This is a genomic window from Isoptericola aurantiacus (genome assembly GCF_044769875.1).
GTDB lineage: Bacteria > Actinomycetota > Actinomycetes > Actinomycetales > Cellulomonadaceae > Isoptericola > Isoptericola aurantiacus.
On sequence record NZ_JBJBAE010000004.1, the window covers coordinates 1 to 114,461 of the forward strand.

The following is a 114,461-nucleotide window of genomic DNA, read 5'->3' on the forward strand; positions in this document are numbered from 1 at the left end:
ATCACTCGTTGTGGGCATGAAATTGACGACCTCGGGTCGACCCGAGGTCGTCAATTTCATGCCCACAACGAGTGATCAGGAGGTCGTGCACTCCTGGCCGTTCGCGGCGAACCCCCGCGGCGTCCCGGGCGCGCCCGCGCCGATGAACCCCACCGCCGCCGACTCGCCCGGTGCCAGTCCGGTCCGCCAGGCCGGCGCCTCCACGGTGACCGTCGTGCCGGTCTGGGTGACGTCGCCGCCCCAGGACTGCGAGACGGTCTCACCACCGGTGAGCTCCCAGCTCAGCGTCCACGGCGCCAGGGGCGCGGCACCGGTGTTGGTCAGCGTGACCTCACCCTGGAAGCCGCCCGGCCACTGCCCGACGACGGTAAAGGTAGCCGCGCAGGACGCCTCGCCCGGCTCGTCGGTCGGGGTCGGCTCCGGGGTCGGTTCCTCGGTCGGGTCGGGCGTGGGCGTGGGGTCGGGAGTCGGCTCCTCGGTCGGCTCGTCCGTCGGCGTCGGGTCCGGTGTGGGCTGCACGCCGGCGAAGTCCCCGACCACGATCCCGCGACCGTTCGTGCCGACGTAGACCCGACCGTAGACGTCCGGGTCGCCCGCGATGGCGTTGCCCGTCCAGGCGTACTGGTGCTCGTCGTCGTTGATCCGCACCCAGGAGGCCCCGGCGTCGTCGGACCGGAAGATGCCGCGCACCCCGTCGATCTTGGACGACGTGTACACCGCGGGGTAGCCGCGGCCCTCGGCCGCCTTGCCGAACCCGACCGTGTCGCCCTCCTCGACGCCGTCGACCGCCGTGAACGTGGCGCCGTCGTCGGTCGAACGCCACAGGCCGTAGGGGCTGTCGGTCTCACCGCCGGCGAGCCAGACGTCGCCCGCGTGGCCGGGCGCGGCCTCGATCCGGACGGGTCCGGACGACGGCAGGCCGGTGGCGCTCGACGCGGTGAAGGAGGCGCCGCCGTCGTGGGAGGTGTAGAAGGTCCCGTCGGCGAACGCGTAGAAGGTCGACGGGTCCGCACGGCTCGCGGCCACCCGGGCGCCGTCCGGCACCCCGGTCGCGGCCGTCCAGGACGAACCGAGCGTGGTCGAGACGTGCACGCCCGTGCCGTCCGGGCTCCACACGATCGCCGAGCCGTCCGCCGCCAGCGCGACGGTGCCCGGTCCTGTCGCCCCGGCGGGCTGCTGGCCGGCCCACCACGAGTCGCCCCCCGAGGTGGAGACGCCCAGGAGCTGGTCGCCACCCGTGCCGACCCGCACCATCGTCTCGGGCGCCTGCCAGGCGACGTCGAGACTCAGCACCCCGCTCTGGTACGGCTGGGTGTAGGAGTAGGAGTCCGGCACCCGGGTGATGTCGCTGTGCACGAACCCGCCGATGTCGTACATCCCCGAGACCAGCTCGACGTCGCCGGGTGGGGCGACGAGGTCCTGGATCGCGGTCTCCTCGATGCCCTGGGCGTGGACGGAGATGTCCACCGTGCCGCCGTCGTCCCACGCGGTGAGGTTGTCGCCGCCGTAGACGGTGGCACCCGTGCCGTACAGGAAGCTGTCGGAGTCGAACGGGTCGATCTCGAACGACTCCATCATCCAGCCGATCTTGGGGGAGTCCTCCGGCGGGGTGCCGGCGCTGCCGAAGTCGAGCCACGGCGCGCCGGAGGTGTCGATCGAGTAGCGCTTGTCCCGGGCGGGGTAGCCCGCCCAGTCCCAGATCTGCGTCCACGTCTCGCCGCGGTCGGTCGACCGGAAGACCTGGTTGTCCGGCCACCACGACATCTGGGACACCACCATCACGGTGTCGGGGTCCTGCCGGTCGACGGTCAGGCCGGAGTAGCCGAAGTACGCCTCGGCGCTGTCCGAGGGCACGGGAGAGATGTCGGTCCAGGTGTCGGTGGCCGTGTCGAGCCGCCAGACCTCGCCGAGCTCGCCGTCGTACGGCCCGCCCGTGTCCGAGGTCGCCACGTAGAGCTGCCCCTGGGCGAGCTCCGCCTTGTGCGGGATGAACCCGGTGGGCTGACCGGGCACCCGCTGCCAGGTCTCGCCGGCATCGGTGGAGCGGTAGACGTTGTTCTCCGCGTCGGCCACGCCCACGTAGATCACCGGCGTCGGCTCCCCGGACGTGCCGGAGGAGGCGTCGAAGACGGTCCAGACGACGCCCTGGTTGGTGGTGCCGTACCCGCCGACGTCGTCCGGGTCGGCCACGTAGTCGCCGGCGTTGGGGAAGCTGGTGACCTCGGACCAGGTGACGCCGGAGTCGGTGGAGCGCCACAGGCCGTGCCCGCCCTCGGTGCCCAGGTAGAGGACCGTCGGGTCGTTGGGGTCGATCATCAGGCGCTCACCCATGCCGCGACCCGGCATGTTGCCTCCCACCTGGAAGGGCAGGACCGTGCGGTCCCACGTCTCACCGCGGTCGTGGGAGCGCAGGATCGCGCCGTTGTTGGGGTCCCAGGAGTTGGTGTAGGCGCCGGCCATCACATAGACGTTGTCCGGATCGACGGGGTCCGTGGCCAGGGAGAGCACGCCGGAGTAGCTCCAGTCGTCCCACCCGACGTGGTCGAGCAGCGGTACCCAGCGCTGGGTGCCCTGGTCGAGTCGGTAGGCGCCGCCGACGTCGGTCCGTGCGTAGACGAGGCCGGGTTCGGTCTCGCTGTACACGATGCCCGGGACGAACCCGCCGCCGACGATCTCGACGTTTCCCCAGGTGTAGTCGTCGGCGGTGCTCGCCGCGGCGAACCCGACGGCGGCCGCGGTGGCCGGGGACGCCGGCGTCTGCGCGACGGCGACACCGACCCCGGTGACGACGAGGCCGGCCGCTGCCAGGGCGGCGACCGCTGGTCGAGGTCTCATCCGATCTCACTCCTTCGTGCGACGGGCCGGACGGGGGAGCGTGAGGACGCCCCGAGATCCGGTGACACCACGGTGTGTCGGCCACGAACGTAGTCGAAGCGCTTCGATGCTGCCAGGAGCGCCGGGCGACCGAAACGTTTAGGGGGTACAGGTGCCGGACCGTCCGGGGTAGCGACGCGCTACGCGCAGCGGACGCCGCAGTGCGCGGCAACCGCTGTGGGTATGAGATCGACGGCGCTGGACCGATCCAGGCCCGCAGATCTCATACCCACAGCGTGGGGGTCAGGCGAGGTCGCAGGACACGCCGTCGAGGGCGAAGTCGTCCGGCGCGGTGTTGGTCCCCGAGTGCGAACCGTTGAACCCGAAGGACACCGAACCGCCCGGGGCGATGGTGCTCGACCACGCGGCGGGCGTGATCGTCACCGCGGAACCCGACTGCGCGGCCTGGGCCGACCAGATCTGGGTGATCTGCTGACCGTCGGCGAACGTGAAGGTCAGCTCCCAGTCGGAGACGGCGGCGTCGGAGTCGTTCGTCACCACGAACGACCCGGTGAACCCGGTGTTCCACGAGTTCGCCGTGTAAGCCACCGTGCATGCGCCGCCCGGCTCGACGTCGTCCTCGTCCGTGGTCACCGACAGCGCGTCCGAGGCGGCCGAGACGTTCCCGGCCGCGTCGTAGGCCGCCACCGAGTACGAGTAGGCCGTGCCGGCGTCGAGCCCGGAGTCCGTGACCGAGGTGCCCGGCACGTCCGCGACGAGCTCACCGTCCCGACGCACCTGGTAGCCCGTCACGCCGGTGTCGTCGCTGGAGGCGTCCCAGGACAGGGCGACCGACGACGTCGTGACCGCGCCCGCCGTGAGCCCGGCCGGGACGCTCGGCGCCTCGGTGTCCTCGGTCCCGCCGCCCTCGTCCGTGGTCACCGACAGGGGCGCGGACGTGGGCGAGACGTTCCCCGCCGCGTCACGAGCCGTCACGGTCACCGCGTAGGTGGTCGACGGCGCCAGCCCGGTCACGGTGGCCGACGTCGTCGCGCTGGTCGCGGCCGTCGCGCCGTCGACCCGCACGGTGTACCCGGCCACGCCCGTGTCGTCGCTGGAGGCGTCCCAGCTCAGGGACACCGACGTGGACGTCGTCGCCGTGGCGGTCAGCCCCGACGGCGCGGTGGGCGCCTCGGTGTCGGGGTCCACCGACCCGCCGTCGATCGCCGGGTAGGCGTTGGTCACCAGCATCTCGAACTGGTCCTGGAACCACTGACCCGCCAGCGGGGCGCCACCGAGGGCGCCGGTGAGCTTGCCGGCCAGCTTGGGCGAGTTGAACGTCGGGTCGCACATGCGGTCGAAGCTCTTGCCCTGGTCGTTCGGGATCTCCTCGGAGTTGCCGTCCGACTCTCCCGGCGGCTTGACCCAGACGTAGGCGTCCAGATGCGAGGCCGGGTTGCCGGCGGGGGCCACCGTGGGTCGCTCGCCGAGACCGGCACCGGCCGGGTTGCACCAGGCGCCGCGGTGCGTGCGGCGGTCCACCCGCGACTCGTCGACATAGGTGTTGAGGTCGGTCGACGTGCTCTCGGTCGTCGGTCGGTCCGGACCGCCCCAGCCGTTGCGGGAGGTGTCGATGAGCATGCCGATGTCCGACGGGAAGCCGGCCGTCACGGCCAGGGAGTACAGGTGCTCCGTCCAGTCGAGCTCGTCGAAGTCGCGGTTCCACTCGAACCACTCGGCCTGGCGCACCTGCCCCCCGCTGCCGAACGGCTCGTCGGCGAGGAACGGCTCCTCCAACGGGGTGGAGTTCGCGGTGTTCGTGACGAACCCGGCCACCGTGTCGTAGCCGTGCTCGGTGCTGGTCACGACCTCCTTGAAGACGTCCACGGCGGGCCCCGCGTTGGAGTCCCAGCCCAGCCAGCCGGCGTGGGCGGCGTCGATGTAGGAGTAGACGTTGCCCGCCTCGTAGAGCCGGTCGAGCGCATAGGCGGTGCCCTCGCGGTAGTACGGCGCGGACTCCTGGCACGCGGGCTCGGAGATGTTGGTCACGAGGTTCGGCAGCGAGTCGGGCTCGATCGTGGCCACGACGCGCAGGTCCTCGTACTGCGGCTCGGCCAGCATGTCCGCGATGACGTCGATGTAGTCGTCCTTGTACTCGGCCAGACCCGCGGCGTTCGGCTCGAGGAGCCCGTTGGAGGCCAGGGCGTAGCAGTCGCGGCCCGGCAGGTTGTAGATCACCAGGTTGAACACCATCGGGGTGTCGCCCTGCTGCTGCTCGAGCGCGGCGTCGAGGTGGTAGCGCAGCCCCGGACCGTCCACGTTGCCCTCGATGGCGCTGGTCCGGTCCATCCAGACCGACGTGGGGGTGTCCGCCACGGCGAGCATCTTCTGGCCCAGCTCGCCGCCGGCCTCGGCTGCAGCATCGGTCACGTTGCCCGACCAGTAGGGGTTGACGTACTGGTCGGCGCCGACGAACGGGTTGTCGACGCGCTCGGCCGCCGACGCCGTCGTGGCGACGGTCAGCGGTGCCACGGTCAGGGCCAGCGTCGCCGCGAGGGCGAGCGGACGGACCGCCGCACCGTTGCGGGGTCGTAAGGATCGTGATCGCACGGGATCCTCCTCGGATCGGAGGCACGGGCGGCGTTGCCCGTGCGCCGGGCGCTCGCCCGACGCCCCCAACGTGGACTGGTTGCGCTCCCACGCGCATCCGCTGAAACGTTTAGGTCCGCGCCGCGGCGGGCGGCGGGGCGGTCGTCCCGCGGATCACGAGCCGGGCCGCGGGCAGCGGGCGGACGGCGTCGTGCTCGTCCGCCTGCGTGTCCGCGGCGGACCGGCTCGACGCCGGGACGGCGTCGGCGCCGAGCGCCGTCACCAGGGCCGGCGCCAGGTCGCGCCACGGACGCGAGATCGCCGTGAGCTGGGGTTCCACGAGCCGGCAGGTCTCCGCGTCCGCGCCGGAGACCACCGACACGTCCCAGGGCACCGAGAGCTCGCGGTGGCGGGCCGCCTCCAGCACGGCCAGCGCCGTGACGTCACCGTCGGTCACGATGGCCGTGGGCCGGCCCGGCGTGGTGAACAGCCGCGCCGCCGCGGCTCCCGCCTCCGGCGCCGAGGTCGCCTCGACCACCTCGACGGTCGCCCGCAGCCCCGCGGCCGCGTCGAGCAGGCCCGCATGCAGGGCGCGGGCGACGTCGACCCGTGCGTCCTGCACCAGCAGCACGAACCGCCGGTGACCGAGGTCGGCGAGGTAGCGGCCGACGCCCGCCTCCGCACCGCCGTCGAACCACAGACCGTGCGCGACCCCCGCCGTGCCCAGACCTGGCGGCGTGACGGCCACGACGGGTGCCTGCACGCGTTCGGCGGTGCGCGCCCGCGGGTCGTCGAGCAGCAGGTCCTGCACGACGAACGACGAGTGCCGACGTTCCGTCCATGCCGCCTCCAGCGACGCCGCACCGGCCGCTCGGTCCAGCGCGACCTCGACGGCGAGCGCGACGTCGGGGACGGCGGCGCGCAGCCCGGCGGCCAGCTCGAGCCCGGCCGGCGAGCTGTGCGTCGCCGCTCTGCCGGCGAGCGCCTGCAGCCCGATGCTGGCCAGGTGCGAGGAGCGCATCGACCGGGCCGCCGCGTTGGGGCGCCAGCCCAGGTCGTCGGCCACCCGCAGGACGTGCCGGCGCGTGCTCTCGGAGACCCCTGGACGCCCGTTGAGAGCGTAGGAGACGACGGCGATCGAGACCCCGGCGGCGTGCGCGACGTCGGTGATCGTGACCCGCCGACCGGCGGCCGGGCGGACGGACGAGCGACGGCGCGGAGTGGTCACGCTTCCACACTCTGCACGTTTTCGAGGCATGATGCACCTGCGGGGGCGCGCGCAGGACTCGATGACGAGGACGGTGGTGCAGGTGTCGACGTGGACACGTGGGACGGGCGGCAGCGCCCGGGGAGCGCTGACGATCGGCGTGCTGTGCCCCGTGGTCGGGGGCTACTACTTCGGGCGGATGCTGGCCGGCATGGCCCGGGTGCTGCGGGCCGAGGGGCACCGGCTGGTGGCGGTGCAGACCTACCCCGCGGACCTGGACCGGGACGAGTTCCCCGTCCCGCCCTTCCGCCGGGAGGCACCGGGGATCGGGTCGTACGACGGCCTGGTGGTCGTGACCACCGCGTTGGCGGACGACGACCTGCGCCGGCTGGACGCCTCCGACCTGCCGCTCGTGGCGCTCGGGGTGCAGGACGACGACCTGCGCGCGCCCGTCGTCGCCCCGGACAACGTCGGTGGCGTCCGGGCCGCCGTCGACCACCTGGTGGACCACGGACACCGCCGTATCGGGTTCCTCGGCAACACCGACCAGCGTGACATCGCCGAGCGCTACGACGCCTTCCGCGAGGCGCTCGCCGTGCACGGCCTGGAGCACACGCCCACGCACTTCTACCGCACCCGGGACAACCAGGAGGCCGGCGCGGAGACGGTGGGTCGCCGGGTCGTGGAGCAGGGGCTCGCCACGACCGCCACGGTGGCTGCCACCGACCGCAACGCCATCGGATTCCTGCGCGGGCTGCACCTGGCCGGGCTGGAGGTGCCGGCGGCGCAGGCCGTCGTCGGCTTCGACAACTCCGACTCCGGGGCCCGTACCTGGCCGCGGATGACGTCGGTCGACCCGATGCACGACGCCGTGGGGGAGCGGGCGGCCGAGCTGCTGCTGGCCCGGGTGCGCGGCGAGGACGTCACCGGGTGGCACCGGATCGATCTGGCCGCGCTCGTCATGCGGGAGTCGTGCGGCTGCCCGCAGGGGACCCGCAGCACCGTCGTCGTGGCGGGCCGGACGCACGCCACCGACCCGGACCCGCTCGACACCGTGGCCCGGGTGGTGTTCGCCCGCGCCGACGGCGTGCGCAACCCCGGGGCCACCGACGCCTGGCTCACCGCGCTGCGCCAGCTCGTGGAGTCCGTCCTGGTCACGGGGCAGACGCCGCCCGAGGGGGCGTTGCGCGCGCTCGGCGACCGCACGGCCGCCCTGCGCCCCGGCCCGGGGGCGCTGGAGCAGATCGTCCCGGCGATCCACGCCGAGTGCCGGCGCGTGCGCGAACGGCTCGCCCGGCGCGGCGGCGGGAGGGTCGACGGCGACGACCGGACGCCCGGGCGGTTCCGCGGGCTGGACCCCGCGGCGGTCGACGATGTCGAGGCGGCGTTCGGCCGGATCGTGGTCGCCCTCGCGCGAGGCTGCACGCACGGTGACCTGGCGCGGGCCGGTCGTCTGGAGCAGGACCTCGTCGACCAGAACAGCGTCGACCTGGAGCTCATGCGCTCGGACGGCGAGGCGCTGCGGCGCCTCGACTGGATGCCGCGCACGCGCACCTCGACCGCGGCGCTGGCCCTGTGGGAGGACGACCCGGACCGGCCCGGCCGGCGGCGGCTGCGCGTCGTCGGCGCGCGGGGTGCCCAGGCGGGCAGCGAGGCGCTGGTCGGGCAGGCGATGCCCGCAGCGGACTTCCCGCCGCGGGCGCTGACGGACCCGCGCAGCCTCACCGTCGTCGTGCCGGTCGCGTTCGGCCGCTCCGACCGCGGGTACCTCGCGGTGGGCGGGCTCGTGGACACGCGCGCCACGAGCACCCGGGCGCGCTACAACCACTGGGCGGCGATGCTCGCGGTGGCGATCGGTGCCGAGGAGTCCGTGACCTCGTTGCAGGCGCAGCGGCGCGAGCTGGCCGAGGCCGCGGAGCGGGAGCGAGCGCTGGCGTTGGACGTCGCGGCCGGCGAGGAACGCTCGGCACTGGTCTCGATCGCCTCGCAGGACGGCACCTGGGACTGGGACGTCGGCGCGGGGACGGTGCGCTACTCCGACTCGTGGGCGCGGATCGTGGGACAGGACCGCGACGCGCTCGGCGACGACCCGCAGGAGTGGTTCTCCCGGATCCATCCCGAGGACGCCCAGCGGGTGCATGCGGCCGTCGCCGCCCAGCTCTCGGGGACCCGCGAGCCGCTCGACGTGGAGCATCGCGTGCGGACCGCGGAGGGCCTCTACGTGCTCGTCCGGTGCCGGGCGGTGACCGTGCACGACGCCGGGGACCGCCCGGCGCGGCTGGTGGGATCGATGGCGGTCCGTCCGGACACCGACCGCTCCGGCGGGGGACCGGAGGTGCCCGGTGACCGGGCCGCGGTGGACCTGGCGACGGGGCTGGTCCCCCGCGCGCTGTTCGTCGACCGGCTCGACCGGGCCGTCCGCCGGCAGCGCCGGGTGCCCGCGTACTCGTGGCAGGTGCTCTCCGTGCAGTTCCCCGAGGCGCCGTCGCCGGGCGCGCTGCACCGGTTGCGCGGCGAGCTGGACGAGGACGACTGCGCGACGCCGGCGGGTGCCCGCGGCGTGGCGGTGCTGCTGGACGGCAGCGACGGGTCCGACGCCGAGCACCTCACCGCCCGGTTGTCCGCGGTGCTCGGTCCTCGGGTCGCCGTCCGCCGGATGGTCCCCGCGGGCGACGGTCGCGTCGCAGCGGCGGACGTCCTGCGCCGCGCCGGCGAGACCGCTCGCGAGGCGCTGCCCGCGCGGTCGGCGCCCGACCGGTTCACGGTCGAGCTCCGGGTCTGAGGAGGCGGCCCGCGGTGGCGCCGGTCGCCGGGCCTAAACGTTTCGCCGCGTTGTGGGATCGCTTCCACGCACCGAGGGTCGGGGTGTCCGCTCAACGAAGAGAGGTAGCACCATGCATCGAGCATCCTTGCGCTCCCGCCTGCTGGCGGGGGCCGCGACGTCGGCCACGCTGGCCGCGCTCGTCGCCGCCGTACCCGCCGGGGCGGCGACCACCCCCGCGGTGCCGGCGGCAGCCCCGGTCGCCACCGCCCTCGGCGACCTGGAGACCGACGGCGAGTACACCCAGCGGTTCCTGGAGCTCTACGACAAGATCCACGACCCGGACAACGGGTACTTCTCGCCGCAGGGCATCCCGTACCACGCGGTCGAGACACTCATGGCCGAGGCCCCCGACTACGGCCACGAGACCACCAGCGAGGCCTACTCGTTCTGGCTGTGGCTCGAGACCTCCTACGGCCAGGTCACCGGTGACTGGGAGCCGTTCAACCACGCCTGGGACACGCTCGAGGCGTACATGATCCCGACCACCGAGAACCAGCCCACCAACGCCGCCTACGACCCGGACAGCCCGGCCACCTACGCACCCGAGTTCAACCATCCCAGCGCGTACCCGTCGCAGCTCGACACGGGGGTCTCCGTGGGGGCCGACCCGATCGCGGACGAGCTGGAGCAGACCTACGGCACCTCCGAGATCTACGGCATGCACTGGCTCGCCGACGTCGACAACGTCTACGGGTTCGGCGCCGCCCCCGGCTCGAGCGAGCTGCTGGGCCCCGACCACGAGGGCACCAGCTACATCAACACCTTCCAGCGCGGCCCGCAGGAGTCCGTCTGGGAGACGATCCCTCAGCCGTCGATCGACGACTTCTCCTTCGGGGGCGAGAACGGCTACCTCGACCTGTTCACCGGCGACGCGTCCTACGCCGAGCAGTGGAAGTACACCAACGCCCCCGACGCCGACGCCCGCGCCGTCGAGGCCGCCTACTGGGCGAACAAGTTCGCCACCGAGCAGGGGCAGCCGGAAGCCGTCGCCGACACCGTCGGCAAGGCCTCCAAGATGGGCGACTACCTGCGCTACTCGCTGTTCGACAAGTACTTCAAGACGCCCGGCTGCGAGTCGACGTCCTGCCCCGCGGGCAGCGGGAAGGACAGCGCCCACTACCTGCTGAGCTGGTACTACGCGTGGGGCGGTGCGCTCGACACCTCCGCCCCGTGGGCCTGGCGCATCGGCTCCAGCCACGCGCACTTCGGCTATCAGAACCCCATGGCCGCATGGGCGTTGTCGAACGACCCGGACCTGGTGCCCGACTCGGCCACGGCCGAGGACGACTGGGCCACCAGCCTGGACCGGCAGATCGAACTCTTCCAGTGGCTGCAGTCGCCCGAGGGCGGCATCGCCGGCGGGTCCACCAACAGCTGGGACGGGCACTACGCCGACCGGCCCGACGACGTCGCCACCTTCTACGGCATGGCCTACACCGAGGCGCCCGTCTACCACGACCCGCCGTCCAACGAGTGGATGGGCATGCAGGGCTGGGGCGTGGAGCGCATCGCCCAGCTCTACGAGGAGACGGGCGACGAGCGTGCCGAGGCCATCCTCGACCGGTGGGTCCCGTGGGTCATCGACCACATCACCGTCACCGAGGAGTCCTGGGAGATCCCCTCGAACCTGGCCTGGTCCGGGCAGCCCGACGACTGGGACGCCGACGACCCCGGCGACAACGCCGGCCTGAGCGTGGAGGTCACCGGCTACGGGCAGGACGTCGGCGTGGCCGGGGCGCTCGCCCGCTCGCTGATGTACTACGCGGCAGGGCCGGGGGACGACCCGGCACAGCTCGAGGCGCAGCAGACCGCGCACGACCTGCTCGAGGCGATCTGGACCCAGAACAGCGACCCGGTCGGTGTCGCGAGCACCGAGACCCGCACCGACTACGCCCGGTTCGACGACGTGTACGCCGGGGGCGACTCCGACGGCGTCTACGTGCCCGAGGGCTGGAGCGGGACCATGCCGAACGGTGACGAGATCGAACCCGGTGCGTCGTTCCTCGACATCCGGTCCTTCTACACCGACGACCCCGACTGGGACAGGGTCCAGGACTACCTCGACGGCGGGGACGCCCCCGAGTTCACCTACCACCGGTTCTGGGCCCAGACGGCCGTCGCGACGGCGCTCGCGGACTACGACCGCCTGTTCGGCGAGCAGCCGGAACCGCCGGAGGACACGCAGCCGCCGAGCGCCCCGGCCGACGTCGCGGCGAGCGTCGACGGCACCACGGTCGAGCTCACCTGGACCGCGTCGACCGACGACGTCCGGGTCACCGGCTACGACGTGAGCCGCGACGGCGAGGTGGTCGGCAGCGTCGGCGGTACCACGACGTCGTACACCGACGCCGGGCTCGCCGAGGTGACCGAGTACACCTGGACCGTCACCGCGCACGACGCCGCAGGGAACGTCTCGGCGGCGTCCGACGGGGTCACGGCCACCACCGGGCAGGAGGACCCCGGAGCCCCGACCGGTGCCTGCACCGCCGCGTACTCCACGGCCGGCTCGTGGCAGGGCGGCTACCAGGGCGCGATCACCGTCACCGCCGGTGACGCCGGCGTCCAGGGGTGGCAGGTCACGGCGCCCGCCGGCCTGACGACGTCGAACCTGTGGGGCGGGACGCTCGCCGCCGGCGTGATCACTCCCGCGGGGTGGAACGCGGATCTCGGCGCCGGGCAGACCGCCACGGTCGGGTTCATCGGCAGCGGGACGCCGCCCGCGGACCAGGAGCTGACCTGCACGGACTGACCGGCAGGACGGCAGGTGCCGGTGGGCGGGACCGTGAGGGTCCCGCCCACCGGTGCCGCCCGGCCGGTCAGGACGGCGTGGCGTCGTGCGCGCGGTGCTCGGCCGCCCGGGCGACGTTGCGCTGCATGCCGCCGAACACGATGCCGTGGAACGGCGCCACCGACCACCAGTACGCCTGTCCGAGCAGGCCCTGCGGGTGGAACAGCGCCCGCTGGGCGAAGTAGGTGCGTTCCCCGCCGGCGGCGTCGTCCGGGTGCGGGCCGTCGTCGCCCGGGTCGGTGACCTCGGCCGCCGACTCGTCCACGCGCAGCTCGAGCCACGCCAGGCCGGGCAGGCGCATCTCGGCGCGCAGCAGCAGCCGGCGGCCCGGCTCGAGGGCCTCCACCCGCCAGAAGTCGACGGCGTCGTCGATGCGCAGCCGGTGCTCGTCCCGGCGGCCGCGGCGCAGTCCCGGCCCCCCGGCGAGCCGGTCCAGGAGGCCGCGGAACCTCCACGCGAGCGACCAGGAGTACCAGCCGTCCTGGCCCCCGATCTCCTCGATGACCTGCCACAGCACGTCGCGCGGCGCCTCGACCACGGTGCGGCGCTCGTCGACGTACAGCGAACCGCCCGACCAGTCCGGGTCGGTCGGCAGCGGGTCAGACGGTGCGCCGGGCACCGACGCCGACGACCAGCGCGTCGTGACCTCGCCGTCGTGGATGCGCGTCAACGCCAGCTCGATGGCCCCGGCGACGTCGGTGAGGCCCCCGTCCGGGTCCGGCACGTACCGCTCGATGTCCTTGTCGTCGCAGACGACCTCGTGCACCAGGGACTCCACCAGCGGTCGGGCGATCCCGGACGGGACCGGGGTCACCACGCCGACCCAGTGGCTCGACAGCCGCGGTGTGAGGACCGGCACCTTGACGATGACGCGAGGCGGCAGGCCCGCCACCCGGGCGTAGCACTGCATCATGTCGCGGTAGGTCAGCACCTGCGGGCCGCCGATGTCGAAGCCGCGCGAGACGTCCGCGGGCATCCGCGCCGCGCCGACGAGGTAGTGCAGGACGTCGCGGATCGCGATCGGCTGGATACGGTTCTCCACCCACCGCGGAGTCGTCATCGCGGGCAGCCGCTCGGTGAGGTAGCGCATCATCTCGAACGACGCCGAGCCCGACCCGAGGATCACCGCGGCCCGCAGCACCGCCGTCGGCACCCCGGAGGCGAGCAGCACCTCCTCGACCTCCTTGCGCGACGCCAGGTGCGGGGAGAGGTCGCCCTCCGGGACGTCCGGGTACAGGCCGCCCAGGTAGACGATCCGTCCGACGCCGGCCTCCCGCGCGGCCCGGGCGAACGTCAGGGCGTTGCGCCGGTCCCGCGCCTCGAACGTGCGGCCCGTGCCCAGGGAGTGCACCAGGTAGTAGGCGACGTCGGCGCCCTCCAGCGCAGCACGGATCGCGTCCAGGTCGGCCACGTCGGCCTCGACGGTCTCCACGTCGTCCACCCAGGGTCGTCCGGCGAGGCGGGAGGGGTTGCGCGAGACCGCGCGCACCTCGATGCCCGCCGCGAGGAGCTCGGGCACGAGCCGCCCGCCCACGTAGCCGGTGACGCCGGTGACCGCGGCCCTCACGCGAGCAGCTCCGGGACCGCCCGCTCGGTCCGTGACCGCGGCGCCGGGGCCGGCAGCCCGGGCGGCACCGCCGGCCTGCGGCGGCGGTCGATCTCCTCGGCGCCGGACAGAAGGGCACCGTCGACGTCGAGGAACACCCCGTCGTCGCCCGTGCGACGGGGGCACCCCGGGTCGGACGTGGTCACGTGATGATTCCGCATGCCGACAGTCTGCGGTGGGGAGCCCCTGCGCGCAGCCGGGCCGGTCAGCCCGGCAGGCGGACCATCCCCTCCTGGGCGATCGTCGCCACCAGCGCCCCGCCACGGTCGTAGACCCGGGCCAGTCCGAGCCCCCGCCCGCCCTGGGCGCCCGGCGACTCCTGGACGTACAGCAACCACTCGTCGGCACGGGCGTCGCGGTGGAACCACATCGCGTGGTCGAGCGAGGCCATGGGGACCTTCCCGCCCACCTCCAGCCACGACATCCCCGCGGCGCGCAGGATCGGCTCGAGCATCACCTGGTCGCAGGCGAACGCCAGCAGCGCGCGGTGCAGCAGCTTGTCGTCGGACGCGATCGCGTGCCGGGCGCGGACCCACACCAGCTGCTCCGGCCGCGGGTCGGTCGCGGCCCCGAGGTAGACGGAACCGCCCACGTGCGCCAGCTCGAACGCGGACCCCTCCGACCAGTACCGGGCCGCCGGGTGGTCGACCCCGGCCAGCGCCTCGAACGTCGAGGTGACCTCCTCCGGGGGAGGGACGTCGTCGGGCATCGGGACGTACGTCTCGTAGCCCGGCTGGTCCACCTGGAACGACGCCGTGAGCGACAGGATCGGTCGCCCCGCCTGGATCGCGTGCGTGCGGCGTGCGCTGAAGGAGCGGCCGTCCCGCAACCGTTCGACGGCGAAGTCGACCGGCGAGTCCAAGGCACCCTCCCGCAGGAAGTAGGCGTGCATCGAGTGCGGCAGGCGGTCGTCGTCCACCGTGCGCCCGCAGGCGAGCAGCGCCTGGGCCAGCACCTGCCCGCCGTAGACGCGGCGGCCCGGACCCGGGACCGAGTCGCCGCGCCACAGGTCGTCCTCGCCGCGAGGGCCCCAGCCGTCGACCTCACGCAGGTCGAGCGCGGACAGCAGCTGGTCCAGGGGTCCGTCAGGGAGGTCGGTCACGCTGCTCCTCATTCCTCGAAGGTGTTGATCATGCTGAACGCCGCCCGCTCCAGGTAGTCCCACAGCTGGGACTCGTGAGCCGGTGCCAGGTCGAGCGTGTCCACCGCGGCGCGCATGTGCTGCAGCCAGCGGTCGCGGGCGTCGGGGTTGACCTTGAACGGGGCGTGCCGCATGCGCAGCCGCGGGTGACCGCGCTGCTGGCTGTACGTCGTCGGGCCGCCCCAGTACTGCTCCAGGAAGAGGGTCAGGCGTTCCTTGGCCGGACCCAGGTCTTCCTCGGGGTACATCGGGCGCAGCACCTCGTCGGTGGCCACGCCCTCGTAGAAGGCGTCCACGAGGCGAACGAACGTGGCGTGGCCGCCGACGTCGTCGTAGAAGCTGGGGGTCGTGGTCGTCACCGGCTCATCCTCCCAGATCCCGCGGGCGCGTCGGACGCCACGGCCGTCCCAGGAACCCGGCCGGCGCCCGACGCGTTAGGGTGGGTACGGACCTGCAACGACGCACTCCGACGACTTCACCCTGGGGGAGACACCGAATGAGCAAGGCGGAAGACATCCTCACAGCCCTCGGCGGCACCACCAACGTGGTCGAGCTCGAGCCGTGCATCACGCGACTGCGCGTCCAGGTCACGGATCCCGAGCTCGTCGACGAGTCCGGGCTCAAGCACTCGGGCGCCTTCGGCGTGGTCCGGTCGGGACGCGTCATCCAGGTCATCGTCGGGCCCGAGGCGGACAACCTCGCGGCGGAGCTGGACGGCCGGCTCACCTCGGCCTGAGCCACTCCGGCAGCGCGGCACCGACGGGGCGCTCCGGACATCGACGGGAGGGTGCCCTGCGGACGGATCGTCCGCAGGGCACCCTCCCGCTGTCGGTCCAGGACCGGTCAGGCGTCCCCGCCCGGTGCCTCGAGGGCCTCGGTGCGCAGGGCGCCCACGGACCGGAGCTCGGCCTGCGCGGCACGCAGCAGCTCACGGGAGACGTCCCACTGCATGCCCGGACGCACCTGCGCCAGGATCGTGAACGAGATCGAGAAGTCCGACACCGAGTCCACGCCGTTGCGCACGGCGGGCGGCTCGAGGAGCTCCGCACCGAGCTCGTCGTCCGCGGCCACCCTGTCGCAGGCGCGACCCAGGGCGGCCCGCACCACGTCGACGTCCGCGTCGACGGGCACGCGCACCTCGGCCATCGCCCGCGACCAGCGCTGGGTGCGGTTCCCGGCGCGCAGGATCTCGCCGTTGCGCACCCACCACAGGGTCCCGTCCAACGCACGCACCTGCGTGGTGCGCAGCTGGACCTCCTCGATGACACCCTCGGCGCCGGACCCCAGGTCCACGACGTCACCGACGCCGTACTGGTCCTCGATGAGGATGAAGATGCCCGAGATGAAGTCCCGGACCAGGGACTGGGCGCCGAACCCGAGCGCGACGCCGGCGACCCCGGCCGAGGCCAGCAGCGGCCCGACGTTGAAGCCGACCTCCGTGAGGATGCTCAGCAGGATCATGACACCCACGACGACGTTCGCCGTCGAGTTCAGCACCGAGCCGACCGTGCGGGCCCGCTGCGCGCGACGCTCGGACGCGAGCGGGTTGGCGACCGCCAGGGCGTCCTCCATCAGCGGCGTGCGGCGGAACCAGTCCTTCCAGCCCTTCTCGTCCCCGCGCTGACCGCCCGCGGCGATGCTCTCGGTGACGTGGGAGATGACGCGGCGCAGCAGCACCAGGACGACGATCCCGACCACGAGGATGATCAGGACGTGCAGCGGCCAGCCGCTGAACCACTCCCAGAAGGTGCGGCCGGCGTCGGCAGCCGCGTCCCCGGTCTTCCCGAGCACACCCTCGGAGGTGCTGGGAGACGGGCTCGGGTCGGTGGCGAGGGGCAGCAGGGTCGATGTCATGGTGTCGGCACGCACGCCGTCCACCGTAACGGCCCCTCCTCGGTGCCCGGAACCTCGGGACCTGGCACGGCAGGGCCCGGTCCGACCGTTCGGCCGGCCCGATCCGGGCCGGACTCGCGTCGCAACCAGCGCCGTCGCCGCGTGGACGCTGCCCCGGGACCGGGAGAAGTGGCAGGATCGTCCCCGTGAGCCAGACCCAGAACACCCAGGCCGGGCCCGACGGCGCGACGCCCTCCGAGCTGCACGAGCTCGCCGCGGCGTACGGCGTGCTCACCGAGTACCAGCAGTTCGGCGGCGGGACCGCCCACGTGCCCGAGTCGACCCTCGCCGCGGTGCTGTCGGCGCTCGGCGTCGGCGCCGGCACCCCGCAGGAGATCACGCAGAGCCTGCGGCGCACGCACGACGCCGCGTGGCGGCACGTGCTGCCGCCGACCGTCGTCGTCCGCCAGGGGGAGGCGAACCGGCTCCCGGTGCACGTCACCGACGGGGCATCGGTGCACGTCTGGGTCGAGCTCGACGGCGCGGAGCCGGAGGCGCGACGTCACGAGGTGCGTCCACGCCGCGACCTGGACCAGCTCGACGACGACACCGGCCCGCGCGAGGTCGACGGCCGGCGGGTGGGTCGCGCCACCTTCGCCGTGCCCGCGGACCTCCCGCTGGGCTGGCACACCGTGCACGCCCTGACGGAGGGACACGAGTCCACGTCCACCCTGGTCGTCACCCCGTACCGCCTCGAGCTCGGCGCCGACCTGGAGCGCCACCAGGCCTGGGGGGTGCTCGCCCAGCTCTACTCCGTGCGCTCCCGCACGTCCTGGGGCCTGGGCGACCTGGCGGACCTCGCGGACCTGGCCTGGCTCACCGCCCACCGTGCCGGGGCCGACTTCGTGGCGGTCAACCCGCTGTCGGCCGCCGAGCCGGTCACGCCCATGACGCCGTCGCCCTACCTGCCGACGTCGCGCCGGTTCGGCAACCCGATCTACGTCCGCGTCGAGGACATCCTCGAGACGGCGTACCTGTCGGCCGCGGACCGCTCGCTGGTCGAGTGGGCGGCCGACCCGGTGCGCGACCTGGACACGAACGGCGGCCCGATCGACCGGGACGCGGTGTGGGACGCGAAGAAGGCGGCGCTCGAGGTCGTGCACTCCGCACCCCGTCGCGCGGCTCGGCAGGCGGCGTTCGAGGACTTCGTCGCCGCGGAAGGTGCCGGCCTGCAGGACTTCGCCACGTGGTGCGCGATCACCGAGGAGCTGGCGGGTGGGCCGTGGCCGGCAGAGATGTCCGATCCCGCCGCGCCGGCGGTCGGCGCCGCACGCGAGCGGCTCGCCGAGCGGATCGACTTCTACTGCTGGCTGCAGTGGGTGTTCGACGAGCAGAAGCGGTCGGCTCAGCGCACCGCCCGCGAGGCAGGGATGCGGCTCGGTATCGTTCACGACCTGGCGGTCGGGGTGCACCCCGACGGGGCGGACGCCTGGGCGCACGGAGACGTGCTCGCGACCGGCGTCGGGGTGGGGGCGCCCCCGGACATGTACAACCAGCAGGGGCAGAACTGGTCCCAGCCGCCGTGGAACCCGCAGGAGCTGGCACGCGCGGGCTACGCGCCGTATCGCGACATGCTGCGCACGGCGCTGCGGCACGCCGGGGCGCTGCGGGTGGACCACATCCTGGGGCTGTTCCGGCTGTGGTGGGTGCCGGACGGCATGGATCCGACCCAGGGTGCCTACGTGCGCTACGACCACGACGCCCTGGTGGGCATCCTGTGCCTGGAGGCGCAGCGCGCGGGCGCCGTCGTCATCGGCGAGGACCTGGGGGTGTTCGAACCCTGGGTGCGCGAGTACCTCGCCGACCGCGGCGTGCTGGGGACGTCCGTGCTCTGGTTCGAGAAGACCGACGGGCGGCCGACGGCGCCCGAGCACTACCGGCACCTGACGTTCGCCACGGTCGGCACGCACGACATGCCGCCCACCGCCGGCTACCTGGCGGGGGAGCACGTCGACCTGCGCGAGCGCCTCGGGCTGCTCACCGAGGACGCCCAGATGCTCCGTAGCCAGGCACGCGCCGAACGGAGCTCCGCCGTGCGTGCGCTCGCCGAGCAGGGGCTGATCGGCGACAACCCGTCAGAGCGAGAGGTGGTCGAGGGGCTGCACCGCTACCTGCGGCGTTCGCGCGCCGCCCTGGTGGGAGTGCAGCTCGTGGACGCGGTGGGTGAGCGCCGGTCGCAGAACCAACCGGGCACCGACACCGAGTACCCCAACTGGAAGGTGCCGCTGGCCGATTCCTCCGGGAACCTGGTGCTCGTCGAGGACCTCTTCGACAACGCCCGGCTGCGGTCCCTGCTCAGCGCCGTCGCCACCGCCCGGTAGCCCACCGGTCCACTCCCCACCCGCGAGGTAGGCGACGTTCTCGCGAGGTAGGCGACGTCCCGCCCAGGTAGGCAAGGGTCCTGCGGGGTAGCACACGATCGTGTGCTACCCCGCAGGACCCTTGCCTACCTCGCCGCGGGGTGGTCTTCCTCGCGGGCAGGGCGCGTCAGGCGTCGACCGCCTGCGCGGCCAGCGCCCGCTCGGTGCCGGCCAGCGACTCCACCACCATGCGGCGCAGGGCCGCCGGGGCGTCGGCGTGCGCGTCGAGCCAACCGCGCACCGTGTCCCGCAGCTCGGCGGAGGCCAGCGGTGCCGGGTACAGCCCCTCGATCAGCTCCTCGGCGATGTGGTAGCTGCGGTTCTCCCAGATCGGGACGAGGGCGTCCACGTACCGCCGGGCGAACGGCTCGAGCACCGCGGGGTCGGTGACCCGCACGAAGCCGGCGGCCGTGGCGCGGATGATCGCGTTGGGCGCGTCGGCGTCGTCCACCACGGAGGCGAACGCGCGCTCCTTGCCCGCCGCGGTGGGGACGGACGCGAGCGCCCGGGCCGCGGCCTGGCGCCCGGTCGCGGTGTCGTCGGCGGCGCGGGCCGCCTCGACCTCGGCCTCGTCGGCCGCGCCGAGCGCCACCAGGCCCTGGAGGATCTCCCAGCGCAGGTCCGTGTCCACCCGCAGCGCGTCGAGCACCACGGAGGAGTCCAGCAGACCGCGCAGCGGCGCGACGTGGCCCGCCGTGGAGGCCAGGGATGCGAAGTACTTGACGAGCTGCAGCTGCAGGTCGGAACCCGGTGCGGCGTCCTGGGCGAGGGCCCACAGCGTGTCCCCGACGCGCTCGACCGTGGCCGCCCGGCGGTCCGGCGCCACGTACGACTGCGCGGCCAGGCCGAGCTGGGCGAGCGTGGTGCGCACCGTCGTCGACTCGGTCTCGGCCGCGATGTTGCCCAGCACCAGGTCGACGTACGCCGACGCCGGGGTCTCGCCGTCGCGCACCGCGTCCCAGACCGACCCCCACACCAGGGAGCGCGCCAGCGGGTCGGCGATGCGGGACAGGTGCTCGACGGCGAAGGCCAGCGAGTCGTCGTCGAGCCGGACCTTGGCGTAGGCCAGGTCGTCGTCGTTGACCAGGATCAGGCCTGGGCGGGTGAACTCCACGAGCTCGGGCACCTCGGTGCGCTCGCCGTCGACGTCGACCTGCACGGTCCGGGTACGGACCACGGCGCCGGAGTCGTCGAGGTCGTAGAACCCGATGCCGAGCCGGTGCGGCCGGATCGTCGGGTGGTCGGCCGGTGCCGACTGCTCGACGGCGAAGGCGGCGATGCGGCCGTGGGCGTCGAGCTCGACGGCGGGTCGCAGCGTGTTGACGCCGGCCGTCTCCAACCAGGCCTTCGACCAGGCGGCGAGGTCACGGCCGCTGGTGGCCTCGAGCTCGACCAGCAGGTCCTTCAGCTCGGTGTTGCCCCAGGCGTGCTTGCGGAAGTAGGCGGAGACGCCGCCCACGAACTCGTCGCGTCCGACCCACGCGACCAGCTGCTTGAGGACGGAGGCGCCCTTGGCGTAGGTGATGCCGTCGAAGTTGACCTGCACGTCGTCCAGGTCGTTGATCTCGGCCACGATCGGGTGGGTGGACGGCAGCTGGTCCTGCCGGTACGCCCAGGTCTTCTCCATCGCGTTGAACGTGGTCCACGCGGCGTCCCACTCCGTGGCCTCGGCCGTGGCGAGGGTCGAGACGTACTCCGCGAACGACTCGTTGAGCCACAGGTCGTTCCACCACTTCATGGTGACCAGGTCGCCGAACCACATGTGGGCCAGCTCGTGCAGGATCGTCACGACGCGACGCTCACGGATCGCGTCGGTGACCTGGGACCGGAACACGTAGGACTCGGTGAACGTGACGCAGCCCGGGTTCTCCATCGCGCCCATGTTGTACTCGGGCACGAACAGCTGGTCGTACTTGTCGAACGGGTAGGGGACGCCGAAGGTCTCCTCGTAGAACGTGAAGCCCTGGCGGGTGGTCGCCATGATCGCCTCGGCGTCGAGGTGCTCCGACAGCGACGCGCGGCAGAACACGCCGAGGGGCACCGTCCGGCCGTCCGACGACGTCGCCTCGCCCCGCTCGACGGCGTAGGGCCCGGCGACGAGCGCGGTGAGGTAGGTGGAGATGCGGGGGGTGGGCTCGAACTCCCACCGCGCGGCGGCGACGTCGGGCTCGGTGGCGTGGGACGCTGCGGACGGTTCCGGCGTGGGCTGGTTGGACACGACGTGCCACGCGGCCGGTGCCGTCACGGACAGCTGGAAGGGTGCCTTGAGATCGGGCTGCTCGAAGGTCGCGAAGACGCGGCGGGCGTCGGGGACCTCGAACTGCGTGTACAGGTAGACCTCGCCGTCCACGGGGTCGACGAACCGGTGCAGGCCCTCCCCGGTGTTCATGTAGGCGCCGTCGGCCACGACACGCACCTCGTTCTCGGCCGCCAGCCCCTCGAGCGTGATCCGGGAGTCCGCGAACACCGCCCCGACGTCCAACGGCCTGCCGTTGAGCGTGACCTCGTGCAGGGTGGGTGCCACGAGGTCGAGGAAGGTCGTGCCGCCCTCGGTCGCGGTGAACCTGACGACGGTGGTCGACGCGAAGGTCTCGGGGCCGGTCGTCAGGTCGAGGTCGACCGTGTAGGACTCGACGGCGGTGACGACGCCGGCGCGCTCGATCGCCTCGGCGCGGGTCAGGTTCTCTCCGGGCACGGGTGCTCCCTGGGACGGTGACGGGTGGTCGGTCACGAGGTCTTCGTGACACGCGTCGATCATGCCATCTCGGCACCGGCTCGCCGAACCCTTTCACCCGGAGGACCGCGGCCTTCCGGGCGCCGCGGCGCGTTGCGGGGTTCGACCGACGAGACCAGGTCGTGACATCCTGCGCTGTGCGCGTCAGCGCCGGTCGGTCCCCGGCCGTCCGCTCCGGGAGGGAGAACAGATGTCCGGCACCGTGCCGCCGCCCCCGCCGCCGCCCGGTCCTGCTCCGCAGGGCCAGGGAGGCCGGCAGCCGCGCGCGTCCGAGGACCGTGGGGGCTCGTCCTCGCGGATGCCACCGTCGATCACGCCCGGCGCCTCCGCCGCCAGCCCGCCGGCCGCGTCGCCCGACGCCGCCCCGACGGCCCCGCAGACACCCACCGTGCACGCGCCGGTCCCGCCGGCGCCCACGAGCGCACCGCCCGCGGCCGCGCCGGCATCCAGCCCTGCCCCGCCGCCCGCCCGGCAGCCGGCCTACCAGCAGCAGGCCTACACCCAGCCCGCCTACGCACAGCCGCCGCAGCAGTACACCGCTCAGCCGCAGCCGTACGGGTACACCCCCGAGCAGTACGCCTACCAGCAGCCCGGCGGTCCGCAGGGGACCACCCAGACCCCCGCCGTCGCCGCGGGGCAGCGCCGCAAGAAGAAGCTCACCCCCGGGTGGATCGCCTTCATCGCCCTGGACGTGGTCCTCGTCGTCGTCGCCCTCGTGGTGGGGGTCAACGCTCTGAGCGGCTCCGAGGAGCCCGCGGTGACGGCCGGCGACCCGGCCGCCGTCGCCTCGCCGGGGACCGACGGCGCGGACGACGAGTCCGGGCAGGCGGACCAGGAGGCGGCGACCGGTGCGCTGGTCGCCGAGTTCGCCTCGCCGTCGCGCAACATCAGCTGCCAGATCTTCGAGAACGCGGCCACGTGCGGCCTGGCCGAGCTCAACCAGCAGCCCGCACCGGTGGAAGGGTGCGACGGCACCACCGGGTACGTCGTCACCCTCGACGGCGAGGGCAAGGTCGCGCTGCCGTGCGTGGCGAAGAGCGACAAGCCGAAGAAGGCGCCCAAGAAGATGGCGGTGCTGGCCTACGGCGACTCGACCACCGAGGGTGACTTCACCTGCACCAGCGAGCAGGACGGCATGTCCTGCCGGCACGAGCCGACCGGCAACGGCTTCTCGCTGGCGCGGGCCGGCGTCGGCAAGCTCTGACCCGTCCGACGCGCGAGAGCCCCGGCCCGTGGTGGGCCGGGGCTCTCGCGCCTCGGGCGTGCGGGTCGCCCTCGTCGGCAGAGGTCACCAGATGCGCACGCGCTCCTCGGCCGGGAGGTACAGCGCGTCCTGCGGCGCGACGTCGTAGGCGCTGTAGAACTCGTCGACGTTGCGCACCACACCGTTGCAGCGGAACTCGTTGGGGGAGTGCGGGTCGGTCGCGAGCCGACGCTCGATCTCGGCGTCGCGGCCCTTGGCCTGCCACACCTGGGCCCACCCGAGGAACACCCGCTGCAGACCGGTCATGCCGTCGATGACGGGGGCCTCCTCCAGCGGGCGGCCGAGGGCGATCCGGTAGGCCTTGATCGCGATGGACAGCCCTCCGAGGTCGCCGATGTTCTCACCGATCGTCAGCGACCCGTTCACCGTGGGGCCGGTCTCGCCGAGCTGGGCGGGACGGAAGGCGTCGTACTGGGCGATGAGCGCCGTCGTGCGCTTCTCGAACTCCGCGCGGTCGGCCGGGGTCCACCAGTCCTCGAGCCGCCCGTCCCCGTCGTACTTGGAGCCCTGGTCGTCGAACCCGTGGCCGATCTCGTGCCCGATCACGCCACCGATACCACCGAAGTTCACGGCGTCGTCGGCCTCGGGGTCGAAGAACGGCGGCTGCAGGATCGCCGCGGGGAAGACGATCTCGTTCATCCCCGGGTTGAAGTAGGCGTTGACCGTCTGCGGGGTCATGAACCACTCGTCGCGGTCCAGCGGTCGGCCGATCTTGCCGAGCTCGTAGTCCTGCTCGAACGCGTGGGCACGCCGCACGTTGCCGACCAGGTCGTTCGCGTCCACGACGAGGTCGGAGTAGTCACGCCACCGGACGGGGTAGCCGACCTTCGGCGTGAACTTGCCGAGCTTGGTCAGCGCCCGCTGCTTGGTCTCCTCCGTCATCCAGTCCAGACCCTGGATGGACTCCCGATAGGCGGCCACCAGGTGCTCGACCAGGACGTCCATGCGCTCCTTGTTGCTCGGCGGGAAGTGCCGCGCCACGTACTCCTGCCCGACGGCCTCGCCCAGCGCGCCCTGGACCACTGTCACACCGCGCTTCCACCGTTCGCGCACCTGCTCGGCGCCCGAGAGGGTGCGGCCGTAGAAGTCGAAGTTCGCCTCGACGAGCGCGTCGTCGAGGTACGGCGCCCGCGCGGTCACGAGGTGGTACGTGGCCCAGAGCTGCCAGTCAGCCAGGGGCTCGGTGGTCCACAGGTCGGCGAACCCGGTGGCGAACGAGGGTTCGTGGACCACCAGGGCGTCCATCGAACCGGCGGGCGCCCCGAGCGCCTCCGCCCAGGCCGCCCAGTCGAAGCCGGGTGCGGTCTCGACGAGCTCGGCGAGGGTCATCGGGTTGTAGGTCTCGGTGGCGTCGCGATCACGCACGACGTCCCAGTGGTGCGCGGCGAGCCGCGTCTCGAGCGCGACGACGCGCTCTGCCGCGTCCTGCGCCGTCGTGCCCCACGTGTCGGACCCGACGCCGGCGTGCGAGAGCATGCGGGCCACGTGCGGGGCGTAGGCCGCGCGGACCGCCGCGTACTGCTCCTCGCGGTAGTACGCCTCGTCGGGCAGGCCGAGCCCGCCCTGGACGAGGTTGGTGACGTACCGCTCCGGGTCCTTGGCGTCGTTGTCGACGTACAGGGCCACGGCGCCGCCGCCGCCGGTGCGCTGCAGCGTGCCGAGCACCCGGGTCAGGGCCGGCAGGTCGGCGGCACCGCGGATCGCCTCCAGCTCGTCGGCGATCGGGCCGGTGCCGAGCTCCGCGATCCGGTCGGTGTCCATGAAGCTCGCGTACAGGGCGCCCACCTGGGCCTGCGCCCCCGTGGCGTCCCCGTCGCGGACCGCCTGCCCGGCGTCGGTGATGATCTCGCGCACGTGCTCCTCGGCGGCGTCGTGCAACGCCCGGAACGCCCCGTCCATGGCGCGGTCCGCGGGGATCTCGTGGGAGTCGAGCCACCGTCCGTTGACGTGGCGGAACAGGTCGTCCTGGGGGCGGACGGCGGGGTCGAGTGCGTCGGTGTCGATGCCGGACCGCAGCCCGGTCGCGTCGGTCGTCATGGCGCCACCCTACGCGGCGGGCCGCGCTGCGAGACGGTGCGGCGCGTGCCGCCGGAGTGCGTGACAATGAGCCCCATGCGACTGCACATCGCCGCCGACCACGCCGGTTTCGAGCTCAAGGCCCACCTCGTCGAGCACCTGCGCGCCGCGGGCCACGACGTCGTCGACCACGGCGCCCACACGTACGACCCGCAGGACGACTACCCGGCCTTCTGCCTGGCCGCCGGGGAGGCCGTGGTGGCCGAACCGGGCTCGCTCGGGATCGTGATCGGCGGGTCCGGCAACGGCGAGCAGATCGCCGCGAACAAGGTCGACGGCGTGCGGGCCGTGCTCGCCTGGTCCACGGAGACCGCGATGCTCGGACGCCAGCACAACGACGCCAACGTCATCGCGGTGGGCGGCCGCATGCACGCGCCGCAGGAGGCCACCGGGTTCGTCGAGGCGTTCATCGCCGAGCCGTTCTCCGGGGACGCCCGCCACCAGCGCCGCATCGACCAGCTCGCCGCCTACGAGGCGTCGCGACCCTCCGCCTGAGGTGCCCGAAGGGCACACCGTCCACCGGCTCGCCCGGACCCTGACCGAGCTGTTCGCCACGCAACGGCTGCAGGTCAGCAGCCCGCAGGGCCGGTTCGCCGCGGGCGCGCTCCTGCTCGACGGCGCCACGTTCCTGCGGGCCGAGGCCTGGGGCAAGCAGCTCTTCGGGGCCTTCTCGCGGACCTCCCCGGAGCCCGAGCAGTGGCTGCGGGTCCATCTCGGCCTCTACGGCGCGTGGACCTTCGACGGCGACGCCGGCACCGACGTCGTGCACGCCATCGGGGCGCCGCGGCGGCGGATCGGTGAACGCGACTCCGTGCCGGACCGGGGCGGTCCGCCCGCCACGGCGGGGGAGTGGAGCCCGCCGGCTCCGCGCGGTGCCGTGCGGGTGCGCCTCGTCGGCGACCACGCGGTCGCGGACCTGACCGGCCCCACGGCCTGCGAGGTCCTCACCACGGCGGAGAAGACCGCCGTCGAGGCGCGGCTGGGCCCGGACCCGATCCGGCCGGACGGCGGCTGCTCCTCGCTCGAGGTCGCGCGCGAGAGGTTCGTGACCCGCGTCCGGCGCTCCCGCGTCGCGGTCGGGCAGCAGCTCATGGACCAGGCCGTCGTCGCAGGGGTGGGCAACATCTACCGCGCCGAGGTGCTGTTCCGGGCGGGGATCGACCCCCTGCGGCCGGGCCGTGACGTGCCCGGCGCGGCACTCGCGGCGCTCTGGGACGACCTGGTCGTCCTGATGCGCGACGGGGCGGCCACGGGCCGCATCGTCACCACCCGGCCCGAGCACCGGGACGCTGCGCACGAGGTGGTGTCCGGCGACGCCGGCGATCGCACGACCGGGCGCGCCGCGACGGGTGCGGCACGCCGTCGGACCCGTCAGAACACCGACGACGACCCGGACGCCGTGCCCGCCGCCGACGCGTTCTACGCCTACCACCGTGACGGGCTGCCCTGCCGCGTCTGCGGCACCCCGGTGCTGGTCGGCGAGCTCGCCGGCCGCACCCTGTTCTCCTGCGGGCGCTGCCAGCGGTAGGTCTCAGAACACCCAGCCGCACACGGGCGCGACCGGCCAGCCGAAGGCCGTGCTGGTCGCCGCCAGGGTGCCCGGCGTGCGCTCGGTGACCAGCCCGCCCGCGGCCAGGGCGGCCAGCGAGGTCCCGCCCAGATAGGCCGCCCCGAGCTCGCGCACGTCCAGGGCCAGGTCCGCTGCCGACGCCGGGACGTCGGCGCGCTGGCAGGACGCGTCGCCGAACGCGTCCGCGCGCAGGTGCCAGACGCCGTCGTTCCCCGGCAGCCGGGTGTCCGTGACGGCCACCGTGACGTCGACGTCCGCCGCGTACCTCCGCCCGGCCAGCGCCGCCGGGACGTCGACGAGCCGGATCCAGACGTTGTCGACCCGGCGCTGGTCCGCGGCCCGCGGGTTCACGAGCAGGGTGAGCAGGGGGTCGTCGGGCGCGAGGATGAACGGCTTGGTCTCGCTCATGAGGTCGAGGTCCAGCAGCACGCCCCACAGGGCCCGTGCGGCGGGGGCGTCGAGCGCGACGGCCTCGGCCACCTGGACGGTCCCGCGGGGGCCGGTGGTGCCCCACTCGAGGGAACGGCGCAGCAGGGCGTAGCCCCGCGGCGCGCCGTCCCGCTCGACCACCACGATGCGCCGCGACTCCTGGCCGTGGCGCAGCGCCGCGGGGTCCGCCCAGCGGGCGGCCCGCAGCTCGGGGGTCTCGCGGGTCGCCCAGCCGGGACGGTCGATCCCGGTCCCGCCGACGTCCTGGCCCGCCGCCCGGTGCACGGACTCCACGACCGACCCGTGCCGCTCCTGGTCGGCGTGCTCCACGCGGACCGTGTGCTCGTCGGCGCCGGGGACGTCCCGCAGCGCCGACCCGCGAGCGAGCGTGACGCGGACGTCGTCGGCGGCCTTGCCGTACCCGAACCGGCCGTAGATGGCGTACTCGGCCGCGAAGAGCGCCGAGAGCGGCTCGCCGCGCTCGCGGCAGCGTGCCAGGTGCAGGTCGATCATCGCGGAGGCCAGCCCGCGGCGGCGGTGCTGCGGGTGGACGCCCACCCAGGTCAGGCCCGCGGTGGGCAGGGTCGCGCCGGGCACGGGGAAACGGGAGAAGGGGTACGAGGCGTGCACGGCCGCCAGGTGCCCGTCCGCGTCGGACGGGTCGACGTCGTCCGGCTCGACGCCGACGACCCGGTCCCAGCTCAACGGGGACGGCAGGGCGTCGAGGACCTCGGGGTCGGCCGCCACCGGGAAGGCCCACGTGTCCAGGTCGGTCACCGCCCGCTGGTCCTCCACGCCCAGGAGGCGGAAGCGGTAGCCGGACGGGATCGGGGTGTCGGGGAGCATGCCCCGATCGTGGCCTGCCGTCGGCCGCCGCGCCACAGGTTTCCGGCGCGGTAGTGTCGCGGCGTGGCCGCCGAGAGCTCCCCGAGCCCCGCCGAGGAGTACCTGGACGAGGTGCTCGCCGTCGTCGAACGGGTCCCGGCGGGCCGTGCGACGACGTACGGCCTGGTGGCCGAGGCCGTCGCCGACGTGCTCGGGCGCGGCGGCCCCCGGCAGGTCGGTCAGGTGATGGCGCGTGCCGGCGGGGGTGTGGCGTGGTGGCGGGTGGTCAACGCGGCGGGATCGCCCCCGGCGCACCACCTCGACGTCGCCCTGGCCGAGCTGCGCGCCGAGGGCTGCCCGTTGACCCGCGACGGCCGCCGGGTCGACCTGCGCCGAGCCGTCTGGCTGCCCTGACCCCGTCCGCGATCAGGCGAGCAGTGCGGCGACCGCCGTCGCGTCGCCCTGGACCAGCAGCGTCGTCAGGGCCGTGTCCTCCCAACGGGCCAGGTCCGCGCGGACCTTGGCCGCCGGCCCCACCAGGGCGATCTCCTCGACCAGCTCGGTGGGCACGGCGCGCGCGGCGTCCTCCTTGCGTCCGGCCAGATAGAGCCGCTGCACCTCGTCGGTGACGTCGGCGTAGCCGAGCCGGTCCAGGGACGCCTTGTGGAAGTTCGCCTCCTTGGCGCCCATCCCGCCGGCGTACAGCGCGATGTGGGGCCGCACGACGTCGGCCGCGGACTCGACGTCGTCGCGCACCACCACGGGGATCGTCGCGGCCACCTCGAAGTCCTCGGGACGGGACCGCTCGTCGGCCCGCCGCGCGAAACCGGCCGCCAGGAGCTCACGGTGCTCGGCGTCGGCGCTCGGGGCGTAGAACCCGGCCATCCAGCCGTCGGCGATCTCCGCGGCCAGCGCCACGTTCTTGGGTCCCTGCGCGGCCAGCACGATCGGGACCTCGGGGCGCACGGGATGGACGGTGGGCTTGAGCGCCTTGCCGAGCCCGGTCGCCCCGGGAGCCGCTGCGGGCACGGGCAGGGTGTAGAACTCGCCGTCGTAGGCCACCGGGCGCTCGCGGGCGATCACCTCGCGCACGATGTCGACGTACTCGCGGGAACGGGCCAGCGGCCGTCGGTACGGCTGCCCGTACCAGCCCTCGACCACCTGGGGGCCCGACGCCCCGAGCCCGAGCACGAACCGCCCGCCCGACAGGTGGTCGAGGGTGAGGGCCTGCATGGCGGTGGCGGTGGGCGTGCGGGCGGCCATCTGCGCGATGCCGGTCCCCAGCCGCAGGCGGGAGGTGTGCGAGCCCCACCAGGCCAGCGGGGTGAAGGCGTCGGAGCCGTAGGCCTCGGCCGTCCACACGGAGTCCAGGCCGGCGGCCTCGCCCTGCTGCAGCGCCTCGACGATGCCGGCGGGCGGCTTGCGCGACCAGTAGCCGGTCTGGATGCCGATGCGCAGGGTGGTCATGGGGCTCCTCGTCGAGTCAGGGCGGTCCGAACGTTACCCGAGACGCATGGTCTCGGGTACCCACACCCTAGCCGAGATGCGGCGTGAGACGGTGGCTCGGATGCTGAGGTCATGGCCACGTACGACGATGTCGCCCGCCTCGCGCTCGCTCTGCCGGACACCGCGGAGGCGGTCTCGCGCGGATCGCGGACCTGGAAGGTCGCCGGACGCCAGTTCGTCTGGGAGCGACCCTTCCGGAAGGCGGACCTGCGTCGCTTCGCTGACGCCCCGGTGCCCGAGGGCCCGATCCTCGCGGCAGCCGTCGAGGACCTGGGGGAGAAGGAGGCCGTGCTGGCCGCGCACCCGGGCTCGCACTTCACCATCGAGCACTTCGACGGGTACGCGGCGGTGCTGGTCCGGCTCGAGGCGGTGGAGGACGGCGTGCTGGCCGAGACCGTCGAGGACGCGTGGGCGGCCCGGGCGTCGCGCTCGCTGGTCGCCCGGCACCGACAGTCGCGGTGACCGTCAGCCGGACGTGCGGTCCGCGCGCGCCCGGTCGGCCATCGTGTTGAGCAGGGCTGCGGCGCGTTCGGCGTCGTCCACCGTGACGACGACGCCGCGCCCTCCGGAGCGCTCCACCAGCACGGCCTCGCCCGCCCGCAGCACGACCCCGACGCGACCCTTGTCGAAGCCGACGCGCCAGCCCCAGCCGCCGAAGTCGCCGAGCGGGTTGACCCGGGTCACCGAGGCTTCCACGACCTCCTCGACCGGGACGTGGGTGCCGGGCCACCCCAGCACCGAGCGCACCGTGAAGCCGGTCGCGTCGACCCGCACCCTGAAGGCGAACATCGCGGCGAACAGCACGGCCAGCAGTGCGGGGACCAGCAGCATCGCCCACAGCTGCATGACGACGGCGAGCACCGTCGTGGCGACGACGGCTCCGATCCCCAGCACGAGGGCCGCGCCTCCCCGGGCCGTTCGCATCCAGACGGCACGTTCGCTGCGGGCCAGCGTCGCTCGGGGAGCGTCGGCCGCGACTGGCCCCTCGGCCGGCAGGGCCGGGTCGCCCGGGACCAGCGCCGCGGCGATCGCGGCGGGGAGCAGCGGGGCGAGCAGGACCACGGCCAGGGCCCAGCCGGGCAGCTCCGCGGTCTCCGCCGTGCCCAGCCCCCGTTGGAACCCGGCGGTGACCAGCAGGAGCGCGGCGCCGAGGCCTCCGGACCAGACGGCGGCGCCGGCCGCCATGCGACGGGTGGAGGCGCTGGAGCCCCAGGCGAGTCCGATCCCGGCGAACAGGGTCAGCAAGCCGATCGTCGTCGCCACGGCCACGACGATCATCCCCGTGACCGACATCGTGTCGTCCGGGACTCCGCCGGCACTCCAGTGGGTGGCGACCCGGTCGGGCAGGTCGTCCCGCCAGCCCCACACGGTCGCGGCCGCGCCGAGGGTGAGGACCAGCCCGGCGAGCGAGGACCACAGGGTCGAGCGGCGGGCGCGCCGGCGCCAGGCCGGTGTCGGGTCGGGGTGGGTGGTCATCTCTTGAGCTCTTCCTGGAGAAGGGTGGTGGTGGCCTCGGGTGAGAGGTGCGCCTCGCGGGCCGCCGCGACGAAGGCGCGCAGCGATTCCTCGACGGTGGTCAGGTCCGTGGCGGCGGCCCCGGTGATCACGGCGCCGCGCGACCGCCGCAGGTCGACGAGGCCCTCGTCCCGCAGCTGCTGGTAGGCACGCAGGACGGTGTGCACGTTGAGCTCCAGAGACCTCGCGAGCTCACGTGCCGCGGGCAGGCGGTCCCCGGGGGAGAGGTCGCCGCGGGCGACGGCGAGGTGCGCCTGCGCGACGAGCTGGGCGTACAGCGGCTCGTCGCTCCCGGCGTCGATGGTCCAGAGCATGGCGCCATCGTACTAGTTCTATGACAACTAGAACAAGATCGGGAGAGGCGCACCCGGTGCGACAGGGCGATGACGGAGGTGATGCGGCCCTCGGGGGACCTGCTGGGGAAGTGGCGCGGTGCCCCATTGCACCGCACCACGTCCCTTCCTAGTGGCGTGTGCCACAAAGGTTCAAGGGCTGTTGCCGAATCGCAATCAGATGACGTACTCGATGAGCTGGGACGGGTCCTCGAACGACTGACCGTTCGTCGGCCGGGTGGGCGAGGGGCGCCGCAGCTGGGCGGGGACACCGACGGCCACGGCCCCGGCCGGGACGTCCTTGGTCACCACGGCGTTGGCGCCGATCTTGGCGTCGCTCCCGATCCACAGCGGGCCCAGCACCTTGGCGCCGGAACCGACCATCACCCGGTCGCCGAGAGTGGGGTGCCGTTTGCCGGGGTTCATGGTGCGCCCACCGAGGGTGACACCGTGGAACAGGAGGCAGTCGTCGCCCACCTCGGCCGTGGCGCCGATGACGACGCCCATGCCGTGGTCGATGAACAGTCGGTGGCCGATGCGGGCGCCGGGGTGGATCTCGACGCCCGTGAGCAGCCGGGAGACCAGCGAGAGCACCCGCGCCGGCAGCCGCAGCACGGGACGCTGCCACATCGCGTGGGCGACACGGTGGTGCCAGACGGCGTGCACCCCGGGGTAGGTCAGGACCACGGAGAGCAGCGAGTCCGCTGCCGGGTCCTGGGCGCGCGCGACCTCCGCGTCCTCGAGGAGGAGGCGGAGGAACGCGCGCGCCGAGGAGTCCGCCATCAGTCCAGCAGATCCGAGAACAGCACCGTGGACAGATAGCGCTCGCCGAAGCTCGGGATGATGACGACGATCAGCTTGCCGGCGTTCTCCGGGCGCTCGGCCACCTGCTTGGCGGCGGCGAGAGCGGCACCCGAGGAGATGCCGACGAGCAGACCCTCGTCCTGGGCGGCCCGCTTGGCGTACTCGACCGCGGTCTCGGCGTTGACGTCGATGACCTCGTCGTAGATCTCGGTGTCGAGGATCTCCGGGACGAAGTTCGCACCGATGCCCTGGATCTTGTGGGGTCCGGGGGCGCCGCCGTTGAGGATGGGGGACTCCTCCGGCTCCACGGCGATGATCTGCACCTCGGGCTTGCGCTCCTTGAGGACCTGCCCGACACCGGTGATGGTGCCGCCGGTGCCGACGCCGGCGATGACGATGTCGACCTCGCCGTCGGTGTCGGCCCAGATCTCCTCGGCCGTGGTCTCACGGTGGATCTTCGGGTTGGCCTCGTTGGCGAACTGGCGGGCCAGGATGGCGCCGGGACGCTCGGCGGCGATCTTCTCCGCCGCGGCGACGGCGCCCTTCATACCCTCGGATCCCGGCGTCAGCACGAGCTCGGCGCCGTAGGCGCGCAGCAGGGCGCGACGCTCCTTCGACATGGTCTCCGGCATGGCGAGCACGACGTCGTAGCCGCGCGCCGCGCCGACGAACGCGAGGGCGATGCCGGTGTTGCCCGACGTCCCCTCGACGATCGTGCCGCCCGGCTTGAGCTCGCCCGAGGCTTCGGCGGCGTCGATGATCGAGACACCGATGCGGTCCTTGACCGAGCTGGCCGGGTTGTAGAACTCGAGCTTGGCGGCGACGGTGGCCGCGGGTCCCTCGGTCAGCCGGTTGACCCGGACCAGCGGAGTGCGGCCGATGAGCTTCGTCGCGTCGTCGTAGATGGTGGCCATGAGGTCGATCCTCCGTGAGTGGTGGTGGTGCGGACGGGATGGGGCGGCGGGGGCGGCGCCGACCGAGGTGGTCTGCTCGCCGAGCACGCCGACTGCGGGGGTGGGGTGGTGCGGGCCTCGAGCGTCGCACGCTCGCCGCGACCCGTGGCGCGGGTCAGGCGTGACGTGGGCGCTCTACCGACAGCAGCAGGGTGTGGCGGCGGGGAGCGCGGAGCGCGACTCGGCGCGACGAGCGGCGGCGGGGACTCGCGGCACGACACGAAGGGCCGTGACGGTCATCGTTCCTCCCCGGGGCGTGGCGGCCGGTGCCGCTCGCAGGCTGCTGTGCAGGGCGCGCGGTGCGCGCCCTGGTCGTGAGCCTAGTCAGACCCGGACCGATCGACAAGATGCGAGTCATCCATCGATGATGTCGATGCTTCGGGCCGTGCTCGTGGTGGCGTCCGCAGGTCCCGCCCCGAACAAGAGAGGCCCCGGGGCGCTCGAGGCGTACCGGGGCCGTGTCCTGTGACGGAGCGGGCGACGGGAATCGAACCCGCGTAGCCAGTTTGGAAGACTGGGGCTCTACCATTGAGCTACGCCCGCACGAGTCCGACGACGGCCACCTGGTGGCGCGGAGCTCGTCGGAACGCGGGCGTCAGCCTAGCAAAGCCCGCGGGCGGTCCGTGCCGCCCGTGTCGCCCGCCGGGGTGCGCCGTCGTCGGTCGCTGACCGCGCCGCCGGCCCGCCGTCGCACACTAGACTGTGCGCCGGGCCCGCCGTCCTGGGCGGACGGGCACCACGGGGTGTGGCGCAGCTTGGTAGCGCATCTGCTTTGGGAGCAGAGGGTCGCAGGTTCAAATCCTGTCACCCCGACGTCGTGATGTCTCAGGACATCCCGGACAGCCTGGTCCTGGCGATCCCAGGAGCACCGGGATCCTTGCTCGGCAGGGATCGGGAGCGGAAGCATCGAGCTCGACGTCGCTGACGCAGTCGGCGACAAGCCGTCGCGGCAACCGGTCGCCCGACGGCCCGAGCGGCAGGAGACGGCAGTGAGGCTTCAGCAGGACACGATTCTCATCACCGGCGGCACATCGGGCATCGGGCTCGAGATGGCCACGCGACTGGCGGAGCGGGGCAACACCGTGATCGTGACGGGGCGCAGCGAGGATCGGCTGGCCGAGTTCCGGCGGACGCATCCGTCGCTTCACGCGCTGGCGGTCGAGGTGACCGATCGTGCGTCCGTCGAGCAGCTGTACCGGGCGGCGACGGCCGAGTTCCCGGGCCTGAACATCCTCATCAACAACGCCGGGATGATGCAGGCCATCGACTTCGCCACCGCCTCCGTGGACCACATCACCGACGAGATCTCGGTCAACCTGGCGGGCCCGGTGCTGGTCACGCAGGTCTTCCTGCCGCACCTTCTGGAGCAGCCGGAGTCGGCGGTGCTGAACGTCACCTCCGGGATCGCCTACTTCCCGTTCGAGAAGGCGCCGCTGTACAGCGCCTCGAAGCTGGGCCTGCACTCGTACACGCAGTCCCTGCGCGCCCAGCTCGAGGGCACGTCGGTCGCGGTCTACGAGCTGGCGCCGCCCCGGACCACCCAGCCCATGTTCAGCGGGTCCGAGGCGGACAACGCCCAGGTGGATCGTGTCCCGATGATGCCGGTCGCCGACGTGGTGGCGCACATGATCACGGGGATGCGGAAGAACCGCTCCGAGATCCGTCCCGGGATGAGCAAGCTGCTCCGGTTGATCGGGAAGATCCGGCTCTGAACGACGGTCTGCGCTCCGGCCGTACCGGCGCTACCGCGCCGTGGTCGACGTGAGGAGCGCGAGCTTGTCGGCGTCCGGGGTGCCCGGCTGCGCGTGGTAGATCACGAGCATCATGCCGTCGCTGCCGGTGACGGCGAGCTTCTCGCGGTCGACCTGCAGCGTGCCCAGGCTCGGGTGGGCGAACTGCATGGTCGCACCCTGCCGCACCCGGATCTCGTGCCGTGCCCATAGTCGCCGGAACAGCGGCGAGGCGAGCGAGAGCTCTCCGACGAGCTCGATGAACTGCGGGTCGTCGGTGTCGGTGCCGACCGACTGCCGGAATCCGGCGACCAGACCGGCGGCCGCGTCTTCCCAGTGGGGCTCGAACAGCTCGCGCTCGGCCGGGTCGAGGAAGAAGTCGCGCAGCCGGTTGCCACCGACGGCGAGCCGCGGCGACAAGGCCGTCGCCTGACGGTTCGCCGCCAGCACGTCGAGGTTACGCCCCTCGACGAACGCCGGGAACGGCAGCTGCTCGACCAGCCGCATCGTGTGCGCCGGGACGGTCTCCACCCGGCGGCGTCGAGGCGTCCGACGGGGGCGCGACGCGCCCAGCTCGAGCAGGTACGCCGCCGTGTCGGCGTCCAGCCGCAACACCCGAGCGATCGACTCGAGCACCTGCGCCGACGGGTTGCGGTCGCGTCCCTGCTCGAGCCGCAGGTAGTAGTCGGCACTGATGCCGGCGAGCATCGCGACCTCCTCGCGCCGCAGGCCCGGCACCCGTCGCACGCCGACGACCGGGATGCCGAGCTGCTCGGGAGTGACGAGCTCGCGCCGGGCGCGCAGGAACTCACCGAGCTCGTTCGCCGCCGCGTCCGTCATGTCTGCGAGCGTAGGTGATGCGGCCACCGGCATCCTGGTCCCGCCGGCCCCAGGATCGACGGGAACCTGGATGCCACCGGTCCGACGGAGAAGACTGGTGTCATGACCACCGAACAGCCTCTCGTCCTCGTCACCGGCGGTGCCGGTTTCATCGCGGGCCACGTCATCGCGGCCCTGCTCGAGAAGGGCTACCGCGTGCGCACGACGGCGCGGTCGCTCGATCGTGAGGTGCAGGTGCGCGAGCAGCTCGCACGCCTCGGCGCCGACCCCGGCGATCGGCTCGAGCTCGTGGTGGCAGACCTGCTCGACGACGACGGTTGGGACGCGGCGGTGCGCGGCGCCGACCACGTGCTGCACGTCGCGTCTCCGGTGCTGCCCGGCCACGTCGAGAACGAGGACGACGTGATCGTCCCGGCACGTGAGGGCACGCTGCGGGTGCTGCGCGCGGCGCACGAGGCGGGCGTGAAGCGGGTGGTCCTGACCTCAGCCTTCCACGCGATCGGCTTCGGCTGGGGCCGCACGGAGCACACCTTCACCGACGACGACTGGTCCCCGCTCGACGGTCCCGGGATGGACGCCTACGGGCGCAGCAAGGTGCTCGCGGAACGGGCCGCGTGGGACTTCGCCCGGGAGTCGGGCCTGGAGCTCGTCGCGGTGAACCCTGTTGCCGTCCTGGGCCCCGTCACGTCGTCGTCGGTGACCGGGGGGAACGCGATCGTGCGCAGCATCCTGTCGGGGCAGGTCGACTCGTACCCGAACCTCTGGATCCCGATCGTCGACGTGCGCGACGTGGCCGCGGCGCACGTCCTCGCGATGACCGCCCCGCAGGCCGCGGGGCAGCGTTTCCTCGTGGGCAGCGGCGACGGCCTGACGCTCGAGGCGATCGGCGCCGTCCTGCGCGCACGGCTCGGCGACGCGGCATCGCGCGTGACGACCAGGACGACGCCGAGCGAGGTGATCCGCGCGGCCGCCGAGTCGAACCCGGCCATGCGCGGACTCGCCGACGACATCGACATCGTGAAGCAGATCGACGCGTCCAAGATCCGCCGGGTGCTGGGGTGGCATGCACGCCCGATCGAGGACACCGTGGTCGACGCCGCCACGAGCATGCTCGACCTCGGACTGATCACCCCGGCAGGTCGATGACGAGCATGGCCTGCCGGCCCGTCAGAACACGAGCACCAGCACCAGGCCCCCGGCTCCCAGCAGCGCGGTCCCTGCGCAGATGAGCGCGATCCGGCGGCCGTGCCGCAGCCGGGGCTGCACGTGCTGCAGCTGCCGCGAGGTGTGGCGCGCGTGCTCCTTGGTGAACCACCACAGCGGGGGTGTGAGGGTCAGTGCGACGGCCGCGGCCAGTGCGAACGCCCTCGCGCCCTCGACCGTGGGGAAGACCTGGATGGCGACCAGGCACGCCGCCATGAACGAGAGCAGGGTGCGGCGCCAGGCCAGGGCGGTGCGTTCGGTGGCCAGGCCCGCAGCCGCCGCGCGCTCGGCCGGCTCGTTCTGCTCGCCCGGCTCGGTCGGCCCGCTCATCGCAGCAGCAGGGACAGCAGGACCAGGATCCCGACCACGGCGACGGTGACGACCAGCACGAACCCCGTCACGGCCCCGGGCAGCGGCCCGTCCTCCCGCATGGCACGCTCCGTGCGAGCCCACTCGACCGCGGCGACGATCGGGACCGTGGCCCCCGCCACAAGCAGCACGATCGCCGCGGCGAGCCGGAGCCCGGGCTCCAGCGGCAGGTCGAGAGCCTCCAGCGCGGTCCCGCCGGCGATCAGCCCCAGCGAGGTGCGGATCCACGCCAGGATCGTGCGCTCGTTGGCCAGCGAGAAGCGCGGGTCCGGTTCCGCCCCCCGGGTGTACACCCACCGGGGAAATCGCTCGGCCCCCGTCGGGCCACCGGTGGCGGAGCTGTCCCCGTGCGGCATATGACGTCCTTCCCGGTGCAGCGGTCGAGGCCTCGGGGCAATCCTGGCACCGGTGGCGACGCAGGGCGCGACGACGTCGACCGGGTCGCCCGCACTCGGCGTGCGGTGTCTGGCGGTCACGCTAGGTTGAGCGGGTCCGGCGCGGCCGGCCGCATCGGGCCGGGCTTCGCAGCAGGCGGTTCCGCAAGGGGGGCAGCGATGAGTTCCGAGCCGGTGGGCCCAGGGCAGACCGAGGCCGCCAGCGCCGCCAGCACCCCCAGCGCACGCCTGGCCCAGAAGCCCGCAGGCGGTGACAGCACCACGACGGTGGTCGTCGCCTTCGTGGCCAACGCACTGGTCGCGGTGGCGAAGACCGGGGCCGCGATGCTCACCGGGTCGGCCTCCATGCTGGCCGAGGCCGTGCACTCCTGGGCCGACACGGGCAACGAGGTCTTCCTGCTCCTGGCGGACAAGAGGTCCCGGCGCCCGGCGGACCTCGACCACCCGGCCGGGTTCGGTCGCGAGGCGTACGTCTGGTCCATGTTCGCGGCCATCGGCCTGTTCGCCGTCGGCGCCGGGGTGTCGCTCACCCACGGGATCCAGGAGCTGCTGGACCCGCAACCCGCCGAGGACTTCGGCATCGCGTACGCCGTGCTCGCCGTGGCCTTCGTGCTCGAGGGAGTGTCGTTCGTGCGCGCCGTGCGGCAGGCGCGCGCCGAGGCCCGGGGCGCCCGGCGCGAGGTCGTGCGGCACGTGGTGATCACCTCCGACCCGACGCTGCGGGCCGTGGTGGCCGAGGACGCCGCCGCGCTCGTCGGACTGGTGGTGGCGTTCGCCGGGATCGCCGCCCACCAGCTCACGGGGTCCGCGGTGCCCGACGCCGTCGGCTCCATCGCGATCGGCGTGCTGCTGGCGGTGGTCTCCGTCGTGCTCGTGGACCGCAACCGCCGTTTCCTCGTCGGCGAGGTGGCCCAGCCCGGCACCCGGGTGGCCGTCCTGCGCCTTCTGCTGGACATGCCGCAGGTCGAGCGGGTCACCTACCTGCGCTTGGAGTTCGTGGGTCCCCGGTCGCTTTACCTCACGGCCAGCGTGGACCTGCGCGGCGACGAGCGCGAGGTCGACGTCGCCCGCCGGCTCGACGAGCTGGAGCGAGCGATGGTGGACCTCGAGCTGGTCGTCGGTGCGGTGTTCACGGTGTCCCCCCCCGAGGAACGGTCCCTGACCGTCCCGGCCGACGGCGCCGGCCGGTAGAGTCGTCCGACGCCACGTCCCTGCAGCACCGGAGCCCGCCGTGACCGAACCGCACGACCCCTACGCAGTGCCGGAGTCGGACGGGCACCCGCAGGAGCAGGCCACCCGGCCGCTGCCCGTGGGCGGCGACACGGCCGGCACCCCCGCCGACGCCCCCTGGGGGACCGCCGCGGACCCAAGTCGCTACCCGGCGTACCAGCCGTCCGCGCAGCCCGGCTCGGTCCAGCCGGTGAGCCCGTACCAGCAGGCGACCGGCCAGGCCGCCGGGTACGTCCAGCACGGTGCGCCGCAGCCGCCTTCTCCGCAGCTGGGCGATCCCCGGTACGGCGACCTCCAGGCCTACCCGGCGCCGGGCTACCCGGCGCAGACGTACCCCGGACCGGCCCACCCGACGCCGCCCTACCCTCAGGCGTACGCGCAGCCCCGGTACGTCGTGCGGCCGCCGACCAACGGCCTCGCCATCGCCTCGCTGGTCCTGGGGATCCTCTGGCTGTCCTGGGTCGGCAGCATCCTCGCGTTGATCTTCGGCTACGTCGCACTCGGCCAGATCAGGTCCGCACCCCCGCAGTCGCCCCAGCAGGGCCACGGCCTGGCGCTCGCGGGCGTCGTCCTGGGGTGGGTCGGGGTGGCGACGCTCGCGGCGATCGTCCTGTTCGCGCTGTTCCTGGTTCCGGCGAGCGCATCGCTGCCGGTCGTGTAGCCGCCACTCGGCCGGAGACAGCCCTCGCCGCGAGCACGGCGCTCTGGCATGATCGCCGGGGTTCGACATCGACCACCGACGGCCGACCTCGAGGAGACTCATGACCACGCCGGGCCCGAACGTCCCGCAGGACCCGTACGACTCCCAGCAGCCTCCTCCGGGTCCGTACCCGGGTGGTCAGCCTGCCCCCGGTCCGTACCCGGGTGGTCAGCCTGCCCCCGGTCCGTACCCGGGTGGTCAGCCTGCCCCGGGCTACGGCCAGCCGCCGACCCAGAATCCCGGGACCACGTTCGGGATCGTGGGTCTGGTCCTCGGGTTCCTGGGCCCGCTGTCCCTGGTCGGGCTCATCCTGTCGATCGTCGGTCTGCGCAAGTCGAAGAAGGCCGGGCAGTCGAACGGCGTGGCGATCGCCGGGATCGTCGTGAGCAGCCTGGTCCTGATCGGCGTGATCATCGGCGGCATCGCCCTCGGCGTGGGACTCGCCCACGTCATCGAGGTGTGCAACGACCTGGGGCCGGGCACGCACGTCCAGGACGGCATCACCTACACCTGCAGCTGACGGCCCGACCTTGCTGCCCTCGGCCCGCCCCGACGTCGCGTCGGGGCGGGCCGTGGTGCGTCAGCGGCTCCCGACGAGCGCGGCGGTGTCGGCCTCGATCAGGTCCATCGTGATCTGGGCCGCCGCCCAGGTGCCCTCGGCGGCGGCGGTCGCGACCTGTGCGGACAGGTTCGTCGCGTTGCCGGCCACCCACACCCCGGGCACGGACGTGCGTCCGGTCTCGTCGGCCACGAGGTGATCGCCCTGGCCGGACGGGTGCGCGGTGACCGCCAGCCCGAGGGGTCCGACGACGTCGGCCCGGGCCCGCATGGTGGTCCCGACGACCAGGGCGTCGAGCGCCACGGTGCCCCCGTCGTCGAGCACGACGCCGGTGAGCCGCTCGTCCTCGGTGACGACCTGGCGGACGCGTCCGTCGACGACGTCGACGGACCGGGCCGCCAGCCGTGCGTCGTCGTCGCCCGTGGGGGCGGGTCCGGTGTGCGTGAGCAGCACGACCTGGTCGCTCCACTGGCTGAACAGCAGCGCCTGGCGCACCGCGTGCGGTCCGGTCGCCAGGATGCCGATCCGGCGCCCGCGCACCTCGTAGCCGTGGCAGAACGGGCAGTGCAGCACGTCGCGCCCCCAGCGCTCGGCCAGACCGGGGACGTCGGGCAGCTCGTCCACGAGCCCGGTGGCGAGCAGGAGCCGGCGGGCTCGGGTGACGCGTCCGTCGTCGAGCGTCACGGCGAAGGGGTGAGTGCCGCCGTCGTCCCGCACCACCTGCGCCACCCGGGCGTCGTGCACCTGGCCGCCGACGGCGCGGACCTCCGCCCGGCCCGTCGCGAGGAGCTCGGCGGGGGAGACGCCGTCGCGGCCGAGCAGCCCGTGGACGCCCGCGGCCGGAGCGTTGCGGGGTGCGCCGGCATCGATCACGGCCACGCGCCACCGGGCGCGCGCCAGGGTGAGTGCTCCGCTGAGGCCGGCGGCGCCGCCGCCGATCACCAGCACGTCGTACGTGGTCTCGAGGGTGTCGTCCATGGACCCAGAATCCGACCGGCATCGCCGATGAGCAACAGCCGTTGCCGCTATGGCAAACTGGCGGCATGCACGACGACGGCACGCACGCCCCGCCCGGGCCCTCGGTCCCGACCGACCTCGCCGTCGCGCTCGGCACCGTCGGGCCGCGGCTGCGCGGCCTGCGCACCGAGCGAGGCGTGACCCTCGCGGCCCTGTCGGCCCGGACGGGCATCTCGGTCAGCACCCTGTCCCGGCTCGAGTCCGGCACCCGGCGGCCCACCCTCGAGCTGCTGCTGCCGCTGGCGCGTGCCCACGGCGTGACCCTCGACGACCTGGTGGACGCCCCCACCACCGGGGACCCCCGGGTGCACCCGAAGCCGGTGACGGCCGATGGCATGACCACGCTCGCGCTGACGCCGGGAGCGACCGACATCGGGGCGTACAAGCTGATCCTCGAGGCGGGCTCCCGGCCGGACGGGCCCGACCCGCGCACCCACGAGGGCTACGAGTGGCTCTACGTGCTGTCGGGGCGGCTGCGGCTCGTGCTGGGCCACCACGACGTCGTCATGGGACCGGGCGAGGCCGCGGAGTTCGACACCCGCGTCCCGCACTGGTTCGGGCCGGCCGACGACGCGGCGGTGGAGCTGCTCAGCCTCTTCGGCAAGCAGGGGCAGCGCGCGCACACCCGGATCCGCCCGCGGGCGTCGGGCTGACCTGCTCCCCGGCGCCGTCGCCCCGACCGGGCCGGGTGTGGAGCGGCTGTCCCGTGGTGAAGGCCACCCGACGGCCCGTGTCCTCGCCAGGGTGGCGTGGCGTATGATCGATGGGTTGCCCGTACGCCTGCCGTGCGGGTCGTTGCAAGCATCCAGCGCCGCAGCAACCAGGCCGGCTCGCTCCGGCAAGACGCGCGCGCACGCACCCGACACCGTTGGAGACCATCGAAGTGAAGAGCGCCGTCGAGACCCTGGATCCCACCAAGGTCAAGCTGACCGTCGAGGTGGAGTACGACGAGCTCAAGCCGAGCATCGACCACGCCTACAAGCACATCGCGGAGCAGGTGAACATCCCCGGCTTCCGCAAGGGCAAGGTCCCCCCGCGCATCATCGACCAGCGGGTCGGCTGGGGTGCCGTCGTCGAGCACGCCGTGAACGAGGGCCTGTCGGGCTTCTACCGTGACGCCGTCACCGCCGAGGAGCTGCGCCCGCTGGGCCAGCCCGAGGTCGAGGTCACCGAGATCCCCGAGAAGGCCGGTGAGGGCCAGCTCGCCTTCGTCGCCGAGGTCGAGGTCCGCCCCGAGCTCACCCTGCCGGAGCTGTCCGGCATCGACCTGACCGTGGAGTCCACCGAGGTCGCCGACGCCGACGTGGCCGAGCGCCTCGACTCCCTGCGCGAGCGCTTCGGGACTCTCGTGGGCGTCGACCGCCCCGCCGTCGAGGGCGACTACGTCGTCATCGACCTCAAGGCCGTCATCGGCGACGAGGAGATCGACTCGGTCTCCGGCGTCTCCTACCAGATCGGTTCCGGCAACATGCTGGACGGCCTGGACGAGGCCCTCACGGGCCTGTCCGCCGAGGAGACCACCACCTTCTCCTCCAACCTCGCCGGTGGTGAGCACGAGGGCGAGGAGGCGACGGTCACCGTCACCGCCACGTCCGTCAAGGAGCGCGAGCTGCCCGAGGCCGACGACGACTTCGCCCAGATGGCCTCGGAGTTCGACACGCTCGCCGAGCTCCAGGCCGACCTGCGCGAGCAGGTCGCTTCCGCCAAGACGTCGAACCAGGCCGTCGCCGCCCGCGACGCGCTGCTGGAGAAGCTGCTCGAGGCCGTCGAGGTCCCGGTCCCGGCCGGCGTCGTCGAGGCCGAGGTGCACCGTCACCTCGAGCAGGAGGGTCGTCTCGAGGACGACGAGCACCGTGCCGAGGTCACCGTGGACGCCACCAAGGCGATCACCAACCAGATCCTGCTCGACACGCTCGCCGAGAAGCTGCAGGTCCAGGTGGGCCAGGGTGAGCTCATCGAGTACCTGGTCCAGGCCTCCCAGCAGTACGGCATGGAGCCGCAGCAGTTCATCCAGACCCTCGACCAGGGCGGCCAGATCCCCGCGATGGTCGGCGAGGTCGCCCGCTCCAAGGCGCTCGCCGTCGCGCTGCGCGACATCGAGGTCAAGGACTCCGAGGGCAACGTCGTGGACCTCACCGAGTTCATCGGGTCCGAGGAGGACGACGAGACCGCCGCCGCCGCGACCGAGGCCGCCGGCGAGGCGATCGAGGAGGCCACCTCCGAGGAGGAGGCCGAGGACACCGAGGCCGCCAAGGCCTGATCCCACGGCCCGACGCGCGGCACGGCCCGCACGCTCGACGACGGCCCGCACCTTCCCCACGGGAGGTGCGGGCCGTCGTCGTCCCCGGAACGGGCGCTGACGACGGGCCTGTGCGCCTGCAGCGAAACCGGGCGTACCGAGGACTGTTCGGGCCGGTCGGGCGCGTTAGGGTCGAGCGACAGCGAAGCGAAGGAGACGGACGTGAACGACCTGCTGCAGACGGACGGCGCGGCACCGGTGGCCCGGTCCGAGGGACAGGGCCTGGGCCTGAACGACTCCATCTACAACCGGCTCCTGCGGGAGCGCATCATCTGGCTGGGCTCGGAGGTGCGCGACGAGAACGCGAACGCGATCTGCGCCCAGATGATGCTCCTGGCGGCCGAGGACCCCGACAAGGATATCTACCTCTACATCAACTCCCCGGGCGGCTCGATCACGGCCGGCATGGCGATCTACGACACCATGCAGTTCATCCAGCCGGACGTGGCGACCGTGGCGATGGGCATGGCGGCCTCGATGGGACAGTTCCTGCTGTCCTCGGGCGCCCAGGGCAAGCGCTACATCACCCCGCACGCGCGCGTGCTCATGCATCAGCCGTCCGGCGGCGTCGGCGGCACGGCCACCGACGTGCGCATCGGGGCCCAGCTGATCATGCACATGAAGAAGGTCCTCGCCGAGCTGACGGCCGAGCAGACCGGCCAGCCGCTCGAGAAGATCCTCAAGGACAACGACCGCGACAGCTGGTTCACGGCGGACGAGGCGCTCGAGTACGGCTTCGTCGACCGCGTCGTCGCCAACGCCTCCTCGGTGTCCGGGGGCGGCGGCACGACCGCCGAGTGACCCGACGCCCAGGTCGACCGACCACGACTTCCCCCCGAGGAGAACCATGAGCCACTCCGCCGAGTACCAGTTCGCGATGCGGGCCGAGCGCCTCGCCGGCCCCGCCGCGCGCCCGGGCGGCGTCGCGATGCCGTTCGGCACGAGCGACGCCGCCCCGAGTGCCCGTTACGTGCTGCCGCAGTTCGAGGAGCGCACCCCGTACGGCTTCAAGCGCCAGGACCCGTACACCAAGTTGTTCGAGGACCGCATCATCTTCATGGGCGTGCAGGTCGACGACGCGTCGGCCGACGACATCATGGCGCAGCTGCTGGTCCTGGAGTCCCAGGACCCGGACCGTGACGTGATGATCTACATCAACTCGCCCGGTGGGTCGTTCACGGCCATGACCGCCCTGTACGACACGATGCAGTTCATCAAGCCGCAGATCCAGACCGTCTGCCTGGGGCAGGCGGCCTCGGCGGCCTCGGTGCTGCTCGCGGCGGGTCAGCTCGGCAAGCGCCTCGCGCTGCCGAACGCCCGGGTGCTGATCCACCAGCCCGCGATGGAGGGCGGCGGCTACGCCCAGGCCTCGGACATCGAGATCCATGCCAACGAGCTCATCCGCATGCGTGAGTGGCTCGAGGAGACCCTGGCCCGCCACACGGGCAAGGAAGCCTCCGAGATCCGCGACGACATCGAGCGCGACAAGATCCTCACGGCCGCCCAGGCCAAGGACTACGGCCTGGTCGACCAGGTCCTCGAGTCCCGCAAGCCGGTGGCGATCCAGCGCTGACGGCGGCCTCCGACCGTCCCGTGGCGGCTCACGACCCGGGCTCGCGACGCCTCGTCGCGGGCCCGGGTCGCGCCACACCGGGCGATCTCTGCTGACAACCGGGCCCCCGTGGTGTGGAATGGTGCGAGGACCTGCACGAGACAAGGAGGCCCGCAGTGGCTCGAATCGGTGACGGCGCAGACCTGTTGAAGTGTTCCTTCTGCGGGAAGTCCCAGAAGCAGGTCAAGAAGTTGATCGCTGGTCCAGGCGTGTACATCTGCGACGAGTGCATCGACCTGTGCAACGAGATCATCGAGGAGGAGCTGGGCGAGGCCACCGAGCTCGGCATGACGGAGCTGCCCAAGCCCCGCGAGATCTTCTCGTTCCTCGAGCAGTACGTCATCGGGCAGGAGCCCGCCAAGCGGGCCCTCGCGGTCGCGGTCTACAACCACTACAAGCGGGTCCAGGCTCCCGTGCCGGCCAAGGACGACGACGACGGCGTCGAGATCGCCAAGTCCAACATCCTGCTCATCGGCCCCACGGGCACCGGCAAGACCTACCTGGCGCAGACGCTGGCGAAGATGCTCAACGTCCCCTTCGCGATCGCGGACGCCACGGCCCTCACCGAGGCGGGCTACGTGGGCGAGGACGTCGAGAACATCCTGCTCAAGCTCATCCAGGCCGCGGACTACGACGTCAAGAAGGCCGAGACCGGCATCATCTACATCGACGAGGTCGACAAGGTGGCCCGCAAGGCCGAGAACCCGTCGATCACGCGTGACGTCTCGGGCGAGGGTGTGCAGCAGGCGCTGCTGAAGATCATCGAGGGCACCAGCGCCTCCGTCCCGCCGCAGGGCGGTCGCAAGCACCCCCACCAGGAGTTCATCCAGATCGACACGTCGAACGTGCTGTTCATCGTGGCCGGCGCGTTCGCCGGGCTGGACGACATCATCGCCTCCCGCGCCCGCAAGCGCGGCATCGGCTTCTCGGCCCCGATGGAGTCGGCGGCGGACGAGGACCTGTTCTCCGAGGTGCGTCCCGAGGACCTGCACAAGTACGGGCTGATCCCGGAGTTCATCGGCCGTCTGCCGGTCATCGCCTCCGTCTCGCCCCTGGACCGCGAGGCCCTGGTGCGCATCCTCACCGAGCCCCGCAACGCCCTGGTCAAGCAGTACCAGCGGATGTTCGAGATCGACGGGGTCCGCCTCGACTTCGACGACGACGCCGTGGACGCCATCGCCGAGCAGGCGTTGCTGCGGGGGACAGGGGCCCGGGGGCTGCGCGCCATCATGGAAGAGGTCCTGCAGCAGGTGATGTTCGACGTGCCGAGCCGGGACGACGTCGAGGGCGTCGTGGTCACCCGCGAGGTCGTCGAGGAGAACGTCAACCCGACCATCGTGCCGCGGTCCTCCGGGCCGGTGCGCAACCGCAAGTCCGCCTGATCGGACCGGTGCGCCGTCGTCGGGCGGCTCCCCGGGCGTCCGGTGGTCGCATCGCGGGCAGGTGCCCTGAGCGACGCGGGGGACCGTAGGATCGAGGCATGGCTGAGCCCTTCGACGAAGCACCCGTGCCCGAGACCGGCCGGGTGCTGCCCGCAGAGATCCTGGAGCTGCGCGGCACGATCGACAACATCGACGCCGCGATGGTGCATCTGCTGGCGGAGCGGTTCCGCGCCACGCGCCGCGTCGGGGAGCTCAAGGCGACGCACGGGATGCCGCCGGCCGACCCGCAGCGCGACCGCCAGCAGATCGAGCGTCTCAAGACCATCGCGACCGGCGCAGGGCTGGACCCGCAGCTCGCCGAGCAGTTCCGGGAGTTCATCGTCACCGAGGTGATCCGCCACCACGAGCGGATCGCCGCCGAGCACGAGGCCGGCCGTCGTTCCGGCGAGGCTCCGCCGCTCGACACCTACAGCTGACCCGTCGCCGTCCGCCGAGGTAGACCACAACCCGGCGAGGTCGGCGCGCTGCCCGCGAGGTAGGCCAGGACCCGCTGGGGTAGGCAACAACCCGGCGAGGTAGGCCAGGACCCGGTGAGGTAGGCCACCGTGCGCGGCCGTCGCGTGTCGTGGGTGGCGGTGACCGGGGATCCGTCGCACGCTGGGAGGCACAGTCGACGGACCCGAGGGGGATCTGCATGAGGATCGAATGGCTCAAGCCCCTGGTCGGACACCCCGGCCCGTTCGCCACCGTCTACCTGGACGCCACGCGTTCGGTGGAGGCCGGTGACAAGGACGTGGCGAACCGCTGGCGCTCCGTGCGGCGGTCGCTCGTCAAGCAGGGTGCCGCCGAGGAGGTGCTCGCCGACCTGGACGAGGCGGTCGATCGGCCGACGAGGGTACGTGGGCCGCACGGGAGGGTGCTCATCGCCGACGCGGACGGCGTGCTCGTCGACCGGGTGCTGCGGGAGCCGCCGTCGGTGATGGCCGGTGTCTGGCACCAGGTGCCGTCCCTGCTCCAGGCGGCCCGGTCCGCCGACGAGGCCGCGGACGCGCTCTGCGTGGCCGTCGACCGCCTGGGTGCCGACTTCTTCCCGGTGGGCAGCGACGGGTACCCGGCCGGCCCGCGGGAGTCCTTCGAGGGTCCGCACGACGAGATCTCCAAGACGTCGAGCACCTCGACCAAGCGGGCCACCATCGAGTCGCGCGCGGAGGACTCCTGGCAGCGCAACGCCGAAGCGGTGGCGGGTGAGATCGACCGCCGCGTGGCGCAGCAGCGTCCCGAGATCGTCATGATCACCGGTGATGTGCGTGCCGTCCCGCTGGTGCGGGCCGCCCTCGGCCAGCAGGCGAGGGAGGCCACCGTGGAGGTCCCGGGCGGGGGTCGCGACGACGGCGTCCACCAGGGGGCGTTCGCGGAGTCGGTGGCGGACGCGTTGGACTCGTTCCGTGAACGCCGTCGCGAACAGGTGCTCGCCGAGCTGCGCGAGGGGCTGGGCCGCGAGGCCGGTGCCGTCACCAGCATCGACGACGTCGTGCAGGTCCTGGCACGTGGCCAGGTCAAGCACCTGGTCCTCTCCGAACAGCTGGCCGACGACGCCGCCCGGGCGCTGCGGTCGTGGGTGGACTCCCCGGCGGAGAGCCCCGGCCCCGGTGGCCTGCTCAACGGCCGCCGGCTGTGGATCGGGCCCGACCCGCTGCACGTCGCGGTCGCGCGCGGGGAGCTGACCGGCGTCGACGACCCGGAGGAGCTGCCGGCGGCCTCCGCGCTCCTGCGTGCTGCGATCGGTCAGGATGCCGGGCTCGTGTTCGCCCCGGAGGGCTCGGTGGACCTGCGCGACGGTGTCGGGGCCACGTTGCGCTGGCACGACGGCGGGACTCCCCACGAGTCGGCGGCGACGATGAGCGGGGACGACGGCCGGGTGTCGACCGCCCACTGACGAGCAGGAAGGACTCGGCCCCCGCGACACGACGTGTCGCGGGGGCCGAGTCGTGGCGGCTCGGTCAGCCGCGGGGCTTCTTGACGGGCGGCTCGCCGAGCTCGTGCTCGACGACGACGATCCCGCCCTGGACGTCGGGGTCGCCCTGGCCGTCCGTCGCCTCGACCAGCTCCAGGTCACCCGTCGCGCGCCCGGCGCCACGGATGTCCTCCACCGCGGACCGGACCCCCGGGAGCAGGTGCGCGGGCACGGCGACCTGCGCCGACAGGATCGGCGTCTTCATGGAGACCTTCGCGGCCGACTTCAGCTTGCGCAGGGCCGCCAGCGCGTTCCCTGCGGCCGTGAGCGCGACCGGGTCGGCGCCGTCCGCGGCGGAGCGCAGCGGCTCGGCCGTCGGCCACGCGGCACGGTGCACCGAGCCGGTCCGCCACCAGGACCAGACCTCCTCGGTGGCGAACGGGATGAACGGTGCCAGGAGCCGCAGCATGGCGTCGAGCGCGATCGCCAGGGCGGTGCGCGCGGAGACCGTCTCGGCGGTCAGATCTGTGGCCGAGGCGCCGGCGCCGTACGCGCGGTCCTTGACGAGCTCGAGGTAGTCGTCGCAGAACGCCCAGAAGTACGACTCGGTGATCTCCAGGGCGCGGGTGTGGTCGTAGGCCTCGAGCGCGGCGGTGGCCTGCTCGACGACGTCGGCCAGCCCGGCGAGCATCGCCCGGTCGAGGTCCACCGTCACCGCGGCCGGGTCCAGGGTGATCTCACCGCTGCCGGTGGCCGGGTCGACCCCGAAGGTCAGGGCGAACTTGGACGCGTTGAGGACCTTGATCGCGAGGCGGCGGCCGATCTTCATCTGCCCGACCTCGAACGCCGCGTCCGTGCCCAGGCGAGCGGCGGCGGCCCAGTAGCGGACGGCGTCGGAGCCGTGCTCGACGAGCAGGTCCATCGGCGTGACCACGTTGCCCTTGGACTTGGACATCTTCTTGCGGTCGGGGTCCAGGATCCAGCCGCTGATGGCGGCGTTGCGCCACGGCAGCACGCCCTCCTCCAGGTGCGAGCGCACCACGGAGGAGAAGAGCCACGTGCGGATGATGTCCTGGCCCTGCGGGCGCAGGTCCATGGGGTAGACGCGGTCGAAGAGGTCGGCGTCGCGCTCCCAGCCCGAGACGATGAGCGGGCTCAGGGAGGACGTGGCCCACGTGTCCATGACGTCGGCGTCGCCCACGAACCCGCCGGGCTCGCCGCGCTGGGACTCCTCGTAGCCCGCGGGCGCCTGCGACGTGGGGTCGACGGGCAGCTCGGCCTCGGACGGCGTGATGGGGTGGTCGTGGTCCACCTCGCCGTGCGCGTCGATCGGGTACCAGACCGGCACCGCCACGCCGAAGAACCGCTGCCGGGACACCAGCCAGTCGCCGTTGAGGCCACCGACCCAGTTCTCGTAGCGCACCCGCATGAACTCGGGGTGGAAGTCGAGCTCCTTGCCGCGGGCGAGCAGCTCGTCGCGCAGCGGCCGCTGGTCCCAGGCCCGGCCGCCGTTGCGGATGTACCACTGCCGTGAGGTGACGATCTCGAGGGGCTTGTCGCCCTTCTCGTAGAAGTTCGTCATCCGCTGGGTGGGCTTCGGCTCGCCGTCCAGGTCGCCGGAGGCCACGAGGGCCTCGACGACGGCCTTGCGGGCGCTGAAGGTCGTCCGACCGGCGAGCCCCTCGGCGTAGAGCGCGGCGCCCGGGCCGCCGGCGACCCACTCGGGGGTGTCACGGTGCAGCCGGCCGTCCCGCCCGACGACGGAACGGGTCGGCAGCTGCAGCTCGCGCCACCACTGCACGTCGGTGAGGTCGCCGAAGGTGCAGCACATGGCGATGCCGGCGCCCTTGTCCATGGCGGCGGCGGTGTGGGCGAGCACGGGCACCTCGACGCCGAACAGCGGCGAGGTGACGGTGGTGCCGAACAGGTGCTGGTAGCGCTCGTCGTCCGGGTGGGCGATGAGGGCGACGACGGCGGGGATGAGCTCGGGACGGGTGGTCTCGATGAAGACGGGCTCGCCGGCGGCGCCGTGGAACGCCACGCGGTGGTAGTGCCCGGGGTACTCGCGTGCCTCGAGCTCGGCCTGGGCGACGGCGGTCTGGAACGTCACGTCCCACAGGCCCGGGGCCTCGGCCTGGTAGGCCTCACCGCGGTCCAGGTTGCGCAGGAAGGCGCGCTGGGAGGCCGCGCGCGACGTCGCGTCGATGGTCTGGTAGGTCTGCGACCAGTCGACGGACAGGCCGAGCCGCCGCCACAGCTCCTCGAACTGGCGCTCGTCGTCCGCGGTGAGCCGCTCGCACAGCTCGATGAAGTTGCGCCGGCTGACCGGCACCTGGTCGGCGGGCTTGACGGCCTTGCCCTCGGTGCCCTGGTGCGGGGGCTCGAACCCCTCGACGTAGGGCAGGGACGGGTCGCAGCGCACCCCGAAGTAGTTCTGCACGCGGCGCTCGGTGGGCAGGCCGTTGTCGTCCCACCCCATGGGGTAGAAGACCTCCTTGCCCCGCATGCGCTGGAACCGGGCGACGACGTCGGTGTGCGTGTAGCTGAAGACGTGCCCCACGTGCAGCGAGCCGGACACCGTGGGCGGCGGGGTGTCGATGGAGTACACCTGCTCGCGCGTGGCGGTGCGGTCGAACGCGAAGGTGCCCTCGGCCGCCCAGCGCTCGTCGAACTTCTGCTCGAGCCCGTCGGTGCTGACCCTGTCCGGTACCTCCCGGACCACCGCGCGCACGACGTCGCCGGTGACGCGGGCGCCGGCGGCCGGGTTCGTGGCGGGGGTCTGCTCGTCAGGGGTCGGGAAGTCGCTCATGGTCAGCCATTGTCCCAGACGACGGGGGCTCGGCGGCACCGGATTCCGGCCCGCGAAATTCTCTGACTATGATCAGAGGTATGCCGTCCGACGTTCGTGCTCCCGCCGATTCCCCACCCGCCGGCCCGGCCGCCGGCGCACCCGTCGAGGGCGTCGTCCACGACGATCACACCGCCGTCGTGCGCCGTTTCAACCGGAGCTACACCCAGCGCGTCGGGGCCCTGGAGGAGTCGTTCCTGGGCCTGGGCATGCCGCTCGGCACCGCTCGGCTGCTCTACGAGATCGGCGCCGAGGCGGGAACCACCCGCGACCTGCGGACACGCCTCGGGCTCGACTCCGGCTACCTCAGCCGGCTCCTGCGGCGGCTGGAGAGCGACGGCCTGGTGGACGTCCGGCCCGACCCGGGCGACCGCCGTCGTCGCCGGGTGGACCTCACGACGGCGGGCCGCCGCACGTGGGACGAGCTCGAGGGACGCTCCGCCGACCGCGCCCGGGAACTCGTCGCGCCGCTGACGGCGCGGCAGCGGGACCGGCTCGCCGCCGCCCTCACGGAGGCGGACCTGCTCGTGCGCGCCGCCACCGTGGCGATCGAGCAGGTCGACCCGACCGCACCCGCGGCGCTCGCCGCGGTGCGTGCCTACGGCGCCGAGCTGGACCGGCGCTTCGCGGGCGGGTTCGACCTCGGCGACCCGGCCGCCGGTGCCCAGCGGCTGCGCCCGCCGGACGGGACCTTCGTCCTGGCCACGAGCGACGGAGCACCCGTGGCGTGCGGGGGAGTCCAGGCGCTCGCCGACGGCGCGGCGGAGATCAAGCGGATGTGGGTCGACGGCGCGTGGCGCGGCGCCGGGCTGGGCTCCCGACTGCTCCGGCACCTGGAGGGCGTCGCGCGCGACCTCGGCCACGACGTCGTCCGCCTGGACACGAACGCCACGTTGACCGAGGCCGTGGCCATGTACGAGCGGGCCGGCTACCGCGCCGTCGAGCGCTACAACGACAACCCGCACGCGACGCACTTCTTCGCCAAGAACCTGCGGTGACGTCCCGGCACGGCCCGGCGCTGCGCCGGCGCCGGCCGGGGATAGGCTCGTCGCATGGCTTCTGATCTCACCGTCGGCTACGCCGCGATGCTCGAGCAGTTCCACCCGACCGAGGTCGTCGACCTCTCGGCCCACGCCGAGGAGCACGGCTTCTCCGGGGTGATGGCGGCCGACCACTTCCAGCCCTGGGTCCCGCAGCAGGGGCAGGCCGCGTTCGTGTGGAACGTGCTGACCGCCCTCGGCGAGCGCACCCGCGGCGACCTGGGCCCGGGTGTCACCGCCCCGACGTTCCGCTGGCACCCGGCGATGGTCGCGCAGGCCTCGGCGACGCTCGCCGCGATGTACCCGGGCCGGCACTGGCTGGGCCTGGGCTCCGGCGAGGCGCTGAACGAGCACGTCACCGCGGGCTACTGGCCGGAGGCGCCCGAGCGCATCAACCGGATGTTCGAGGCGATCGACATCATCAAGAAGCTCTTCACCTCCGGGCTGGAGGGCAAGGACGTCAAGCACTCCGGGCAGTTCTACAAGATGGAGTCCACCCGGCTGTGGACCATGCCCGAGGTGGCGCCGGAGATCCTCGTGGCCACCGCGGGTCCGATCACGGCCAAGCGCGCCGGCAAGCACGCGGACGGGCTCATCACCGTCGGTGCCCCGCTGGACAAGATCGAGATGCTCTTCGGCCGGTTCGACGCGGGCGTCAAGGAGTCCGGTCGCGACCCGGAGACGATGCCGAAGGTCCTGCAGGTGCACATGTCCTGGGCCGAGACCGACGAGGAGGCCATGACGAACGCCATGACCGAGTGGCCCAACGGCGGCATGAAGTTCCCCAAGGCCGACATCCGCTCCCCGCACGACTTCGCGCAGATGGCCAAGCTGGTGCGCCCGGAGGACTTCGAGGGCCGCATGGTGATCTCCGCCGACCCCGACGAGCACCGGGCCGCCATCCAGAAGTACGTCGACCTCGGGTTCGACCGCATCTACCTGCACAACGTCGGCCGCAACCAGCGCGAGTGGATCGAGGTCTTCGGCCGCGAGGTGCTGCCGAAGCTCTCCCGGTGACCGGCGACGGCGCCCGGCTGACGCTCTGGGCACCGGACGGGCTGGGCGAGGTCCGCCCCGGCGACGACCTGGCGGCGCTCGTGGGGGACGTGCTGGCGCGGGACGGCGAGCGGACGGGGGACCGGCTGGCCGAGGGCGACGTCGTCGTGGTCACGTCCAAGATCGTCTCCAAGGCCGAGGGGCGCGTGGTGCGCGCCGCCGACCGCGAGCAGGCGATCACCGACGAGACCGTGCGGGTGGTCGCGACCCGGGAGCGGCCCGGCGGCCTGCCCCCGCTGCGGATCGTGGAGAACCGGCTCGGCCTGGTCATGGCGGCCGCCGGGGTGGACGCGTCGAACACTCCCGAGGGCACGGTGCTGCTGCTCCCGGACGACCCGGACGCCACGGCCGCAGCGCTGCGGCGGGCCTGGCGGAACCGGTTCGGGCTGGACCGGCTCGGCGTCGTCGTCACCGACACGGCCGGCCGGACGTGGCGCGACGGCGTCACCGACATCGCGATCGGCGCCGCCGGGCTGGAGGTCCTGGACGACCTGCGCGGTGGGGTCGACTCCCACGGGCGGCCGTTGTCGGTGACGGTCACGGCCGTGGCCGACGAGATCGCTGCGGCCTCGGAGCTGGTGCGGGGCAAGGCGACCGGACGGGCCGTGGCGGTGGTGCGCGGCGTCGGGAGGTACGTCCCCGCCGGGACGGGCGCCGTCGGACCCGGGGCGAGAGCCCTGGTGCGCACCGGCCCCGACGACCTCTTCCGGGAGGGCAGCCGCGAGGCCTACGCCCGCGGTCTCGCCGACGCACGGTCGCGGCCGACGGCGGACCCCGTCGGTGCCGTGGACCTGGCCGGATGGATCGAGCACCGACGCCCCGACGACCACGAGCACGTCGGATGGATCCGGCCCGACGGCGAGGCCTGGGTCGCGGTGTCGCTGCTCGGCGAGGAGCTGACCGGCCCGGTCGACTGGATCGAGGCCGAGGAGGCGCTCGACGGGACCGACCTGAGCCGGCTCGCCGACGTCTGGGTGCTGGAGCGACCCGAGGAGGCGACGCTGCGGGTGCGGCTCGTCGACGTCTCGCCGGACGGCGTCGTGGTGCAGACGGACGACCTCGGTGCGGTCGACGCTCCGGTCGAGCGGTTCCGCCTGCCCTGGCCGCCGCCGCCCGCGCTGCGGCCGCGACGCCCCGGTGACCCGGACGGCGGCACGTTGTTCGGCTAACGTCACCTGATGGTGACCGGGGAGTGCCCGGCCGGAGGGAGCAGCACGACATGACGCACTACGTGACCAGCGGTGCCGGGGACCAGGTCGGGTTCGACCTCCATGGTGAGGGGCCGGCCGTGGTCTTCGTCGCGGGCGCGGGTCCGTACCGGGCGATCGACCCCGTCACCACGCGGACCGCGGAGCTGTGCGCCGAGCGCGGCCTGACCGCCGTCGTCTACGACCGGCTCGGGCGGGGCGACAGCCCGGCGGACGGCGTCCTGGACCTGGATCGGGAGCTCTCCGCGCTCGCCGCCGTGATCGACGCCGCCGGACCGCCCGTGGTGCTCGTCGGGCACTCGTCCGGGGGCGCGATCGCCCTGGTGGCCGCCGACGTGGAGATGCCGGTGGAGGGGCTCGTGCTCTGGGAGGCTCCCTTGGCGGGCCGGGCGGAGGACGTCGCCGAGTGGATCGCGGAGTTCGAGCGCCGTCTGGACGCCGAGGACTACGTGGGCGCCACCGAGCAGTACATGAAGGACATGCCGCCGCAGTGGCTGGAGGCCATGCGCAGCTCGCCCGACTTCGAGCAGCTGGCCCGCGCGTCGGCGAGCCAGCGGGCGGACGGGCAGGCGATGGTGCGGGCCGGCGACCTGCTCGAGACCGAGGCCCTGCGGGAGCTGGCCGTGCCGGTGCTGGCGCTCCACGGCACGCGGACGTTCGAGGAGATGCCGGTCGCGGCGCGTCGGGTCGCGGACGCCACGACGCGCGGGGAGGTCGAGGAGCTCGACGGCGCCGAGCACTCCTGGGTGCCGGAGGCGATGGCCGAGCGCCTCGAACGGTTCTTCCGGGACAGCGTCTGACCTACCCCGCGGGCGGGGACGCCTACCTCGCGGCGGGGTCGCCTACCTCGGGGGCCGGGTCGCCGCCCTCCGCGTCCGTGGGACCCTCGTCGGACGGGTCGACGACGGCGTCCTCGCCCTCCTCGACGGGCGGCGGCGCCTCCGGGTCGGTGACGTCGTCGCCGGACAGCCAGCGCAGCCACGCGTTGCGGGGATCGCCCTCGAGGACCAGGGAGCGGACCAGGAGCGTCAACGGGATCGACAGGATGGCGCCCAGCGGGCCGATGATGAACGTCCAGAACACCACGGACACGAAGCTGAGCGTCAGCGAGAGCGAGACGGCGTCGGCCACGAACTTGGGCTGGACGAACACCTGCAGGACGACGTTGACGACGCAGTAGACCGCGACGACGGCCAGCGCGAGCTGCCAGCCGCCCGCCACGAAAGCCATGATGGCCGGCGGGACGAGGCCCAGCACGAACCCGATGTTGGGCACGAAGTTGGTGACGAACGCCAGGATCGCCCAGATGGCCGCCCCGGGGACGCCGAGCAGGGCCAGCGCGACGCCGTCGACGATCGCCACGATCGCACCGAACGTCGCGTTGACGACGTAGTACCGCCGCACGCCGGTCGCGAACCGGGTGGTGCGGTCGATGGCGTCCGCGCGGGAGAAGCCGAAGTGCTGCGAGGCCGTGGCGTAGCGCGCGGCGTCGGCGGCCATGAAGACGGCGTAGGCCAGGACGAAGAAGAAGGCCGTGCCGATCGCGAGCGCGGTACCGCTGACGCTGCCGGCCAGCGACAGGATGTTGCCGGGCTGGAGCCAGCCGGTGACGGCGTCGGCGAGCTGCGTGTCGATGCCCGCCGTGGACAGCTGCGCCTGGATGTCGGAGACGGACTGCGACAGCTCGGGCAGGTAGTCGCGGACCAGCCCGGCGAACCGGAACCCGGCCCACACGCCCATGCCGAGCAGCGCCGCCAGGATGAGGTAGGCGACGACGATCACCGCCGTCGTCGCGGCCCAGCGCGGCCAGCCGTGGGCCTCGAGGGGAAAGCGGACGGGGTGGCAGATGATGATGATCACGGCCGCCAGGAACAGCGGCGCCAGGATCTCGCCCGCGGCGCTCATGCCGGCCAGCACGAGCACGGCGGCGGCCAGGACCAGCAGGGTGCGCGTCGCCGGGCCGAGGGCACCGGACCCGGGTCCCTGCGTCGTCGTGGTGGCCGCGCCGGAGGCGGACGGGGCGTGCAGTGGAGTCGACGTCACGGCCCGACCCTAGCGGCCGGGGCGGGGCCGTGCCCGGAACATGCTGCGCGGACCGGGGATATGCTGCGTCGGACGGGGTCCTCAAGTCGGGGTGGTGGGTGTGGTGCGTGGCAACGTGGTCCGGTACGACGCGGTCAAGGGGTACGCGTTCGTCGCGTCGGACGAGCTCGACGAGGACGTGTTCCTGCACGTCAACGACCTCGACTTCGACAAGGCGCTGATGGCGGTCGACGCGGAGGTCGAGTTCGACCACGAGCTGGGCGACCGCGGACCGCGGGCGGTGCGCGCCTCCCTGGTGCACTCGCCGGTGGCCGACGCCGTCCAGGCGGCCCTCGGGGCCGGCGGCGGTCCCGCGCCGATCCCGCTGCGCGGGGCCGACGGCGCCCCTTCGGCGGCCGAGCACCCGCACGACGGTTTCGCCGACGTGCTGTCCCGCGCCGAGCTGCGCACGGAGCTCACCGAGCGGCTCCTGGCCTCCGTCGGCGACCTCACCGGCCGTCAGGTGCTCGCGGTGCGGACCACCGTGGAACAGCTCGCGCGGTCCCACGGCTGGCTCGACGCCTGACGCGACCTCGCGTGCCGGCCCCGGCACGACCCGGCCGGCCGGCCGCTACATCCACTTCTTCCAGCGGAACACGCCGTAGAGACCCACGCTCACGGCGAGCATGAGCACGAGCGCCATCGGGTAGCCCCACGCGGTGTGGAGCTCGGGCATGACGTCGAAGTTCATGCCGTAGATCGCGCCGACCAGGGTCGGGGCGAACAGGATGGCCGCCCAGCCGGAGATCTTCTTGACCTCCTCGCCCTGCTTGATGGACACCTCGGTCAGGTGCGTCATCTCCTCGTTCTGCCGCTGGGCCACCAGGGTGGCGTTCACGGTGAGGATGTCGCGCAGCGCGGCACGGAACGTCTCCACGGACTCGGCGACCTCGGTGAGGTGGTCGGCGACGTCACGCAGGTAGGCCTGCATCTCGGAGTCGACGCGGTACTTCTCGGCGCCCTTGGCCAGCGACTGGCACACGTTCTGCAGCGGACGCACCGCGCGCTGGAAGTCCACGACCTCGCGGGACAGCTCGTAGATGCGCCGCGAGACGTGGGCGTCGCCGGAGAAGACCTCGCCCTCGATCTGGTCGATGTCGAAGTCGAGCCCGGACACGACCGGTGCGTAGTCGTCGACGATGCGGTCCATGATCGCGTAGAGGACCGCCTCCGGACCCCGACCGAGCATCTGCGGGGAGGACTCCAGCCGGGCGCGCACCGCGGGCAGGTCCGGCGAGCTCCCGTGACGGACCGTCACCACGAAGTCCGGCCCGACGAACACGTGCAGCTCGGAGAACTCGACCTCCTCCACGGAGTCGAGGTACCGCGCGGCGTGCAGCACGACGAACAGGGTGTCGCCGTACCGCTCGATCTTGGGCCGCTGGTGCGCCTGGATCGCGTCCTCGACGGCCAGCGGGTGCAGGTCGAACTCGCGGGCGAGCGCGGCGAGCTCGTGCTCGTCCGGGCGCTCGAGCCCGATCCAGGCCATGCCCCCGGGCGTGGAGCGCAGGGCGCGGAACGTGTCGGCCAGGCGCGTGTAGTTCGCGGTCCGGTGGCCCTCGTCGTCGTACACGGCGGCGGCGATGATGGCCGACCGTGCGCGCAGGGGCGTCACGGGCGCCTGGTCACCGGCCAGGACGGCGTCGGGGCCGACGCCGCCCGGGCGGCGCGGTCGCAGGGCGCCCAGCATCTGACGGGTGCGGGCGGAACGGTGGGAGCTGAAAGCCATGAGGGACTCCGAGGCGTGCAGGAACGGGGGTCTGCGTGCTGGATCCCGCGACTGAGGTCGCCGGCGCTGGCGAGTCGGGTCGGGTGGCGTCGTCCCTCGGCGTGCGGTGGACGGTGTCGAACCGGATCAGTCGCGGTTCGGACTACTGGGAGGTTCGCTGCGGGTCATGCGCGGTACCTCCTTGGTGGTCTGACGGCGTCCTGCCGGTGGCCGGGTGCGCTCCGGCCGTCGCGGCCGGGCGGCCACAGTCTACTGCGGCGCAGGTCGGCGCGCCCGGGATCGTGCCCGTGGCGTGCGTCACGAGGCCCGACGGCGCGGCGTCCCGCGCGGTGTCGGCATGCCGCGGCGGCGCTCCTCAGCGCACCCGCACCGACAGGCACGTCACGCAGCCCTCGAGCTTCTCCAGCTCGGTGACCGGCGTGGTCAGCACGGTGAGCCCCCGCTCGCGGAACAGCGCGGCGGTGCGCGGGGCGCTCGCGGACATCAGCACCGTGCCCTCGTCGAGCACGACGACGGCGTTGCCCTCGGGCTCCGGCACGGCGAGGAACGGCGCGAACGCCTCGGGGATGTCGACGAGGGGCGGGTACCCCACGACGGTCCCGTCGGGCAGCGCGGTGACCGCGCTCTTGAGGTGCAGCACGCGGGAGACCGGCACCGCGACGACCTGCCACCCGCGCGGCGCGAGCAGACCGCGCAACGCCGCGATCCCGGCGTCGTCGGTGCGCCCGCTCCGCCCGACGTAGGCGGTGCGTCCGATCTTGAGGACGTCGCCGCCGTCGAGGTGCCCGTCGGGGATCGCCGCGACCTCCAGGCCGAGCCCCTCGACGGCGGGACGGACCGTGTCGAGCTCACCGCGGCGGGAGGCGGCGCCGGGGCTGGTCAGCACGGCGAGGTCGTCGAACACGACCGCGACGTCCTCGACGAACACGCCGTCGGGATGCTCGTCGGCCGCGGGCAGCTCGATGATCGTCCAGCCGCGCTCGCGGAAGATCGCCACGTAGGCGTCCCACTGCGCGCGGGCCAGCGCGGCGTCGACGGGCACGCGGTCCAGATGGGTGAGCTCGCCGTCGGCGAGGAGCGGGGAGGGCGGTCGGACGAGGAGTCGGGGCACGGTGCGAACCTACCGCCGCGGGTCCAGCACGGTGATCCCGGCCCGCGGGGCGTCGTGCAGGGTCGGCAGCAGGGTGGCCGCCGTCTCCAGGTCCACGGTGCGTTCCACCAGGTCCTGAGGTCGCAGCGTCCCGTCGGCCACGAGGGCGAGCATCTCGGGGTAGTCCGAGGCCGCCATGCCGTGCGACCCCAGCACGTCCAGCTCCCACGCGATGACCCGGTCCATGGGCACCGGCGGATGGCCGTCCACGGGCGGCAGCAGCCCCACCTGGACGTGTCTGCCCCGGCGGAGCAGGGCGTGGATCGCCGTGGCACAGGTGGCCGCGGAGCCGACGGCGTCGATCGCGACGTGCGCCCCGCCGTCGGACAGGTCGTGGACCCGGGCGGCGATCTCGTCCGCCGGTGTGCCGGGCGCGGCGAGCACCGTACGGTCGGCCCCGGCGCGGCGGGCCGCGGCCAGCGCGTCGGGGTTGCGGTCGACCGCGGTGACGCGGGCGCCGCGCGCGACGGCCACCATGACGGCGCTCAGCCCGACGCCGCCTGCCCCGACCACGCAGACCTGCTCGCCGGCATCCACCCGGGCCCGGTGCGCGACCGCGCGGTAGGCCGTGGCGAAGCGGCACCCGAGGCCCGCGGCGGCCGCGGAGGAGACGCCGTCGGGCACCGCCACGAGGTTGGTGTCCGCGGCGTGCAGGACGACCAGCTCGGCGTAGGAGCCGTGGTGCGTGAACCCGGGCTGCGTCTGGTCGGGACAGACCTGCGCGTCCCCGGCCCGGCACCAGCCGCAGCGCCCGCACCCGCATACGAACGGTGCGGTGACGCGGTCGCCGACGCGCCAGCGCCCGACGCCGGCACCGACGGCCGCGACCGTGCCGGCCAGCTCGTGGCCGGGCACGTGGGGGAACACCGTGATGTCGGGGTCGTGGCCGGCCCAGGCGTGCCAGTCGGACAGGCACAGACCGGTGGCCTCCACCCGGACGACGACGCCGCCGGCGGGCGGTTCGGGTGCGGGCAGGTCGCGCACGTCGACCGGTCCGCCGAAGGAGTCGAAGACGAGGGCGCGCACCGGGTCCTCAGGCCTCGGCGATGCGTCGGATCGCGGCCAGGGTGGCGGGGATGCCCTCGTGCGCCATCCGGGTGCGGGCCTCGATCTGGGCGCCGGCGTCCTCCCCGTACTTCTCCGCGAAGAACGCCATGCCGGTGGGGGTGAACTCCCAGGACTCGGTGAGCTCGGTGCGCGTGCCGCCGTCCAGCGGGCGCACGGTGTATCCCCAGCGCGCGAAGCCCTGGCCGACCACCCAGGCGAACTCCCGGCCCGGGTCCGCGGCGACCACCTCCGACCGCGTCTCCCACGTGCGGCCGGGGACCTCGTTGTGGCCCGTGAAGTGCGCTCCCACCTGCGGCGAGGCCCCGGGCGCGGGGGCGTCGCCCTCGTCCCACCGGCAGCTCGTGCAGATCGGGGACCACTCGCCGGTGCGGGTGACGTCGCTGACCAGGGCGTAGACGGCCGCCGGCGGGGCGGCCACCTCGATGGACTCGGAGTACGTGCGCGCTGCAGGCATGCCGCGATCATGGCACGGGCGTCCGGGTCGGTCACGGTTGGGTCTCGCCCCGGGGGTGCGGGCTACCGTGTCGGGCGTGATCACGCGTGCGCGAGCGACGGCGCTCCTCGTCTGGCTGTTCCTGGGGGCCCTGGCGGCCCTGTCCGTCTTGGCCGTGCTGCCCCCGTCGGCACGTGGCGTGGACGCGCCGCCCGACGAGTTCTCCGCGCAGCGCGCGTTCGCCGACGTCGAGGCCGTGGGCTCCACGGTGCACCCGCACGGCACCGCCGCCAACGACGAGGTCCGCGACCATCTGGTCGAGCGGCTGACCGAGCTGGGGCTCGAGCCCGAGGTGGTCGACGGCGTCGGCATGTCGGGCCGGCTCGGCGACCAGAGCCGCGTGGCCGCCACCCAGAACGTCGTGGCCACCCTTCCCGGCACCGATCCCACCAAGCCGCTGATCCTCATGGCGCACTACGACTCCGCCGAGGTCTCCCACGGGGGGAACGACGACGGCGCCGGCGTCGCCACGATCCTGGAGACCGTGCGGGCGCTCGCCGAGGGACCGGCGCTGCGCAACGACGTCGTGGTGGTGCTCACCGACGCCGAGGAGGCCTGCCTCTGCGGGGCCGAGGCGTTCGTCGACGCCGACCCGCGCGGCGCCGACGGGGGAGTGGTGCTCAACCTGGAGGCCCGCGGGTCGGCCGGCCCGGCGATCATGTTCGAGACCTCCGACGGCAACGCCGACCTGGTGGACGCCTACGCCACCGTGCCCTACCCGGTCGGCAGCTCGCTGGCCGTGGAGGTCTACCGGATCCTGCCGAACGACACCGACTTCTCGCCGTTCCTGGACGATCCCGCGGGCCGGTTCACCGGGCTCAACACCGCGTACATCGACGGCTCCGCGACGTACCACGCGCCGCAGGACACGCCCGAGCGGATGTCCCTCGCCTCGCTGCAGCACCACGGCGCCAACGCGCTGGCGCTCGTACGCACCCTCGGCGACGACGACCTCACCGCGCTCGCCACGCCGTCGTCCACCGACGCCACCTACTTTCCGCTGCCCGGCGGCGTCCTGGCGCGCTATCCCGGCTGGCTCGTGTGGCCGCTGGCGCTGCTCGCGCTCGGCGCCGTGGCGGCGCTCGCCGTCGTCATGGGGCGCCGTCGGGACGACGACGGCGCCCGGCTCGCGGGCCCGGGGCGGCTCGCGCTCGGGTTCGCCGCCGGTCTGCTCCCGATCGTGGGCGCCGTGCTCGGGTCGATGGGCCTGTGGTGGCTCATGGTGGCCGTGCGGCCCGGATACGGCGAGATGCTCGACCCGTGGCAGCCGTGGGGCTTCCGCGTGGCGCTGCTCGGCATCGTCGCGCTGGTGGTCACCGGGTGGTTCGTGGGCCTGCGGCGTCGGCTCGGCACGCCCGCGCTGGTGATCGGTGCGCTGGGGTGGCTGGCGGTGCTCGGCGTGGTGCTCGCGGCCCTCACCCCCGGAGGGTCGTACCTGGCGGCGCTGCCGGCGCTCGCGGGTGGCGTCGCAGGTCTCGTGGCCGTGTTCGCTCAGAGCGAAACCGCTCGGGCCGTGGTCGTGACGGTCGGCGCTGCCGTGGGCGTGCTGGTGCTGGCGCCCGTCGTGCTGCTGTTCTTCCCGGCGCTCGGGCTCGCCACCGGGGCCGCGCCTGCCGTCGTCGCGGTGCTGCTCGGGATGGCGCTCGTGCCGGTCCTCGCGGTCACGCTGCCGCTTGCTGGCCGTGCTGGTGGCTGGCTCGTCGGGGCCTGCGGCGTGCTCGCCGTCGGCGCCTTCGGCGTCGGGCTGGCCGTCGACTCCTTCGACGCCGAGCACCCCGAACCCACCAAGCTCGCCTACGCGCTCGACGCCGACGACGGCACCGCGTGGTGGGTCACCGACGAGGCCGACCCGAGCGACTGGACGGCGCAGTACGCCGACTCCCGCACCGATCTGTCCGGCACCTTCCCGATGTTCCACGACGACGTGTGGGCCGGACCGGCCGAGACGGCCGACCTGCCCGCCCCGAGCGTCGAGGTGGTCTCGGACGAGACCGCCGGCGACGAGCGGACACTCACGCTGCGCGTGCGCCCCGGTGACGGGGAGATCGGCACGGCCGGTGCGCTGCGGTACATCGAGCTCAACAGCGCCGACATCACCGACCAGGTCCTGACCGCGTCGGTGGCCGGGCGGGACGTCCCGGTGGCCGACGACGGCGTGCTCGACACCCGCTTCTACGCTCCCGGCGCCGACGGGTTCGAGGCCGTCGTCACCGTGCCCGCGGGCGACGACCTGCAGCTGCGGGTCGTGTCCGCCGGCGGCGGGCTCGACGGTCTCCCCGGGTTCGACGGCCGACCGGACGGCATCGGAGTGGCCGGGTCGCACACCTCCGAGCTGGTGCTGGTGGAGACCACGGTGGTGCTCTGAGCCTGCCGCCGCGTCCTCAGCAGGAGGAGCTCCCGGCGAGGTCGTCGCAGACCAGCCGGGTGCGGGCCTCGGTGACCGTGACCGGGTCGAGAGCGCTGGTGGTGGTGATGGTGCCGTCGATCTCGGTCCAGGCGCCGGCGCCCGCGAGCCGGAAGCTCCCGCGCCACGTCGTGGTCACCGTGACCGTGACGTCGTCGCGGTACCAGTCGCCCTCCGCGTCGCGGTGGGTGCCCTGGTCCTGATCGGGGTTCCCGAGCGCCGTGTAGGTGTGACCGACCCAGCCGTCGTCCGGGGTGCCGTCGCCGGCCTGCCAGGCGCGTCCCTGGTCCGTCGTGGTCAGCGTGCCGCCACCGGCCGAGTAGGGGTCGTCGAAGTCCCAGGTGTACTCGACCGGGTCGGCTCGGATCTCGACCGGCACGCCGAGCAGGATCACCTGCTGCGTCACCGGGGCGGCGGTGGCGCGGGCCGGGTAGTGGACGTTGACCAGCAACGGTTCACGCGCCTGGACCGTCGCCTCCGGCGTGGGGACCTGCATCGCGGCGAACGCCTGCTGTGCCTCCGCGGCGACGTCGGCCGGCGAGATGCAGTCGCGTGCGGACACCAGCTCGGCGTCGGCGTACGTGCCGTCGGGTTGGACGCGCTGGACCCACAGGGCGGGCAGCTCGACCTCGTCGTCGCCGCAAGGCGCACCGTCGATCGTGATCGTGAAGGCGTCCTCGTCGCACGCCCCGGCCGCGGTGGTCAGGTCGAAACCTTCGTCGAGGCCCGCCACGTTGCAGGTCGCGGTATCCGCGCGGAAGTAGCGGTCCTGGGGGCCGTCGGAGCCGTCCGTGGCGGGGGAGGAGCCGTTGCCGACGGCGCCAACCTGGACGCTGTCGGTGTCATCATCGGTATAGCTATCGAGGTCAAGTTCGGCCGCAACCGCTCCGAACGTCACCGCGCTAGTCAGGAGCACCACGGCGGCGATGTTCCTCATTTGTTGTCCAAATCCGAGATGCCTAGGATCACCCAGTGCCCCCGATGTTGTGCTACTTCGATACGCTGCTTGTCGGTGACTCGATCCTGTTTGAACGCCTCGTTGCCTGAGTCGTCGTAGATCACGACAGGCTCGATCACAACCTTGACGTCGACGGGCCAAATGCCAGTCGCAGAGTCCTGCTCGTAGATATGAACGGCGCGCGTCGTTGTCTTCCCGCCAGTGAATTTGTATCCGGCTTCGGCGATTTCGTTTGCTTGCTCGAGTCTCGCGAGACAGGTCGAGCATCTACGATGGGACATCTTCTTCCACGCTGAGGTGTCGTTCGTCTTCATCATGTAGCTATCCAGTCGTGGGAAGTACTCCGCTGCCGCCTCGGCGCCCTGGTACCCCGTGTCGTCCATCGCAGCGGGACGCTCCGGCGCGACGACCACCGGGCCCTGGTCGTCGGCCGGCGACGGATCGGGTGAGCCAGACCCGGACGGCACCGGTGCCGCCGACGTCGCCTCCGCCGTCGTGCCGGGCTCTGCCTGTGGCTCGGGGTCGGTGCAGCCGGTCAGGAGCAGCAGGAGGGACAGTGCGGCCGCGCACGTCGCGGCTGCGGGACGGGGCATCGGGTGGCTCCTTCGCCGGGGGAGTCATCGGTGACAACCCGGACACCGTAGCGAAGACGCGTGCTTTCCGGACACCTGCCTGTGGACGACCTGTCGGAACGGCCACCATCGGGCACGGCGTGAGTGTAGGTGGCTCAGGTCACACCGCGGTCACGTGGTCGAGCAGTCACGGTGCCGTCCGCCGGCCGTCTCAGAGGTCGACGCCACGCCAAACTGAGACGGGATCTCCCTAGGCGTCGGGGTCGGGACGTGCGCATACTCGCAGCGACCCTGGCGTGCGACGACGGCTGTCGGCACACCGAGGGGTCCCCAGCTCGGCCACACAGAGAGGTGAACCATGCAGCGCGACGTGTACGACGAGGACCACGAGGCGTTTCGCGAGGTCGTCAAGGAGTTCATCAAGCGCTACGCGACGCCGGAGAAGGCGAAGCAGTGGGACGCCGACGGCGAGGTCGACCGGGACACCATGCGGGCCGCCGCCGAGCACGGCCTCGTCGGCCTGTCGGTGCCTGAGGAGTTCGGCGGTGCCGGGATGCTCCAGGACTTCCGCTTCCGGTGCGTGGTGATCGAGGAGCTGCTCCGTCCTGGGCACGCCGCGGCGCTCGCCGGCGGCGTCGGCATCCAGGACGACCTGGCGGTGCCGTACCTCGTCCACTTCGGCACGGACGCGCAGAAGCAGAAGTGGCTGCCCAAGATGGCGACGTGCGAGGTCCTCGGTGCGCTCGCGATGACCGAGCCGGGTGCCGGCAGCGACCTGCGCAGCGCGCGGACCACCGCGAAGAAGGTCGACGGCGGGTACGTCGTCAACGGCTCCAAGATCTTCATCTCCAGCGGCAAGACCGCCGATCTGGTCGTCACCTTCGTCAAGACGGGCGAGGGCAACCGCGCCGACGACTTCAGTCTGCTCCTCATCGAGGACGGCATGGAGGGGTTCGTCCACGACAAGAAGCTCGAGAAGATGGGATCCCACGGTCACGACACGGCGGAGCTCAACTTCACCGACGTGTTCGTGCCCGACGAGAACCTCATCGGTGGCGTCCCCGGCCAGGGCTTCGTGCAGCTCATGAAGAACCTGCCCCTCGAGCGGCTCTCGATCGGCGCCGTCGCCGCCGCCGTGAGCGAGGCCGCGCTCGCATGGACCCTCGACCACACGACGAGCCGGGAGGCCTTCGGCCAGCCCGTCGCCGCCTTCCAGAACACCCGGTTCCGCCTCGCCGACATGGCCACCACGGTGGACGTCCTGTGGGCCTACATCGACCGCGCCATGACCCTGTACGGCCGGGGCGAGCTCGCCCCCGACGAGGCCGCCAAGGTGAAGTACTGGTGCACCGACCGGGAGTGGGATGTCCTCGACCAGGCCGTCCAGCTCCACGGCGGCTACGGCTACATGATGGAGTACCCGGTCACACGGGCGTTCGTCGACGCCCGCGTCCACCGCATCTACGGCGGGACCAACGAGGTGATGCGGGAGATCGTGGCCCGCAGCGTGACCGGTCGGAAGTGATCGTGCCGACCTCGACCCGGGCCGGCAGGCCCCCGGCAAGGAGAACGCCTCGTCCATGAAGATCGTCGTGCTGATGAAAGAGGTGCCCAACACCTACGGCGAGCGCACGCTCAGTCTGGAGACAGGCCTCGCCGAACGCGCCGCGTCCGACAACGTGCTCGACGAGGTCACCGAGCGCGCCATGGAGGTCGCCCTGGCCTACGCCGACGCCCACGAGGGCACTCAGGTGCACGCGCTCACGGTCGGGCCCGCGGGGGCGACGACGTCGGTGCGCAAGTGCCTCGCGATGGGTGCCGAGGCGGCCACGCACGTGGTCGACGACGGACTCGTCGGGGCGGACCTCGGCCTCACCGCCGAGGTGCTCGCGGCGGCGCTGGACAGGATCGGCTACGACCTCGTCGTCGCCGGCAACCAGTCCACGGACGGCATGGGCGGGGTGCTGCCCGCGATGGTGGCCGAGCTGCTGGGGGTGCCGCACCTGACGAACCTGTCGGAGGTGACGATCGCGGAGCCCGAGATCGCCGGGACCCGTGTCTCGGACGACGCGGACATCCAGGTGAGCGCCACGCTGCCGGCCGTGGTTTCCGTGACCGACGCCCTGCCGGAGGCCCGCTTCCCGAACTTCAAGGGGATCATGGCGGCGAAGAAGAAGCCGCTCGACGTGCTCTCGCTCGACGACCTCGGCATCGACGCCGAGGACATGACCGCGTCACGGACGATCCTGCTCTCTGTTGCCGCCCGCCCGCCGCGGACGGCCGGCGTGAAGATCACGGACTCGGGCGACGCCGGCACGCAGCTCGCGGGGTTCCTCGCCGAGAACCAGCTGGTCTGAGGAAAGACCCGACGATGACCTTTGCTCCTGACTCGATCCTGGTGCTGCTCGACACCACCCCCGAGGGCGACCTGGCGTCGTCGTCGGCCGCGATCCTCGGGGCCGCCGCGGCTGTCGGCACCCCCGTGGCGCTCGTGCTCGGCGACGAGGCGGCGGCGTCAGCGGCCGCCGAGCTGGGCGCGTCGACGGTGCTGCACGCACCCGCCGCGACCGAGGTCACGGTGTCTGCCACGGACGCCCTGGCGAGCGCGGCGACCCAGGTCCGGCCCGACGCGATCCTGGCACCGCACTCGGTGGAGGGCCGAGAGGCCGCCGCCCGGTACGCCGCGCGCACCCGGGCCGGACTCGTCGTCGACGCGACCGCCGTCGAGCGCGACGACCTCGGTGTGATCGCGCGCGGGTCCGCCTACGGCGGGGCCTACACCGTGACGTCGTCCGTGACGCACGGCCCGCCCGTGATCACCGTCCGGCAGGGGGCGGTCGAGGCGCGCGCCGAGGCCCAGCCGGCGAACCTCGTCGCGCTCGACGTGGTCGCCGGCGAGAAGCGGGGCGCGACCATCGGGGCGGTCAAGCCCGCCGCCCAGGGGACGGAACGCCCCGACCTGCGCAGCGCACGGTCCGTCGTCTCCGGCGGTCGCGGCGTCGGCTCGAAGGAGCAGTTCGCCCTGGTCGAGCAGCTGGCCGACACGCTCGGCGCGGCCGTCGGCGCCTCGCGCGCGGCGGTCGACGACGGGTTCGTGCCCGCGTCCGCCCAGGTCGGGCAGACCGGCGTCCTGGTCTCGCCGCAGCTCTACGTGGCGCTCGGCATCTCGGGGGCGATCCAGCACCTCGCCGGCATGCAGACCGCGAAGACCATCGTCGCGATCAACAAGGACGCGGACGCCCCGATCTTCGACATCGCGGACTTCGGCGTGGTCGGCGACCTGTTCGACGTCGTGCCGCAGCTGATCGAGGCGATCGAGAAGGCGAGGGCATAGGTGGCCACGCACTCGTCGACCCTCCGCCGCGGACTGCCGCGTCAGGCTGGCGGACCCGCCTGGCCCGACGTCGCGTCGGAGGATGTGGCGCCCACGGCCGGGGCCGGTGTCGCCGTCGTCGCCCCGGAGTCTGCCGTCGATGCTGCTGTGGCGGCCGTGGACGCCCCGTCCCAGCAGGCTGCTGACCCGGTCGCATCGGAGTCCGGGGCCGACGCACACGAGCCCGTGGCGGCCCGTGCCACCGCGACCGTGACCGAGGAGGTCACGCTGCGCCGGGGCCTTCCGCGCGTCCCGGACGGCGAACCCTGGCCCCCCGTGGCGACCGTGACGGTCCAGCGTGCGGTCGGGCCCGACCCGCAGGCGGACCCGCCTGCGACCACGGCCACGACGACCGAGGCGCCCCTGGCCACGCCGGCGCCGCCGTCGACCCCGCAGGATGTGCCGACGACGAGCTCCGCGCCGACCTCGGCCCCTCAGCCGATGACTGGGCCGGCATCGGCTCCGGCAGCCGGCACGCCGGCGGGGCCGAGGGTCCTCGCCCAGCGGGTGCGGCTGGGCGTCCTGGCAGCGGTGGGCGTCGTCGTGGCGGCGGGCATCATCGTGCTGGCGGCTCGTGGCGTGACCACGCTGCCCGGCGTGCCGGAGTTCCTCGAGCGCTACCCCGGGGCCTCCGAGCCGCCGGAGTCCGCTCCCGTCGGTTTCCCCGTCTGGCTCAACGTGGTGCACTACCTCAACTTCTTCTTCATGGTGCTGATCGTCCGATCCGGCCTCGAGGTGCGCTACCAGAAGAAGCCCCCCGCCTACTGGACGTCGCGTCGCGGCAACAAGGTCAGCCTGTCGGTGTGGCTGCACACCAGCCTCGACCTGCTGTGGCTGCTGAACGGACTGGTCTTCGTGACACTGCTCTTCGTCACCGGCCAGTGGCTGCGCCTCGTTCCCACGTCATGGGACGTCTTCCCGAACGCCGCCTCGGCCGCACTGCAGTACCTGACCCTGGACTGGCCGCTCGAGGACGGCTGGGTGCAGTTCAACGGACTCCAGCAGCTCACGTACTTCCTGGTGGTGTTCGTCGCGGCGCCGCTCGCTGCGCTCACCGGGGCTCGGATGAGCGACTGGTGGCCGAAGAAGGCGACGCGCTTGAACGCCATCTACCCGGCGTCGCTGGCCCGGGCCTTCCACTTCCCGACCATGCTGTTCTTCGTGCTGTTCGTCATCGGCCATGTCACCCTCGTGCTCAGCACGGGAGCGCTGCGCAACCTCAACCACATGTACGCGGCCCAGGACACGACGAGCTGGGTCGGCTTCGCGTGGTTCGCCGGGGGACTGGCGCTGGCGGTCGGGGCCGTGCTCCTGGCGCGGCCGCTCTTCGTCGCTCCGATCGCCTCGCTCTTCGGCAAGGTCAGCAGCCGCTGACGAGCGTTTCGGATCAGGTCACGACGTCGCGGGACCCGGGAACGGCTCGGAGTGCGAGGGTGCGGCGTCGACGAGGTGAGCAGGCAGCGCCGCGTCGTCGACGCCTTAGCTGAGCCCCAGTGTGTCGACCAGTTCGGGGACGCGGCGGGCGATGGAATGCCACACGACGTCGCGGTCGATCGTGTCGTCGTGGTGCGCCACCAGATTGCGCATGCGGGTGACGGCCTGCCAGGGCACGTCGGGATAGGCGTCCTTGTAGTCGCTGTGAGGCTTGTCGACGACGGTTCCGATCGTGATCAGGTAGCGCTCTGCGGCGGCGCGTTCTTCGGGTAGCCGCGGCGTTCGCGGTACTCCTGAGCCTCCTGCTGGCTGGCATACTCCACCTCGTCGAGTGCAAACGCGTCTCCAGCCGTCACAGAGCAACAGCCTCGTGGCGGGCTTCGGCCGCGACGGCGCCGGTGGACGACCGTGAGACGAGATCGACATGCACCGTCAGGAGGCGTTCGAGATCGGCGATCAACTCGGCCTTGTCAAGGAAGTCGAAGTCGGCGGGGTACGTCGCCATGAGGTCGACGTCCGAGTACGGGGTGTCATCGCCACGTGCGACGGAGCCGAAGACCTTGACATCCTGCAGGCCACGCTTGGCCGCCGCTGCGACGACGTCGCGGCGGCGTCGCAGGAGGATGTCCCGCGGACGGACAAGGAGGGCAGCGGACAGCTGCTGACGGGCCTCGTCCGACGGCTGACGCCGACCGCGCTCGATGGCGGCGATCGTCGACTGCCGGACACTGCTGATCGTGGCGAGGCCTTGTTGCGTCAAGCCCGCTGCCGTGCGCCGAGCGCGGACGAACTCGCCGAGCGTGTCCATGGGGCGACGGTAGCGAATCCGCGATGACGGCCGCGCTGAGGCGCTGAGGTCGGCGCCGCCGACCAGCCCGCCGCGCCTTGCTCAGAGCAGCTCGGCGAGCATCTCGGCCGCGCGGGCGGCGCCGTCGGACTCGACCTCGCGGTAGTGCAGGTCACGCCCGAGCTCGGCCACGATCGCCGCGGCCAGGGCGTCCGGGTCGCAGGCCTCGGCGTACGGCAGGTGCCGTCCTGCCCCGTACTGCTCGAGCCGGTGCCGCACGTGGAGGTTCTGCTCGAAGTGGTGCTGCAGCGGGACGTAGACGAACGGGCGCCCGGCGGCGGCGAGCTCCATGCACGTGGTCAGCCCGCCCTGGACGACGGCGAGGTCGCACGCTGCCAGGTGCCGGTACAGGTCGGGCAGGTATCCCAGCACGCGTACCCCCGCTCGCCGCGGGAGCGAGGCGGGGTCGATCCGCGGCCCGCACACGATCACGAACTGCAGCTCGGGCACCAGTCGGCGGGCGATCGGTGCCGCGTCCAGGACCCGCCGCAGCAGCGACGCACCCACACCCGAGCCACCCACCGTGACCAGGCAGACGACGTCGTCGGGGCCGAACCCGAGGCGGGCACGCAGCCGTGCCGACTCCTCCGGCCCCGGCACGGTGAACCCGGTGACATACCCGGCGAACTCGAAGTTCTCCTGCGTCCACTCGCGGATGGTGGGCAGTCCGGGCCCGAACGGTTCCGGCACGACGTCGTCGGGGTTGCCGACGAAGATCGACCGGTCCCGCAGGGTCCGGAACCGAGCACGCTGGGCGATCATCTCCGCGTTGTAGTCGGCGGTCAGCGCGGCCTCGTGCTCACCGCCGTCAGGCATGGGCAGCCAGCCCACGAAGTCGGTCATCCAGGCGAACGCGAACCGCTTGAGCTCGGGGTTCTCGTGCAGGAAGTAGTCGACGTCCCACGCCTCGTCGGCCACGACGAGGTCGTAGTGCGCGTCCGCCACCACGTCGTCGAACACCATGAAGTTGTGCACGAGGATCTCGTCCATGCGGCGGATCGCCTGGAACGCGTGCAGGTCGTGGCCGTCGGACTCCGCCTCGATGTGGGTCGACTCGTTGGCCAGGGCCGCCGAGGCGGGGTGCACCGACTCACCGGCGTCGTCCAGGACGCGCGTGACGGGGTGCTGGGCGAGCCAGTCCACCTGCAGCCCGGGGTGGTGACGGCGCAGCTCGCCGGCGATCGCGAGGTCGCGGCGCGCGTGCCCGAGACCGATCGGCGAGGACAGGTACAGCACCTTGGTGGGTCGTTGCAGCGCACGAGTCCAGGTGCGCGGGTGGCTCACGGGAGGCGGGAGCACCTGGTCGACGAACTCCTTGACGAGGTGGTTGACCTTCACCGGGTGGCGGCCCTGCAGGCCGTGGCCGGCGCCGTCGAGCAGCACGAGGCGGCCGCCGGTCAGCTCGACCAGCCGTTCGCTGATCGCCGCCGGACGGATGTGGTCCTCGGTGCCGTGCACCGCCAGGACCGGGCACCGCACGCGGCGGGCGACGTCCTCCACGGAGGCGCACACCACGCCGTCGCAGCCGAGCCGCGCGGCCGTGGTGTCCGCGACCACCTGGGGTGTGGTCTGGTGGGCCCACCGCTCGGCGTCCTCGCGTTGCTTGGTCGAGTGCGGCTCGGAGAACATGCGCTCGAAGAAGAACTCGACGAAGTCGTCGTAGCCTCCACCGAGCCAGTAGTGGCGGTTGTACTTGGCCCAGCCGTCGGTCTGCGCGAGCGGCTCGTCCCACGGGAAGTGGTCCCGCTCCTGCTGCGGGACGGCGAACCCGCAGGCCGCGGCCAGGGAGACGACGCCGGCCACGCGGTCGGGGTGGTCGGCCGCCAGGTGCAGGGCCCAGGTCGCCGCGCAGGACAGGCCCACGGCCACCGCCCGACGCGTGCCGGTGGCGTCGAGGACGGCGAGGGCGTCCGCGGCGAACTCCTCGTTGCGGTAGGCCGCGGCCCCTGTGGGGCGGTCGGACGCGCCGCTGCCGCGGCCGTCGAACGTGACCACCCGGAAGTGGCGGGAGAGGTAGCCGACCTGCCCCTTCCAGAAGCGTGACGGGACGATCGACCAGGTCGGCAGGAGCAGCACCGTGGGCTGCTCGGCGCCCTGCGGCCCGCCCTCGCCGTGGACGGCGTACGCGATGCGCACGCCGTCCCGCACGACGACGCCGGTCCGGTCCGGCGCCCGGGCCGGGCTCGGCTCCGGGGCGCCGGACAGGACGTGCGGCGAGGACGTCTGTGCCATCACACCAGTGTGCGTCATCGTCGGATCTCGAAGACGTTGTTGAACGGCGTCGCCGCGGCCGTGGCGAACCGGGTGAAGCCCGCCGCGGTGGTGACGTCGCGGATGCGCGCCGGACCGGCCTGCGTACCCAGGGCGAGACCCACGTCCTGGGACAGCGAGCTCGGGGTGCACAGCAGCGTGGAGAAGCCGTAGTAGGTGCGTCCCACGGGGTTGAGGTTGTCGTCGACGCTGTCTCCCGCGAACGGCTCGACCACCATCCACGTGCCGTCGTCGGCCAGCGCAGAGCGCACGTGGCGGGCAGCCCCGACCGGGTCGCCCATGTCGTGCAGGCAGTCGAACATCGTGACCAGGTCGAACCCGGAGCCCTCGAACGCGTCGGCGGACGCCTCGACGAAGGTCACGCGGTCGGAGACGCCGGCGGCCTCGGCCCGCTGCCGTGCCGTGGCCACGGAGTCGGCGTGGTAGTCGGACCCCACGAACCGCGACTCCGGGAACGCCTGAGCCATGAGGATCGTGGACGCCCCGTGCCCGCACCCGACGTCCGCGACGAGGGCACCCGCCCGGAGCTTGTCCACCACGCCGTCGAGGGCGGGCAGCCACTCGGCGACCAGGTGGTGGTGGTAGCTCGGCCGGAAGAACCGCTCGCAGCCGACGTGGACGTCGGTGCTCTGCTCGTGCCAGCCGAACCCGGCGCCGCTGCGGGCGGCGTCGGCGATGGGGTCGGTGGCGCCCACCGTTCCCAGGGCGAGCTGGAACAGCCCGGGCAAGAACGCGGGGCTCGACTCGTCGGTCAGGGCCACCGCCTGCTCCGGCGGCAGCGTGTAGCGCCCGGCGTCGTGGGTGACGTACCCGCCGGCGGCCTGGGCGTTGAGCCACTCGCGGGCGTAGGGCTCGGCGGTCCCCGTGCGCTCGGCGAGCTGTGCCGGGGTGCTCGGGCCGTGCTCGGCCAGGTCCCGGTAGTAGCCGAGCCGGTCGCCCAGGACCACGAGCGCGGTGTTCAGGGAGGCGCCGACCTCGCCGACGGCCTGGAAGACGAACTGCATCAGGCGGTCGGTGTCGACGGTGGGGACGGGCGGGACGGTGGCGGTGCTCATGCTGATCTCCTTCGGGACGGTGCCGTCCGAGTGCCGGAACGGCGATACGGCGAACGTGTCACGGGGCGGGTTCGAGCCGCATCAGGGCCCCACCTAGTCCTGAGCCGTCCCGGGACCGCCCTGGCCCCTGCCGTCCCGGGTCCCCGCTCCTAGACTCGGGAGATGCTCCTCGGACGGCAGGTCGAGCAGCAGGCCCTCGGGCGGCTGCTCGCCGGTGCGCGGCTCGGCCGCGGCGGTGCGCTGGCCGTCACGGGCGAGCCCGGCGCCGGCAAGACGACGCTGCTGGGGGCCGCCCTCGAGGACGCGGGCGGCATGCGGGTCCTGCGTGCCACGGGCGTCGAGGCGGAGCGGGAGGTGCCGTTCGGCGCGCTGTACAGCTGCCTGCGGCCCGCCGTCGGCGACCTCGACACCATTCCCGCACCGCAGGCGGAAGCGCTCGGCGCGGCCATGGCGCTGCGGACCGGGACGGTGGGCGACCGGTTCGCCGTCGGCGCGGCGACCCTGAGCCTGCTGTGCCGCCACGCCGAGGACGCCCCCGCGCTGATCGTCCTCGACGACGTGCAGTGGATGGACCGGCCCTCGATCGACGCGCTGACGTTCGCCGCCCGGCGCCTCGACGACGACCCGGTGGTGATGCTCCTGGCGGGGCGCTCGGGCGAGATCGGCGGCGACCTGGCCGGGCTCCCGGCGCTGGAGGTGGGCGGGCTGGACCGCGAGGCCGCCGGAGCCCTCGTGCGCCGCGGGACACCGTGCACCGACGCCCGGCTCGCCCGGCTGTACGAGATCACGGCAGGCAACCCGTTGGCGCTGCAGGAGCTGAGCCGGGAGCCCGCGGCGGCGGACCGGAACCCGCCGGGAGTGCCGCCCACGTTGACGACGCGGCTGCAGGGCGCGTTCGCTCGGCGTCTGGCCGTCCTGGACCCGGCGGCCCGCACGGCGCTGCTGGTCGCTGCTGTCGCGAGCGGCGACGAGGCGGTCACGGCCGCCGCGTGCGAGCGGCTCGGTGCGGGCGACGTCGACCTGGCGGGGGCGCCGGTGACCGTGACCGCAGGCACGATCGTGTTCGACCACCCGCTGGTGCGGGCCGCGGCCTACTCCGGCGCCCCGCCGGGTGAGCGCCGCCGGGCGCACGCCGTCGTCGCCGACCTCGTGCCCGATCCGGACCGGCGCGCCTGGCACCTGGCGCTCGCGGCCGAGCGCCCGGACGCCGACGTCGCGGCGCTGCTGGTGGCCAGTGCGCGGCGCTCGGAGGCGCGCGGCGCCCACGCCGTCGCCTCCGACGCCTGGGAGCGTTCGGCGCGGCTCAGCGTCACGGTCGGCGACCGTCGTGACCGCCTGCGCTCGGCCTGCGCCGCGGCCTGGACGGCCGGGCTCCATCCGCGGGCCCTCGGCCTGCTCGACGAGCTCGCGCGGGACGCGGACGGAGTTCCTGGCGGTGACGCCGACGGCGGCGCCGTGCTCGACGCCGCGACGCTGCGGCTCCGAGGCACGATCGCCGTCAGCTCGGGGTCGTTGGTCGCGGCGCGCGAGGACCTCGAGGCGGCGGCCCGCCGGTGCGACGACGCCTCGCAACGCGTCCTCGTGCTCGCCGAGGCGATGCAGGCCTGTCTCTACCTGGGCGACACGCGCGCGGCACGACGGGTCGCGAGCGCCCTGACCGCCGCGCTGCGCCGGACCGAGGACCCGCTGGCGCACGCCGTCGGACTCACGGCGGCCGGGATCGCGGGGGTGATCACGGGCACCGGTGGCCTGGCCGAGCTGGACCGCGCCACGGAGCTGCTCGCCGTCGTCGACCCGCACGAGCATCCGGAGGCGATGCCGTGGCAGCTCCTCGCGCCGCTGTTCCTGCGGGACGCCACGCACGGCGCACGCCTGCGCGCCCTGGTGGCGGGGGAGCGGTCCCGCGCCGGCGTGGGTGCGCTGCCGCAGCTGCTGTTCTTCGTCGCCCGGGACCAGGCCACGTCCGCGCACTGGCCCCGGGCGGTCGCAAGCTACGAGGAGTCGATCGCCCTGTCCCGCGAGACGGGCCGCACCAACCAGCTGGCGTTGTCGCTGGCGGGGCTCGCCGAGCTCGACGCCCGCCGGGGACGGGCGGACGACTGCCGCGCGCACGCCGAGGAGTCGCTGCGGCTGTGCACCGCCCGTGGCATCCGGTTCGCCGAGGCGTGGTGCCGCCAGGCCCTGGGCGACCTGGACCTGGGCGCAGGGCGAGCCGAGCAGGCCGCCGCGGGCCTCGGCCGGCTCGTCGAGGACCTCGCCGCCGGCGGGCTGGACGACCCCGACCTGTGGCCGGCCCCGGAGCTCGTGGACGCCCTGCTGCGGTGCGGGGAGCGGTCCCGGGCCGTGGAGGTGGTCGCACGGTTCGCCGCCGTAGCGGAGGCCAAGGGCGGCCCCTGGTCGCTGGCGCGCAGCGAGCGGGCGCGCGGCCTGGTCGCCGCCTCCGACGACATCGACCTGCCGTTCCGGCGTGCGCTCGAGCACCACGCCGCCACCGTGGACGTGTTCGAGACCGCGCGGACTCGCCTGGCCTACGGCACGCGCCTGCGCCGGGCGGCGCGCCGGGTGGACGCGCGCCCCCACCTGCGCGCGGCGGTGCAGACGTTCCAGGACCTGGGTGCCGAGGGTTGGGCCGGCGTGGCCTCGAGCGAGCTCGAGGCCACGGGGGAGAAGGTCGCCCGGCGGGACGTGACGGGACGCGACGCGCTGACCCCGCAGGAGCTGCAGGTCGCCGCGCTGCTGGCCGAGGGCCGCACGACGCGGGAGACCGCCGCGGCGCTCTTCCTCAGCCCGAAGACGGTCGAGTACCACTTGCGCAAGGTGTACACCAAGCTCGACATCCACTCGCGGGCCGAGCTCGCGGAGGTGGTCGACCCGTAGCTGTCGACGGCCCGCGCGGTTTGCCCGGCGCCAACGGGCTCGGAGCAGGGCGCAGACAAGCCCGACGAGTCGGCGGACGGCGGCCTGACGTCAGCGGCACCGAGCCTCGAGCGCGGGCAGCAGGCGGGCCTTCAACTCACGCACGTGGCCCTCGATGTCGTCGATCTCGTCGAGGGCGGCGGTGAACGCCTCGGGAGCACGCCGGCGCATCGTGGCGGCCCGAGCGACGACATCGTCGGCGTCGAGACCCGCGCTCTCGGCCCAGCGTGCCCATCGCGCGTCGTCGACGGCGTCGGCATCGAAGGAGTCGCCGATGCTCATCGACAGCACCCGGTTCGCTCCGGGCGCCATCTCGTACGCAAGCCCGGTCGCGACGTCGAACAGCGGCGCGAGCTGCACGTCGTCGCCGCGCAGCAGGACGGCGTAGTTGCGGGCGTGCGCGTCCGGAGCCGCAACCACGGTGTTGTAGATCAGCCCGTCGACGAAGCGGTCGACGTTGTAGCGAGCCGCGGCAGCGGTGGCCGCGGTGTCGCGGAGGAACTGGACGATGGCGTGGCTCGACGGGCCGCCGTACTCCTCGTACTTCTCCGGGTTGCCCATCGCCTGGCACAGGTCTTCCTGATGGAGTCGCACGACGTCCCCGCTGGGGGAGCGGTGCCGGTCGAATCGGGTGACGACGACAGCGTCCTGCGACCGGAACGACGTGAACTCCGTGGCCGCGACGTCGACACCCAGGTGCTGCGCGGCACGCATGGACACGTGCTCCACCAGGGCCTGGGCCCGCATCCGGCGGATGCCCGGCTTGACGATGTGCGTGGTCGGCTCGGCGTCGTGGGCCACGAACCAGCGCCCCGCCTCACGACGCAGCGCGAGCTTCTGCTGCGTCCCTCCCAGCGACCAGTGCTCGCCGGGCATCGTCCACGCCGCGTCCTCGTTCGTGTCCATCTCGTCCAGGCGGACCTCGATGTCGCCGGCGGTGCACTCCTCGAGCCGGCCTGCGCGACCGATGGTGTCGTCGATCTCCGACTCCCGGCAGAACTGCACGGCACCGGCGCAGTCCTTCCCGATGGCGGTGAGGAGGTCGAGGATGTCGTCCGGGTCGACGCGATGGCGTCGCGCGATGGACCGCAGCGCGCCCGGGCTCTCGGGGACCAGGCCGGCGAGGAACTGTGCGACCGGGGCTCCGACGTGGGTGGCCTCGCTGGGCGGGAGTGAGAGCGACAGGGGAGTGGCGCCGGGCCTCCGCGCCTCCGCCGTGTACGTCAGGCGCAGGACGCCGGAACGGGTCCGGCTCAGCTCGGCGACCTGGCGACCCTCGAGCAGCACGGCCAGATGGTTCGTGCGGGCCATGTCAGGCGTCCTCGTGATCGTCGCGGATGGTCAGGCTGGCGTCGAGGGCATCGAGGACGCGCATCAGGCGCCCGACCTCGAGGCCGGGCGTCTTGCCGCCCTCCAGGCCGACGAGCCACTGACGCGACACGTCGGCGCGTCGGGCCAGCTCGGCCTGCGTCATCCCGCGGTCGAGGCGCAGGCGTCGGACCGCCGCTCCCAGCCGGGGGAGCGAGCGGGCATTGAGCAGGGTCGCCTCCACGAAGTCAACGTACGACGACACTCCTGCTGTGTCAACGTACGACGACACAACAGCCATGTCGCCGTACCGCGACATCGCATCCCACCGGAGCGACCCACCTCACGGCGCGACGTGTTGCCGGCATGTAACGTGGCTCGTGGTCGACCCGCCCGGCGCGCCGACCGAGAAAGAAACAGGCTTGTGTATCTACCAGGTGCTCCTCGCGCCCACGGCGGCACGACGATCGTGCGGCATCGCCGCGCTGGAGGAGACCCTTTGACGACCCTGACCGAGACCCGCGACCGGACGACGACTGCCCCGTCGACCACGCTGCTCGACGCCGCCGGCCGCACCTACTTCCCCCTGGCGTTCGTCGCCCGCCTGCCCTTCGCGATGATGGTCGTCGGCGTCCTGACCCTGGTGGTCGCCGGTCGCGACTCCCTCACCCTCGGCGGCGCGACGTCGGGCATGGTCGGCCTCGGGGGAGCGGCGATCGGCCCGCTGATCGGCGCCTGGGCCGACCGCGCCGGGCAGCGCCGCGTCCTGCTCGTCACCGCCGCGGTCAACAGCCTGCTGCTCCTCGCCCTGACGGCTGCCGTGTACGCCGCGGTGCCGGACGCCGTCGTCCTCGCGATCGCGTTCGCCATCGGCGCCAGCGCCCCGCAGGTCGCCCCCATGTCCCGCAGCCGGCTCGTCGGACTCATCCACACCCGCCTGCCCGCGGACCGGCGGCCCGGCACGCTGAGCCGCACCATGTCGTACGAGTCCGCCGCCGACGAGGTCGTGTTCGTCGTCGGCCCGTTCGTGGTCGGCCTCCTGGCCGCCGCCTTCGGCCCGGCCGCGCCGATGCTCGCTGCCGCCGCACTCACCGCGCTCGCGGTCGTGGCGTTCGCGCTCCACGCCACCGCTCGCACGCCGGTCGCGGCAGCACACGGAGGCCCGGGGACGACGGCGGAACCCATCGCGGGCGACGCGGCTCGCGCGACGCATGCCACGCCGTCGGCCCCCGTGCCGGCGCCCCGCACGCAGGCGCCCGTCAGTGAGCTGTGGCACCGACGAGTCCTGGTGCTGGTGGCCGGGTTCGTGGGCATCGGGCTGTTCTTCGGTGCCACCCTGACCGCCATGTCCGCCGTCACCGGGGATGCCGGGCACTCCGAGCGGGCCGGTCTGCTGTACGGGTTCATGGGTATCGGGTCGGTGGTCTCGGCGCTCGCGGTCTCCGCGCTGCCGGCGCGGTTCAGCCTCCGGGCGCGCTGGCTGACGGCCGCCGTCGTGCAGCTCGCCGGCGCCGTCGTCATCTGGACCGCGGACTCCACCGCCGTGCTGATCGTGGGCCTGCTGGTCGCGGGGCTCGGCATCGGCCCGAGCCTGGTGACGATCTACTCCCTGGGCTCGGCCCGCAGCCCCCGCGGCCGCGGCACCACGGTGATGACCATGCTCGGCTCGTCGGTGATCCTCGGGCAGTCGGTCGCCTCGGCGGGTACCGGCTTCCTGGCCGACGCCGTCGGGACGGGTGCCGCCCTGGCGATGCCCGCCGTCGCCGGCGTCGTGATCCTGGCCGCAGCCGCCGGGAACTGGCGGCTGACCGACCGATAAACTGGTTCGAATGCCGCCTGTCGACCACTGGGACCGTGACCTTGCCCAGGACGGGTGCGCGCGGATCACCCCGCCACGGCGGTGGCTGTTCCTGTCGCTGGCGGCCTCGCTCGTCCTGTTCCCGCTCGGGCTCGATCTGTGGCTCACCGAAGGTGCGAACCGCATGGTCGCCGGGCTGCTCCTCGGGGTCTCGCTGGTCGGCGCCGTGGTCTCGGGGTGGCGCATCGCGCGGCCGGCTCGGCTGGAGGTCACACCCGCCGGGGTCCGGTACCGGCACCTCGACCTGGCCTGGAGCGACGTCGCCGGCGTGCGGGATCGCACCACGAGCGGCAACCGCTTCGTCGTCCTCGACCTCACGGACGACGCCGCCGCACGGCTCGGCGGCGGTGGCCGTCCCGTGCGGCGCAGCGACGAGGGGACCTGCGTGGAGGTTCCCGGCCCGTTCGACCACCACGACGAGCTGGTGGCCTGGCTCGACGACGTGCGCGTCAGGCCGCGCGGCGGCGGTGCTCGGCGGGGCTGACACCGCGCACCCGCTTGAAGGCCGCGCTCAGGGCGAAGGGCGTGGTGTACCCGACTGCTCGCGCCACCGAGGCCAGCGTGGCGTCGTCGTCGGCCAGCAGCAGGTCCGCGGCGAGGTCCAGGCGCCACCCGGTCAGGTACGCCATGGGAGGCTCGCCGACGAGCTCCGCGAAGCGCCGTGCGAACGCCGCCCGGGAGAGCCCGACCTCGCGCGCCAGCGACTCCACGCTCCACGGCCGCGCCGGGTCGTGGTGGATGAGCCGCAGCGCCGCGCCGACGGCGGGGTCGGCGTCCGCGCGGTACCAGCCGGGGGCGTCGGGCCGGTCGAGCCACGTGCGCAGGCACGTGATGAGCAGCAGGTCGAGCAGTCGGTCGAGGACCGCCTCCTGGCCGGGCAGGTCCTGGACCACCTCGCGGGCGAGCAGGTCGATCACCGTGGGGTCGACGTCGCCGCGCCGCAGCACCACGCGGTGCGGCAGCAGGCGCAGGATGCGCCGCCCGACGGCCCCGTCCAACGGGTAGGTACCGGTGATGATCACGGTCTCGCCGTGCGGGTCGTTGCCCCACGAGCGCACGCCGAACGTCGTCATCTCCGACGGTCCGCCGTCGATCGCCCGGCAGTCCTGCGGGTTCGGGCCGATCACGACGGTCGGCGTGGTGGCGGGGGAGTCGGCCATGACGTAGTGCTCCGGGCCGCGCAGCAGGACGACGTCGCCCGCCTCCAGCACGCTGCCCCGCCCGCCGCCGTCGTCGGGCTCCCGGGGCCCGAGCCAGGCGGACCCGCGCAGCACCGGGACGATCGTCAGCGGTGCCTCGTCCTCGATCCGGAGGCCCCAGGGTGCGGTGAGATGGCTGCGCAGCAGGAAGGCGCCGCGCGCCCGCGGGCCGTCGAGCAGGCCGGAGACGACGTCCATGGCCATCACCCTACGGCGGTGCACCGGCGACGGCGAGACGATCGCGCATGTTCTGGAGCGTGACAACCATGGATCGTCTCCCCGGACCCCGGTTGGCTGGACCCCTCAGCAGCCGATCACCGGAGGACACCATGACTGCACAGACCACCCCGCTCGGCCACCCGCGCCCCGCCTCGACCGCCGGGCTCACCGCCGTGCTCGGTGCCACCGGCAAGACCGGACGCCGGGTCGCCGACCGCCTCGACGCGCTCGGGGTGCCCGTACGCCGCGCCGGCCGGAGCACCACGCCCCGCTTCGACTGGGACGACGAGCGCACCTGGCAGCCCGTGCTGGACGGCGCGGAGTCCGTCTACGTCGCCTACGCCCCCGACCTCGCGATCCCGGGAGCCCCCGAGACCGTCACCCGGCTCGCCACGCAGGCCCGCGAGGCCGGGGTGCGGCGGCTCGTGCTGCTCACCGGGCGGGGCGAGACCGAGGCGCAGCGCGCCGAGACGCTCGTCGGCGAGGCGTTCCCCACGCGCACGGTGCTGCGATCAGCGTTCTTCGCCCAGAACTTCTCCGAGAGCTTTCTGCTCGAGCCGATGCTCGAGGGCGCCATCGCGCTGCCCGTCGGGGAGGTGGGAGAGCCCTTCGTGGACCTCGAGGACGTCGCGGACGTCGCCGTGGCCGCGCTGACCGACGACGCCCACGCCGGGCGCGTCCACGAGCTCACCGGGCCCCGGCTGCTCACCTTCGCCGACGCCGCCCGGGAGATCTCGGCCGCGTCCGGGCGCGAGGTCGCGTTCGTCCCGATCGGCATGGGCGACTTCACCGGTGGGCTCGCCGCCGCGGGACTCCCGGGCGCGATGGTGGACCTCATGCAGTACTTGTTCGACGAGGTGCTCGACGGGCGGGGGGCATTCGTCACCGACGGCGTCGCGCAGGCGCTGGGGCGCCCGGCCCGGGACTTCCGGGAGTTCGCCGCCCGCGAGGCCGCGGTGTGGACGCCGTGACCGCGTTCGGGGTGCTGACGGCCGCTTCCGGACCGTCGCCGGAGCCGTCGCGTCGGGGCTGTTCGTGGCCGCCGTCTGACGGCCGGGCCTCTCAGGCCAGCCGTGCGGAGAGCACGACCTGCTCGCCGACCTCGAGCGTGACGTCGTCGAGCCGGATACCGGGCGGGAGCGCCTCGGACAGGTCGATCCGGCGGCCTGCGACCTCCTCCACCCGGCCCCGCACCGTCCCGAGCAGTGCCCCGACGATCGGGTTGGCGCTGGCGAGCTGCACGTCGCCCACGGTCAGCACCATCTGCTCGTCGATCGACGCCGACGCCGTGGCGGTGATCGTGGCGGACAGGAACATGCCCTTCTTGATGGAGGCGTCGATCTCGATCCGGGCGTCGCGCGGCCCGGACTGGTCGATCCGCAGGTCGAACCCGGTGAGCTGCAGCCCGTTGCCGTGCAGCGCCACGGCGAGCAGTCCCTGGACCGTCCCGGCGAGGCCCTCGCGGGAGACGGCGACCCGTGCGTGCCCGGACACGGGGGCGTCGTCGGTGGGCTCGACCAGCTCGACGCCGACCATCCCGTCCTGGGCGGTCACCCAGGCGAACCGCACGTCCGCGACCTCGGCGGTGAGGTCGACCGGAAGGTCGACGGCGGCCATCGGGTGGGCCTCAAGGCGCAGTGTGCGCAGCGTGGCCGGCTGCCGCTCCGTCACCTCGGGGGTCCAGTGCACGGGTTCCGCGGACTCGTCCGTGGGCATGCCGACGACGACGCCCGTCAGGTCGACCTCCAGGGAGGTCAGGTCGGACCCGTCGAGGACCGGCATGATCTTCGCGGCGTCGAGACCCTGGACCCGGTCGCCGGCCAGCGCGACCAGCGCGGCGCGCAGCCGGGCGGCAAGGTCCTGGTCGGTGTCGGGGCGCGGGGCAGTTCCGAGGGGCAGCAGGGCGTCCATGGCACCCGAGCCTAACGGTCGCCCGGGGACGACGGCGGCACCCGCGGCCCGGCGGGCACCTCGCCGTCCGTACCGTTCCCCCGCGCGGCGTCCCGCCGTCGTCGGACCATCTGGAGGAGCACCCAGAGGGTGACCCCGATCGCCACCACCACGGGCAGCAGCACCAACGGCAGCAGGGCCGCGCCCAGGACGAGCGCCGTGGACACGATGTCGTCGACGGGCGACGCCGTCAGCGCCGGGACACCGACGACGGCGAGGGCGGTCGTCACGCCAGCGGGCTGTGGCCGGGGGCGACCTGCTCGCCCCGGGGCACCGGGCCCGGGGGCGTGCCGCCGCCCCAGGGGTCGTCACCGAGGGACTCACGACCGTGCGGCGTCAACCATCCGGACAGGTCCGGGCCGGCGGGCACGATCTGCGTGGGGTTGATGTCGGTGTGCACCACGTAGTAGTGCTCCTTGATCTGCACGAAGTCGACCGTGTCGCCGAAGCCGGGCAGCTGGAACAGGTCGCGGGCGTAGGCCCAGAGCACGGGCATCTCGGTGAGCTTGTTGCGGTTGCACTTGAAGTGTCCGTGGTAGACGGCGTCGAACCGCACCAGGGTGGTGAACAGCCGCACGTCCGCCTCGGTGATCGCGGGGCCCATGAGGAAGCGGCGGTCGGACAGGCGCTCCCCGAGCCGGTCCAGGGCCGCGAACAGCCGGTCGTAGGCGGCGTCGTAGGCCTCCTGCGACCCCGCGAACCCGCACCGGTACACCCCGTTGTTGACCTCGGTGTAGACGTGGTGCATGACGGCGTCCATCTCGGCGCGCTCGTCGGGGTCCGTGGGCAGCAGCCGCGGTGCCCCCTCGCGGTGGTGCTCTGTCCACTCGGTCGACAGGTCCAGGGTGATCTGCGGGTAGTCGTTGGTGACCACGGCGCCGTCGCGGGTGTCCACGATCGCCGGCACGGTGATGCCGCGCGGGTAGTCGGGGTCCCGGGCGAAGAACGCCTCCTGCAGGCGTTCGATGCCGAGCACCGGGTCCCGGCCCCCCGGGTCGAGGTCGAAGGTCCAGCTGCGCTCGTCGTGGGTCGGACCGGGCATCCCGATGCTGATCGCGTCCTCGAGCCCGAGCAGCCGGCGCACGATGATCGACCGGTTCGCCCACGGGCACGCCCGCGCGGCGATCAGACGGTAGCGGCCCGCCTCGACGGGGTAGCCCTCGGCGCCGTCGCGGGTGATGCGGGTGGGGATGTAGTTCGAGTCCCGCACGAACTCCTGGCCGGGAACGGTGTACGTGCCGCCCCGGGCGTGCTCGGGGCGTTCCGTGGCGCTCACCGGCCGCCCTCCTTCGCCGCGGCCTTCTGGGCCTTCTTGAACGCGCGGACCTCCTGCAACGTCTCCGCGCTGGTCACGTCCGCGATGGAGCGACGTGAGTCCGGTTCGCCGAACTCACCGGCGGCCTCGCGCCAGCCGTCCGGCCGGACGTCGCGCTGCTTGCCGAGCAGGGCGAGGAAGATCTTCGCCTTCCGCTCGCCGTAGCCGGGCAGCGCGTTGAGCCGCCGCAGGACCTCGGCGCCCGTGGGCGCACCGCCGGACGCTCCGGCGTCGGTCCAGATGCGGGTGGCGTCGCCGTCGTAGTCGTCGACGACGGCGCGCGCGACCGCCTGCACCCGACCCGCCATCGAGCGGCCGTAGCGGTGGATCGCCGGGGGAGTGGTGGCCAGCGCGACGAACTCGTCCGGGTCGGCGTCCGCGATCCGCGCCGGGTCGAGCGTGCCGAACCGGTCGAGGATCTTGCGCGGCCCCGCGAAGGCGTGCTCCATCGGGTACTGCTGGTCCAGCAGCATGCCGACCAGCAGCGCGAACGGGTCCTCGCTGAGCAGCCGGTCGGTGTCGTCGTCGCCGGTGATCCAGAGCTGTGCGGTCATGGCTCCATCCTGCCGGAATCGGGTGTCGGACGCTGCGGACGGTCCCGACCGGCCGTGCGACGCGCGCTGGATCTGGCGGCGTGCTGATCCGTGGGCGTGAGGATGCCGACCTCCAGCGCTGCTGCGGCAGGATCACCGCCGCCGCCTTCGTCCTTCTCCACCTCCAACGAGGGACCCGGCGATCACGCTGGTGAGAACACCTCGCAAAATATGCCGAGCCTCTTCGCCTAGCTCTGGATCCTTGATCAGGGACCTAACGAGCCTCTTTCCGTACGCCCCTCCGTATTTGTATGCGGCATCCAAGAACATGAGGCGGTCCTGCCCATACGCCGGATCTTCGATGATTCTGATCAAATCTGGAACCGTATTGCTATCTGCGAGGACACGCAATGCTGCAGCGGTGCCGTCCCTGACGTCCTTGGTGTGGGAGTCCTTGAAGACATCAAGGATCTGAGAAAAGTATGGTTTCGATTCTGGAACAGCAAGTGCGCGAGCAATTCCTTCCATAACCCGCGACGGATATGCACGAGAGACCAGGTGGGAGACAAGAACCGGAATGGCCTCGGGGTATGACTCCGACCGCGGCACAAGGTCGTCCCAGACGTCGCTGATCGGATAACCCACCTCCGCCAGGTCCTCAAGCAGAGGTTTTTGTGCCCGGCGCCACTCGGCGCTCCTTGCCTCGAGGTGTGCACGCCGCTTCCGGGCTCGCTCTTGGTACTCAGGGTCTTTGGCTAACTGCTCAAGGAATTCGCTGGCCCTCATTGCTCTCTTCATGGACGCCTCACTGCTCCGGGATGTACTTGAAGTTGATCCGGTCGTCCGCAGTGTAACCCCGAGAGGACGCAATAGCCTGGTGTCACTCCGCGCAGACAGATGCACGTTCCGGTTGGCTCCCTTGCGTAGTGGATGTTGTTACGGATCTGACGTGTCAACCGTTGGCGCTTTGGCGTTCTTGACTTCCGAATCTGCATTCTTGTTCATGCCGTCGAATGAGCTGTGCGGTCAGGAGCCCACCCGTCCCGAGCCCGGGCACCGCTGCGCCCGGATAGTGTCGGCCGCATGGCTCGACATCCGCACCTCCTGGCAGGTTCCCTCGCGGCGGCGCTCACCGTCACCGGCACCCTGCACTTCCTTCGCCCCCGCGTCTTCGAGGGGCTGATCCCGAAGGCGCTGGGCTCGCCCCGCGCCTGGGTCTACGGCAGCGGGGTGGCCGAGCTCGCCTGCGCGGCCGCCGTGGCGGTGCCCGCCACCCGTCGGGCCGGCGGGCTGGCCAGCGCCGCGCTGTTCGTCGGCGTGTTCCCCGGCAACGTCAAGATGGCCCTGGACTCCCACCCGGGGGCGCGGCACTGGTCGCGGATGCCCGCGGTCGCCTGGGGTCGCCTGCCGCTCCAGGCGCCGCTGGTGGCCTGGGCGTGGACGGTGGCACGGCGCGCGTAGCCCCCGTCACATGGCATCGGGCCCGGCAGGCGGGCGGAGCCGTCCGGCGAGGAACTGGTCGATCCCCAGGAGCCGGGACGCCACGCGCGGCACGGTGCGCAGGGCGGTGCGCGCGAGGTAACCGTCCATGAGGTGCGGGTCCTCCACGCGGTACTCGTGCCCGCGGCGCGTGAGCGTGTACTGCCCGGCGGCACGGATGTTGCGGCACCAGTCGACATCGGCGCCCCACGGAAGAGGGTGCAGCACGAGGATGTCCCGGGCGGACGCGACCGTGACGGGCTCGCCGATCGTCCGTGGCTCCCGGACGGCGAACCCGACCACGGGGGTGTCGTACCGCCGTCCGCTGCGCCGCCCCACGTGGTGCAGGGTCACGTACGGCGGCAGGCGGTGGGTCAGCCGCAGCGCGACCGGGTTGAGACGCTTGGTCATGGCCGCGGCCGGTCTCGGGATGCTCATGCTTCCATCGTGAAGCGCCGGCCGGACGTTGTCCACAGCCTGTGGAAACACCCGGCGCGGCACCGCACCGGCCACCTAGCGTCGCGGCCATGACTTCGCAGACCTGGACCCGCACCTCTCCTCACCCGCGGCTCACCGCCGCTCTGGCCGCCTTCGGCGTGGCCGTCGTCGCGGTCCTGGGCGGCTGCGCCCCGGGACCCTCGGCCGGCGCCGGGGCGGACCCCGCGCCGTCGGCCACTCCCGCCGGAGCGACCTCTGACACCGCGACCGGTGCGGGTGCGGACACGACACCCGCCGATCCGCTCGAGGGGGCGCAGGCCGCCGTGGTCGACTTCTTCGCCGCCTTCGACCAGATCGTCCTCACCGGGGACGAGAGCCACTGGGGCGACCTGTCGTCGCCCGGGTGCGGCTACTGCACGTCGATGGCGGCGTTCGGCGCCAGCTTCGGCCGCGGCTCCGGCGCGCAGGTCGGCGACGAGGAGTCGTTGGCCGAGCTGGGCCTGGCCGGCTACGACGTGACGGTGCTCGAGGCTGCCCTGGACGACGACGGTGGTGCCGTCGTGGACGTCGAGCTGGAGCTGCTGCTCACCGACATGGCGCCGCTGACGCCCGCGATGATCGCCCCGGACGGCGAGATCGACCTGTCCGCGATGGCGATGGGCTCCTCGTCCGGTGTGCAGCGGGCGCGGGTGCTCCTGTCCCGGACGGACGGCCGGTGGGTGATCGACCACGTCACGCGGAGCCCGGACGGCGCAGCCGACGCCGCCACGGCCGGCCCCGCGCCGGGAGACGTGGCAGCACCGACGTCGGCAGCACCGACGCCGCCTGAGGCGATGCGCCGCTCCACCGTGGACGGTGCGGTCGCCGCCGTCCAGCACTTCCTCGACCTGGAGCGCCACGCGTACGTCACCGGCGACGTCGCGGAGCTGGAGGCGATGTCGCCCCCGCAGTGCGCGTCCTGCCGTGCACGGATCGACGTCGCCCTGGAGACGCAGGCCGCCGGGATCGAGATCCGGGGCGGCAAGGCCCGCGTCGAGCTCGTGCGCCGGGTGGACCCCGCGGAGTTCGCCGACCCGTCCGCGTTGGACCCCGAGACCGACAAGGACGTCTACCTGCTGATCCTGCGGGTGTCGATGGCCGACACCCGGGTGGTGCAGGACGGCGTCGAGCAGGTGGTCCCGGGCGAGGAGTACGGGCTCGACGCGACCCTCCTGCACGGTGCGGACGGCCGCTGGTACGTCGTCGACCTCAGCGAGCACCTGTGAGCCTGGCGTCACACCTCGTCGAACGTCAGCACCGGCCGCCCGTTGCGCGGGTGGCGCAGCACCGTGGTGCGCACGCCGTAGACGGGGTCGATCACCTCGGGCACGAGCACCTCGTCCACCGCTCCCGCGGCGACGACGTGCCCCGCGGGCCCGGCGTCGAGCACGACGACGTGGTCGCAGGCCGCTGCCGCCAGGGACAGGTCGTGCAGCGCGGCCAGCACCGTGACCCCGTCCTCGGCGAGCCGGCGCACCAGCCGCATCGTGGCGAGCTGTGCGGCCACGTCGAGGTGGTTCGTCGGCTCGTCGAGGAGCAGCACCTGCGGTGCCTGGGCGAGCGCGCGGGCCATGTGCACACGCTGGCGCTCGCCGCCGGACAGGGTCGTGACCTCGCGGGCGGCGAGCTCGTGCGCCCCGGCCCGCTGCAGGGCGGCGAGCGCCAGCGCCCGATCGTCCTCCGTGTGACCGGCCAGCAGGGACCGGTGCGGCGTGCGGCCCAGCAGCACCGCGTCCAGGACGGTGACGGGCAGCTCGGTGGAGGCGTCCTGCTCCACGAAGGCCAGGGTCCGGGCGCGACGACGGCGCGGCATCGTGAGCAGGTCCTCGCGGCCGGCCGCGGTCTCGCCACCACCCACGAGCGCGACACGGCCGCCGTCGGGCCGCTCGACCCCGGCGATCAGCCGCAGCAGCGTCGACTTCCCGGTCCCGTTCGGGCCGAGGAGCCCGGTGACGGCGCCGGCGGGCGCGGTGACGTCCACGTCGTCGAGGATCAGCCGGCCGGCCACGGTCCACCGGACCCGTTCGGCCACGAGCGACCGTGCGTCCGGGTCGCCCGCCGGCGACCCGCCGTGCGAGCCGCCCGGTGAACCGAGGCCCGCAGGCGCCCTGGTCGGGGTCCCGGTCGGGGCCCGGTCGGAGATCTGCGTCATGCGCGTGCCCGTCCCTTCCACAGCAGCATCGCGAAGACCGGCGCCCCGATCGCCGCGGTGACGATCCCCACGGGCAGCTCGCGCGGCGCGAACACGGTCCGTGCCAGCGTGTCCGCCCAGACCAGGAACGTCGCCCCGCAGAGCATCGACAACGGCAGCAGGGCGCGGTGCCGCGAGCCGACGACGAGGCGCACCGCGTGCGGCAGGATCAGCCCGACGAACCCGATCGCGCCCGACTGGGAGACCAGCGCGCCGGTGAGCAGCGCCACGGCGATCAGGAGCACCCAGCGCACCCGCGCCACGGGGACCCCGAGGGTCGCGGCGGCGGTGTCGCCGAAGGTGAAGGCGTCCAGCACGGACCCGGTGGCAGCCAGGAGGCTGCCGAGCACGAGCACCGCCCCGCCGGCGATCGCCACCGAGGTCCACGTGGTGCCGGCCACCGAGCCGAGCATCCAGGACAGGATCTCGCGGTACTGGTCGCCCTGGGCCGACCAGAAGATGACGAAGCTGGTCGCCGCGGCGGCGAGCTGCGAGACCGCGAGGCCCGCCAGCACGGTGCGCGCGGGGGAGAGGCCGCCGGCGCCGCGTCCGGAGGCCGAGGCGAGCGCCAACGTGGTGACCAGCGCGGCGGTGGCCCCGACGAACGCCGCGACGGGCAGGACCGCCACCCAGCCGAGGACCAGCACGCTCACCGCACCCAGCGACGCGCCCGAGCTGAGGCCCAGCAGGTACGGATCGGCCAGGGGGTTGCGGGTCAGGGACTGCATGACGACGCCGCACACGGCCAGCCCGGCGCCGACGGCGGCCGCGGTGAGCACGCGGGGCAGCCGGAGCTGCCACACGATCCCGTCGGCGATCCGTTCGGGGGTGCCCAGGCCGAGCACGTCGCCCAGGCCGAGCCGCGTGGCCACCACGTGCGCCACGTCCGACGGCGTGAGCCCGGCCGGGCCGATCGCCACCGCCACGACCACGCTGGCCAGCAGTGCCGCCGTCGTACCGCCGATCCACGCCAGCAACCGCGCCCGGGTGAGGGTCGCGGGGCGTGGCGGCGCGGCGGCGGCACGGATGCGATCACTCATCGACGTCGATCCGGCCGAGCTGACGGGACAGGTCCGCGACGGCGTCGGCGTTGCGGACGCCGGCCTCCGTGGCGGGGAACGGCACCACCAGGTAGCGGCCCTCGCGCACGGCGCTGAGCTCCGCGGTGGCGGGGTGGGCCTCGAGGGTCTCGATCTTGCTGTCGGCGGTGTTCCAGGCGGCGTCGACCAGCACGATGACGTCGGGGTCGGCGGCGACGATCTCCTCCATCGACATCGACGTCCAGGTGTCCTCGACGTCCCCGGCGACGTTCTGCAGACCGACGGCGTCGAGGATCATCTGCGGCGCGCCGATGCCGGCACCGACGTAGGGGATGTCCGAGCCGGAGGAGTACCACAGCGCCGTCAGGCCGCGGTCGTCGGGGGTGACGGAGTCCAGCAGCTCGGTCTGCTCGGCGACGAGGGCGTCGGCGGCGTCGGCGACGTCGAAGATCCGGCCCACCTCGGTGATCTCGGCGAAGACCTCGTCGAACGTCAGCGGATTCGGCATGTACTGCGGGTCCTTGCACGCGGCGGGCGCCACGTAGCTCGCCACGCCCAGGGACGCCAGGGTCTCGCGGTCGCCGGCGCCGTCGGCCGCCACGTTGGACTCCCACCCGGCGTAGACCAGGTCGGGGTCGAGCTCCAGCAGCGCCTCGGTGCCGGGCACCTCGTCGCTGAACGGGTCGGCGACGGCGGTCCCCTCGGCCTCCGGAGCGAGCCAGTCGGGAACCTCGCCGTCCAGGAACGCCGCACCGACGACGCGGTCGCCGAGCCCGAGCGCCAGCATCGTCTCGGCGGTCGAGGACTTGATCGTCACCACGCGCTCGGGTGCGGCGTCGAACGTGACCTCGGTGCCGCAGTTGTCCAGCGTGAGCGGGTACGGCGTGCCGGCCGCAGCGGCGTCGGAGCCCGTCTGCTCGGCGCCGCCCGTGGCGTCCTGCGCCGCGGGGTCCGCGTCGGACGAGCAGGCGGTCAGGGTCAGCAGGGCGGCGCCGACGACGGCGGTGGGCAGGGTGAAGCGGGTGCGAGGCACGGACGAGGCTCCCTCGGGCAGGCACGAGCAGGGCAGGGGAGGCGCGTCATCTCGCACCGGCGGGACCTGCGGCCTAGAAGGGTGGGGCCGCACCGACGGGCGATTCACCGGTGCCCGTGGTCCGCCCCGCCAGCCTAGTACCCGGTGGTTACGGAGTCATGACGGATCACGGGAGACGCCGGTCCTGGCATGGGCCCGCAGGGCGCGCGGTGGCAGGGTGGGACCCATGAGCAGCAGGACCTCCGGCGGCTGGTGGGCCGCCCTCGCCGGGATCGTGGCCGCCGCGGCCGGACTCGCCCTGGCCGAGCTGATCGCCGCGGTCATCGACCCCGCGTCGTCCCCCGTGCTGTCCCTCGGCGGGGCGTTCGTGGACCTGGTGCCGCCCTGGCTCAAGGACCTGGCGGTCGAGTGGTTCGGCACCGCGGACAAGGCGGTGCTGCTCGGCTCCATGATCGCCGTGCTGGCCGCCGGAGCGGCGCTGGCGGGCTGGCTGGAGCTCCGGCGGCCGCCGTGGGGCCGCGTGCTGCTCGGTGCCGTGGGACTCGGGCTGGCGCTCGTGGCGCTCACCCGGCCCGGCGCGGCCGCGGTCTGGACGGTGCCCAGCATCGTCGGCGTCGGGGCCGCCGTCGTGCTGCTGCGGGCGCTGGTCGTCCGGGTGCCGGGCCCCGCCGCGTCCCCGGCCCCCGACGCGCAGGTGGCCGTCACACCGGACGGGGCCTCCCGCCGCACGTTCCTCGCCTGGTCCGGGGCGGCCGCCGCCGGTGCCGTCGTCGCGCTCGTCGCCTCGCGCGCCCTGGCCGCCGGCAGCCGGGCCGTCGACGTCGTCCGCGAGGCCATCCGCCTGCCGTCGCCGACGACCCCGGCACAGGCCGTGCCCGCCGGGGCCGACCTCGGCGTGCCCGGAGCGGAGCCGTACATCAGCCCGAACGACGACTTCTACCGCATCGACACCGCGCTGCGTGTGCCGCAGGTGGACCCTGCCGACTGGTCGCTGCGCGTCACCGGGCTGGTGGACGAGCCGTTCGAGATCGGCTGGGACGAGCTGCTCGCGCTGCCGATGACCGAGCACCACGTGACGCTGGCGTGCGTCTCCAACCGTGTCGGGGGAGACCTCATCGGCAACGCCCTGTGGCTCGGTTACCCGATCCGCGAGCTGCTGGCCCGCGCGAAGCCGCAGGCCGACGCGGACATGGTGCTGTCCACGAGCGTCGACGGGTTCACGGCGGGTACCCCGCTCGAAGTGCTCACCGACCCGGACCGGGACTCCCTGCTGGCGATCGGCATGAACGGCGAACCGCTGCCCGAGCAGCACGGGTTCCCCGCGCGGCTCGTGGTCCCCGGTCTGTACGGGTACGTCTCGGCCACCAAGTGGGTCACGGAGCTCAAGGTCACCCGGTTCGCCGACGACGAGGGCTACTGGACCCCGCGCGGCTGGTCGGAGCTCGGACCGATCAAGCTCGAGTCGCGCATCGACGTGCCGAGCTCCGGGTCGGTCGACGCCGGGGAGGTCGTCGTCGCCGGCGTCGCGTGGGCGCAGCACACCGGCATCGAGGCCGTGGAGGTGCGTGTCGACGACGGCGCGTGGGAGTCCGCGGAGCTCGCCGAGACGGTGGGCCCGGACACGTGGCGCCAGTGGCGCTACGTCTGGGACGCGCCGGCCGGCGACCACACGCTCACCGTGCGCGCCACGGACGCCGACGGGCAGGTCCAGACCGGCGACGAGGCCCCGCCGGCCCCGGACGGCGCCACCGGCTGGCACTCGGTGGGGGTCAGCGTGGGTTGAGCCCGGCGGCCCGGCGGCGACGCCGTCAGCCGCCGACGGCGAGGGCGACCGCCCGCGCGACCGGTTCCGGGTCGTCGCGCAGCATCCCCACCGTGACCCGCACGTGCTGCGGGCCCCGGGGCTCGCCGTCGGCGTCGCGCCGCGCCCGGAACGGCGAGCCGGGGGCGACGCGGATCCCGGCGGCCTCCAGCCGTACCCGGGCGGTGGCCTCGTCGGCGACCGGCAGCCAGAGGTTCACCCCGTCCCCGGCGCGCACGTCGAGCCCGTGCCGGGCGAGCGCCGTGACGAACCCCCGCTGCCGCGCGAAGTAGAGGCGACGGGCGTGCTCGACCGCCGCGACCGCGGTGGAGTCGGTCAGCAGGTCCACCAGCACCCGCTGCAGCAGCCGGCTGGTCCACCCGGGTCCGAGCATGCGGCGTGCCACGAGCGGGTCGAGCACCGTGGCCGGCCCGCCCACGGCGGCGATGCGCAGGTCGGGGCCGTGCGACTTGGAGTAGGAGCGCACGTGCACCACGCGGTCGGGCAGGAACGCGCCGAGGCTGACGTCACGGGCCGAGGAGATCAGACCGGAGTGGTCGTCCTCCACCACGGTGACGCCGGGACCCAGACGACGCAGCAGGGCCGCCAGCTCGCGAGCCCGCGTCGCGGTCAGGCTGCGGCCCGTCGGGTTCTGGGCGCGGGGCTGCAGCACGACGGCGCGCACGCCGCGGCCCAGGGCCGCGGCCAGGGACCGGGGACGCACCCCGTACCGGTCGAGGTCCAGGGGCACGCGTTCGAGCCCGAGCTGGTCGAGCAGGTCGAAGGTGGGCGGGAACCCCGGGTCCTCGACGGCGACGCGGTCGCCGAACCCGACGACCTGCTCCAGCGTGCGGCCGATCGCGTCCAGGGCGCCGTCGACGACGGTGACGCGCTGCGGGGTGAACGGCCACGAGGAACGCATGAGGGCCTCGAGCTCGGGCACCACCGGTGAGGCGAGGTAGCTGGACGTGTCGGCGGCGGGCACGTCCTGCGCGGCACGCCCCAGCGCCGGGCCGAGGCGGGGCAGGAGCAGGGCGTCGGGCGTCCCGGACGACAGGTCCACCCGGGGCCCCCGACCGTCGTCGACGGCGCCGCCGTCCGGGGCGCCACCGTCGGCCATGGACCGGTACCGGGGCGGCAGCCAGCTGCGCGGAGCGGGCAGCACGGACGTCCCGGCCCGTCCCCGCGAGGCCACGAGCCCGACGGCGGACATCGCCTGGAACGCACCGCTCACGGTCGCCGGGCTGACGCCGAGCTCGCGGGCGAGGTCGCGCACGGTCGGCAGGCGGTCGCCGGGCTGCAGCGTCCCCGACCGCACGAGGCGCGAGAGGGAGGCGGCGATGCCGCGAGGGCTGCGCTCGGCGATCTCGGCGGCTAGCCGGGCGGCGTCGTAGGAGGGCTGCACGGCTCCATCGTGCCCGCCCGCGGCACCCGGAACCGCAGTGTTTACGCGAAACCCCCGCATCGACCCGATACCGAAACCCAGGGTTACGCCGCAGAAATGTTCAAGACCCAGAGTCACATTCGTCGTCATCTCGCGGCGGGCTCCCGGGCCGGCCGTGGCCGATCAGCCGGAGGTCCGCATGTCCGTGGTTCGCGTCGCATTCACCCAGGCCCGCTGGACGGGTGACAAGGAGTCCATGATCGCCCTGCACGAGCGGTGGGCCCGCGAGGCCGCCTCGCAGGGCGCCCAGGTCGTCGCGTTCCAGGAGCTCTTCTACGGGCCCTACTTCGGGATCACCCAGGACACCGACTACTACGACTACGCCGAGTCGGTGCCCGGCCCCACCGTCGACCGGTTCGCGGCGCTCGCGGCCGAGCTCGGCGTCGTCATGGTGCTGCCCGTCTACGAGGAGGAGCAGCCCGGGGTCCTCTACAACACCGCGGCCGTCGTCGACGCCGACGGCACCTACCTCGGCAAGTACCGCAAGCACCACATCCCGCACCTGCCGAAGTTCTGGGAGAAGTTCTACTTCCGTCCCGGCAACCTCGGCTACCCGGTCTTCGACACGGCCGTCGGGAAGATCGGCGTGAACATCTGCTACGACCGGCACTTCCCGGAGGGCTGGCGCGTGCTGGCGCTGAACGGCGCCGAGATCGTCTTCAACCCCAACGCCACCGCGCCGGGAGTCTCCAACCGGCTGTGGGAGATCGAGCAGCCCGCGGCCGCCGCGGCGAACGGGATCTTCGTCGTGGCCAACAACCGGGTCGGCCTCGAGGACAACGAGTACGGCGACGAGGCGGTGGCGTTCTACGGCAGCTCCTACGCCGTCGGCCCCGACGGCAACTACGTGGGCGAGGTCGCCAGCTCGACCGACGACGAGCTCGTGCTGCGCGACCTCGACCTCGGCCAGGTCCGCGAGGTGCGCCAGCGCTGGCAGTTCTTCCGCGACCGTCGTCCCGACGCCTACGGGCCGATCGTCGCCCCGTGAGCACCCCCGCACGCGCCCAGGACAGGAGGTCCACCCCATGAAGACCCTCATCACCGGCGGCACCGTCGTCAACGCCACAGGACGTTCCCGCGCCGACGTGCTCATCGACGGCGAGACGGTCGTCGCGCTGCTCGAGCCGGGTTCGACCCTGTTCGGCGTGGACCTCGCCGCCTCCGTGGACCGGGTGGTCGACGCGACCGGCAAGTACGTCGTGCCGGGCGGCATCGACGCCCACACCCACATGGAGATGCCGTTCGGCGGCACGTTCGCCTCGGACACCTTCGCCACCGGTACGACGGCGGCGGCCTGGGGCGGCACGACGACGATCGTCGACTTCGTGGTCCAGTACCCCGAGCAGAACGTCCTCGACCAGTACGCGCTGTGGCACGACAAGGCCGCCGGGAACTGCGCCGTCGACTACGGGTTCCACCAGATCCTGTCCGACGTGCAGGACTCCTCCCTGCAGGCCATGGACGAGCTGATCGACGAGGGCGTGACCAGCTTCAAGCTCTTCATGGCCTACAAGGGCGTGTTCCTGTCCGACGACGGCCAGATCCTGCGGGCCATGCAGAAGGCCGCCGACAACGGCGCGATGATGATGATGCACGCCGAGAACGGCGCCGTCATCGACGTCCTCGTGCAGCAGGCGCTCGCCGCCGGCAACACCTCCCCGTCCTTCCACGGCACCACGCGCCCGTGGCAGGCCGAGGCCGAGGCCACGAGCCGGGCCATCATGCTCGCCGACCTCACCGGTGCCCCGCTGTACGTGGTGCACGTCTCGGCCAAGCAGGCCGTCGAGCAGATCGCCCGGGCCCGGGACAAGGGTCAGAACGTCTTCGGCGAGACCTGCCCGCAGTACCTGTACCTCTCCCTGGAGGAGCAGCTCGGGGCGAGCAGCGAGCAGTGGGGTGACTTCGAGGGCGCCAAGTGGGTGTGCTCGACGCCGCTGCGCTCGCGCGCCGAGGGCCACCAGGACCACATGTGGCAGGCGCTGCGCACCAACGACCTCCAGCTCGTGTCCACCGACCACTGCCCGTTCTGCATGAAGGACCAGAAGGAGATGGGCGTCGGGGACTTCTCCAAGATCCCCAACGGGATCGGTTCCGTCGAGCACCGGATGGACCTCATGTACCAGGGGGTGGTCACCGGCCAGATCTCGCTCGAGCGCTGGGTGGAGATCACCTCGGTCACCCCCGCGCGGATGTTCGGCATGTACGGCCGCAAGGGTGTCCTGGCCCCCGGCGCCGACGCCGACGTCGTGATCTACGACCCGGCCGGCCGCACGAGTATCGGCCTCGGCAAGACCCACCACATGAACATGGACTACTCCGCCTGGGAGGGCTTCGAGATCGACGGCAAGGTCGACACCGTGCTCTCCCGCGGGCGCGTCCTGGTCGAGGACGACGCGTTCGTCGGCGAGGTCGGCCACGGGAAGTACGTCAAGCGCGACCTGACCCAGTACCTGGTCTGACACGAGCAAGGAGCAACCCCATGGACTTCGGTGTCGTGCTGCAGACCGACCCGCCCGCCTCGCGGGTCGTCGACCTCACCCGTCAGGCCGAGAACCACGGCTTCGACTACGCCTGGACGTTCGACTCGCACCTGCTGTGGCAGGAGCCCTTCGTCATCTACTCGGCGATGCTTGCGGCCACGCGCCGGATCACCGTCGGGCCGATGGTCACCAACCCGGCCACCCGCGACTGGACCGTGCTGGCCTCGCTGTTCGCCACGCTCAACGACATGTACGGCAACCGCACGATCTGCGGCATCGGACGGGGCGACTCCGCGGTGCGCACCCTCAACGGCCGGCCGTCCAACCTGGCCACGCTGCGTGACGCGGTGCACGTCATCCGCGAGCTGGGCAACTCCCGTGCGGTCGAGGTGGGCGGCAGCACCGTGCGGTTCCCGTGGAGCACCGGCTCGGCCCTGGACGTGTGGGTGGCCGCGTACGGGCCGAAGGCGCTGGAGCTCACCGGGCAGGTGGGTGACGGGTTCATCCTGCAGCTCGCGGACCCGGACATCGCGGCCTGGATGATCCGGGCGGTGCGGGACTCGGCCGAGGCGGCGGGCCGCGACCCGGACGACGTCGCCTTCTGCGTGGCCGCCCCGGCCTACACCGGCGACGGCGCCTCCCCGGCGGAGCGCGCCCACATGCGCGAGCAGTGCCGGTGGTTCGGCGGGATGGTCGGCAACCACGTGGCCGACATCGTGGCGCGCTACGGCACCGACTCGGCGATCCCCAAGGCGCTGACCGACTACATCCGGGACCGTGAGGGGTACGACTACAACGAGCACGGGCGCGCCGGGAACTCGCACACCCGGTTCGTGCCGGACGAGATCGTCGAGCGGTTCTGCCTGCTCGGCTCACCCGCCGAGCACGTCGCCAAGCTGGAGGCGCTCGGCGAGCTCGGCGTCACCCAGTTCGCCGCCTACCTGCAGCACGACAACAAGGACGGCACGCTGCGCACCTACGGCGAGCGGGTCATCCCGGCCGTGCGCGAGCTGGTGGCGGCGACCGCATGAGACGCCAGGTGCTCGCGGGGGCGGCCGGCGTCGCGGCGCTCGCCGTGCTGTGGGAGGGCTACAAGGTGCTCGCGCCCGACGACGGCGTGGTCCTCGGCGGCGTGACGGTGCTGCCACGCTCGAACGACGTCGCCATGCCGCACCTGTGGGAGATGGTGACCCGCGCGGCCCGTCCCGTCACGTCCGCCACGGGCGCCGACCCGCTGTGGTTCGCCGTCGCGCAGGCCGCGGCGTTCACGCTGGGGGTCGCCGCCGTCGGGTGGGTCGTCGGCGTTGTCGTCGGCCTGCTGACGGCCACGCTCATGCAGCGGTTCCGCACCGCCGAGTCGGCCCTGCTGCCCTGGGTGGTGCTGTCCCAGACGGTGCCCCTCATCGCGCTCGCCCCGCTCGTGCGGCGGTGGGGCAGCCAGCTCGAGCTGGGCACGTTCGACTGGCAGGACTGGATGTCCGTGGCCGTCATCGCGTCCTACCTCGCGTTCTTCCCGGTCTCGATCGGCGCGCTGCGGGGGCTGTCCTCGCCCGCGTCCGTCCATCTCGACCTCATGCGGTCCTACGGGGTGGGCTGGTGGCGGACCTACCGCAGCCTGCGGCTGCCGGCGGCCGTCCCGCACCTCGTGCCCGCCCTGCGCCTGGCCGCCGCGAACGCCGTGATCGGCACCGTCGTCGCCGAGGTCTCCATCGGTCTGCGCGGCGGCATCGGCCGCATGATCGTCGAGTTCGGCGCCAGCGCGAGCGCCGACCCCGCCAAGCAGTGGTCGCCCATCGGCGGCGCCGTCGTCGTCGGCCTCGTCGCCGCCGGCGTGTGCGCGCTCGTCGCCCGCGGCCTGGCCCGCTACCGAGTCTCGGAGGTCTCATGAGCGCCACCGCCCCGGCAGGAACGTCCGACCGGCACGGCCCCGCGTCCACCACGGACGCCCCCGGCGCCGCGCCCGCCGTCGAGGTGCGTGGCGTGAGCCGCACCTTCGCCACCCGGTCCGGCGACGTCGTGGCCCTGTCCGACGTCGACCTCACCGTCCGCGCGGGGGAGTTCGTGTCCCTCATCGGCCCGTCCGGGTGCGGCAAGTCCACCCTGCTGCGGCTGATCGCGGACCTCGACGAGCCCAGCGCCGGTGAGCTCGCCGTCTTCGGTCGCCCGCCACGGGTGGCCCGGGAGAACCACGACTTCGGCATCGCCTTTCAGCAGGCCGGGCTCCTGCCGTGGCGCAGCGTGCGCGGCAACGTCGAGCTCCCGCTCGAGCTGCACGGCACCGGACGTGCCGCACGGCGAGCACGCGCCGCCGAGCTGCTCGAGATGGTGGGGCTGTCCGACTTCGCCGACCACCTGCCCGACCAGCTCTCCGGGGGCATGCAGCAGCGTGTCGCCATCGCCCGGGCGCTCGCGGAGAGTCCCAGCCTGCTCCTCATGGACGAACCCTTCGGGGCGCTGGACGAGATGACGCGGGAGCACGTCCAGACCGAGCTGCTGCGGCTGCGCGCCGAGTCCGGTGCCGCGGTCGTGTTCGTCACCCATTCCATCCCCGAGGCCGTGTACCTCTCCGACCGGGTCGTGGTGATGTCCGCGCGGCCGGGCCGGGTGCGTGAGGTCGTGCCGGTCGCGCTGGGCGGCGCCGGGGAGCGCGGGGAGGACCTGCGCGAGGACGGCGAGTTCTTCGACCGGGTGCGTGCCGTGCGGGAGGCGCTGCACGGCACCGGGTCGTCCGCACCGCGCGGGGTGGAGACCCGATGAGCCTCGCCCGTCGCCTCGAGGTCGTGCTGGCCCCCGTCGTCCTCGGAGTCGTCGCCCTCGTGCTCTGGCAGACGGCTGTCGTCGTCCTCGAGCTGCGACCCTTCGTGGTGCCGAGCCCGACCAGCATCGCGGCCGAGCTGACGCAGAACGCCTCCTTCATCGCGGCGGCGGCCGTCTCGACCGCGCTGAACGCCCTGGTGGGACTGGTGGTCGGGGTGGTGGCGGCGCTGCTGGCCGCCGCGGTCTCGGCGGCCGTGCGCACCCTGGACGAGATGTCCGCGCCGCTGGCCGCCGCGGCGGCCGTCGTGCCGATCGTGGCGCTCGCCCCGGTGCTCTACACGATGTTCGGTGCGAACGTGCAGACCGCGCGCATCGCGGTGGCGGCGATCGTCTCGTTCGTCCCCGTCTACGTCAACACGCTGCGGGGGCTGCGCACCGTGGCTCCCGTGCACCGCGACCTGCTGCGCGCCTACGCCGCCACCCGGCGGCAGGCCACGACCACGGTCACGCTGCCCGGCGCGCTGCCCTTCGTCTTCAGCGGGCTGCGGGTCGCCTCCTCGCTGGCCGTCATCTCCGCGCTGGTCGCCGAGTACTTCGGCGGGCCGGTGGACGGCCTCGGCAAGGCGATCACCTCGGCGGTCTCGTCGAGCAACTACCCGCTGGCGTGGGCCTACGTCGTGGGCGCCGTCGTCATCGGCCTCGTCTTCTTCTGCGCGACCGCGGGCGTCGAACGCCTCGCCCTGCACCGGCGCACGCCGCGTTGACGGGCCGCCGGCCCCGGCCCACCCCTTGTTCGTCCGAGGCAGCATCCGAGCAGCACCACGAGAGGAATCGACCATGAAGCACACACCGCGCACCGCCGTCGGGATCGGGGCGATGGTCGCGAGCACCGCCCTGCTGGTGTCCGCCTGCGGAGGCGAGGCCGAACCGGCCGGATCGGGTTCCGCGGAGGGCGAGCTGACCCCGGTCACCCTCCAGCTCCAATGGGTGGCGCAGGCGCAGTTCGCCGGCTACTACGCCGCAGTGGACCAGGGTTTCTACGAGGACGAGGGACTCGACGTCACCATCGCCGAGGCCGGGACGGACACCGTGCCGATCGACGTGCTGGCCGCCGGGGACGCCGACTACGCGATCTCCTGGGTGCCCAAGGTCCTCGGTTCGATCGAGCAGGGCACCGAGGTCACGGACGTCGCCCAGGTGTTCGAACGGTCCGGGACGCTGCAGATCGCCATGGCCGACTCCGGCATCGAGGGACCGGAGGACCTGGCGGGCAAGAACGTCGGGTCGTGGGGCTACGGCAACGAGTGGGAGCTGTTCGCCGGCATGCAGCAGGCCGGGCTGGACACCTCCGGCGACATCTCGCTCGTCCAGCAGGCGTTCGACATGAACGGCTTCCTGGCCGGGGACATCGACGCCGCCCAGGCGATGACGTACAACGAGTACGCCCAGGTCCTGGAGACGGTGAACCCGGACACCGGGGAGCTGTACCAGCCGGAGGACCTGGCGGTCATCGACTGGAACGACGTCGGCACCGCCATGCTGCAGGACGCGATCTGGGCCGACACCGCCCGGCTGAGCGAGGACGAGGACTACGCCGAGACCACCGTGAAGTTCATCAAGGCCTCGCTCAAGGGCTGGGCGTACGCCCGCGACAACGCCGAGGACGCCGCCGCCATCGTCACCGACGCCGGCTCCACGCTCGGCCAGAGCCACCAGCTCTGGCAGACCAACGAGGTCAACAAGCTCATCTGGCCCTCCACCTCCGGTGTCGGCACCATCAACGCCGACCAGTGGGACCAGACGGTCGACATCGCGATGAACACCCAGAACGAGACCGGGTCGACGATCATCACGTCCGAGCCCCCGGAGACGGCGTACACCAACGAGTACGTCGAGCAGGCCCTCGCCGAGCTCGAGGACGAGGACGTGGACGTCATGGGCGCCGACTTCACCCCGATCGAGGTCACCCTCACCGAGGGCGGCGAGTAGCCGCCACCGCGCACCGGGCGTGGCGCCGGAACCCCGACGGCGCCACGCCCGGCCCCTGCCCGCCCACCCCGAAGGAGACCCCGGTGACCGAAGAGACCCTGACCGGCGCCGCGCTCGACGCCGCCGTCCTGGACGCCGACCACCGCCACGTCCTGCACTCCTGGTCCGCCCAGGCCCACCTGCCCTCGTTCGTGCTGGCGGGCGGCTCCGGCTGCCGCGTGTGGGACCACGCAGGCACCACCTGGCTGGACTTCTCCAGCCAGCTCGTCAACACCAACATCGGTCATCAGCACCCGGCGGTGGTCGCGGCGATCAAGGAGCAGGCGGACCTGCTCACCACGGTCTCGCCGGCGACGGCGAACCGGACCCGGGCGGCCGCCGCCGAACGTGTCCTCGCCAAGGCTCCGGCGTCGTTCACGAAGGTCTTCTTCACCAACGGCGGCGCGGACGCCAACGAGAACGCCGTGCGCATGGCCCGTCTGCACACCGGGCGCGACAAGGTGGTCTCCACCTACCGCTCCTACCACGGCAACACGGGGTCCGCCGTCGTCGCGACGGGGGACTGGCGCCGCGTGCCGAACGAGTACGCGCGCGGCCACGTCCACGCCTTCGGACCGTACCTGTACCGCTCGGAGTTCTGGGCCACGACCGAGGCCCAGGAGTGCGAGCGCGCGCTGCAGCACCTCGAGCACGTCGTGGTCGCCGAGGGGGCGACGTCGGTCGCGGCGATCCTGCTCGAGACCATCCCGGGCACCGCCGGCGTCCTCGTGCCACCACGGGGCTACCTCGCCGGCGTCCGCGAGATCTGCGACCGGCACGGCATCGTGCTGATCCTCGACGAGGTGATGGCCGGGTTCGGCCGGACCGGGTCCTGGTTCGCGTTCGAGGCGCACGACGTCGTGCCCGACCTGGTGACCTTCGCCAAGGGCGTCAACTCGGGCTACGTCCCGGCCGGCGGCGTCCTGGTCGACGCCGAGATCGCGGCGACGTTCGACGAGCAGGTCTTCCCCGGCGGGCTGACCTACTCCGGTCACCCGCTCGCCATGGCCGCGATCGTCGGCGCGCTGGAGGCCATGGAAGCCGAAGGGATCGTCCAGAACGCTGCGCGCGTGGGCCGGGACGTCCTCGGTCCGGGCCTGGCGGCCCTCGCCGAGCAGAGCCCGCTGGTCGGCGAGGTACGCGGCACCGGGGTCTTCTGGGCCGTCGAGCTGGTCGCCGACCGGACCACCCGCGAGCCGCTGTCCGCGGCCGACATGGCCCGGGTCAAGGCGCTCTGCCTCGAGCGCGGCCTCCTGGCGTTCTTCGCGGAGAACCGCGTCCACGTGGTGCCGCCGTGCGTCGTCACCGACGACGAGGCTCGCGAGGGGCTGGCGATCCTGGCCGGCGTGCTGCGCGACGTCGCGTCCTGACCTGAGATCCTGTCCCTCGGCACCGCGTCGCCGCTGCGCCGTCCCGACCCCGCACCACCGAGGAGTACCGATGAGCACCACCCCCGAGCCCGCACGCCGCATCCTGGTCACCGGAGCCTCCTCCGGCATCGGCGCGGCGGCCGTGCGCCACCTGCGTGCCGAGGGCTTCGACGTCGTCGCCGCGGCGCGTCGCGGCGACCGGCTCGAGACGCTGGCCGCCGAGACCGGTGCCGAGGCGTACGTCCTGGACGTGACCGACCAGTCCGCCGTCGACGGTCTCGTGTCGCACCTGGAGGCCACCGGGGGGCTGGACGGTGTGGTGAACAACGCCGGCGGGGCGTTCGGCCTCGACCCGGTCGAGGGCGCCGACCTGGACCAGTGGCAGCACATGTACGAGCTCAACGTGCTCGGCACCCTGCGCGTGACGAAGGGTGTGCTGCCGCTGCTGCGTGCGGCCGCCGAGCGCCGCGGGGGCGCCGACGGTCCGGGCGCCGACGTCGTCGTGGTGACCTCGACGGCGGCGCACGGCGCCTACGAGGGGGGCGCCGGGTACACCGCCGCCAAGCACGGCGAGCGGATGCTGTCCACGACGCTGCGCTGGGAGCTGGCCGGCGAGCCGGTCCGCGTGATCGAGATCGCGCCGGGTGCCGTCGAGACCGAGGAGTTCTCGCTCGTGCGGTTCGACGGGGACGCCGAGAAGGCCGCGGCCGTCTACGAAGGCTTCCAGCCCCTGCAGGCCGCCGACATCGCCGACGCGATCGGGTTCGCCCTGACGCGGCCGGCGTACGTCAACCTCGACCTGATGGTGATCCGTCCCCGCGCGCAGGTGCACAACACGAAGATCGCCCGCACCGGCGTCTGACCGTCCCGGGCGCGGCGTCAGGCCGGGACGCGTCCGCGCCCGGCGAACGCCACGACGGGCAGCACCAGCAGGGCGAGCAGGCCGCCACCGAGCGCGAGGGCGGCGTAGCTCGACGCCGCGACGACGAACCCGGAGCCGAGACCGCCCGCGGCGCCGGCCAACGCCACGGCCAGGTCCACGCCGCCCTGCGTGCGGGCGCGGGTGGCCAGCGGGACGGACGTGGTGAGCAGCGCCGTGCCCGAGACCAGGCCCAGGCTCCAGCCGAGGCCCAGCAGCCCCAGCCCGACGGCGAGCCCGGCCACGGACGACGGCGGCACGAACGCCGAGACCAGGCCGGCGGCCAGGAGCGTGGCGGCCGCGGCGACGGCGACCGGCACCGGGCCGTAGCGATCGGTGAGCCACCCCGACAGGGGCGAGGGCAGGTACATCATGCCGACGTGCACGGCGATGACGAATCCCGCCACGGCGACGGCGTGCCCGTGGTGGGCCATGTGCACCGGCGTCATGGTCATGATGGCCACCATGACGCCCTGGGTGAGCACCATGATGGTCCCGGCCAGGAGCACGGTGCGGCCGACCGCGCGGTCGGCCGCGGCGTTGCCCTGCGGCACGGCCGCGACCGCGGGGACCGGGCCCGCCGCCGTCGTCGTCGCGGGTGCCTCGGTCCGGGAGACGGCCGCGACCTGCTCGGCCGCGGCGTCCGCCCGGGCCTGCAGGAGCGGGTCCGGACGCAGCAGCGCCCACAGCACGAGCCCGGCCGCCGCGTAGGCGACGCCGCCCAGCAGGAACGGACCGGCCAGCGGGGGGGATGCCCCAACCGCCGACGAGCTCACCCGTGACACCGACGAGGTTGGGACCGGCGACCGCGCCGAGGGTCGTGGCCACCAGCACCGTGGAGACGGCGCGCCCTCGGTGTGCGGGGGTGGCCAGGTCGGCGCCCGCGTACCGGGCCTGGAGGTTCGTCGCCGTCCCGGCGCCGTAGACGGCGAACGCCACGAAGAGGAGCGTGACGTCGTCGAGCACCGCGGCCAGCACGACCCCCGCGGCGCCGACCGCGCCGGTCAGGTAGCCCGCGGCGAGGCCGGTCCGCCGGCCCCAGCGCTGCGAGAGCCGCCCGACGGCGAGCGCGGCGAGCGCGGACCCGGCCGTGAAGGCCGCGGCGGACAGCCCGGCGTACTGCGTGGCACCGAGCATCTCGGCGGTCAGCAGGGCGCCGACCGTGACACCGGCGGCCAGCCCCGCTCCGGAGAGCACCTGGGCGACGACGAGCACGACCAGGGTCCGGCGCTGGTGCGGAGACCCGGCCGGGTCCGCCGTCGGCGTCGGTTCGGGTCGCATCCGTGCTCCTCGCGGTCGTGGGGTGCCGCTCAGAGACTAGACCGACGGGAGCCAGATCCCGCCGGCAGCCTCGCAACGGGCAGGATCTCGAGGAAGCATGGCAGGGGTGCCGCGACCCCGTCCGTGTGTCACACCGGGAGCAGGGCCTGTGGCCACTTCTGTTCCTTCGCCTGCTCGACCGCCTGGTCGAAGGTGGACTTGACGTCGTCGAGGCCTGCCAGGGCTCGGGACACGGAGTCGGGTCGGGCCGTCAGGTCCCCGTACCCCTGACCGGTGAGCGGGAACCCGGACTCCTGGAGAAAATCGGACCCGTCCGGGTGTCGCCTCGTCAGGGCCTCGTCGCGTGCGGTCCAGAGGCTTCCCGTGTAGCGGCGAGTCATCTCCATGGAGAAGGCGACCTCCTCGGGCAGGCCGAGCAGGCGCACCCGGGCGGCTTCGGCCCGGCGGAGCCTGTTCAGCTCGCCGACGATCGCGCGGAGCCCGCTCTGCAGGCGTGCGATGTCCTGGACGTAGGGTTCCAGCGCCGATGCAGGAACGACGTAGTCGGGATCCTTGGCCAGCTCGGGGACGAAGGTCAGCCCGAGGTGCAGGTGCCAGAGCTTGCACAGCAGGGCGGCCCCTGCGCTGACCTCCTCGACCACCCACTTGCCCACCTCGGGGTAGTCGAGCGCGAACCACATGCAGTTGATGAACGAGCTGCCGTCGCTGATGTCGAGGGACGACTCGAGACGTGCGGCGATGTCCTTGGCCGTCTCGTCCGGGGACCCGCCGTGAGCACCGGCGTGACTGTCGGCGAACTGTCGACCGAACCATTCGACGGTCGCGCCGATCGTGACACCGCGTTCCCGCGAGTCCGACTTGTCGATGGCGTGCTCGATGCGCTGTGCGATCTGGGCCTCGCTCGGAGGTCGAGGTTGCTGGGCATCGTCGCCGGTGGGCCATCCCACCAGGCCCGAGATCAGGGTGGCGAGCGGCTGCAACGGACTGAGCGGAGTCAGGCTCAGGGTCGTCGCCGTTGCTCTGAACAGCGTCGCGGCGATCCACTGGAGATACTCCACCGCCTCGGGATCCCCGGCAGGACCAGGGCCTGGCCCCTCGGCACCACCGAAGTGCTCGGCCATCTGGTCGAAGCTGGTCTCGACGCACACCAGGCATTCCGACGGGCCGCCGTCGCGGAAGATGTAGCGGTGCTCGGCCCGGGGCCGGTACGGGCCGAACGTCGTCGCGCCCGTCATGTACAGCTGGTACTCGGAGCTTTCATAGAACGCCCGGTGCTCGGCGTCGTCCAGCGTGCGGACGTCGTGCCAGAATCCCACTCCCCAGTCGTCTCTCGCGTCGGGCTTGGCGGGATCACCCCGATCGATCATCGAGATCACGAACTTCTCAGGCTTTCCGCGTCGATTGGCTACCCAGTACATGAGGCTCCTCATTCCAGGAATATCGCGTCGTCGTCGCGTTCGACCGTAGGTGTGGCCCACATCCGTCGCCCGCCCGGTCAGCCGCGACGGCAAAAGATACGCATTCCGACGTACGCGGCGCTCACGGACGCATCAACGGCGGCATCGACGAGGGAAGGGTCGGCAGGGCGCCGGCGACGCGGCGACCGGAACCGGCTTGCGCGGATCGCTACGATGGACCCACAGGCGTCGACCCGGCCATCACCGGTGAGCCTCCGGAAGAACGGGCCCGTGCCTCGGCCCCAGTAGAACCGGACGGGCAGGCCCGTCACAGCCGTCAACGAGCGGCGGACCGGAAACGGTCCGCAAGCGGGGTGGTACCGCGGCCCGGGGACTCGCCACAGCGAGCGCCGACGTCGTCCTCGTGCAGCAGCACCGTCGTCGTACCGCCGTCCGCTCAGGAGCCCACCCATGGCCTACCCGTTGCACCGCTCGCCCCAGTCGTCCGCCGATGCCGGTGTCCCGGCCTCGCCGCAGCTCCCGGAGCTCGAGCGCGAGGTCCTGGCGTACTGGGAGGCCGACGACACCTTCCGCGCCTCCGTGGCCAAGAACGCGGCCGGGGAGAACGGCGAGAACGAGTTCGTCTTCTACGACGGCCCGCCGTTCGCCAACGGGCTGCCGCACTACGGCCACCTGCTGACCGGCTACGTCAAGGACGTCGTGCCGCGCTACCAGACGATGCGGGGCAAGCACGTCGAGCGGCGGTTCGGCTGGGACACCCACGGGCTGCCGGCCGAGCTGGAGGCGATGAGCCAGCTGGGGATCAAGACCAAGGACGAGATCCTCGAGCTGGGCATCGAGGCCTTCAACGACGCCTGCCGGTCCTCGGTGCTGAAGTACACCTCGGAGTGGCGCGAGTACGTCACCCGGCAGGCGCGCTGGGTCGACTTCACCGGCGACTACAAGACCTTCAACCCGGACTACATGGAGTCGGTCATGTGGGCCTTCTCCGAGCTGTACCGCAAGGGGCTCGTCTACGAGGACTTCCGCGTCCTGCCGTACTGCTGGAACGACCAGACGCCGCTGAGCAACCACGAGCTGCGCATGGACGACGACGTCTACCAGAACCGTCAGGACCCGGCGGTGACCGTGGGCCTCGACGTGACGTCGGTGCCCGACGGCGGTACCGACGTCGTGCGCACCGGCGACAAGCTGCTCGTGTGGACCACCACCCCCTGGACGCTGCCGTCGAACCTGCTCGTCATGGTCGGCGAGGACATCGACTACGTCGTCGTGGAGTCGGCGCACACCGGCACCACCGAGCGGTACGTCCTGGCCGAGGCCCGCCTGGACCACTACGCACGCGAGCTGGTCGACGACGGTCAGGAGGGGCCGCAGGTCGTCGGCCGACTGACAGGTGCCGACCTGCTCGAGGTCGCCTACGCGCCGCCGTTCTCCTACTACGCGGGCCGCGAGCGCGCGCACCGCGTGGTGGCCGCCGACTTCGTCACCACCACGGACGGCACCGGTCTGGTGCACTCCGCGGGCGCCTTCGGCGAGGACGACAAGATCGTCTGCGACCGCGAGGGCGTCGCGTCCGTCATGCCCGTCAAGGCCGACGGGACGTTCGTGCACCCTGTGGACGAGTACGCGGGGCTGCAGGTCTTCGACGCCAACGCCCCGATCATCGACCACCTCAAGGCCGCCACCCGCGGAGAGGCGGAGACGGGGTCGGTCACCGCGGGCACCGTGCTGCTGCGCCGCGAGTCCTACGACCACTCCTACCCGCACTGCTGGCGCTGCCGGCAGCCGCTGATGTACATGGGTGTGTCCTCCTGGTTCGTGGAGGTCACGAAGATCAAGGAGCGGATGCTCGAGCTGAACGAGCAGATCTCCTGGACGCCGGACCACATCCAGCACGGCCAGTTCGGCAAGTGGCTGGCCAACGCCCGCGACTGGTCCATCACCCGCAACCGGTTCTGGGGCTCGCCGGTGCCGGTGTGGGTCAGCGACGACCCGGCCTACCCGCGCACCGACGTCTACGGTTCCTTCGCCGAGCTGGAGCGCGACTTCGGGGAGCTGCCGCGCAACGCGGCGGGCGAGCCGGACCTGCACCGCCCGTTCGTCGACGACCTGACGCGCCCCAACCCCGACGACCCGACGGGCCGCTCCACCATGCGGCGCGTCGAGGACGTCCTGGACGTCTGGTTCGACTCCGGCTCCATGCCGTACGCCCAGGTGCACTATCCGTTCTCCAGCGCCGACTGGTTCGAGAACCACTACCCGGGCGACTTCATCGTCGAGTACATCGGCCAGACGCGCGGGTGGTTCTACACGCTGCACATCCTGGCCACCGCCCTGTTCGACCGCCCGGCGTTCCGCTCGGCGATCTCGCACGGGATCGTGCTGGGTTCCGACGGCCGCAAGATGAGCAAGTCGTTGCGCAACTACCCGGACGTCAACGAGGTCTTCGACCGCGACGGCTCCGACGCGATGCGCTGGTTCCTCATGGCCAGCCCGATCCTGCGCGGCGGCAACCTCGTGGTCACCTCCGACGGCATCCGTGACGCGGTGCGCCAGGTCCTGCTGCCGCTGTGGAGCACGTACTACTTCTTCACCCTGTACGCGAACAGCGCGAGCGGCAACGACGAGGACGGCTCGGGCTATCAGGCGGTGCCCGTGACGGCCGACCGCGTGGCCGGCCTGCCCGCGTTGGACCGCTACCTGCTGGCGCGCACCCACGACCTCGTCGGCACGGTCACTGCCCAGCTCGACGCCTACGACATCGCCGGGGCCTGCGAGACCGTCCGCGAGCACCTGGACGTGCTGACCAACTGGTACGTGCGCACCCAGCGGGACCGGTTCTGGGCCGAGGACGCCGACGCGTTCGACACCCTGTACACCGCGCTCGAGGTCCTGTGCCGTGTCATGGCCCCGCTCGCCCCGCTGCTGACCGAGGAGATCTGGCGCGGCCTGACCGGCGGACGCTCGGTGCACCTGGCCGACTGGCCGGCGGCGTCCGACACGGGCGCCCTGGTGGCCGACGACACGCTCGTCGCCGCCATGGACGAGGTGCGCGCCGTCGTCTCCTCCACCCTGGCGCTGCGCAAGGCGAACCGGCTGCGCGTCCGCCAGCCCCTGGCCCGGCTCACCGTGGCCGTGCCGGAGCCGGAGGCGCTCGCGGACTACGTGGGGCTGCTCACCGGTGAGCTCAACGTCAAGTCCGTCGACCTGGCGGTGGCCGACGCCGACGCGGCCGCGCGGTTCGGCATCACCGAGCGGCTCGCCGTCAACGCCCGGGCAGCCGGTCCGCGGCTGGGCCGTGGCGTGCAGGGCGTCATCAAGGCGGCGAGGTCGGGCGCGTGGCGGCGCGGGGACGACGGCGCGGTGGTCGTGACCACCGACGACGGCGACGTGCCGCTGCTCGAGCCCGAGTACGAGCTGACCACCGTGGTCGGCGACGCGGCGGGCGAGGAGGTCGCGGCGTCGGTGCTGCCCGGTGGCGGGTTCGTCGTGCTGGACCTGGCGCTCGACGACGCGCTGCGCGCCGAGGGCTACGCCCGCGACGTCGTGCGCGACGTCCAGGACGCCCGCAAGGCCGCCGGGCTCGAGGTGAGTGACCGTATCGCGCTGGAGCTGGACGTCCCGTCGGCGCACGTGGCCGACGTCGAGGCGTACCGGGACCTGGTGCGGCGTGAGACGCTCGCGGCGTCGCTGACGGTGACCGGCGTCGACGGCGGCGAGCGCGCGGTGCGCGTGGCGAAGGAGGACGCATGAGCGAGGCACGCGACAAGAAGGCCCGGGCCGCGGAGCGGAAGGCCGCCCGCGCGGCGGCCGACGACGCGGCGGCGCGCGAGGACCTGGAGCGGGTGTACGCGCACATCGTCTCCCGCGCCCCGGAGCACGACGTCGAGCCGACCCTGGACGACCGCGTCGGCCGGCTCCTGGAGCTGCTGGGCGACCCGCAGCACACGTTCCGGGTCGTCCACCTCACGGGCACCAACGGCAAGACGTCCACAGCCCGGATGACCGAACGGCTGGTGCGTGAGCACGGGCTGCGGACCGGGCTGTTCACCTCGCCCCACCTGACGAGCGTCACCGAGCGCATCTGCGTGGACGGTGAACCGCTGGACGCAGCGCGGTTCGTGGAGGTGTGGCAGGACGTCCACCCCTACGTCCAGGTCGTCGACGCCGAGCTGGAGGCGGCGGGCAAGTCGCCGCTGCACTTCTTCGAGGTGCTCACGGCGCTGGCCTTCGCGGCGTTCGCCGACGCCCCGGTCGACGTCGCGGTGCTCGAGGTCGGCATGGGCGGCACCTGGGACTGCACCAACACCGCGGACGGTGAGGTCGCGGTCATCACCCCGGTGGGCGTGGACCACGAGAGGTGGCTCGGTTCCACCCCGGCCCAGATCGCCGCGGTCAAGGCGGGGATCATCAAGCCGGGGGCGACGGCGGTCAGCGCCGCGCAACGCCCGGAGGTCGACGAGGTGCTCGCCGAACGGGTCGCCGAGGTCGGCGCGCGGATGCTGCGCGAGGACGTCGAGCTCGAGGTCGTCGACCGCCAGGTCGCCGTCGGGGGGCAGCTCGTCTCCCTGCGCACCCCGGCCGCCGTCTACACCGACATCCTGGTGCCGCTGCACGGCGCACACCAGGCGCACAACGCCCTGCTGGCCCTGGCCGCCGTCGAGCAGCTCCTGGGCGGCCGGGCGCTGGACGGGGGAGTGGTGGAGACGGCGTTCGCCGACGTCGCGGTACCGGGACGGCTCGAGCTGGTGCGGTCCAGCCCCACCGTCCTGGTCGACGCCGCACACAACCCCCACGGTGCCGAGGCCCTGGTGGAAGCCCTGGACGAGGCGTTCTCCCTGCGCGCCGTGGTGGGTGTGGTGGCGCTCATGGCGGACAAGGACGCCGAAGGGCTGCTCGCGGCGCTCGAGCCGGGGCTGTCCGAGATCGTCCTGACGCGCAACTCCTCGGAGCGTTCCGCCGACCCGTTCGCGGTGGCCGAGGTGGCCCGGGAGATCTTCGGTGAGGACCGGGTGCACGTCGCCGAGCGGCTGGACGCCGCCCTGCAGGTCGCCACCGACCTGGCGGAGGCGGACGACGTCGTCGGCGTGGGCACCGGGACGGGCGTCGTCGTGACCGGTTCCGTCATCACGGTGGCCGACGCGCGCATCCTGCTCGGCCGCGGCTGATCCGGGGCCCGGCGGTCCGGGCGTCGGGACGACCCCCGTGAATTCTGCGACGGTCGGTCCGGGGGTGTTGGATAGGTCACAGGACCACCCGAGGAGGCGCGCCACCATGAAGAAGCTGCTGGACGACCCGGCGGAGGCCGTGACCGATTCACTCCGGGGCTTCGCCCTGGCCCACGCCGACCTGGTGTCGGTGCACGACTCACCGTTGTTCGTGCACCGGGCCGACGACCGTCCGCCCGGCCGGGTCGCCGTCATCAGCGGGGGCGGCTCGGGGCACGAGCCGCTGCACGTCGGGTTCGTCGGGCACGGCATGCTCGACGCCGCGGTGCCGGGGCAGGTCTTCACCTCGCCGACGCCGGACCAGGTGACGGCCGCGGTGCTGCAGGCCGCCAACGGGGCCGGCGTGCTCGCGCTGGTCAAGAACTACACCGGCGACGTGCTGAACTTCGAGGCCGGCCTGGAGCTGGCGGACGCGGAGGGGATCGAGGTGAGCAGCGTCCTGGTCGACGACGACGTCGCGGTCGAGGACTCGCAGTTCACCGCCGGTCGGCGCGGCGTCGCCGGGACCCTGCCGGTGGAGAAGATCGCCGGTGCGGCGGCGGCCCGTGGCGACTCGCTCGCGGCCGTGACCGAGCTCGCCCGGCGGACCGTCTCCCGCGTGCGCTCGATGGGGGTGGCGCTGACCGCCTGCACGGTGCCGCACGTCGGCCGCCCGAGCTTCGACCTGGCGGAGAACGAGGTCGAGATCGGCATCGGCATCCACGGGGAGCCGGGACGCCACCGGGTCGAGGCCTCGGGGGCGAGCGACATCACCCGGCGGCTGGTGGAGCCGGTGATCGCCGACTTCGAGAGCCTGGCGGGTGAGCAGGTGCTGCTGTTCGTCAACGGGATGGGCGGCACGCCGCTGAGCGAGCTCTACGTGGTGTACGCCCACGCGCGCGGCCTCCTGGAGGACGCCGGCGCGCAGGTCACGCGCTCGCTCGTGGGCAGCTATGTCACGTCGCTCGAGATGCAGGGTGCCTCGGTGACGGTCCTGCGGCTGGACGACGAGCTGACCGAGCTGTGGGACGCGCCGGTCCGGACCCCGGCGCTGACGTGGTGACGGCGCTCGACGCCGCCTGGGCCGAGCGCTGGGTGCGGACCGCCGCCGCGGAGGTCACCGCGCACCGGGACGAGCTGACCGAGCTCGACCGGCTGATCGGCGACGGCGACCACGGGGTGAACATGGACCGCGGGTTCAGCGCGGTGGTGGCGCGTCTCGACGATCCGGAGGCGCCGCCGCGCGAGACCGTCGGCCAGGTCCTCCACCTCGTCGCGGCCACGCTGATGTCCACCGTGGGCGGCGCGTCGGGGCCGCTGTACGGCACGGCGTTCCTGCGGGCCTCGAAGGTCACCGACCGGGCGGGGCTGGATGCCGCGGGTGTCGTGTCGCTGATGGAGGCGGCCGCCGAGGGGATCGTGACCCGCGGGCACGCCGGGCCCGGCGACAAGACGATGGTCGACGCCTGGCAGCCGGCGGTCGAGGCCGCCCAGCGGGCCGAGGCGGACGGGGACCCGGCGCAGGTGCTGCGCGCGGCGGCGACGGCGGCGTCCGACGGTGCGCGGGCGACGATCCCCTGGGTGGCCACGAAGGGTCGCGCGTCCTACCTGGGGGAGCGCAGCGCGGGCACGGAGGACCCGGGCGCGCGGTCCACGGCGATCCTGCTGGCCGCCGCGGCGGCCGCGGCGGGCCCGGCATCGTGAGGGCGGGGGTGCCGTGGGCGTGAGCGTGGGTCTGGTGCTCGTGTCCCACTCCGCGTCGTTGGCGCAGGGCACCGCCGAGCTGGCGGCCCAGATGGCGCCGGACGTGGTCGTGCGCTGTGCGGGCGGCGACGCCGACGGCGGGCTGGGGACCTCGCTGGAGAAGGTGCAGGAGGCCGTGACCGGGGTGCTGTCCGAGGCCGACGGCGCGGTGGTGCTCGCCGACCTCGGGTCGGCGGTGCTGGTGGTGGAGTCGGTGTTCGAGCTGGAACCCGACCTGGCGCGCCGTGCTCGGCTCGTCTCGGCCCCGTTCGTGGAGGGCGCGGTCGCGGCGGCCGTCACCGCCCAGCAGGGGGCGGACCGGGACGCGGTGGCGGAGTCCGCCGAGGGTGCGGTGGGTTCGATCGGTCCGACGCCGGTGATCGA

At 73.1% G+C, this 114,461-nt stretch carries 98 protein-coding genes, 2 tRNA genes and 2 pseudogenes (1 of these 102 running past the window's edge); 53 read left to right on the top strand and 49 right to left on the bottom strand.

Annotated features, from left to right (window positions below; translation table 11 throughout):
* Positions 1–75 precede the first annotated feature (75 nt).
* From ACIQLL_RS12360 to ACIQLL_RS12370, 3 genes are all read right to left on the bottom strand, one after another.
* Positions 76–2,835 carry a cellulose binding domain-containing protein gene (locus tag ACIQLL_RS12360; RefSeq protein ID WP_402467456.1) on the bottom strand — a complete coding sequence of 920 codons (2,760 nt, stop codon included), beginning with the start codon at positions 2,833–2,835 and terminating at the stop codon, positions 76–78.
* A 282-nt stretch (positions 2,836–3,117) separates the two neighbouring features.
* Complete coding sequence (locus ACIQLL_RS12365; protein WP_402467459.1) at positions 3,118–5,424, bottom strand: glycoside hydrolase family 6 protein; 2,307 nt, start codon at positions 5,422–5,424, stop codon at positions 3,118–3,120.
* Positions 5,425–5,533: 109 nt separating this feature from the next.
* Positions 5,534–6,631 carry a LacI family DNA-binding transcriptional regulator gene (locus ACIQLL_RS12370; RefSeq protein WP_402467461.1) on the bottom strand — a complete coding sequence of 366 codons (1,098 nt, stop codon included), beginning with the start codon at positions 6,629–6,631 and terminating at the stop codon, positions 5,534–5,536.
* Positions 6,632–6,659: 28 nt separating this feature from the next.
* Here ACIQLL_RS12370 and ACIQLL_RS12375 point away from each other — a divergent pair, with 28 nt between their 5' ends.
* A complete protein-coding gene (locus ACIQLL_RS12375; RefSeq protein WP_402467464.1) occupies positions 6,660–9,392 on the top strand; it encodes a substrate-binding domain-containing protein in 2,733 nt (910 codons plus the stop codon).
* A 112-nt stretch (positions 9,393–9,504) separates the two neighbouring features.
* The gene (locus ACIQLL_RS12380; RefSeq protein ID WP_402467467.1) at positions 9,505–12,183 is read left to right on the top strand and encodes a glycoside hydrolase family 48 protein; all 2,679 of its coding nucleotides are present in this window, start codon (positions 9,505–9,507) and stop codon (positions 12,181–12,183) included.
* Between the two features lie 67 nt (positions 12,184–12,250).
* Here the strand turns inward: ACIQLL_RS12380 and ACIQLL_RS12385 are convergent, their stop codons facing one another.
* From ACIQLL_RS12385 to ACIQLL_RS12400, 4 genes are read right to left on the bottom strand one after another with little or no spacing between them, the layout of a single operon-like run.
* Positions 12,251–13,789 carry an SDR family oxidoreductase gene (locus ACIQLL_RS12385; RefSeq protein ID WP_402467470.1) on the bottom strand — a complete coding sequence of 513 codons (1,539 nt, stop codon included), beginning with the start codon at positions 13,787–13,789 and terminating at the stop codon, positions 12,251–12,253.
* Positions 13,786–13,974, bottom strand: coding sequence for a hypothetical protein (locus ACIQLL_RS12390; RefSeq protein ID WP_402467473.1), 189 nt, complete (start codon positions 13,972–13,974; stop codon positions 13,786–13,788). Before ACIQLL_RS12390 ends, ACIQLL_RS12385 begins: the two co-directional genes overlap by 4 nt.
* A gap of 59 nt (positions 13,975–14,033) precedes the next feature.
* On the bottom strand, positions 14,034–14,942 hold the full coding sequence (locus tag ACIQLL_RS12395) for an acyl-CoA thioesterase (RefSeq protein ID WP_402467476.1): 909 nt from the start codon (positions 14,940–14,942) through the stop codon (positions 14,034–14,036).
* Complete coding sequence (locus tag ACIQLL_RS12400) at positions 14,939–15,328, bottom strand: globin (RefSeq protein WP_402467479.1); 390 nt, start codon at positions 15,326–15,328, stop codon at positions 14,939–14,941. The genes ACIQLL_RS12395 and ACIQLL_RS12400 overlap by 4 nt, the downstream gene beginning before the upstream one ends.
* A 137-nt stretch (positions 15,329–15,465) precedes the next feature.
* Between ACIQLL_RS12400 and ACIQLL_RS12405 the strand changes: the two genes are divergently transcribed.
* Positions 15,466–15,705, top strand: a complete 240-nt coding sequence (locus ACIQLL_RS12405; protein WP_402467481.1) for a glucose PTS transporter subunit EIIB — start codon at positions 15,466–15,468, stop codon at positions 15,703–15,705.
* Between the two features lie 107 nt (positions 15,706–15,812).
* On the opposite strand, the gene ACIQLL_RS12410 is transcribed toward ACIQLL_RS12405, so the two are convergent.
* A complete protein-coding gene (locus ACIQLL_RS12410) occupies positions 15,813–16,838 on the bottom strand; it encodes a mechanosensitive ion channel family protein (protein ID WP_402467484.1) in 1,026 nt (341 codons plus the stop codon).
* Between the two features lie 170 nt (positions 16,839–17,008).
* On the opposite strand from ACIQLL_RS12410, the gene malQ reads away from it, so the two are divergent.
* Positions 17,009–19,183, top strand: coding sequence for a 4-alpha-glucanotransferase (malQ, locus tag ACIQLL_RS12415; RefSeq protein ID WP_402467487.1), 2,175 nt, complete (start codon positions 17,009–17,011; stop codon positions 19,181–19,183).
* Between the two features lie 166 nt (positions 19,184–19,349).
* On the opposite strand, the gene pepN is transcribed toward malQ, so the two are convergent.
* On the bottom strand, positions 19,350–21,917 hold the full coding sequence (gene pepN, locus ACIQLL_RS12420; protein ID WP_402468119.1) for an aminopeptidase N: 2,568 nt from the start codon (positions 21,915–21,917) through the stop codon (positions 19,350–19,352).
* Between the two features lie 337 nt (positions 21,918–22,254).
* On the opposite strand from pepN, the gene ACIQLL_RS12425 reads away from it, so the two are divergent.
* Positions 22,255–23,160, top strand: coding sequence for a hypothetical protein (locus tag ACIQLL_RS12425; protein WP_402467490.1), 906 nt, complete (start codon positions 22,255–22,257; stop codon positions 23,158–23,160).
* Between the two features lie 84 nt (positions 23,161–23,244).
* Here the strand turns inward: ACIQLL_RS12425 and ACIQLL_RS12430 are convergent, their stop codons facing one another.
* Entirely contained in the window at positions 23,245–25,257 is a 2,013-nt protein-coding gene (locus ACIQLL_RS12430; protein WP_402467493.1) for a M13 family metallopeptidase, read from the bottom strand.
* 75 nt (positions 25,258–25,332) lie between these two features.
* Here ACIQLL_RS12430 and ACIQLL_RS12435 point away from each other — a divergent pair, with 75 nt between their 5' ends.
* Together ACIQLL_RS12435 and ACIQLL_RS12440 are read left to right on the top strand one after the other, a co-directional pair.
* The gene (locus tag ACIQLL_RS12435; RefSeq protein ID WP_402467496.1) at positions 25,333–25,791 is read left to right on the top strand and encodes a ribose-5-phosphate isomerase; all 459 of its coding nucleotides are present in this window, start codon (positions 25,333–25,335) and stop codon (positions 25,789–25,791) included.
* 1 nt (position 25,792) lies between these two features.
* On the top strand, positions 25,793–26,824 hold the full coding sequence (locus ACIQLL_RS12440) for an Fpg/Nei family DNA glycosylase (protein ID WP_402467499.1): 1,032 nt from the start codon (positions 25,793–25,795) through the stop codon (positions 26,822–26,824).
* Positions 26,825–26,827: 3 nt separating this feature from the next.
* On the opposite strand, the gene ACIQLL_RS12445 is transcribed toward ACIQLL_RS12440, so the two are convergent.
* Complete coding sequence (locus tag ACIQLL_RS12445) at positions 26,828–28,141, bottom strand: GNAT family N-acetyltransferase (protein WP_402467502.1); 1,314 nt, start codon at positions 28,139–28,141, stop codon at positions 26,828–26,830.
* Between the two features lie 63 nt (positions 28,142–28,204).
* Here ACIQLL_RS12445 and ACIQLL_RS12450 point away from each other — a divergent pair, with 63 nt between their 5' ends.
* Entirely contained in the window at positions 28,205–28,534 is a 330-nt protein-coding gene (locus ACIQLL_RS12450) for an MGMT family protein (RefSeq protein ID WP_402467505.1), read from the top strand.
* A 12-nt stretch (positions 28,535–28,546) separates the two neighbouring features.
* On the opposite strand, the gene ACIQLL_RS12455 is transcribed toward ACIQLL_RS12450, so the two are convergent.
* The gene (locus tag ACIQLL_RS12455; RefSeq protein ID WP_402468122.1) at positions 28,547–29,578 is read right to left on the bottom strand and encodes an LLM class F420-dependent oxidoreductase; all 1,032 of its coding nucleotides are present in this window, start codon (positions 29,576–29,578) and stop codon (positions 28,547–28,549) included.
* Between the two features lie 120 nt (positions 29,579–29,698).
* Between ACIQLL_RS12455 and ACIQLL_RS12460 the strand changes: the two genes are divergently transcribed.
* Positions 29,699–30,088, top strand: a complete 390-nt coding sequence (locus ACIQLL_RS12460) for an MmcQ/YjbR family DNA-binding protein (RefSeq protein ID WP_402467508.1) — start codon at positions 29,699–29,701, stop codon at positions 30,086–30,088.
* 3 nt (positions 30,089–30,091) lie between these two features.
* On the opposite strand, the gene ACIQLL_RS12465 is transcribed toward ACIQLL_RS12460, so the two are convergent.
* From ACIQLL_RS12465 to ACIQLL_RS12485, 5 genes are all read right to left on the bottom strand, one after another.
* Complete coding sequence (locus ACIQLL_RS12465) at positions 30,092–31,102, bottom strand: DUF1648 domain-containing protein (protein ID WP_402467510.1); 1,011 nt, start codon at positions 31,100–31,102, stop codon at positions 30,092–30,094.
* Positions 31,099–31,455 (bottom strand): GntR family transcriptional regulator, encoded by a 357-nt coding sequence (locus ACIQLL_RS12470; protein WP_402467513.1) that lies wholly within the window; start codon positions 31,453–31,455, stop codon positions 31,099–31,101. Before ACIQLL_RS12470 ends, ACIQLL_RS12465 begins: the two co-directional genes overlap by 4 nt.
* 195 nt (positions 31,456–31,650) lie before the next feature.
* Entirely contained in the window at positions 31,651–32,256 is a 606-nt protein-coding gene (gene cysE, locus ACIQLL_RS12475; RefSeq protein WP_402467516.1) for a serine O-acetyltransferase, read from the bottom strand.
* The gene (gene cysK / locus ACIQLL_RS12480; protein WP_402467519.1) at positions 32,256–33,191 is read right to left on the bottom strand and encodes a cysteine synthase A; all 936 of its coding nucleotides are present in this window, start codon (positions 33,189–33,191) and stop codon (positions 32,256–32,258) included. The genes cysE and cysK overlap by 1 nt, the downstream gene beginning before the upstream one ends.
* 511 nt (positions 33,192–33,702) lie before the next feature.
* A tRNA-Gly gene (locus tag ACIQLL_RS12485) sits at positions 33,703–33,773 on the bottom strand.
* Between the two features lie 196 nt (positions 33,774–33,969).
* Between ACIQLL_RS12485 and ACIQLL_RS12490 the strand changes: the two genes are divergently transcribed.
* Both ACIQLL_RS12490 and ACIQLL_RS12495 read left to right on the top strand, forming a co-directional pair.
* Positions 33,970–34,043 (top strand) — tRNA-Pro (locus ACIQLL_RS12490).
* A gap of 176 nt (positions 34,044–34,219) precedes the next feature.
* Entirely contained in the window at positions 34,220–34,942 is a 723-nt protein-coding gene (locus ACIQLL_RS12495; protein WP_402467522.1) for an SDR family oxidoreductase, read from the top strand.
* 30 nt (positions 34,943–34,972) lie between these two features.
* On the opposite strand, the gene ACIQLL_RS12500 is transcribed toward ACIQLL_RS12495, so the two are convergent.
* Positions 34,973–35,800, bottom strand: coding sequence for a helix-turn-helix domain-containing protein (locus ACIQLL_RS12500; protein WP_402467525.1), 828 nt, complete (start codon positions 35,798–35,800; stop codon positions 34,973–34,975).
* Between the two features lie 102 nt (positions 35,801–35,902).
* On the opposite strand from ACIQLL_RS12500, the gene ACIQLL_RS12505 reads away from it, so the two are divergent.
* Complete coding sequence (locus tag ACIQLL_RS12505) at positions 35,903–36,946, top strand: SDR family oxidoreductase (protein WP_402467528.1); 1,044 nt, start codon at positions 35,903–35,905, stop codon at positions 36,944–36,946.
* A gap of 21 nt (positions 36,947–36,967) precedes the next feature.
* On the opposite strand, the gene ACIQLL_RS12510 is transcribed toward ACIQLL_RS12505, so the two are convergent.
* Both ACIQLL_RS12510 and ACIQLL_RS12515 read right to left on the bottom strand, forming a co-directional pair.
* Positions 36,968–37,333: a DUF202 domain-containing protein gene (locus ACIQLL_RS12510; protein WP_402467530.1), complete on the bottom strand. Its 366-nt coding sequence runs from the start codon at positions 37,331–37,333 to the stop codon at positions 36,968–36,970.
* Complete coding sequence (locus ACIQLL_RS12515) at positions 37,330–37,728, bottom strand: YidH family protein (RefSeq protein WP_402467533.1); 399 nt, start codon at positions 37,726–37,728, stop codon at positions 37,330–37,332. Before ACIQLL_RS12515 ends, ACIQLL_RS12510 begins: the two co-directional genes overlap by 4 nt.
* Before the next feature lie 198 nt (positions 37,729–37,926).
* Here ACIQLL_RS12515 and ACIQLL_RS12520 point away from each other — a divergent pair, with 198 nt between their 5' ends.
* The 3 genes from ACIQLL_RS12520 to ACIQLL_RS12530 all read left to right on the top strand — a co-directional run bounded on the left by ACIQLL_RS12520 (position 37,927) and on the right by ACIQLL_RS12530 (position 40,217).
* Complete coding sequence (locus tag ACIQLL_RS12520) at positions 37,927–38,958, top strand: cation diffusion facilitator family transporter (protein ID WP_402467536.1); 1,032 nt, start codon at positions 37,927–37,929, stop codon at positions 38,956–38,958.
* 40 nt (positions 38,959–38,998) lie between these two features.
* Positions 38,999–39,658, top strand: coding sequence for a DUF4190 domain-containing protein (locus tag ACIQLL_RS12525; RefSeq protein ID WP_402467539.1), 660 nt, complete (start codon positions 38,999–39,001; stop codon positions 39,656–39,658).
* Between the two features lie 100 nt (positions 39,659–39,758).
* Positions 39,759–40,217, top strand: coding sequence for a DUF4190 domain-containing protein (locus ACIQLL_RS12530; RefSeq protein ID WP_402467541.1), 459 nt, complete (start codon positions 39,759–39,761; stop codon positions 40,215–40,217).
* Between the two features lie 60 nt (positions 40,218–40,277).
* Here the strand turns inward: ACIQLL_RS12530 and ACIQLL_RS12535 are convergent, their stop codons facing one another.
* Positions 40,278–41,234 (bottom strand): NAD(P)/FAD-dependent oxidoreductase, encoded by a 957-nt coding sequence (locus tag ACIQLL_RS12535; RefSeq protein ID WP_402467544.1) that lies wholly within the window; start codon positions 41,232–41,234, stop codon positions 40,278–40,280.
* Between the two features lie 65 nt (positions 41,235–41,299).
* Here ACIQLL_RS12535 and ACIQLL_RS12540 point away from each other — a divergent pair, with 65 nt between their 5' ends.
* From ACIQLL_RS12540 to ACIQLL_RS12570, 7 genes are all read left to right on the top strand, one after another.
* Entirely contained in the window at positions 41,300–41,926 is a 627-nt protein-coding gene (locus ACIQLL_RS12540) for a helix-turn-helix domain-containing protein (protein ID WP_402467547.1), read from the top strand.
* Positions 41,927–42,156: 230 nt separating this feature from the next.
* Positions 42,157–43,533: a trigger factor gene (gene tig, locus ACIQLL_RS12545; protein WP_402468124.1), complete on the top strand. Its 1,377-nt coding sequence runs from the start codon at positions 42,157–42,159 to the stop codon at positions 43,531–43,533.
* 201 nt (positions 43,534–43,734) lie between these two features.
* Positions 43,735–44,373 (top strand): ATP-dependent Clp protease proteolytic subunit, encoded by a 639-nt coding sequence (locus tag ACIQLL_RS12550; protein WP_402467550.1) that lies wholly within the window; start codon positions 43,735–43,737, stop codon positions 44,371–44,373.
* A gap of 46 nt (positions 44,374–44,419) precedes the next feature.
* Positions 44,420–45,145, top strand: a complete 726-nt coding sequence (locus tag ACIQLL_RS12555) for an ATP-dependent Clp protease proteolytic subunit (RefSeq protein WP_402467553.1) — start codon at positions 44,420–44,422, stop codon at positions 45,143–45,145.
* A gap of 155 nt (positions 45,146–45,300) precedes the next feature.
* A complete protein-coding gene (gene clpX, locus ACIQLL_RS12560) occupies positions 45,301–46,566 on the top strand; it encodes an ATP-dependent Clp protease ATP-binding subunit ClpX (protein WP_402467556.1) in 1,266 nt (421 codons plus the stop codon).
* Between the two features lie 98 nt (positions 46,567–46,664).
* The gene (locus tag ACIQLL_RS12565; RefSeq protein WP_402467559.1) at positions 46,665–47,042 is read left to right on the top strand and encodes a chorismate mutase; all 378 of its coding nucleotides are present in this window, start codon (positions 46,665–46,667) and stop codon (positions 47,040–47,042) included.
* 218 nt (positions 47,043–47,260) lie between these two features.
* Complete coding sequence (locus tag ACIQLL_RS12570) at positions 47,261–48,502, top strand: baeRF2 domain-containing protein (RefSeq protein WP_402467562.1); 1,242 nt, start codon at positions 47,261–47,263, stop codon at positions 48,500–48,502.
* Between the two features lie 64 nt (positions 48,503–48,566).
* On the opposite strand, the gene valS is transcribed toward ACIQLL_RS12570, so the two are convergent.
* A complete protein-coding gene (gene valS, locus ACIQLL_RS12575; protein WP_402467563.1) occupies positions 48,567–51,329 on the bottom strand; it encodes a valine--tRNA ligase in 2,763 nt (920 codons plus the stop codon).
* A gap of 80 nt (positions 51,330–51,409) precedes the next feature.
* Between valS and ACIQLL_RS12580 the strand changes: the two genes are divergently transcribed.
* The 4 genes and pseudogenes from ACIQLL_RS12580 (at position 51,410) to ACIQLL_RS12595 (ending at position 55,472) form a co-directional block, all read left to right on the top strand.
* The gene (locus tag ACIQLL_RS12580) at positions 51,410–52,366 is read left to right on the top strand and encodes a bifunctional helix-turn-helix transcriptional regulator/GNAT family N-acetyltransferase (protein ID WP_402467565.1); all 957 of its coding nucleotides are present in this window, start codon (positions 51,410–51,412) and stop codon (positions 52,364–52,366) included.
* Positions 52,367–52,420: 54 nt separating this feature from the next.
* Entirely contained in the window at positions 52,421–53,425 is a 1,005-nt protein-coding gene (locus tag ACIQLL_RS12585; protein WP_402467568.1) for a TIGR03557 family F420-dependent LLM class oxidoreductase, read from the top strand.
* Between the two features lie 17 nt (positions 53,426–53,442).
* Positions 53,443–54,228, top strand: a pseudogene (gene cofE / locus ACIQLL_RS12590) (coenzyme F420-0:L-glutamate ligase); the annotation flags it as partial.
* Positions 54,229–54,683: 455 nt separating this feature from the next.
* Complete coding sequence (locus ACIQLL_RS12595; RefSeq protein ID WP_402467571.1) at positions 54,684–55,472, top strand: alpha/beta fold hydrolase; 789 nt, start codon at positions 54,684–54,686, stop codon at positions 55,470–55,472.
* Between the two features lie 22 nt (positions 55,473–55,494).
* Here the strand turns inward: ACIQLL_RS12595 and ACIQLL_RS12600 are convergent, their stop codons facing one another.
* The gene (locus ACIQLL_RS12600; protein WP_402467574.1) at positions 55,495–56,715 is read right to left on the bottom strand and encodes an AI-2E family transporter; all 1,221 of its coding nucleotides are present in this window, start codon (positions 56,713–56,715) and stop codon (positions 55,495–55,497) included.
* Positions 56,716–56,818: 103 nt separating this feature from the next.
* Here ACIQLL_RS12600 and ACIQLL_RS12605 point away from each other — a divergent pair, with 103 nt between their 5' ends.
* Entirely contained in the window at positions 56,819–57,280 is a 462-nt protein-coding gene (locus ACIQLL_RS12605; protein WP_402467576.1) for a cold-shock protein, read from the top strand.
* A 45-nt stretch (positions 57,281–57,325) separates the two neighbouring features.
* Here ACIQLL_RS12605 and corA read toward each other — a convergent pair whose 3' ends face one another.
* From corA to ACIQLL_RS12625, 4 genes are all read right to left on the bottom strand, one after another.
* Complete coding sequence (gene corA, locus ACIQLL_RS12610; RefSeq protein ID WP_402467579.1) at positions 57,326–58,483, bottom strand: magnesium/cobalt transporter CorA; 1,158 nt, start codon at positions 58,481–58,483, stop codon at positions 57,326–57,328.
* A 355-nt stretch (positions 58,484–58,838) separates the two neighbouring features.
* Positions 58,839–59,594, bottom strand: coding sequence for a dimethylargininase (gene ddaH, locus ACIQLL_RS12615; RefSeq protein ID WP_402467582.1), 756 nt, complete (start codon positions 59,592–59,594; stop codon positions 58,839–58,841).
* 9 nt (positions 59,595–59,603) lie between these two features.
* The gene (locus tag ACIQLL_RS12620; protein WP_402467584.1) at positions 59,604–60,659 is read right to left on the bottom strand and encodes a zinc-binding dehydrogenase; all 1,056 of its coding nucleotides are present in this window, start codon (positions 60,657–60,659) and stop codon (positions 59,604–59,606) included.
* 7 nt (positions 60,660–60,666) lie between these two features.
* A complete protein-coding gene (locus tag ACIQLL_RS12625; RefSeq protein WP_402467586.1) occupies positions 60,667–61,155 on the bottom strand; it encodes an SRPBCC family protein in 489 nt (162 codons plus the stop codon).
* 76 nt (positions 61,156–61,231) lie between these two features.
* Here ACIQLL_RS12625 and ACIQLL_RS12630 point away from each other — a divergent pair, with 76 nt between their 5' ends.
* Positions 61,232–63,559, top strand: coding sequence for a M28 family peptidase (locus ACIQLL_RS12630; RefSeq protein ID WP_402467589.1), 2,328 nt, complete (start codon positions 61,232–61,234; stop codon positions 63,557–63,559).
* Between the two features lie 16 nt (positions 63,560–63,575).
* Here the strand turns inward: ACIQLL_RS12630 and ACIQLL_RS12635 are convergent, their stop codons facing one another.
* Positions 63,576–64,535, bottom strand: a complete 960-nt coding sequence (locus ACIQLL_RS12635; RefSeq protein WP_402467592.1) for a hypothetical protein — start codon at positions 64,533–64,535, stop codon at positions 63,576–63,578.
* Entirely contained in the window at positions 64,532–65,149 is a 618-nt protein-coding gene (locus ACIQLL_RS12640) for a DUF6318 family protein (RefSeq protein WP_402467593.1), read from the bottom strand. The genes ACIQLL_RS12635 and ACIQLL_RS12640 overlap by 4 nt, the downstream gene beginning before the upstream one ends.
* Before the next feature lie 337 nt (positions 65,150–65,486).
* Here ACIQLL_RS12640 and ACIQLL_RS12645 point away from each other — a divergent pair, with 337 nt between their 5' ends.
* The 4 genes from ACIQLL_RS12645 (at position 65,487) to ACIQLL_RS12660 (ending at position 69,875) form a co-directional block, all read left to right on the top strand.
* Positions 65,487–66,653, top strand: coding sequence for an acyl-CoA dehydrogenase family protein (locus ACIQLL_RS12645; RefSeq protein ID WP_402467596.1), 1,167 nt, complete (start codon positions 65,487–65,489; stop codon positions 66,651–66,653).
* A 55-nt stretch (positions 66,654–66,708) separates the two neighbouring features.
* Complete coding sequence (locus ACIQLL_RS12650; protein WP_402467598.1) at positions 66,709–67,485, top strand: electron transfer flavoprotein subunit beta/FixA family protein; 777 nt, start codon at positions 66,709–66,711, stop codon at positions 67,483–67,485.
* A gap of 14 nt (positions 67,486–67,499) precedes the next feature.
* Positions 67,500–68,462, top strand: coding sequence for an electron transfer flavoprotein subunit alpha/FixB family protein (locus tag ACIQLL_RS12655; RefSeq protein WP_402467600.1), 963 nt, complete (start codon positions 67,500–67,502; stop codon positions 68,460–68,462).
* An 84-nt stretch (positions 68,463–68,546) separates the two neighbouring features.
* On the top strand, positions 68,547–69,875 hold the full coding sequence (locus ACIQLL_RS12660) for a hypothetical protein (RefSeq protein WP_402467602.1): 1,329 nt from the start codon (positions 68,547–68,549) through the stop codon (positions 69,873–69,875).
* A 105-nt stretch (positions 69,876–69,980) separates the two neighbouring features.
* On the opposite strand, the gene ACIQLL_RS12665 is transcribed toward ACIQLL_RS12660, so the two are convergent.
* The 4 genes from ACIQLL_RS12665 to ACIQLL_RS12680 all read right to left on the bottom strand — a co-directional run bounded on the left by ACIQLL_RS12665 (position 69,981) and on the right by ACIQLL_RS12680 (position 74,108).
* Positions 69,981–70,361, bottom strand: coding sequence for a HepT-like ribonuclease domain-containing protein (locus tag ACIQLL_RS12665; RefSeq protein ID WP_402467605.1), 381 nt, complete (start codon positions 70,359–70,361; stop codon positions 69,981–69,983).
* Positions 70,288–70,743: a nucleotidyltransferase domain-containing protein gene (locus ACIQLL_RS12670; RefSeq protein ID WP_402467607.1), complete on the bottom strand. Its 456-nt coding sequence runs from the start codon at positions 70,741–70,743 to the stop codon at positions 70,288–70,290. Before ACIQLL_RS12670 ends, ACIQLL_RS12665 begins: the two co-directional genes overlap by 74 nt.
* A gap of 81 nt (positions 70,744–70,824) precedes the next feature.
* Positions 70,825–73,014, bottom strand: coding sequence for an alpha/beta fold hydrolase (locus ACIQLL_RS12675; RefSeq protein WP_402467610.1), 2,190 nt, complete (start codon positions 73,012–73,014; stop codon positions 70,825–70,827).
* Between the two features lie 14 nt (positions 73,015–73,028).
* The gene (locus tag ACIQLL_RS12680) at positions 73,029–74,108 is read right to left on the bottom strand and encodes a class I SAM-dependent methyltransferase (RefSeq protein ID WP_402467613.1); all 1,080 of its coding nucleotides are present in this window, start codon (positions 74,106–74,108) and stop codon (positions 73,029–73,031) included.
* Positions 74,109–74,270: 162 nt separating this feature from the next.
* Here ACIQLL_RS12680 and ACIQLL_RS12685 point away from each other — a divergent pair, with 162 nt between their 5' ends.
* Positions 74,271–76,985 (top strand): AAA family ATPase, encoded by a 2,715-nt coding sequence (locus tag ACIQLL_RS12685; protein ID WP_402467616.1) that lies wholly within the window; start codon positions 74,271–74,273, stop codon positions 76,983–76,985.
* Between the two features lie 90 nt (positions 76,986–77,075).
* On the opposite strand, the gene ACIQLL_RS12690 is transcribed toward ACIQLL_RS12685, so the two are convergent.
* On the bottom strand, positions 77,076–78,335 hold the full coding sequence (locus ACIQLL_RS12690; protein ID WP_402467618.1) for a HipA domain-containing protein: 1,260 nt from the start codon (positions 78,333–78,335) through the stop codon (positions 77,076–77,078).
* 1 nt (position 78,336) lies between these two features.
* Positions 78,337–78,576 (bottom strand): helix-turn-helix transcriptional regulator, encoded by a 240-nt coding sequence (locus ACIQLL_RS12695; RefSeq protein ID WP_402467620.1) that lies wholly within the window; start codon positions 78,574–78,576, stop codon positions 78,337–78,339.
* Positions 78,577–78,831: 255 nt separating this feature from the next.
* Between ACIQLL_RS12695 and ACIQLL_RS12700 the strand changes: the two genes are divergently transcribed.
* Both ACIQLL_RS12700 and ACIQLL_RS12705 read left to right on the top strand, forming a co-directional pair.
* A complete protein-coding gene (locus ACIQLL_RS12700) occupies positions 78,832–80,151 on the top strand; it encodes an MFS transporter (protein WP_402467623.1) in 1,320 nt (439 codons plus the stop codon).
* Positions 80,152–80,161: 10 nt separating this feature from the next.
* Positions 80,162–80,674, top strand: a complete 513-nt coding sequence (locus tag ACIQLL_RS12705; RefSeq protein WP_402467626.1) for a hypothetical protein — start codon at positions 80,162–80,164, stop codon at positions 80,672–80,674.
* Here ACIQLL_RS12705 and ACIQLL_RS12710 read toward each other — a convergent pair.
* Positions 80,640–81,587, bottom strand: coding sequence for an AraC family transcriptional regulator (locus ACIQLL_RS12710; RefSeq protein WP_402467628.1), 948 nt, complete (start codon positions 81,585–81,587; stop codon positions 80,640–80,642). The genes ACIQLL_RS12705 and ACIQLL_RS12710 overlap by 35 nt on opposite strands.
* A gap of 131 nt (positions 81,588–81,718) precedes the next feature.
* Here ACIQLL_RS12710 and ACIQLL_RS12715 point away from each other — a divergent pair, with 131 nt between their 5' ends.
* The gene (locus tag ACIQLL_RS12715) at positions 81,719–82,579 is read left to right on the top strand and encodes a Rossmann-fold NAD(P)-binding domain-containing protein (protein WP_402467631.1); all 861 of its coding nucleotides are present in this window, start codon (positions 81,719–81,721) and stop codon (positions 82,577–82,579) included.
* 91 nt (positions 82,580–82,670) lie between these two features.
* Here the strand turns inward: ACIQLL_RS12715 and ACIQLL_RS12720 are convergent, their stop codons facing one another.
* The 5 genes from ACIQLL_RS12720 to ACIQLL_RS12740 form a co-directional block, all read right to left on the bottom strand.
* A complete protein-coding gene (locus tag ACIQLL_RS12720; RefSeq protein WP_402467634.1) occupies positions 82,671–83,519 on the bottom strand; it encodes a hypothetical protein in 849 nt (282 codons plus the stop codon).
* An 11-nt stretch (positions 83,520–83,530) separates the two neighbouring features.
* Complete coding sequence (locus tag ACIQLL_RS12725; protein ID WP_402467636.1) at positions 83,531–83,788, bottom strand: hypothetical protein; 258 nt, start codon at positions 83,786–83,788, stop codon at positions 83,531–83,533.
* The gene (locus ACIQLL_RS12730; RefSeq protein WP_402467638.1) at positions 83,785–84,834 is read right to left on the bottom strand and encodes a glutathione S-transferase family protein; all 1,050 of its coding nucleotides are present in this window, start codon (positions 84,832–84,834) and stop codon (positions 83,785–83,787) included. The genes ACIQLL_RS12725 and ACIQLL_RS12730 overlap by 4 nt, the downstream gene beginning before the upstream one ends.
* Positions 84,831–85,427 carry an HhH-GPD-type base excision DNA repair protein gene (locus ACIQLL_RS12735; protein ID WP_402467641.1) on the bottom strand — a complete coding sequence of 199 codons (597 nt, stop codon included), beginning with the start codon at positions 85,425–85,427 and terminating at the stop codon, positions 84,831–84,833. The genes ACIQLL_RS12730 and ACIQLL_RS12735 overlap by 4 nt, the downstream gene beginning before the upstream one ends.
* Before the next feature lie 132 nt (positions 85,428–85,559).
* On the bottom strand, positions 85,560–86,204 hold the full coding sequence (locus ACIQLL_RS12740) for a hypothetical protein (protein WP_402467644.1): 645 nt from the start codon (positions 86,202–86,204) through the stop codon (positions 85,560–85,562).
* 285 nt (positions 86,205–86,489) lie between these two features.
* Here ACIQLL_RS12740 and ACIQLL_RS12745 point away from each other — a divergent pair, with 285 nt between their 5' ends.
* Positions 86,490–86,867, top strand: a complete 378-nt coding sequence (locus ACIQLL_RS12745) for a DoxX family protein (RefSeq protein WP_402467646.1) — start codon at positions 86,490–86,492, stop codon at positions 86,865–86,867.
* Between the two features lie 6 nt (positions 86,868–86,873).
* On the opposite strand, the gene ACIQLL_RS12750 is transcribed toward ACIQLL_RS12745, so the two are convergent.
* Positions 86,874–87,323, bottom strand: a complete 450-nt coding sequence (locus ACIQLL_RS12750) for a PNPOx family protein (protein WP_402467649.1) — start codon at positions 87,321–87,323, stop codon at positions 86,874–86,876.
* An 89-nt stretch (positions 87,324–87,412) separates the two neighbouring features.
* On the opposite strand from ACIQLL_RS12750, the gene ACIQLL_RS12755 reads away from it, so the two are divergent.
* Positions 87,413–88,588, top strand: coding sequence for a DUF6318 family protein (locus ACIQLL_RS12755; protein ID WP_402467652.1), 1,176 nt, complete (start codon positions 87,413–87,415; stop codon positions 88,586–88,588).
* An 8-nt stretch (positions 88,589–88,596) separates the two neighbouring features.
* Here ACIQLL_RS12755 and ACIQLL_RS12760 read toward each other — a convergent pair whose 3' ends face one another.
* From ACIQLL_RS12760 to ACIQLL_RS12770, 3 genes are read right to left on the bottom strand one after another with little or no spacing between them, the layout of a single operon-like run.
* Positions 88,597–89,514, bottom strand: a complete 918-nt coding sequence (locus ACIQLL_RS12760) for an ATP-binding cassette domain-containing protein (protein WP_402467655.1) — start codon at positions 89,512–89,514, stop codon at positions 88,597–88,599.
* On the bottom strand, positions 89,511–90,593 hold the full coding sequence (locus tag ACIQLL_RS12765; protein WP_402467657.1) for a putative F420-0 ABC transporter permease subunit: 1,083 nt from the start codon (positions 90,591–90,593) through the stop codon (positions 89,511–89,513). The genes ACIQLL_RS12760 and ACIQLL_RS12765 overlap by 4 nt, the downstream gene beginning before the upstream one ends.
* A complete protein-coding gene (locus tag ACIQLL_RS12770) occupies positions 90,586–91,626 on the bottom strand; it encodes a putative F420-0 ABC transporter substrate-binding protein (RefSeq protein ID WP_402467659.1) in 1,041 nt (346 codons plus the stop codon). The genes ACIQLL_RS12765 and ACIQLL_RS12770 overlap by 8 nt, the downstream gene beginning before the upstream one ends.
* A gap of 226 nt (positions 91,627–91,852) precedes the next feature.
* Between ACIQLL_RS12770 and ACIQLL_RS12775 the strand changes: the two genes are divergently transcribed.
* Entirely contained in the window at positions 91,853–93,409 is a 1,557-nt protein-coding gene (locus tag ACIQLL_RS12775; protein WP_402467662.1) for a molybdopterin-dependent oxidoreductase, read from the top strand.
* 25 nt (positions 93,410–93,434) lie between these two features.
* Here the strand turns inward: ACIQLL_RS12775 and ACIQLL_RS12780 are convergent, their stop codons facing one another.
* Positions 93,435–94,832 carry an aminotransferase class I/II-fold pyridoxal phosphate-dependent enzyme gene (locus tag ACIQLL_RS12780; protein ID WP_402467664.1) on the bottom strand — a complete coding sequence of 466 codons (1,398 nt, stop codon included), beginning with the start codon at positions 94,830–94,832 and terminating at the stop codon, positions 93,435–93,437.
* Positions 94,833–95,010: 178 nt separating this feature from the next.
* On the opposite strand from ACIQLL_RS12780, the gene ACIQLL_RS12785 reads away from it, so the two are divergent.
* The 9 genes from ACIQLL_RS12785 (at position 95,011) to ACIQLL_RS12825 (ending at position 104,368) form a co-directional block, all read left to right on the top strand.
* Complete coding sequence (locus ACIQLL_RS12785) at positions 95,011–95,859, top strand: nitrilase-related carbon-nitrogen hydrolase (protein ID WP_402467667.1); 849 nt, start codon at positions 95,011–95,013, stop codon at positions 95,857–95,859.
* Between the two features lie 37 nt (positions 95,860–95,896).
* The gene (gene hydA / locus ACIQLL_RS12790) at positions 95,897–97,330 is read left to right on the top strand and encodes a dihydropyrimidinase (protein ID WP_402467669.1); all 1,434 of its coding nucleotides are present in this window, start codon (positions 95,897–95,899) and stop codon (positions 97,328–97,330) included.
* Positions 97,331–97,350: 20 nt separating this feature from the next.
* A complete protein-coding gene (locus ACIQLL_RS12795; RefSeq protein WP_402467672.1) occupies positions 97,351–98,382 on the top strand; it encodes a TIGR03842 family LLM class F420-dependent oxidoreductase in 1,032 nt (343 codons plus the stop codon).
* Positions 98,379–99,239, top strand: coding sequence for an ABC transporter permease (locus ACIQLL_RS12800; RefSeq protein ID WP_402467675.1), 861 nt, complete (start codon positions 98,379–98,381; stop codon positions 99,237–99,239). Before ACIQLL_RS12795 ends, ACIQLL_RS12800 begins: the two co-directional genes overlap by 4 nt.
* The gene (locus ACIQLL_RS12805; protein WP_402467678.1) at positions 99,236–100,108 is read left to right on the top strand and encodes an ABC transporter ATP-binding protein; all 873 of its coding nucleotides are present in this window, start codon (positions 99,236–99,238) and stop codon (positions 100,106–100,108) included. The genes ACIQLL_RS12800 and ACIQLL_RS12805 overlap by 4 nt, the downstream gene beginning before the upstream one ends.
* Complete coding sequence (locus ACIQLL_RS12810; protein ID WP_402467679.1) at positions 100,105–100,872, top strand: ABC transporter permease; 768 nt, start codon at positions 100,105–100,107, stop codon at positions 100,870–100,872. The genes ACIQLL_RS12805 and ACIQLL_RS12810 overlap by 4 nt, the downstream gene beginning before the upstream one ends.
* Before the next feature lie 73 nt (positions 100,873–100,945).
* Positions 100,946–102,097: an ABC transporter substrate-binding protein gene (locus tag ACIQLL_RS12815; RefSeq protein ID WP_402467681.1), complete on the top strand. Its 1,152-nt coding sequence runs from the start codon at positions 100,946–100,948 to the stop codon at positions 102,095–102,097.
* An 83-nt stretch (positions 102,098–102,180) separates the two neighbouring features.
* The gene (locus tag ACIQLL_RS12820) at positions 102,181–103,506 is read left to right on the top strand and encodes an aspartate aminotransferase family protein (protein ID WP_402467684.1); all 1,326 of its coding nucleotides are present in this window, start codon (positions 102,181–102,183) and stop codon (positions 103,504–103,506) included.
* 70 nt (positions 103,507–103,576) lie between these two features.
* Complete coding sequence (locus ACIQLL_RS12825; protein WP_402467686.1) at positions 103,577–104,368, top strand: SDR family oxidoreductase; 792 nt, start codon at positions 103,577–103,579, stop codon at positions 104,366–104,368.
* Positions 104,369–104,385: 17 nt separating this feature from the next.
* On the opposite strand, the gene ACIQLL_RS12830 is transcribed toward ACIQLL_RS12825, so the two are convergent.
* The 3 genes and pseudogenes from ACIQLL_RS12830 to ACIQLL_RS12840 all read right to left on the bottom strand — a co-directional run bounded on the left by ACIQLL_RS12830 (position 104,386) and on the right by ACIQLL_RS12840 (position 107,217).
* Positions 104,386–105,201 carry an MFS transporter gene (locus tag ACIQLL_RS12830; RefSeq protein WP_402467689.1) on the bottom strand — a complete coding sequence of 272 codons (816 nt, stop codon included), beginning with the start codon at positions 105,199–105,201 and terminating at the stop codon, positions 104,386–104,388.
* A gap of 7 nt (positions 105,202–105,208) precedes the next feature.
* Positions 105,209–105,706: pseudogene (locus ACIQLL_RS12835) on the bottom strand (MFS transporter); the annotation flags it as partial.
* A gap of 128 nt (positions 105,707–105,834) precedes the next feature.
* Positions 105,835–107,217, bottom strand: a complete 1,383-nt coding sequence (locus ACIQLL_RS12840; RefSeq protein ID WP_402467691.1) for a hypothetical protein — start codon at positions 107,215–107,217, stop codon at positions 105,835–105,837.
* A gap of 357 nt (positions 107,218–107,574) precedes the next feature.
* On the opposite strand from ACIQLL_RS12840, the gene ileS reads away from it, so the two are divergent.
* The 5 genes from ileS to dhaM form a co-directional block, all read left to right on the top strand.
* Positions 107,575–110,880: an isoleucine--tRNA ligase gene (gene ileS, locus ACIQLL_RS12845; RefSeq protein ID WP_402467694.1), complete on the top strand. Its 3,306-nt coding sequence runs from the start codon at positions 107,575–107,577 to the stop codon at positions 110,878–110,880.
* A complete protein-coding gene (locus ACIQLL_RS12850) occupies positions 110,877–112,295 on the top strand; it encodes a bifunctional folylpolyglutamate synthase/dihydrofolate synthase (protein WP_402467697.1) in 1,419 nt (472 codons plus the stop codon). The genes ileS and ACIQLL_RS12850 overlap by 4 nt, the downstream gene beginning before the upstream one ends.
* 106 nt (positions 112,296–112,401) lie before the next feature.
* Positions 112,402–113,397: a dihydroxyacetone kinase subunit DhaK gene (gene dhaK / locus ACIQLL_RS12855; RefSeq protein ID WP_402467700.1), complete on the top strand. Its 996-nt coding sequence runs from the start codon at positions 112,402–112,404 to the stop codon at positions 113,395–113,397.
* Positions 113,394–114,038, top strand: a complete 645-nt coding sequence (gene dhaL, locus ACIQLL_RS12860) for a dihydroxyacetone kinase subunit DhaL (protein ID WP_402467703.1) — start codon at positions 113,394–113,396, stop codon at positions 114,036–114,038. Before dhaK ends, dhaL begins: the two co-directional genes overlap by 4 nt.
* 19 nt (positions 114,039–114,057) lie before the next feature.
* Positions 114,058–114,461, top strand: partial view of a dihydroxyacetone kinase phosphoryl donor subunit DhaM gene (dhaM, locus tag ACIQLL_RS12865; protein ID WP_402467706.1) — the 5' portion only. Its footprint extends 358 nt past the window's final position; the window shows 404 of its 762 coding nt (coding positions 1–404); its start codon is at positions 114,058–114,060; its stop codon lies off the right edge, out of view.

Coding starts and splice junctions, on each gene's coding strand:
- ACIQLL_RS12740 (WP_402467644.1), bottom strand. CDS start 86,204: ATGAAGAGAGCAATGAGGGCCAGCGAATTCCTTGAGCAGTTAGCCAAA.
- ACIQLL_RS12680 (WP_402467613.1), bottom strand. CDS start 74,108: ATGAGCACCGCCACCGTCCCGCCCGTCCCCACCGTCGACACCGACCGC.
- ACIQLL_RS12380 (WP_402467467.1), top strand. CDS start 9,505: ATGCATCGAGCATCCTTGCGCTCCCGCCTGCTGGCGGGGGCCGCGACG.
- ACIQLL_RS12775 (WP_402467662.1), top strand. CDS start 91,853: ATGAGCAGCAGGACCTCCGGCGGCTGGTGGGCCGCCCTCGCCGGGATC.
- ACIQLL_RS12665 (WP_402467605.1), bottom strand. CDS start 70,361: ATGTCGATCTCGTCTCACGGTCGTCCACCGGCGCCGTCGCGGCCGAAG.
- ACIQLL_RS12750 (WP_402467649.1), bottom strand. CDS start 87,323: ATGAGCATCCCGAGACCGGCCGCGGCCATGACCAAGCGTCTCAACCCG.
- ACIQLL_RS12815 (WP_402467681.1), top strand. CDS start 100,946: ATGAAGCACACACCGCGCACCGCCGTCGGGATCGGGGCGATGGTCGCG.
- ACIQLL_RS12530 (WP_402467541.1), top strand. CDS start 39,759: ATGACCACGCCGGGCCCGAACGTCCCGCAGGACCCGTACGACTCCCAG.
- ACIQLL_RS12705 (WP_402467626.1), top strand. CDS start 80,162: ATGCCGCCTGTCGACCACTGGGACCGTGACCTTGCCCAGGACGGGTGC.
- cysK (WP_402467519.1), bottom strand. CDS start 33,191: ATGGCCACCATCTACGACGACGCGACGAAGCTCATCGGCCGCACTCCG.
- ACIQLL_RS12810 (WP_402467679.1), top strand. CDS start 100,105: ATGAGCCTCGCCCGTCGCCTCGAGGTCGTGCTGGCCCCCGTCGTCCTC.
- ACIQLL_RS12500 (WP_402467525.1), bottom strand. CDS start 35,800: ATGACGGACGCGGCGGCGAACGAGCTCGGTGAGTTCCTGCGCGCCCGG.
- ACIQLL_RS12585 (WP_402467568.1), top strand. CDS start 52,421: ATGGCTTCTGATCTCACCGTCGGCTACGCCGCGATGCTCGAGCAGTTC.
- ACIQLL_RS12425 (WP_402467490.1), top strand. CDS start 22,255: ATGCCACCGTCGATCACGCCCGGCGCCTCCGCCGCCAGCCCGCCGGCC.
- ACIQLL_RS12540 (WP_402467547.1), top strand. CDS start 41,300: ATGCACGACGACGGCACGCACGCCCCGCCCGGGCCCTCGGTCCCGACC.
- ACIQLL_RS12505 (WP_402467528.1), top strand. CDS start 35,903: ATGACCACCGAACAGCCTCTCGTCCTCGTCACCGGCGGTGCCGGTTTC.
- ACIQLL_RS12795 (WP_402467672.1), top strand. CDS start 97,351: ATGGACTTCGGTGTCGTGCTGCAGACCGACCCGCCCGCCTCGCGGGTC.
- ACIQLL_RS12670 (WP_402467607.1), bottom strand. CDS start 70,743: ATGGACACGCTCGGCGAGTTCGTCCGCGCTCGGCGCACGGCAGCGGGC.
- ACIQLL_RS12785 (WP_402467667.1), top strand. CDS start 95,011: ATGTCCGTGGTTCGCGTCGCATTCACCCAGGCCCGCTGGACGGGTGAC.
- ACIQLL_RS12735 (WP_402467641.1), bottom strand. CDS start 85,427: ATGACCGCACAGCTCTGGATCACCGGCGACGACGACACCGACCGGCTG.
- ACIQLL_RS12580 (WP_402467565.1), top strand. CDS start 51,410: ATGCCGTCCGACGTTCGTGCTCCCGCCGATTCCCCACCCGCCGGCCCG.
- ACIQLL_RS12720 (WP_402467634.1), bottom strand. CDS start 83,519: ATGGACGCCCTGCTGCCCCTCGGAACTGCCCCGCGCCCCGACACCGAC.
- ACIQLL_RS12715 (WP_402467631.1), top strand. CDS start 81,719: ATGACTGCACAGACCACCCCGCTCGGCCACCCGCGCCCCGCCTCGACC.
- ACIQLL_RS12595 (WP_402467571.1), top strand. CDS start 54,684: ATGACGCACTACGTGACCAGCGGTGCCGGGGACCAGGTCGGGTTCGAC.
- valS (WP_402467563.1), bottom strand. CDS start 51,329: ATGAGCGACTTCCCGACCCCTGACGAGCAGACCCCCGCCACGAACCCG.
- hydA (WP_402467669.1), top strand. CDS start 95,897: ATGAAGACCCTCATCACCGGCGGCACCGTCGTCAACGCCACAGGACGT.
- ACIQLL_RS12755 (WP_402467652.1), top strand. CDS start 87,413: ATGACTTCGCAGACCTGGACCCGCACCTCTCCTCACCCGCGGCTCACC.
- ACIQLL_RS12520 (WP_402467536.1), top strand. CDS start 37,927: ATGAGTTCCGAGCCGGTGGGCCCAGGGCAGACCGAGGCCGCCAGCGCC.
- cysE (WP_402467516.1), bottom strand. CDS start 32,256: ATGGCGGACTCCTCGGCGCGCGCGTTCCTCCGCCTCCTCCTCGAGGAC.
- ACIQLL_RS12465 (WP_402467510.1), bottom strand. CDS start 31,102: ATGACCACCCACCCCGACCCGACACCGGCCTGGCGCCGGCGCGCCCGC.
- ACIQLL_RS12470 (WP_402467513.1), bottom strand. CDS start 31,455: ATGCTCTGGACCATCGACGCCGGGAGCGACGAGCCGCTGTACGCCCAG.
- ACIQLL_RS12760 (WP_402467655.1), bottom strand. CDS start 89,514: ATGACGCAGATCTCCGACCGGGCCCCGACCGGGACCCCGACCAGGGCG.
- ACIQLL_RS12800 (WP_402467675.1), top strand. CDS start 98,379: ATGAGACGCCAGGTGCTCGCGGGGGCGGCCGGCGTCGCGGCGCTCGCC.
- dhaK (WP_402467700.1), top strand. CDS start 112,402: ATGAAGAAGCTGCTGGACGACCCGGCGGAGGCCGTGACCGATTCACTC.
- ACIQLL_RS12825 (WP_402467686.1), top strand. CDS start 103,577: ATGAGCACCACCCCCGAGCCCGCACGCCGCATCCTGGTCACCGGAGCC.
- ileS (WP_402467694.1), top strand. CDS start 107,575: ATGGCCTACCCGTTGCACCGCTCGCCCCAGTCGTCCGCCGATGCCGGT.
- ACIQLL_RS12375 (WP_402467464.1), top strand. CDS start 6,660: ATGATGCACCTGCGGGGGCGCGCGCAGGACTCGATGACGAGGACGGTG.
- ACIQLL_RS12510 (WP_402467530.1), bottom strand. CDS start 37,333: ATGAGCGGGCCGACCGAGCCGGGCGAGCAGAACGAGCCGGCCGAGCGC.
- ACIQLL_RS12555 (WP_402467553.1), top strand. CDS start 44,420: ATGAGCCACTCCGCCGAGTACCAGTTCGCGATGCGGGCCGAGCGCCTC.
- ACIQLL_RS12685 (WP_402467616.1), top strand. CDS start 74,271: ATGCTCCTCGGACGGCAGGTCGAGCAGCAGGCCCTCGGGCGGCTGCTC.
- ACIQLL_RS12430 (WP_402467493.1), bottom strand. CDS start 25,257: ATGACGACCGACGCGACCGGGCTGCGGTCCGGCATCGACACCGACGCA.
- ACIQLL_RS12445 (WP_402467502.1), bottom strand. CDS start 28,141: ATGCTCCCCGACACCCCGATCCCGTCCGGCTACCGCTTCCGCCTCCTG.
- ACIQLL_RS12710 (WP_402467628.1), bottom strand. CDS start 81,587: ATGGACGTCGTCTCCGGCCTGCTCGACGGCCCGCGGGCGCGCGGCGCC.
- ACIQLL_RS12805 (WP_402467678.1), top strand. CDS start 99,236: ATGAGCGCCACCGCCCCGGCAGGAACGTCCGACCGGCACGGCCCCGCG.
- ACIQLL_RS12655 (WP_402467600.1), top strand. CDS start 67,500: ATGACCTTTGCTCCTGACTCGATCCTGGTGCTGCTCGACACCACCCCC.
- ACIQLL_RS12625 (WP_402467586.1), bottom strand. CDS start 61,155: ATGCCTGCAGCGCGCACGTACTCCGAGTCCATCGAGGTGGCCGCCCCG.
- ACIQLL_RS12565 (WP_402467559.1), top strand. CDS start 46,665: ATGGCTGAGCCCTTCGACGAAGCACCCGTGCCCGAGACCGGCCGGGTG.
- ACIQLL_RS12635 (WP_402467592.1), bottom strand. CDS start 64,535: ATGAGGAACATCGCCGCCGTGGTGCTCCTGACTAGCGCGGTGACGTTC.
- ACIQLL_RS12405 (WP_402467481.1), top strand. CDS start 15,466: ATGAGCAAGGCGGAAGACATCCTCACAGCCCTCGGCGGCACCACCAAC.
- ACIQLL_RS12515 (WP_402467533.1), bottom strand. CDS start 37,728: ATGCCGCACGGGGACAGCTCCGCCACCGGTGGCCCGACGGGGGCCGAG.
- ACIQLL_RS12460 (WP_402467508.1), top strand. CDS start 29,699: ATGGCCACGTACGACGATGTCGCCCGCCTCGCGCTCGCTCTGCCGGAC.
- ACIQLL_RS12650 (WP_402467598.1), top strand. CDS start 66,709: ATGAAGATCGTCGTGCTGATGAAAGAGGTGCCCAACACCTACGGCGAG.
- ACIQLL_RS12765 (WP_402467657.1), bottom strand. CDS start 90,593: ATGAGTGATCGCATCCGTGCCGCCGCCGCGCCGCCACGCCCCGCGACC.
- ACIQLL_RS12435 (WP_402467496.1), top strand. CDS start 25,333: ATGCGACTGCACATCGCCGCCGACCACGCCGGTTTCGAGCTCAAGGCC.
- ACIQLL_RS12675 (WP_402467610.1), bottom strand. CDS start 73,014: ATGGCACAGACGTCCTCGCCGCACGTCCTGTCCGGCGCCCCGGAGCCG.
- corA (WP_402467579.1), bottom strand. CDS start 58,483: ATGGCTTTCAGCTCCCACCGTTCCGCCCGCACCCGTCAGATGCTGGGC.
- ACIQLL_RS12645 (WP_402467596.1), top strand. CDS start 65,487: ATGCAGCGCGACGTGTACGACGAGGACCACGAGGCGTTTCGCGAGGTC.
- ACIQLL_RS12745 (WP_402467646.1), top strand. CDS start 86,490: ATGGCTCGACATCCGCACCTCCTGGCAGGTTCCCTCGCGGCGGCGCTC.
- ACIQLL_RS12360 (WP_402467456.1), bottom strand. CDS start 2,835: ATGAGACCTCGACCAGCGGTCGCCGCCCTGGCAGCGGCCGGCCTCGTC.
- ACIQLL_RS12850 (WP_402467697.1), top strand. CDS start 110,877: ATGAGCGAGGCACGCGACAAGAAGGCCCGGGCCGCGGAGCGGAAGGCC.
- ACIQLL_RS12535 (WP_402467544.1), bottom strand. CDS start 41,234: ATGGACGACACCCTCGAGACCACGTACGACGTGCTGGTGATCGGCGGC.
- ACIQLL_RS12570 (WP_402467562.1), top strand. CDS start 47,261: ATGAGGATCGAATGGCTCAAGCCCCTGGTCGGACACCCCGGCCCGTTC.
- ACIQLL_RS12395 (WP_402467476.1), bottom strand. CDS start 14,942: ATGAGGAGCAGCGTGACCGACCTCCCTGACGGACCCCTGGACCAGCTG.
- ACIQLL_RS12690 (WP_402467618.1), bottom strand. CDS start 78,335: ATGGCCCGCACGAACCATCTGGCCGTGCTGCTCGAGGGTCGCCAGGTC.
- ACIQLL_RS12640 (WP_402467593.1), bottom strand. CDS start 65,149: ATGCCCCGTCCCGCAGCCGCGACGTGCGCGGCCGCACTGTCCCTCCTG.